Below are 115,343 nucleotides of genomic sequence, written 5' to 3' on the forward strand. Positions count from 1 at the left end.
CGCACCACGTCAAGGCGGTCGGTCTGCTGGTCGGTGGTCGTTTGCGCGCTGCCGCGCGCGTGCTCGAAGACATCGCCATCGAGCATCCGCTCGACACGCTGGCGCTGCAGGCCGGCCACCAGACCGACTTCCTGCTCGGCGATTCGCGCATGCTGCGCGACCGCATCGCACGCGCCCTGCCGGCGTGGCACGCCGACATGCCGGCCTGGCATGCAGTGGCCGGTATGCTGGCGTTCGGGCTGGAAGAGACCGGCGACTACGGGCGCGCCGAACAGTACGGCCGACAGGCGGTCGAGCGCCAGCCGCGCGACGGCTGGGCGCAGCACGCCGTCGCGCACGTCATGGAAATGCAGAACCGGCGACGCGACGGCATCGCGTGGATGCGCGCCGCTCCCCAGGCATGGGCGTTGGACAGCTTCCTGTCGGTGCACAACCACTGGCATCTGGCGCTGTTCCATCTCGGACTCGACGAGATCGACGCCGTGCTCGCGCTTTACGACGGGCCAGTGTGCGCCGACGCGCCGGGCCTGGTGTTCGACCTGGTCGATCAGTCCGCGCTGCTGTGGCGCCTGCATCTGCGTGGCATCGATGTCGGGACGCGCTGGCAGGCGCTGGCCGACCGCTGGGCACCGATTGCCACCACCGGCCGCTACGCGTTCAACGACATGCATGCCACGATGGCCTTCGCGGCGGCAGGTCGCACCGACCAGATCCGGGCGATTGCCGATGCGCAGCAGGCGGTCATCGCGGGCAGTGGTGACAGCGATGCGGACAACATCCGCTTCACCGCCGAGGTCGGCCAGGCGGTGACGGCCGCGATGGCGGCGTTCGCCGACGGCGACTACGCGCAGACGGTCGAGATGTTGCGGCCGATCCGCCACATCTCGCACCGCTTCGGCGGCAGTCACGCCCAGCGCGACGTGATAGACCTGACGCTGATCGAGGCGGCGGCACGCGGCGGCCAGCAGTCGCTGGCGAACGCCTTGCTCGCCGAACGCGCGTTACAGATGGGCCGGCAGCCGACGGGGTGACGATCGTCCAGCGGCGGCCGCGTGGTCAGGTTCCGCCAGACCCCAGATAGCGCCGGTCCGACCAGGTCGCAAGCCATTCAGGTATGAAGGCCACGAAGATCGACACCAGCATGCCGGTGATGAAGGCATCGCCCCAGGCCATCAGCCAGCGCGCGACCAGCGCCTGTTCCATTGCGACGCCGTCGATCAGGTGGTGTGCGAACTCGTATGCCACCCCGGCCAGAAACAGACAGAGCGCGGTGCCGATGAAGGCGCGGCCCAGCACATAAATGAAAGGATGCGGCGGCAGCGCGCGTCGCAACACCTCGCCCAGCGCCAGTGCCAGCGTTGCCGGTACCAGGCCGATCCATACCAGCTGCGACAGCACCGCGGCCCACCCCAGCTGACCGAACAGCCACACCGCGAGCGCAATCAGCATCAGTTCGATCACCGCCAGCGGCCAGCCGAACATCAGCACCAGCAGGCAGGCGCCTGAGAGCTGGATCGAAATGCCGGCCGGCAGGTTCTGCGGCAGCACCCACAGCAGCGACAGCAGCACCCAGGACGCCACCCAGGGCGCGCCGAGCGGGCCTCGCAGCATGCGCCATGGGCGCAGCGCCACGCTGACGCCCAGCGCCGCAATACACAGCAACACCTCGATGATGATCATGATGCCCGGACGCCTGCGACAGAGATGTCCGACAGTGTGTCACGCCGTTCCGGCGGCTGTCGCGCTGCGCAGTCGATTCCGTCGGCAAGGTGTCACCAAGCTGTCACGCAGTCTGCTCACACTCCCCGGCGGTCATTCACAACAACAATGGGCTCAGCCCGCTGGAGGTCACATGAAAAAAACCCTGATTCACCTGTCCCGCCTGACGTTCGCGGGCGCGTTGCTGCTCGGCGGCGCGCAGGCTTCGTTTGCGCAGACCGTCGTCAATGGCACTTCGTTCGAGGTACTCGAATTGGCAGGCGTCGGTCGCCTCGCCGCCAATCTGCGCGACGAGCACGGTGAAACCTTCGGCTCGATCTCCGGCCTGGTGGCCGATTCCTCGACCTGGACGCGCACCGGCAACAGCTACACCGGCATCTTCTACGCCTCGCCCGACCGCGGCTACAACGTTGCCGGCACGATCGACTACACGGCGCGCATCAACCGCATCGCGGTCGACTTCACGCCCGCCGCAGCAGGCAGCACCGGTCTGGGCCAGAACCAGATCGGCCTCGCCCTGACGCAATCGACGCTGCTGTATGAAACACTGGCCGGCGGCGGCACGCGGCCATTCAGTGGCATCGACCCGATACCGGGTGGCGTTGCCACCGGCGGTGCGCGTCCGGCCACTTCGGTGCTGCCGGAACTGCCGCAAGGCTACAACGGCAAGCTGTCGCTCGACGCCGAAGGCATCGTCATCCTGGCCGACGGCTCGCGCCTGATTAGCGACGAGTACGGCCCGTCGATCTACCGCTTCTCGGCTGCCGGCGAATTCATCGGCGCACTGCCGGTGGCACCGTCGGTGCGCCCGATCCGCAACGGCGTGACCGACTACAGTTCGAACAATGCCGCGGAAGGCCAGACCGGCCCGACGCCGGCCAATCCGACCGCCGGTCGCGCGAACAACCAGGGCTTCGAAGGCCTGTCGCTGTCGCCGGATGGCCAGACACTGTTCGTCGCGCTGCAGAGCGCCGCGCGTCAGGACCTCGCCAACGCTGCAACACGCGACAATACACGTCTATTCACCTACGACGTCAGTGATCTGGACCAGATCACGCTGACCGGTGAATATGCGGTGCAACTGCCGAAATTCCAGCAGGGCACCGGCACTCGTGTTGCGGCGCAGAGCGAAATCCTGGCAGTGTCCGACACCCAGATCTTCATCCTTCCGCGCGACAGCAACGGCTTTGAGGTCGGCACGCAGGAATCGTTGCTGCGTCGTGTAGACATCATCGACATCAGCGATGCGACCAACATCCTGAACGAAAGCTACGAGGGACAGATCGCGCCGCTCGGCGTGCTGAACCCGGCGATCACGCCGGCGCTCTACACGCCTTTCCTCGACATCAACGACAACGCCGAACTGGCGCGCTTCGGTCTGGTGAATGGCGTGCAGCCCGGTCTGGACAACCTGTCCGAGAAATGGGAAGGCCTGGTGCTGCTGCCGACGCTGGAGGAAGGCCGCCCGAACGACTACTTCCTGTTCGTGGCCAACGACAACGACTTCGCCACCACCGACGGTTTCCAGGTCGGCACTCCGTACAACGACGGCAAGGACATAGACACCATGTTCCTGGCCTATCGCGTCACCATCACCCCGGCAGTGCCTGAGCCCGAAAGCTGGGCGCTGATGCTGGCCGGCCTGTTTGCGGTCGGTGGCGTGGCACGACGCAGGCTGCGTTCGGGCAAGTAAGCCTTCGGTCTTCGACTTGCCTGTCAGGGGCGGCATCCGGGTAAGGATGTCGCCCCTTTACTTTCCGGCTCCCGCACCTGCCCCGCCCGCGCGTCGACGGGCGACCTCCCTCTCCCCGGCAGGGATAGTCCGTTCGGATCATCACCGAACGCCTGCAGCGTCTTATCCCTGTCAAACGCGCCGCACACACTCAGCGCGCACGTACACGCCGCGCACCACTCGGTGCGACTGGAAAGAAGCCCCGAACCATCGTCTCGATCCATCCGAGGAGAACACATGTCTGCTCATCTGCACCCCGACAACAACGTCACGATCAATCCGACCGACAATGAGTCGATCCGCGACGTCCTGGCCGCATTCACCGGCCGCCGCAACTTCATGAAAGGCTCGATCGGCACGGCAGTGCTCGCTTCGATGGGTGGCTTCAGCCTCGAAGCCCTCGCTGCTGGCTATGTGCCCAGCCCGACGCCGACCAACGGCGGCATCGGCTTCAACGGTGTGCCGGCCAACATCGCGCCGATGACCGACGGCATCACCGTGCCGAACGGCTACACCGCGAAGGTGTTCATCTCCTGGGGCGATGCGATCGGCAAGGCCGGCCCTGAGGCCAACACGCACTGGGACCCGTCGACCGCCATGACCAAGGCTCGTCAGCTGACGACCTGGGGCTCGCACAATGACGGCATGCACCTGTTCCCGTTCCCGGCAGCCGGTGCAGGCGGCCTCAGCAACGTCCGCGGCCTGCTCGTATCCAATTTCGAGTACGTCGACCCGGGTCTGCTGAACAACACCATGACCTACGGTACCGATGTCATCACGCAGGACATGGTCGACGCGCAGCTCGCGGCGCACGGTGTCGGCGTGGTCGAGGTGCGCAAGATCGGCGGCGAGATGAAGGTACAGCGTCCGTCCGCCTTCGCCCGTCGCATCACCGGCGCGACCCCCTGTAAGGTGTCGGGCCCGGCTGCCGGTCACCCGATGCTGCGCACCGCAGCCGACCCGGCCGGCATGACCGTGCTCGGCACGCTGAACAATTGCGCGCACGGCTACACGCCCTGGGGCACCTACCTCGCCTGCGAAGAAAACTTCAACGGCTATTTCGGCACCACCGCCGCCAAGTTGGCCGCGCAGCCGCGCACGCCGCACGAAGCCCGCTACGGCGTCAGCCAGGGTGGCTTCGGCTACCGCTGGCACGAAGCCGATCCGCGCTTCGACTTCCGCGAAAACCCGAATGAACTGAACCGTCATGGCTGGGTGGTCGAAATCGACCCGTGGAACCCGAATTCGATGCCGGTCAAGCGCACCGCGCTGGGTCGCTTCAAGCACGAAGGCGCATGGAGCGTGGTCGGAGCCGACAACAGCGTTGCCCTCTACATGGGCGACGACGAAATCAACGACTACATCTACAAGTTCGTCTGCGCAAAGAAGCTGAACACGAAGAACCGCGCTGCCAACCGCGACCTGCTCGACACCGGCACGCTGTATGTCGCCAAGTTCAACGCCGACGGCACGGGTGTCTGGCTGCCGCTGGTGTTCGGTCAGAATGGTCTGACGTCGGCGAACGGCTTCAACAGCCAGGGCGACGTCGTCATCATGTGCCGCCAGGCGGCTGACCTGCTCGGCGCCACCAAGATGGACCGCCCGGAATGGGTCGCCGTGCATCCGACCACGCGCGAGGTGTACTTCACGCTGACGAACAACAGCGGCCGTACCGTCACCGATGCCGCCAACCCGCGCGCCAACAACGTGCATGGCCACATCATCCGCTTCAACGAAAACGGCGGTGATGTTGCAGCCACCGGCTTCCAGTGGGACATCTTCGCCGAGTGCGGCGACAAGCTGTCGAGCAACCCGGCGCGCCAGGGCAACATCATCGGCGACGACCTCGGTTCGCCGGATGGCCTCTGGTTCGATTCCGATGGTCGCCTGTGGATCCAGACCGACCAGGCCGGCGACGCGACCGGCAACTACGCAAACATCGGCGGCAATGCGATGTTCTGCGCCGATCCGGCCACGCGTCAGATCACCCGCTTCCTGACCAGCCCGATCCGTTGCGAAGTGACCGGTGTCGTCACCACGCCGGACAACAAGACCATGTTCGTCAACATCCAGCACCCGGGCGAAAGCTGGTCGGGCAGCTTCACGTCGCGCAGCACCTGGCCGGACAGCGGCATCAACGGCCCGACGACACAGAGCGCCAACGGCGCGATCAAGCCGCGTTCGGCCGTGGTGATGATCACCAAGGACGACGGCGGCGTGATCGGTACCTGATCGACAGCCGCTTAACGCTTCGACACATCGTTTTAACAAGGACGTCACGGTGGCGAGTCACTTTGCCACCGTGGCCCCAACCAGAGGATTCATCATGAAAGTGAAATTCATCGCCGCCGCGCTGGCCACGTTCGCCATGCTGCCGGCACACGCCGCCCTGACCAATGACGTCGCCGACCTCTACGCCCCGATCGTTGCCGATTTCGAGATGTATGACGGCTTCCTGACCAGCGGTCCGGAAATGGTTGCGCCGGGCGTCACCTTCACCGGTGACGACGGTTCGCAGCTGGGTGCCTTCATTGCCGAACTCGGCAGCAACGGCCTCTGGGGTGCCGGCAGCGTATTCGCCGCCAGCGGCTTCATCGGCGAACTGCGCTTCACCTTCGCTGACCTGACCGCCGGCGCCGGCGCTTTCGTCAACCACTACGCCGACGACCTGCTGCCGTTCGGTATCGTGGTGTCCGCCTACGGGGACAACAACCAGATCATCGAGTCGCACACGCTGAGCATCGACACCGACGAATTCGGCTACAACGAAGGTCAGTTCGTCGGCATCACGCGTGACGTGGCCGACATCCGCTCGATTTCGTTCAAGGGCAACGCCGTCGTGCTCGACAACCTGGCCGTCGCCACGCCGGTGCCGGAACCGGAAGGCTACGCGCTGCTGCTGGCCGGTCTGGGCCTGATCGGCATGGCGGCCCGCCGCCGCATGTAAAACGCTTGCGCCTGACCCTCGTTCTTCAAGACCCGGCCTTCGCGCCGGGTCTTTTTTTATTCTGCAACATGCTTTTCACGACTTGCAGAGGCAGGAAGCTCGCGAGGCCCAGCCCGCAGGCGGCCAGCCAGTGCGCCGGCGCCAGCGGGGTGAAGCCGAACTGCATCGCCAGCCAGGGCACGCTGGTCACGGCAAGCAGCGCGAGCAGCGTGGCGGCGATGATGGCGCGCGCCACCGGTGCGGTGCCGCGCAGCGCATTCAGCCAGGCGCCCCCGTGGGTGCGGGCGCAGAAGATGAGAGCGATGCCGCTGCTGACCAGCGTGATGAACACCCAGGTGCGGACCACGGACGCGTCGAAGCCCTGTGCGCTCGCGAAGGCGTGCACCGCGAGCACGACGGCTGACGTCACGGTACCGAGCAGCAGACTCGTCCAGATGCGGGAAGACGGCAGCAGCGGGTCACTGCCCGGACGCGGCGGCTCGTGCATCACGCCCGCGTCCGCCTCGTCGGATTCGAACACCACTGAACACGAGGGGTCGATCACCAGTTCAAGGAAGGCGATGTGGGCTGGTGCCAGCACCAGCGGCCAGCCGAACAGCACCGGCGCGGTGGCCAGCGCGATGATGGGCACGTGCACCGCCAGGGTGTAGGTCATTGCATGTCGCAGGTTGCGGAAGATGCGCCGGCCGAGCCGGATCGCGTGCACCAGTGCGGCAAAGTCGTCTTCGACCAGCACCAGATCCGCCGCTTCGCGCGCCACGTCGGTCCCGCGCCGGCCCATCGCGATGCCGATATGGGCCGCCTTGAGGGCGGGCGCGTCATTCACGCCGTCACCGGTCATGGCGACGATGTCGCCGCGCGCCTTCAGCGCCTCGACCAGGGCCAGCTTCTGCTGCGGGCTGACGCGCGCGAACACGCCGCCCTGCGCCGCCTCTGCGGCAAAGGCAGCGTCGTCCATGTCCGCCAGTTCCGGACCGGTCAGCACGCGCGCGCCTTCGATGCCCGCCTGAGCGGCGATGGCCTGAGCGGTGCGCGGGTGGTCGCCGGTGATCATGACGACACGCACACCGGCCGCGCGACATTCGGCCACCGCCGCGGGCACGCCGTCACGCAGCGGGTCGGCCAGACCGATCAGGCCGATGAAGCGGAATTCGAAATCATGCTGGATCGCCGGCGCCTCGCTGCCCGGATGCAGCGCATGCGCCACCGCCAGCACGCGCAGGCCGCGGTCGGCCAGCGCTCCAGCCTGCTGCGCCACGTGGGCGCGCGCCTCGGGCGACAGGTGGCACAGGTCGGCGATCGCCTCGGGGGCGCCCTTCGAGGCGACCTCGCTGCGTGGGCTGCCCGGCACCTGCCACAGATGCGACATCGCCAGCAGATCGGGGGACAGCTCGTACTCGCGCGCCAGCCGCCAGTCCGGGTGCAGATGTTCGGTATTCGACAGATGCGCATCGGCAAGGCTCAGAAAGGCCTTTTCCATCGGATCATGCGGATCGGTCTCGCTCGCCAGCACCGCGTATTCGAGCAGCCGGTGAAACGTTTCCGGCAGCTCGGCCAGCGGCTGACCGGCGTTCAGATGCAGTGTGTCGTCACCGGCGACCAGCGCAGCCACCGCCATGCGGTTGCGCGTCAATGTGCCGGTCTTGTCGACGCACAGCACCGTGGTCTGGCCCAGCGTTTCGATCGCTGCAAGACGCCGCGTCAGCACGCCGTGCACCGCGATGCGGCGGGCACCGAAGGCGAGGAACACGATCAGGATGACCGGAAACTCCTGCGGCAGCACGCCCATGGCGAGCGTGATGCCGGCCAGCAGCCCGTCGAGCCAGCCGCCGCGCAGCATGGCGTAGAGCAGTGCGAGCAGCACGCACAGCACACCACCGATCACCGCCAGCCTGCGCGCGAGCTTCGCCAGCTCAATCTGCAGGGGCGAAGCACCGCTGCTGATCGCGCCGAGCGACTTGCCGATGCGGCCCAGTTCGGTTGCATTGCCGATGGCGCTCACTTCAACCGTGGCCTGGCCGCTGACCACCAGCGTGCCGGCGAACACCTGCAGCGCAGGACCTCCATCGACCGGCAGTCTGGCCACCGCCACCGACTCGCCGGTCAGCATCGATTCGTCGAGCGTGAGGTCGTGCGCCGACAGCACGACACCGTCGGCCGGCACGCGGTCGCCCTCGTTCAGCAGCATGCGGTCGCCGACCACCACTTCGCGCCCGGCCACCCGCATCACCTTGCCGTCGCGCAGCACCAGCGCACGCGGGCTCGACAGGTCGCGCAGGGCTGCCAGTGCGGTTTCCGTGCGCCGCTGCTGCACCACGGTCACCGCGATGATGACCAGCACGAAGCCGAGCAGCACGAGCGCTTCCTGCGGGTCGCCGATCAGCAGGTAGAGCGCAGCGGCACCGAGCATCAGCAGGAACATCGGCTCGCGGGCCACTTCGAGCACGATGTCCGCAATGCCGCGCGAACGGTCGGCTGCGAGTTCGTTCCAGCCGTCCCGGGCGCGGCGAACCGCCACTTCAGCTTCGCTCAGACCGGACGAGGCCGACGCTTCAGTCATGGCTGGCAGGTACCGGTAGTCAGCTGTCGAGAATCCACTTGATGACGAACTTGGCGACGAATCCCATCATGCCCAGGCCAAGGCCGAGCAGGATGACGAAGGTGCCGAAACGCCCTGCCTTCGATTCACGCGCCAGTTGCAGCAGGATGAACAGCATGTAAAGCATGAAGGCCGTGACGCCGAAGGTCAGGCCGAACTGCGCAAATTGTTCTTCGGTGATGCCGGACATGATCGGATCGCCCTTCAGCCCGCGGGCGACACCGCACTGCCCACCAGCTCGCGATAGGCATGCCAGCTGGCGTGCCCGAGCAGCGGGATGACCACCGGCATCGCCAGCAGGCCGGTCGCCATGGCGAACAGCGTGAAGAACGCGATCGCCGCCCCCCACAGCGCCAGCGGCGCCGGATTGGCCATCACCACGCGCCAGCTGGTCAGCACCGCGCCGAGCACGCCGATCTGCCGGTCGAGCAGCAGCGGGATCGCCACCACGCTGGAGGCAAACAGCGGCGCGGCGAGCAGGCCACCCAGCAGCAACCAGCCCTCGAACAGCCAGCCGTGCTCTGCCAGCACGACGACATGCAGGAAGTCTTCCGGGGTCACCACAGGCGCGGCCGCGAATGACCAGATCAGCGCAGCCGACGTCAGCACCCAGCCGGTGCCGGCCAGCGCGAGCAGCAGGCCGAAAGTCACCATGCGGCCGTCACGCGGCTTCCACACCGTCAGCGCCGTGGCCAGATCCGCCGACTCGCCCCGCTCCAGCGCACGACTGATGGCATACAGCCCGGTCGCAATGACCGGCGCCACCAGCAGGAAGCCGGTGAAGGCGCCACCGAGCAGCCAGAAGCGATCCGGTATCCACCAGCACAGCGAGGCGCCGAATACGGCCACCAGAACGCCATGCAGCAGGCCGGGCAGCGGGCAGCGCTGGAAATCGCGCCAGCCGGCAACCAGCCAGTTGACCGGGCTGAACAGCGGAACGGATCGGGTCAGGAAATGGCGTGATTCGAGAAGCGCCTGGCTGTCGGACATGGTGGTGGGCCGCTGCGGAAAGTCATTCGGAGGGATTGCTGCACGAAGATTATGCGCTGCGCGCGGCCATGCGGCTTGACGCAGCGCATGACCATGCAGCCAGTCGGCACGCCGCTGCTTGCAATCCTTATGGACCGCCGGCCTTCCAGCGCCGCAACAGCAATGCATTGCCGACCACGCTGGCACTGCTGAACGCCATCGCAGCGCCGGCGATGACCGGATTCAGCAGCCCGAATGCCGCGAGCGGAATGCCGACCACGTTGTAGGCGAAGGCCCAGAACAGGTTCTGCCGGATCTTCGCCCAGGTGCGGCGCGAGATGTCGATGGCGTCGGCCACGCGCGCCGGATCGCCGTGCATCAGCGTGATGCCGGCCGCGGCCATGGCCACATCGGTGCCGGTGGACATCGCGATGCCGACATCGGCCGCCGCCAGGGCCGGTGCGTCGTTGATGCCGTCGCCGACCATGGCCACCACCGCTTCGCCCTGTTTGAGCGCAGCCACGATGTCAGCCTTGTGCTCCGGCAACACTTCTGCCCGCACGTCGTCGATGCCCAGTACCGCCGCGACGTGTGCCGCGGCACCCGCGTTGTCGCCGCTGACCAGCACCGTGCGCACGCCGGCCGCCTGCAGGCGGCCGATCGCCGCCTTCGCCGACGGTTTCAAGATGTCGCCGAAAGCCAGCAGGCCGAGCAGCCGTGGCGCGGCACCGAGCTCGGCCAGCCAGGATACGGTGCAGCCCTGCGACTGCAGCTGCGCGGCGCGTGCCGCGAGCGACGATACATCGACCGCAAGCACGTCCATGAAGCGCGTGCTGCCCAGACGCAGTGTGCGGCTCCCGGATTGGCCACCGAGTTGTCCGCCAATCCCGCGGCCGGCGACGGCCGCCAGATCCGTCGCCTCCGGAATCGCCAGCGCCTCGGCCTGCGCGGCCCGGATGACTGCCTGCGCCAGCGGATGTTCGCTGCCCGCCTGGAGCGCAGCCGCCAGTGACAGCAGTTCGCCACGGCTGATGGCAACGGGTTCGGCGGCCGCCAGTTGCGGCCGCCCCTCGGTCAGCGTGCCGGTCTTGTCGAAGGCGACCACCGATACGCGATGTGCGATTTCGAGCGCTGCGGCGTCCTTGATCAGGATGCCTTCACGCGCGGCCGCGCCGGTGCCGACCATGATGGCGGTCGGCGTGGCGAGGCCGAGCGCGCACGGGCAGGCGATCACCAGCACCGCCACGGCGTTCAGCAGCGCGCGTTCGACGCCGGACCCGGCGAACAACCAGCCGGCGAAGGTAAGTGCCGCAATCGCGATCACGACCGGCACGAACACCGCGCTGACGCGATCGACCAGTCGCTGGATCGGCGCCTTGCCGGCCTGTGCGCTTTCGACCAGGCGGACGATGCGCGCCAGTACCGTTTCGGCGCCGATCGCAGTAGTGCGCACGATGAGCAGCCCGGAGCCATTGATGGCGCCTCCGGTCACGTGATCGCCCGCCTGACGCGCGACCGGCAGACTTTCGCCGGTGATCAGCGATTCGTCGACTTCGCCCGCGCCTTCGATCACCACCCCATCGACCGGCAACCGCTCGCCCGGACGCACGACGACGATGTCGTCGATCGCGACCTGCGACAGCGGCAGTTCGATCTCCTGCCCGTCGCGACGCACCCGCGCATTGTCCGGCCGCAGCGCATTGAGCGCGCGGATGGCTTCGGTGGTCTGGCGCTTGGCGCGCGTCTCCAGCCATTTGCCGAGGAGCACCAGCGTGATGACGACGGCCGACGCCTCGAAGTAAAGATGCGGCATGGCGCCTTCATCGGCGTTCAGCAACAGGTACACGCTCAGGCCGTAAGCGGCCGAGGTGCCGAGCGCGACCAGCAGGTCCATGTTTCCGGCACCGGCGCGCAGCGCCTTGCCGCCGGCGATGTAGAAGCGCGCACCCAGCCAGAACTGCACCGGCGTGGCGAGCAGCCACTGCGCCCAGCCCGGCAGCATCCAGTGCGCACCCCACAGCATGCCGACCATCGGCAGCGCGAGCGGTGCCGACAGCGCAATGGCCACTGCAACCGGCCACCATTCGGGCAAGGCGCGAGCCGAGTCATCGACAGCAGGAGGGATGTCGGAGGGCAACGACGCGGCGTAGCCGGCCCGCGCCACCGCAGCCAGCAGCGGTGCGACGTCGGGTGACAGCGTGACCACTTCGGCCGACTCGGTCGCGAGATTGACAGTCGTCGAGAACACGCCCGGAACCCGGCCGAGCGCCTTTTCCACCCGCGCCACACAGGACGCGCAGGTCATGCCGGCGATGTTCAGCCGCAGGGTGTGCTGTGCCACGGCGAAGCCTGCACGTTCGACGGCGGCGCGCAATGCAGGCGCATCGACCGTAGCATCGGCCTCGACGGCGGCGCGCTCGTTCGCCAGATTGACGCTGGCTTGCGTGACGCCGGACAATCGCATCAGCGCCTTTTCGAGCCGGCCGGCGCACGACGCGCAGGTCATGCCGTCGACGCCGAACTCCCAGCGTGCAGACTTGGACGTATCGAGACGGCTCATGTTCGGCATGCTTACACCAGTTCGATACCGGGGGGGGCGACCTTGCGATCGTATCAAGGTCGGGGGTTGCGATACACGGGAGCCATCCACCCTTGCCACGGTGAAACGGTGCAGATCCCGTCCGTGACGACCGCCACGCATCCGCTGCACGGGGCAACGTCGTCGTGCGCATCGAATCCGCACCGACGCGGCCATGCAACTTCGCGCACGGATCAACGCGGAGTATGCGTCCCTGCTTGACGACGTGGTTGCCTACTTCGTCGTCGCCCCGGTGGACGGCTGGATCGCCAACGTGCGCCCGGCGTACCACGCGTACCACGCCGGGCGCATGCCGGCCGGCGGTCGCAGCGATGTCAGGGCAGAGGAGACGCCGACAGCGCGCGCAGCGCGTCCACCGCCTCCGGTCGTGCCGGCTGCAGGCGCGCGAGCGTCTGCAGCAGGGATCTCGCCGCATCGGCATCGGTCCGGGCAAGTGCAAGCGACATGCGCAGCAAAGGGTCGTAGGCCGGACGGAAGTCCGGGCTGATGGCCAGCACGTCGAGCAATGGCTGACCGACCTGCGCCAGCATCTGCCGCACATCGGCGCTGGGCTGCACCTGCCGGCCGACGTCGATGAAGCGGTTGCGTGCCCGCCAGTATGCGTCCAGGCGTTGTGCCCAGCCAGCATCGACGGGGGCGTCCCCAGGGGCGGCCAACAATTCGTCCGGAGTGATCCGTGTCGCCTGCAGGAAGTTCGTCAGCCGGTCTCGGGGCAGCGAATCCGGCTGGTACGTGATGCGCGGCGCAAGATAGATCACCACCGGATGGTCATCGGTATTCAGCGGCGCAGCGCCGGAAAAATTGGCCAGTGCAGCCGGGCCGGCCACAAAGCTGCCAAGCAGCGCCAGCGCGTCCGGTACGCCGAAATCTTTGGGGTTGAAGCCGAACGACCCGCCCTGCAGCCGCTGCCTCAGCGCGTCGACATCGAAGCGCCCGTCGTCGGCGCGCGCCACCAGCCCGATGACCGGCGTGTCCAGACTGTTGGTGGCGAGCATGGCCCAGCTTTGCGGAAAGACGGTCTGGTAGGCGCGCACGATGCTGCGCAGGGTGTCCAGATCGAGCTGATGCAAAGGCAGCCATTGACAGAACACGCCATCCGTCGCCATCCGTGCGCGGATGGCCGCGAAGTGCTCGACGGTATAGAGCGAACCGGATCCGCTGCGCGCCGGATGAAAGTTGTCGGCGACGATCACGTCGTAGGCTGCGCCGCCCGCGCGGACAAAGCGCCGCGCATCGGTCGCCACCACGTGCATGCGCTGTGTGGCGTCTTCGCCCCAGGCCGCTTCCGTAAAGCGCGCGGATGCCTCGATGACTTCGGGCAGCAGTTCGGCCACTTCGACCTGAACGCTGCTTTCCTGCGCCGCGGTCGAGGCAGTGACGCCAGTACCGAGGCCGAGGAACAGCGCGCGTGCGGGCGCCGGGTGCAGCAACATCGGCAGCAGGGCCTGCCGACCATCGGCCAACAGCGTCGCCGTGCTGCCTTCCTGTTGCCGGTTGTTGATATGCAGCGTGGCCACGCCACTCGCATCCTCGACCACACTCACCGTTGCCAGCGCGCCTTCAGCGTGACTGACCAGGCGGCCACCGGCCGGGATGTCGACGATCGTGAGCGACGGCATCCAGACCATCGCCGCACACGTTGCCAACAGCACCGCAATCGCACCGGGCCTGAGCCAGCCGCGCTGCGAGCACAGCGCGACATAGGCTGGTACCAGCAGCAGCAGCGCGAACTTCGAGCCAAGGCTGGGCACCAGCAGCAGGCCGAACAGCGGTGGCGCAAGGGCCGCCCCGAGGGTATTGACGCCCAGCGCACGTCCGAAAGCGACGCCGCGCGCGCGCGCCTGTGTCGCCAGATGGCTGAACAGCGCACCCATCGCCACCGTCGGCAGAAGAAAGGCGATGCAGGCCAGCGCCGCCTCGGCGACCAGGGCGCCCGCCAGCGTGGCACCCAGCATGTCGTTCAACCGGCTTTTGAATGTTGCCGCCTCGCTCAGACCAAGGATGCCGACAAGGCAGGCCCATGCCAGCAACACGAGCAGGCGATCACGCATCGCATCGGCACGCTCGGCGGGGATGCGACGGCCGGCATAAAGTGCAGCGCCGATTGCCGTGCCGACCAGATAGACCGCCAGCAGCAGCGCAAAGGTATAGACAGTGTTCTCCGCCACCTGGCTCAGTACGCGCACCACCAGCACTTCATAGGCGATGCCGAGCAGGCCCGTCATTGCGAGCAGCCACAATGATGCGCGCCCTCCGACTGTCGGCGCTGCGACTGGCTGGCTGGAAGCGACCGGGAACAGTCGCCAGGCAATCACCGCGCACAGCAGATTGAGTGCCGCACAGACGACTGCGGTGACTGTCAGGCCATGCTCGGGAACCAGCCAGAAGGCGCTGCCCAGCACGCCGAACAATGCACCCAGGGTGTTGCCGGCATACAGCGGGGCGATCGACTGGCCGACACGGCCGAGCCCGGCAAGCACGCCTTCCATCGCCGGCAACGTTGCGCCCATGGCCGCGGTGGCCGGAAGCAGCAGCAGGAAGGTGCCGCCGAACGCCACCGCCCAGTGCCACAGCGGCGTAGGCTGGGAACCGATGAGCTGCAGCAGCCCCTCCGCCACAGGATCGAGCATGAGCGCCAGCGCCAGGCTCCACAGTCCGATCACCAGTTCGCAGGTGACGTACCACACGCGGGGGCGCGCGCTGCGGTCGATACGTGGTCCGAGCATGAGCGCACCGATGGCCAGGCCGCCGAAAAAGGCCGCGACGACTGCCAGCACGGCCGCCGCTTCGTGACCGAGCCAGAGTGCGGCCTGCTGCGTCCAGGCGATCTGGTAGCCCAGTGCCGCAAATCCCGATGCCACCATGAGCAGCAAGGCCACACCACGGATCGCCAGTTGCCTGGTGGGCGGTGGGGAATGAGCGCTCTTGGCTGCGGAATCGACGGCCGCCACGTCAGCCGCTGAAGGCAATCCTGTAGCCCCAGGAATCGAGGCTGGCCGGAATGGCGTTGAACGGCATGGTGATGCGTCGCCCGCCCACATTGTGGGGAACCGAGTGCATCAGATAGCTCGGGAACATGACCAGATCACCCGGCTCGGGCTGGGGGCTGACCCAGCGTTCGGCGTTGTACGGCCCGACTGCGATGCCCTTGTGATCGTTCTTGAAGGAAAACTCCGACCCGCCGGGCGACTTCATCAGCACGGTGCGCGAATCAGGATGTATGGGCGTGAGGTAGACGATGCCGGATATGAAGCTGTTCGCGTGGTTGTGCATGGCCTGGTAGCCGCCCTGATCCATCACGTTCACCCACATTTCCTTCAGCGACCAGGGCATTTGCTCGCCGAACAGCAGGGCGCCGAACTCGCTCAATCGCGGCGTCAGCACGCGCGCCGCTTCCACCAGCAGCGGACTGTCGCCCGGCTTGAGCATGGCGGTATGGGTCAGGTTGGACGATGTGTTGTTCGCCTGAATGGCTTGAGCGGTGAAATGCTGCACCAGTCCGCTGACCAGTTCCGGGTCGAGGGCAGCGTGCACGCGCATCACGGGAATGGGAAAGAGGCCGAAAACTTCGCTTTGCATGAGCGTCTGTATGGAGAAATAGTCAGGCTTTCGCCCGGTCAGCGTGCTGAGGGCCCCTGCAGCGTTGCAGGCCATGCAGCGTTTTTCGACTTGCGCAACCATGTGGCAAGCGAAAACAGGTACGGATTGCCGGAAACCCGCAAATGAAACGGTGACGAAACGTACGCTCTGCGCGTGACAAATTCGTGATGAACGCCTTTTCAGTCTGAAAACCAGGGCGACAGGCGTGTCATCAAAGCGTCACGGATTATGAATAACGTTCGTATGAAAATTATTGGAGACGTGTGAATAGCTGTCGTGTCAGTGCGCTCTCGCCAGATCAAGCAAGCGCCGGCCTGAAGTCAGTACGGTTTGCGTCGCGGTGTTTTCGCCGACTGTTGCTGCGGCGTCGCCGTCTGAAAAGAGCCGGATCGGTGGATAGCTCGGACTATTCCTGCCGGCATTTGGACTATGGACGCGTGACATATTGAGGTCATCTTGTGTCGAGACAATCCCGAGGGTTGGTTCTGATCCGGACCAAACTCACGATCGCCCTTCGTACTTCCTGAGAGGACCTCTATACATGATGTTCAAAACGAAAATGACGCCGGTCGCTTCCGCTGTCGCCATGGCGCTCAGCGCCGTGGCCATCGGCATGGCACCTGGCGTGGCCAGCGCCGGCAAGACAGCCGGCACCTACATGACCGGCGACTTCCACAATCACTCCACCTGCTCCGATGGTTCGACCTCGATGCAGACGAAGATCAAGAAGTCGACCGACAAGGTTGAAACCCCCTGGGGTCTGGACTGGTTCGTTCAGGCAGGTCACGGTGGCAATGGCAACCGCAACTGCACGCTGGTGGAAGACGAAACGGTCGCCACGCCGGCCTACCCGTTCATCGAGGGCGTGGGTCCGAACACCACCTGGGCCGCCACCATCGGTGCAGGCGCTGTCAAGGGTAATGCTGCCGACGGCACCCCGCTGAACGCGCAGACCAATCCGCGCATGTGGCGCTGGCAGTCCATGCAGGAGTTCCAGTATCCGGTCACCGAATACCTGACGGCACTCAAGGGCGTACCGGTTTTCATGGGGATGGAGTCGGTGGTGTCCGGTCACGAGCACACCTCAATGACCGTCATTACTGGACAACTTCCGAAGGCACTCGACAACGTGTCGCTGCCATCTGGACCGGGCTACACCCCGCTGGGCAATGCGACAGCGCTGTCGCAGTGGTCCTACTGTTTCGACAGAAACGACCGCGACAACAGTCGCGGCGGCGGTCAGGGATGGCAGTGTTCGGTTCCCGGCAGCGCGAACGAAGCCAATCCGGACTGGGATGCCACGGCCGCCAAACTGACCAACAACGGTGGTCTGAATGGTCACCTGAAGACGGTCGAAGGCATCAAGTGGATGGCTGCATATCACCCGAACGGCAGCTATTACGTGCCCGCCCACCTCGAGCGTGCAGGCCCGTTCAACCCGAATGGCAGCAATGGCTTCAACATCGAGCACCTGCGCAACTTCAACAACGCAGGCCCGATGATTGCCTTCGGTTTCGAAAGCCAGCCGGGTCACGGCGCATCGAGCGACCGCGGCGAGTACCGCCCGAACCGCAACAACTTCGGCAGCGCCCTCGGACGTCGCGACTCGGTCGGCGGCACCACCTGGGGTGGCACCGGTGTCTATGCCGCACAGATCGGTGGCGTGTGGGATGCGCTGCTGGGCGAAGGTCGCAACTGGTGGTTCTTCGCCAGCTCCGACTGGCACAACCGTGGCGATTTCGGCACCAACGACGTGCGCACGACTCAGGACTACTTTCCGGGGGAATACCAGCGCGACTTCGTCATGGTACGTACCGGTGCCGACAAGATGCGCCCGCAAACCATTGTTGACGGCCTGCGCAGCGGCAACAGCTTTGCAGCGTCGGGACAACTGGTCGACCGCGTGGCTTTCGTCGCCTGCGCCTCTTACAAGGGTTTCGGCTTCCGCAGCGACGCCGCCGTCGAAGCACTGGCCACCGCCGCCGCGATGTCGAATACCGACACCGACGTCGCCGGTTGCGCCACCATGGGCGAAAAGCTGAAGGTGCGCCCGGGTGCCGAAGTCGTCGTCGCGATTGTGGTACGCGATCCGTCGGGCATCAATTTCTCGCCCTACTCGTTCGCCAACCCGTCGCTGGCACAGGTCGGCATCAACCAGCCGCTGAACGCCCCGGTGCTGGATCACGTGGATGTAATCCGCGGCATGGTCACCGGCTACAAGCAGCCGGGCAACCCGGACTATGCGGGTGAATGGCCGGACAAGTGGATCCAGAACCCGGACATGGCTCGTGTGCCGGCTGCGGCGAAGAACACCACGGCTGCCCTGTACAAGACCTTCAACGAGTCGACCTGGGCCACCGCGCCGGGCAATCCGGAATACAAGACCATGGTGTTCCGTATTCCGGCCGTGTCGGCTTCGCAGTACATCCGTCTGCGCGGCACCAACCTGCCGGCGGGTGTGCCGTACGAAACCGACGCCAACGGCAACCCGCTGTCGGATGTCTATACCAATGACAGTGCAGACAACCGTGCCGTCGCCCCGATGACCATCCCCTGCACGGTGACCGGCAGCAATGTGCCGGCAAATGGTGTGACCCACACGGTGAACGACGGGAAAATCGACGGTTGCCCGAATCATCTGGCCGTCGTCGATGGACAGAAGATGTTGTCCTACGACGTGGCAGGCTGGGCCGACCTGTGGTTCTACAGCAACCCGATCTTCATCGAAGTTGCACGTTCGACCAAGGTTGCAGGCGTGAAGTAATGAAGAAAGACAGCGCCGCCCGGTCGGGTGGCGCTGTCACTGTTGAACCTAAATCTGGAGTATTGCAATGAACTTCAAACTGGCTTCCCTGCTGGCCGCCGGCCTCTTCGCCAGCGCCCCGACCTTCGCTGCTGACGTGCTCGTCGATTTCGACGGCCCGGCCAGCTTCGATTCGATCGGCGATTACTACAACGGCGCCGTCGAAGCACTCGGCGTGTCCTTCGGCCTCGACGCTCTGGCCCTCCAGAACGACGAACTGGGCCCCTACTTCTCCAACGCGCCGTCGCCCGCCGGCGTCATGGCAGTGGTCGGCGCGGATGCGACAATGAACTTCGCCATGGGCTTCACCGGCGCGTCGTTCTTCTACTCGACCGCCGAAGCACCGGTGATCGTCGGTGTCTATTCCGGCCTCGACGGCACGGGCACCCTGCTGTCCGGCTTCGCTGTGGTCACCAACGCGATGAACGGCTGCAGCGATTCGCCTTACTGCAACTGGAACTTCACTTCGACCTCGTTCAGTGGCGTCGCGAAGTCGATCACCTTCGGCAGCGCCGCAGGCGCCGGCATCGACAACCTGACCATCAGCGCCGTGCCGGAGCCGACACAGGCACTGATGCTGGCTCTCGGTCTGGCTGCGGTGCTGATTGGCGCACGTCGCAAGGGCTGATCAAGGCTGCTGCACAAGGCCATCGGATCAACAGAAAAACAGCTGTTGATCCGATGGCCTTGATGCCCCCGGGGCGCTGCGCGTGATGTGCGGCGCCTTCTTTCATTATTGTCGGCCATGGCCGCCTGCATTTGCGGCGCGTTCCACGCGGCCGACCTTACCCGCTTACGAGAACACTCCTTGTCTACGCCCTATCCCGACGCCGGTGCCCGCACAGCGGCCCCCGTCACCCCGAGTCGAGCACGCAACGGCTGGCTGCGTGACCCGCTGCTGCACTTTCTCATCCTGGGCGCACTGATTTTCGGCATCGACTACGCGATCTCGGCAAAGGATTACGACCCGAAAGTGATCGTCGTCGACGCCGCGGTCGATCAACATGCCATCGAACTTTTTCAGGCTTCGCGCGGGCGTGTGCCGACCGAAGCCGAACTGCAGTCGCTGCGCCAGAACTGGATCGATAATGAGGTGCTGTACCGCGAAGGACTGGCCCTCCAGGTCGATCGCGGCGACGAGAACATCCGCGAGCGCGTCGTGTTCAAGGCGCTGAGCATCATCGAAGCCAGCCTTAAGCGGCCACCGGTTGACGATGAACTGCTGCGTGCCTGGTTCGAAAAACGCCGTAACAAGTACGACGAACCCGCCCGCTTCGATTTCCAGGAAGCGGTGCTGGCGGGCGACACCGGCGAGGCTTCGGTACGCGCCTTTGTGGCAGTCCTGAATACCGGCAACCCACCCGACGACCTACAGGCGGGCTTGCGGGTGTTCAAGACCCGGCCTGAACCGACCATTGTTCAGACCTACGGCGAATCATTCACCGAGGCGTTGAAGAAGGCCAGCCCGGATGAATGGGTTGCGCTCCAGGCCAAGGATGGCTGGCACGCGATCCGCGTGACGGCCATGACACCCGGCAAGACCGCCGACTACGAAGTGGTGCGCAATGTCGTGCTGCAGGACTGGACCGACCAGGTGATGGCCGAACTGCGCACGGAGGCCGTGCGCAGCCAGGCGCGCAAGTACACCATCCGGCAGGAACCCGGCCCGAAATGAAGCGCACCCATCCTTTGAACGTGTTGCGTGCGCTGTTCGCGTTGCTGATCGCGCTGCTGTTCGGCCCTGCGCAGGCTCATGAGCTGAGTATTGCCGAACTGGAATTGCGACAGCTCACCACCAGCGATTTTCTGTGGCAATGGTCGGCCAGCGGCAAAGTACCGGCGAGCGAGCAACTGACGCCGAAATGGCCGGAAGGATGCACCGCGGAAGGGCAACTGCTGCGCTGTGGCAAGGAAGGCCTGCGCGGCAAGCTCACTATAGAAGGCATAGGCAAAACGTACTCGGCCGTGCTGGTCAAGCTGTACTGGCTCGAAGCGCCGTTCAAGGTGTACACCATCAGCTCGGCGCAGAAGACGGCGCGCATCGGCGGTATCGGCCAGACTGACGCCGACGGCATCGCCTCCTACATCTATCTGGGCGTCGAGCACATCCTGCTCGGCATCGACCACCTGCTGTTCGTGCTCGGGCTTCTGCTGCTGGTCGGCAATCGCTGGACGCTGGTCAAAACGATCACCGCGTTCACCGTGGCGCACAGCATCACACTGGCGGCTGCGACCTTCGGTATCGTGCGCGTGGCCGAAGCACCGCTGAATGCCAGCATCGCCCTGTCCATCCTGTTCCTCGGACTGGAAGTCGCACGCACCTGGCGCGGCCAGTCGAGCTTCACCATCCGCAATCCATGGGTGGTGGCCTTTGCCTTCGGTCTGCTGCACGGTTTCGGTTTCGCCAGCGGTCTGGCGCAGATCGGTCTGCCGGAAGCAGAGATCCCGCTGGCGCTGCTGATGTTCAACGTCGGCGTCGAGGTCGGACAACTGGGCTTCGTCATCGGCATGCTGCTGCTCGCACGATCGATCCGTTTGCTGCAGCTCGAGCGCAATGAAATGCTGCAGCGACTGCCCGGCTACGTAGTCGGGTCAATGGGCGCGTTCTGGACCCTGCAGCGCGTCGCCATCCTGTTGAAGGTCATCACATGAAAACCACTCCGTTCAGTCTTTTTCTGCGTGCCGCCGCTTTGCTGGCCGCACTCACCCCGGCGCTGGCACTGGCGCACCAGGAAGCCGGACAGGCGACCGGCCTGATCGCCGGCCTGACGCATCCGGTATCGGGCATGGACCACCTGCTGGCGATGGTCGCCGTCGGGCTGTGGGGCGCGGTGCTTGGCCAGCCGGCCATCTGGGTACTGCCGGTCGCCTTTCCGCTGATGATGGCGCTGGGCGGTCTGATGGGCCTGCTCGGCTTTCCGCTGCCCGGTGTCGAGATCGGCATCGCCGCCTCGGCCATCGTGCTCGGCACTGTGGTGCTCACGGAACAGCGGCCGCCGCTGATGCTGGCCACGCTGATCACCGCGCTGTTCGCGAGCTTTCACGGACACGCCCATGGCGCTGAGTTGCCGGAAGGCGCCAGCGCGCTGATGTACAGCCTCGGTTTCGTCATCTCCACCGGCTTGCTGCACGCCGTCGGCATCCTGATTGGCACGGTGCATGGGCGTCAGTTCGGCCGCAAGGTGGTGCGGGCCGCCGGCGGCGGTGTGGCGATCGCCGGGCTGTTCTTCATGTGGAAAGCGCTTGCATGAAAAAAGCCTGGACCGGTGCTTTGGCAACCGGGCTCGCCGTGTTTGCCGCGCCGGCACGCGCCCATCTCGCCAGCACCGGCTTCGGTGATTTCTACGATGGCATCGCCCATGTACTGATCACACCGGAAGATCTGCTGGTCGTGATCGCGGCCGCCCTGCTTGCCGGCCAGCGCGGTACCGCGGCGGCCCGCCTCGCTGCGCTCGCGCTGCCGCTGGCCTGGCTGGTGGGTGGCCTGGTCGGCACGCGCTGGCAACTGATGGCAACCCAGCCGCTGCTCACCACCTCGACCTTTGCGCTCGCCGGCATGATGGTGGCGCTGGACCGCAGGCTTCATGTCGCCGTAGTGGTGGCGGTCGCCGTCGTTGCCGGCCTGCTCCATGGCCTGGCCAACGGACCGACGATGACGCCGGCCGGGATCGGCGTACAAGGCCTGGTCGGCGCCATCAGCGCCGTCTGTGTGCTTACGCTTCTGCTGTCCTCACAGATCGCCGCGCTGACGCGCGACTGGCATCGCATCGCCGTGCGCGTCGCCGGAAGCTGGATCGCGGCGAGCGGCCTGCTCATGTTCGGCTGGCTTTACCAGAGCGCAGCCTGATGCCGGTGTCACGGCAGGTTCCTCCGATGAGATCCGTGGTCTGGCGCAGCAGGACAGTCAGAATGCCGCGCCACACTGTCCTGTCACGTTGACGCTACACATTCCGCCATGAACCGCATCCTCAGCCTTTTGACCTGTGCAATGCTGTTCGCCGCCAGCGCCCATGCCGGCGGCGAACCCGAATGTAGAATCGAGGCGCAGACCCGCGACTCGAAAACCGTGGTGTGCATGATTCCGTACGCGGACGTGACGCAGCCGTTCGAATTCGTGGTGAAGTTTTCCGGCAGCCACGACGACACCGAACTGTCGCTGCAACCGGCGCTCGACGACCAGGCGCTCGCGTGCGACGCGGGCAGCAAGCTGGTGTCGGAATTCGAGGACGGCGACATCACGCTGAAGTGCCGGTTTGCAGTCTCCGGAAAAGGCGGCGGGAATGCGCAGTTCAGGGCGCGGGTCAAGTGGCATCACGCCGATTACGAAGCGCATCAGTTGCTCAGGCACTGAGCATCGGGCAAGCGCAGCGCCCGTGCCGCTGCGTCGCGGACCCCGCACCCCGCACCCCGAGCAGGGCAATGCCTTCGGCTCGCGGGCGGTTCGGGACGCCCGGCAACCCTGCCACGGTGCGCCATGGACAGGCAGGTCACGCGCTGCGTCAGCGATCTGCGCGATGACTTCACCCGCGCACGGCTTAAAGGTCCATGATCAGGGGTTTCCATTTTGCTCGCGAGGCCAGAAATGATCGAATTCACCGTACCGGACATGACCTGCGGTCATTGCGCCGGTCGCATCCGTAGCGCGATTTCCGATGTCGACGCCAATGCGACCGTCGACATCGACATCGCCGGCAAGCGGGTACGCATCGAGTCGGGCAAGGACGAAGCGCTGTTCCGCGAAGCACTGGACGACGCCGATTACCCGCCGGACTGAATTACTGCCCGCATCAATGGTGATCGTGCGCGCCGCCTGCCGGTTTGCGCACCTGAACTTCGATATCTTTCTCCGGCTGCTGCTGCCGGGGCATCGATGAAGCACCGTGGGTGTCGTCTTCGGCAGGCTTTGACGAGGGGACTGCCGCGCCGTCGACCTCATGCGCCACGCTGCCGACAGGATGCGCATACCAGCCCGGATCGCTGTAATCGCCCGGCTTCAGGTCACGCCGCACCTTGAACACCGAAAACATGCCGCCCATTTCGACCGATCCGAACGGGCCGTCGCCGGTCATCATCGGCGCGGTGTTCTCCGGCAGCGGCATCTTCATGTCCGCCATGTCGGCCATGCCACGCTCGCCCATCGCCATGTAACCCGGCACCAGATTCGAAATGCGGTTCGCCAGCCCTTCGTGATCGACGCCGATCAGGTTCGGGATGTCGTGGCCCATGGCATTCATCGTGTGATGGCTCTTGTGGCAGTGGAAGGCCCAGTCGCCCTCCTCGTCGGCGATGAATTCGATCTGCCGCATCTGGCCGACCGCCACATCGGTGGTCACTTCCGGCCAGCGCGCCGACTTCGGCACCGGGCCGCCGTCGGTGCCGGTCACCTCGAATTCGTGGCCGTGGATGTGGATCGGGTGATTGGTCATCGTCAGGTTGCCGATGCGGATGCGCACGCGGTCATTCTTCCGCGCCACCAGCGGCGCGATGCCCGGGAAGATGCGGCTGTTCCACGACCACAGGTTGAAATCCAGCATGGTCATGGTTTTCGGCGTGTAGCTTCCGGGGTCGACGTCGTAGGCGTTGAGCAGGAACACGTAGTCGCGATCGACCTGCGCGATGTGCGGGTGGCGCGCTTTCGGGTGGGTGACCCAGAAACCCATCATGCCCATCGCCATCTGCGTCATTTCGTCGGCGTGCGGGTGGTACATGAAGGTACCGGGGCGGCGCGCGGTGAATTCATACACAAAGGTCTTGCCGGGCGGGATCGCCGGCTGGGTCAGGCCGCTGACGCCGTCCATGCCGTTGGGCAGGCGCTGGCCGTGCCAGTGCACGCTGGTGCGCTCGGGCAGGCGGTTGGTCACGAATATGCGCACCCGGTCGCCTTCGACCACTTCTATCGTCGGGCCGGGCGACTGGCCGTTGTAACCCCACAGATGGGCCTTGAAGCCGGGCGCCATTTCGCGCACCACCGGTTCGGCCACCAGATGGAACTCCTTGACGCCGGCATTCATGCGCCAGGGCAGCGTCCAGCCGTTGAGCGTGACGACCGGGTTGTACGGGCGCCCCGTGGAAGGCATCAACGGGCCGCGCGTATCGGCCGACGTTTCGATCACCGGTTCGGGCACGGCGGCCAGCGCCACGCGATTGACCGAGGCAGCCGCCACCGCGGCGCCTGCGATGCCTGCGTTGAGCAAAAAATCTCTGCGGGAAGTCATGTCATGTCCTTCGAATTCGATGCAACGGATTGTGGGAGCGGCGGCCTCGCCGCGATGGATGCCGCGATGATCGTTGATCAACGCGCCGATCGCGGCGAGGGCGGCGCGGGGGTTTCGGCGAGCACTGCTCGCCGCCCGCAGAGCCGGCTGGCCATGCAGGGCCAGCAGTGGATCGCCGCTCCCACAGAACCCTCTCCGCTCGCACAGAACCCTCTCCGCTCCCGCAGCGACGCCGCTGCCCCGGGGTTCAATGTCCGGCTCCAGCGGTCGCAGCTGCCATAGGCGAGAGCGGCGCCGCAAGATCGGGCTTGCCGATCAGCGCCATGTCGAGATCGGCCTGGGCGATCCAGAAGTCGCGCAGGGCCTCGATGTAGCCATTGACGCTGGCGACCTGCGACCGGGCATCGGCCAGCAGTTCGAACACACCGATCAGCATGCCGTTGTAGCGCAGCAGGTTTTCGTCGGAAATGCGCTTCCTGAGCGGCACCACTTCGTCGCGATAGTGGCGAGCGATGTCGAAGGCGGAGCGATAGCCGCCATAGGCTTCACGCACTTCGGAGCGCGCGTTGATGGCTGCGTCGGCGACCCGCTCGACCGATTGCATGTAGATGTGCTCGGCACGCGCCACGCGCGAGCTGCCCCAGTCGAACAGCGGCAACTCGAAGCTGATCTCGTAGCCCTTCTTGTAGGACTCGCCGCGCCGGCCTTCGAGCACCCGCGCCGGGCCGATCTCCAGCACGTCGATGAAGCGCGTGGTTTTCGTGAGCCCGAGATTGCGCGCGGTCGCTTCGGCATCGAGCTTCGCGATCTGCAGATCGATGCGCGACGCCATCGCCTGACGCTCGATATCGGGGGCATCAAGGGCCGCTGTCGGCAGATCGGGCAGACGTTCGGGCAGCTTGAACGCGGTCTGTTCGCCCCACAGCCCGAGCAGCCGGGTCAGCCGCTCGCGCGCCGCCTGATGCGCCTGCTGCGCACGGGCAAGGTTCAGCGCGGCATCGGCGTAGAAGCCCTGCTCGCGCGCCCGCGCCAGTGAGCTGAAATTGCCTGCGGCCTGCATGCGGCGCGCCAGTTCGGCACCGGCATCGGCCGCATCCATCACCTGTTCCATGTAGCGCTGCGTTTCGCCGGCTGCGACCGCCTGGGTCCACGCACGCCGCACATCGGCCGCCAGCCGCAGCACCTGCAGCGATACCGCGCGCTGGGTCTGTTCGAACTGCCGCCTGTTGACCTCGATCGCCTGCGGCAGGGTAAGCAATGAAAACACGTTGAAGGTGATCGCCTGTTCGATCTTGTAGTCGCGCACGCCGTTTTCCTTCTTGCTGGCGTGGAACATGGAGAAGTGCGGGTTCGGCAGGTTGCCGGCGCGCACCAGCTCGGCTTCGCTGATGCCCAGATCGTGGAAACCCGCCTGCAGGCCGCGATTGTTCAGCAACGCAAGCTGCACCGCATCGTCGGCCGTCAGTGGCTGGCCGAGCAGGCTGGCCACGCGTTCGGCGACCGCCGCACGGTCTTCGTCGCTGCGTGCCCACTTCACCTCCTTGCCGAGCCGCTCGCGCGTGGTCTGCTCGACCGCGCCGAAGCCGCCGTCGGGGCTGAAGCTGGCGCAACCGGCCAGCAGCGTCAGCGCAGTCGCGAGCGGCAGCAGACGCCAGCGCGATGGATCAGTGGTGCGCATGACCGCCCTCCTTCTTCATCGGACAGGCGTCGTGCTTGTGCTTCATGCCGCCGCCCGCAGCGTTGTCGTGGTGCATGCAATGATGCGGAGCGTTCCCGGCATCGGTTGCAGGCTTTCCGTGATGCATGTGGTGATCTTGGGCGGCCGGGTTGCCGACGCCATGGTCATGCGTCGACGAGCCCTCTGCGGGCGCGCCGGCTGGCGCCGAATGTCCCGCGTGCGGGTCGTCGAGCTTCGGGTCTGCCTGCTGATCCGGATGATCGACCGGCGCTCCGTGCGCATGAGCGCCGGCCTGCCGTGCGACCCGGTCATTGGCGTCACGCCATGACCCGACGGTTTCTCCGGCATGTCCGCGATAGCCGTCGAGCGCCGAGCGATGAACGGCCGACGGCACGAGAGAAGCCGGATCGACGGGGTCGGCCGACCACACGGCAGATGAAGCGAGCGCTGCCCAGACGAGCAGCGTTTTCGGATGAAGGTGAACCATGATGGCCTCGCGCAAGACGTGAATCGATGCCCGCACCGGGTGCGGGCTTCAGGGTTTCGTCAGACGGAGGCGTATCTGGGTGGGTGCTCCGCGCTTTCGGCGATGAAGGACAACGGGCCGCTGAGGGCAGCCAATGGCCGTTCGTGGAACGCGGTGTCTGCGCACAGCGGGAGCGCAGCCGGTGTCAGCGCGCCTGCGATGCAGCAGGCGGCACAATTGGAACAAGGCTGCGAGGACAGCGAGGCGCCCTCATCGAGGGCAGCCGTTTCGACACAGTGCGCCGGCAGCGCGTGTGCGTCCGGCGCAGCATCGTGCGCTGTCGCCACCGCGTGCGCCTGAACCGGCACGCAACACATCATTGCCGCGGCCACGCCACCTTGCAACGGCAGCGCGACCACGAGCAGGACGGTCAGCAGGAATCTGTTGAAACGGCACATCACCTGCACACGATAGCAGCCCGAGCGAGTGTTGTGGCATCGGTGCCGGCGTTGATTGATCGAACGCAAGCCCCGGCACATGTCTGTGCAGGCCGATCGGGAGCGACGCGAGGACGAAACGGGCTACGAACGGGCTACCAACTCGTCACCGCCGCAGGCGCACGATCGGATCGGCGTACTTGCCTTCGATGCTGACCGGCGCGCGTACCGTGGTGGCGCTGCCTCGCAGGCTGACGTCCAGACGACCGTTGATGAGGCCGTCGGCCAGCCGGATGTCTCCCTGGGCACCGACCAGTCCGGACGACATCGTCGCACCGGTCAGGCTGAGGCCGGAGGCATCCGCCACGACATCGCCTTCGAGATCATCGAATCGCGTGCTGCCGCCGCGCACACCATCCGCACGCGGAATGCGCACCGCCTGCACGAGATCGACGCGTTCGATCTGACCGCGCTGGACGCCCAATCTGCCCGACGCACGCAGCGTGCCGCGCAGGCCTTCCAGCGTTTCCCCCTCGCCGCGGATGGCGATCGCGGCAGACAGGTCTCCGGTCAGCAGCAGCGTGGGCGCAAACACCTTGAGCAAGTCCGCGATGGCCAGACGTGATGTGGTCATTTCAGCTTCGACGGCAGCCGGGCTGACAAGCCCGACGGACAGGCTGCCCACCGCGTAACCGCCATAAAGCTTGACGTCCACCTTGTCGAACTGCAGACGCTGGCTGTTCAGCGTGCCGGTCGCTTCGAGAACGTCGAGCAGCAGCGACGGCTGGCCGGGCGTACGCCAGCCCAGGGCCGTGAGCGCGACATTCCACGCACCGGATTCGATGCTGCCCTGCATCTTGAGTCGGCCATCCGCGCTGGCCAGGGACAGCCGGGTCAATGCGCCGTCCTCGTTGATGTCCAGCGTGCCATTCAGGTCGCCGATGGATCCGTCGAGCAGCAGCAGGCTGGAATCGATGACACTGATGTGCTCGACCTTGAGCCAGCGCGATGCCCAGTTGATGTCCTGCCGCTTCGACAATTCGGGCAGGAAGGCAATATTCAATCCCGCGCGCTCGATGCGCACTTCGCGCATCACCGTACGTTCCGACAGCAGCGTCAGGACACGGGGAATGAGTTTGACGGTGGCGACTTCCAGTTGTCCGCCTGCTCCGACACGCAGGCCCTCGAGTGCAATGGATGGCTCGGGAAAGATGCTGGGCGATACCGATGCGATGCGCACCGGCTGACCGAGCAATTCGCTCGCCAGCTTTTCCATGTGCGGCAAATGCCTGCTGTAGGGATAGAAGAAGAACAAACCGACCAGCAGCACGACCAGCAACAGGCTGCCGACCGCAAACCGCTTGGCGAGCGAGCTCGGCGGCCCCTTGCGTTCGGCACCGCTGACGCGTCCCGCAAACAGGTCGAACAGCCGCCGCAGCGGCCCGGATGTGCGGTCTTCGACGCCGGCGTCCGCGGAACTGGTCATCATCGCGCGTCTTATCGCACCGCGGACGTCATCGCTGTCAGCCGGCGGCGACGGCGCGACCGCGACCGCCGCCGCCGCAGGAGCAGTAAGTTCGGGGATGGCCATCGCGAATTCGTCCAGCACAGGCGATTCCTTCGCGGACGAACGGTCATGTGCGCGCCGGATGTCATCGGCAACCGGCGTGATCGGCTGGCTGACCAGATCTTCGATATCGACCATGATGGAAGACAGTTCCGAGCGGTCGGCGTCTTCTTCGACGCCGGCGCTATCCACCCGGCGCACCAGTCCGCGGTGTTCAAGCTCGCCGACCAGGCCTTCGACGATCAGCGGATCACCGAATTGCTGAGCCAGATTGCCGACAGGCGTGCGCCCGTCGATCATGATGAGCACCGAACGCAGGTTGCGTTGAACGATGGTGCGTTTCGACACCGCATCCTCGCCCGCCTCAGTCTTGATGAATACCGCGTTTTCGTTCATTGATCTGCGCTGGCAGGCTGGCCTCGTGCCGTGGGGCGAGCGGTAAGTCGGACTTTCGGCGAAGGTTGTTGTGACCTTCAGGTGACGCGATCATAAATCGATCGCGCTCCGAAGTGGCGGCCAGTCAGCGCGAAGAAAGTCACGTATCAATTGCTTGACGTGCGCAGGATCACAACCTATCATCGCGCCCTCTTTGTTCCCCGATAGCTCAGTCGGTAGAGCGCCGGACTGTTAATCCGTAGGTCCCTGGTTCGAGCCCAGGTCGGGGAGCCAGAACAAACAGCTGAAAATGGAGGCCTTCGCAAGAAGGCCTCTGTCGTTTACGCGTCCGAAGTGGTTTTCGGTGGCGATCCTGCAAGCGATTGACGTCAATCGCGCGGCGCCCGTTGCATCCTGAAAAGCCCCGCGGCGAGCAGCACAACTCACGGTAAATCGCGGGCTGTCCTCGCCATCCGTGCCGGTCGCGAACGACAAGGGGATCGGGCCGCTCAACCGTCAGTTGCGGGGCTGAGGGGTGGTCTGGCCCTCCGGGCGGCGTTCGCGTTCATCCGCAAGCTCGGACGCCTTCTGCTTGGTGTCCCGGTCGCGCACCACGTCGTTGGCATGTTCGCTCGGGTATTCCTTCGATTGACGAGCCCGGTCCTGTTCCGGCTGGTACTTCTTCTGACTTTCGGATTGCTGCGCCTCCGGCATAACCTCTTTCTGGTGCTTGCTCGGATACGACTGAGCGCTGACCGACACGGAAAATGCGGCTATCGCAAGTGCAAGGGCTGTTCGGGCTAAAGTCATTTTGGACCTCCATAGAGTGGCAGGCATCGAATGGATGCCCATGACTGCAGCCTAGTTCTTGCGGATGAGTTCGATGTAGTCGGGCTCCCACAAGCTGTAGGACCCGCGATGGAGAACGCCCGGGCTGATCCGCCAGGGTGCCCGCATAGGCAGGTCCGGTGCGCACCAAGGCGAGTCCTGTCCATGCCGTCAGGGCAGGATGCTGTAAGACCGCAGCGACATTCCGCGCCGCGTGACCCCTCAGCGTGAGACAGCAAGCCTCGTGTTGCGCACCGCACGCGCGCCATCGTCCGGATGCACCTTGCGCAGACGCGTATGAACCTGCAGGTAACCCAGCCACAGGTCCTGCCGCACGTACACGATCTGGCCCGGCTTGGCGTCGAACTCGAGCTTCGACGTGAACTGAAGCTGTGAGCCCAGTGTGTGCCGTCCCGGTTCGATTTCCCTGAACAGATGCGTTTGCGACACGGTCGAGCCGATCGGCTCGCCGTCGAGCAGCACATCGATCGGCAGCGCGGGACTGCTGTAGCCGGTGCGGAAAACATACACACCTGCCTTGCCTGGACTGACTTCGGCCACGCCGGGCAGCGTGGTGGCGCGGGTGTCGTGCGGGGGCACTGCGGCGCAACCGGCGAGCGCAGTCGTCGCAACGATGAGGGCGAGCATCCGGTAGTTCATTCGGAATCTCCTGGTCTGTCGCGCATGGCGAACGCGTCAATGGGGCGACGTCATGCGGTCTGCCCGCCATGCTGCAGACCTCGGCCATGCCGGTCGGCCGGCGCTGTCCGAGCGAACCGGTCAAGGCATGCCACTGCTGCTTTGTGGGGTGAAGGGCGCGTCAGGTTTCCTGAGCGCGCAAAAAACCCTGAAAACCGCCGCTGACCACTTTTAATGTTGATGACGGCCAGCGCCCTTGCGACGGCCCTCGCGCGCCCGGCCTTCACCCTCCGGCTGAGGCCGCTCCGACGCTGCGTGCGCCTCAGTCGGGAAGCTCGGTATCCGGCGACCCCTCGATCGCCAACTCGTCGGGCAACAGGCCGGCGCGAAGTTGCCGCGCCGGCTTCACACCCAGCTGGCGCAGGTTCTCGACCTGTCGAACAAGATTGCCGCGACCCGATGAAAGCTTGCCGTGTGCATCCTGATAGGCCTTCTGCGTCTGATCGATGCGCTTGCCGATCTCTTCGAGGCTTTCGACGAAGCCAACGAACTTGTCGTACAGCCGCGCCCCCTGTTCGGCAATCAGCTGGGCGTTGCGGCCCTGGCTTTCCTGTCGCCAGACGTTGGCCACCATGCGCAGTACCGCCAGCAGCGTGCTCGGACTGACCAGCAGCACGTTGCGCGCAAAAGCGTCCTCGAACAGCGTGGTGTCGCTGGTGGCGGCGAGCATGAACGCCGGCTCGACCGGGACGAACATCAGCACGAAATCGGGCGCTTTCAGCCCGTTGAGCATCGGATAGTTCTTGTCCGAGAGCCCCTTGATGTGGGCGCGGATCGACTGCACGTGATCGCGCTGCGCCGCGGCGCGTGCGGCGTCGTTGTCGGCGCTGCAGTAGCGCTCGTAGCCGAGCAGCGACATCTTGGCGTCGATGATCATGTGCCGGCCTTCGGGCAGCTGGATGACCACGTCCGGCCGGCGCCGGTTGCCGTCGTCAGCGGCATAGCTCTCCTCGGCGACGTACTCGTGCCCGCGCCGCAGACCGGACGATTCGAGCACCTTTTCCAGCACCATTTCGCCCCAGATCCCCTGCGACTTGTTGCTGCCCTTGAGCGCCTGGGTGAGATTGACCGCATCTTCGCTGATCCGCGCATTGAGCAGCGCGAGCCGCTCGATCTCGTTCTTCAGCGTCAGCCGCTCCTTCGATTCGCGGTCGTAGGTCTGCGCCACCTGGTCCTGGAAGGCCTTGATCTTCTCGTTCAGTGGATTGAGCAGCAGACCGAGGTTGTCATGGTTCTGCTGCGTGAAGCGCTGGCTCTTCTCTTCCAGGATGCGGTTCGCCACCTCCTGGAACTGCAGCCCCATCTGGTCGCGCGCAGCGTCGAGCAGGGCGAGCTTTTCGGTCGTCTGGCTGCGTTCGGCGTCGAGCTGGGTGCGCAATCCGGCCACGGCCTCCGCCAGCGACTGGCGTTGCGCGGCGCCTTCCGCCAGCGCCCGGTCGTGGGCGAGCCGGGCGTCAGCCAGCGCCTGTTCGAGCGCCGGCAGACGCTGGGCCTGCGTTTCGGCACGCACGCGCGCCGACTTCTCCTGCTGCAGCTGAAGGTCGAGCGTGGCCCGGTCGGCACCGCTCACCTTCAATTCCGCGCGCAGGCGATCGATGTCGAGGGATGCGGCGCGCAGCCGTTCCTGCGCGGTCAACAGCTGGGCCGTGCGCTCGGCCTGCGCGCGTTCGATCTCCAGCGCCATGCGGCTGCGCAGCCAGATGGCGCTCAGCACGCCGCCGAGCAGTGCAACGGCAAGAAGCGCAATCAGGATGGCGGGGTCGGTCAGGCTGACGGTCATGCGGTGCGTGATGCGGTCCGGGAAGCCGGACTATAGCCGGACCCGGTCGAGCGCCGCGCGATCCGCGAGGCCTCGCTCAGTGCTTGTGATCCATCGCACCGCTTGCGCCCAGGGCGCGCGCGGTCGCCTTAATGACCACCGTTTCACGCTTCTTGTCGGCGCCCTCGATGACCAGCGTCACCGGCACGTCCTGCCCTTCGGTGATCGGTGCCTTCAGGTCCATCAGCATGACGTGATAACCGCCCGGCTTCAGCTCCACCGCCTTGCCAGCCGGCAGGTCGATGCCCGGGATGGCGCGCATGCGCATGATGTCCTTGTCCATCGTCATTTCATGGATTTCGGTCACGCCGGCCACCGGTGAGCTGGCTTCGACCAGTCGGGCGGCTTTCGGCGCGGTGATCTGCATGAAGGCGCCGGTGGCCTTCTGCTGCGGCACGGTGGCGCGGACCCAGGGGTCCTTGACGGTGATGTCAGCGATGGCCGGTGCGGCGATCAGGGTGAGCAGTGCGGCAGTCAGCAAGCGACGCATGGTGGTGTCCTGTGGTTGAAAAACGGGGTTCGAGTGCAGTGAAGGACGCGAAGACATCCGTGGAGTACGCCTAGCGGTAGGAAATTCCCGTGACTTCGATCTCGCGCAACCCGGCCGGACTCTGCACACGGACCAGGTCTCCTTCACGCGCCTTCAACAAGGCGCGGGCCAGCGGCGATATCCAGGAGATCCGACCTTCCGAGGCATTGGCTTCATCGACACCGACGATCTGCACCGTCTGTTCGCTGCCATCTTCATCCTCGTAGCGCACGGTGGCGCCGAAGAACACCTGGTCGGCGTTCTGCTGGTCCTGCGGATCGACAACGGTGGCGGATTCGAGGCGCTTGATCAGGAAACGGATGCGACGGTCGATTTCGCGCAGCCGCTTCTTGCCATAGATATAGTCGCCGTTCTCCGAGCGATCGCCGTTCGAGGCGGCCCAGGCGACTGTTTCAACGATGCGCGGGCGCTCATCGCGCACCAGCTGGTCAAGCTCGGCCCGCAGTCGGCCGTAGCCGGCGAGCGTCATGTAGTTCTTGCTGCCGGGCGGCAGCGCTGTGACGACTTCGGGATCTTCTTCCTCGGTGTCGGTTTCCTTCGTGAATGCCTTGTTCATCCGGATGTCGGTGATCGCGTGCTCGTTGGACGAGCACGCATCTTACCGAATCAGTGATAGATCGCCGGTTGGGTCAACAACGCTTCCCACGGCACCATGAAAGCGTCGAACGCTTCCGGACCGACTTCATGATCGACCTCGTGGTCGACCAGGGCCTTCAGTTCCTCGCGGAAGCGCTTCGCTGCATCATCACGGATCAGGGCGCCACGCCCGACGCGCTTGTCGATGACTTCGACCGCTTCCAGACCCGAATACTCGACCACGTAAACCAGCGGATTGTTGAACATGATGTGCATGATGTCTCTCCTTGGCTTGTGCGGCTCACCAGCTTGCAGCCTGACGGTTGTCCGGCCGTTCGATGCGGCATTGCAGTACTCCTGCAATGCAGGTGGGGCAATCCTGCCGCCTTTCAAGTGATTTAACGGCCGCGGGGCCCGGCGCTGAAGGGATCTTGCGTCGGTTGCGGCACGCTCCTAACATCCACCATCCCTTAACGGCGCAGGCCGCGCGCCCGTTGTCATGATTCGGCCCCGTCCATGGAAGAAGACGAATTGCGCGCATCGCTCGAGCTGCTGCGCATCGAGCACCGCGACCTCGATCAGGCAATCGCCGATCTTCATGCCGCCCAGGCCAGCGACGAGTTGCTTCTGCGCCGCCTGAAGAAACGCAAACTCTTGTTGCGCGACCGAATCGACCAGATCGAACGCATGCTGGAACCGGACGATCGGGCCTGAGGCCGGAACAGTGAATCAGTCGGCGAGCTTGACCCAGACCGGCTGGTGGTCCGACGCAGCGGTGGATTGATCGACTTCCACCGCTTGCACCCGCGGCAGCAGCGGTGCGGTGGCCAACGCAAAATCACAGCAGAAGCGACGCCCCGGCCAGTCGCAGCCATGCAGCCCGACCGTGTCGGCATGCGCCACCGTGCCGTGACAGTGCTGCCACAAGTCGTGCCAGCGCGCCTCGGGGGACGCACCCGGCGCAACCAGACGCATGTATTCGTCGCTTCCCGGCTCGCAGTTGAAGTCGCCGCACAAAAGGGCGGCTGCCGGCCTGGGCACCGCAGCGAAGGCGCCGTCCGATGCCTTCGCCGCCGGCGGCGCCTTCGCATGGGCCTGCGCCTCGGCGTTGAGGGCACGCAGCGCCTCGATCTGCGCCAGGCGCTGCAGCCGTGAGTAGTACTCGAGGTGGGTGTTGAGCACGCGCAAAGTACCGGCCGGGCCGTCGAGCACGACCTCGACGCACGCGCGCTGCATGCTCGGGACGGCACCGTCTGCCGGCCACGGCAGCAGATGTCGCCAGGCAGCAAGCACCGGCAGGCGACTGAGCGTGAGGTTGCCGAACTGCCTGCGCGTCCCATCCGGGCGCAGACTGTCGGCACCGGGGGCGAAGATCGGCGAGTGACCGGGAAACAGCGCGGCGAATTGCGCCACCTGATCGTCGCCGGTCAGACCGGGCAAATCGTCGTGGCCGCGTGCGACCTCCTGCAGGCAGATCACGTCGGCATCGGCGAAATCGTTCAGCGCGCGAGCGATGCGTCCGGTGCTGACGCGACCGTCGCAACCGCGCGCCCACTGGATGTTCCAGCTCACCAGCTTCATTGCTTGTCCTTCTTCTTCCGTTTTCGACGGAATCATTGTGCGGAACGCCGGGCGACCGCATCGGTCGATCCGGAACCACCGTGCCGATTGTGCTCCAGGAGAACCCGATGATCCGAACCCTGCTGACCGCCTGCGCCTTCGCGCTGAGCCCTGTCGTCGCCCACGCGCAGCAAGCCCCGCAGCATCTCAGCGTGCCACCCGGCTTCGGCATCGAACTGTGGGCCAAGGTCGACAATCCTCGCGCGATGGCGCTGGGCGAGGCGGGCCGGCTTTATGTCGGGTCGCGCAAGGGCCACGTCAGCGCGGTGCCGTACGACAGCCGCACCATGGCCGCCGGGGCCCCGGTAAAGGTCGCGAGCGGTCTGAACATGCCGGTCGGCGTGGCCTGGCGCAAGGGCGACCTCTACGTATCGGCCGTCGACCGCATCGTCAAACTGCCCGGTATCGACAAGCGGCTCGACGCACCGCCGGCGCCGGTGCTGGTCAGCGACCGCTTCCCGTCGGACAAGGCGCATGGCTGGAAATTCATCGCCTTCGGGCCGGACGACAAGCTGTATGTGCCGGTCGGCGCACCCTGCAACATCTGTGACCGCGACAAGGACGGCTACGCGAACATCATGCGCTTGAATCCGGATGGCAGCGGGCTCGAAGTGTTCGCGCGCGGCGTGCGCAACACGGTCGGCTTCGACTGGCACCCGAAAAGCGGCGAACTGTGGTTCACCGACAACGGCCGCGACTGGATGGGCGACGACACGCCGCCGTGCGAACTGAACCGCGTCGCGAAGGCGGGTCAGCACTTCGGCTATCCGTACTGCCACGGCGGCAGCGTTGCCGATCCGGAGTTCGGACAGGGGAAATCCTGCAGCGACTACACGGCACCCGCGCTGAATCTGGGTGCCCATGTGGCGCCGCTCGGCATGCGTTTCTATGGCGGCCCGCAGTTTCCGGACGAGTACCGCAACGCTCTGTTCATCGCCGAGCATGGTTCGTGGAACCGCAGCAAGCCGGATGGCTACCGGGTGATGATGGCGCGGCTCGAGGGCAACAAGGTGGTCAGCTATACGCCGTTCATCGAAGGCTTCCTCGGCCGCAACGATGCCGTGCTCGGCCGCCCGGCGGATGTGCTGGAGCTGCCGGACGGCAGCCTGCTGGTATCCGACGACCATGCGAACGCGATCTACCGCGTGCGCTGGAACGGCACCCGCACGGCGGCCGGCGACGCGGCACTGCCCTGATGCGGCGGCATGGCCGATTGACTTGATGCCCGCGCGGGCGTTCACTGTCCGGTGCTACCGGGGAGGACGGACATGGACAGCGACAGCTCACTTGAGGACGGGCGCATCGAAAGTTTCGGTGTGATGGCCGCACCGGTCGACATCAAGAACGATCTGCCGCTGAGCGCTGCCGCCGCGCACAGCGTCAATGACGGGCGCGCCGCCGTGCGCAGCGTGCTCGAACGCAGCGATTCGCGGCTGCTGGTGGTGGTCGGTCCGTGTTCGATGCACGATCCGGTCGCCTGCATGGAGTACGCGCGGCGGTTGCGTGTCCTGGCCTCGGAACTGGCGGGCAGCCTGCTGATCGTGATGCGCGTCTATTTCGAGAAGCCGCGCACGACGACCGGCTGGAAAGGCTACATCAACGACCCCTTCATGGACGACAGTTTCCGCATCGAGGAAGGCATGCGCCGGGCACGCCGCTTCCTGCTCGATATCGCCGAACTGGGCCTGCCGGCCGCCACCGAGGCGCTCGATCCGATTTCGCCGCAGTACCTGGGCGATCTGGTGTCCTGGACGGCGATCGGAGCGCGCACGTCCGAGTCGCAGACGCACCGGGAAATGGCCAGCGGGCTGTCCACACCGGTCGGCTTCAAGAACGCGACCGACGGCGATCTGGACGCCGCGATCAACGCCATCATTTCGGCGTCACGGCCGCACAGCTTCCTCGGCATCAGTCGCTATGGCCGCTCCAGCATCATCCGCACGCGCGGCAATCCGCATGGCCACCTCGTGCTGCGCGGCGGTGCCGGGCGCCCGAATTACGATTCGGTCAGCGTGAAGCTGGCCGAACAGTCGCTGCTCCGGGCCGAGCTGCCACCCAATATCGTCGTCGATTGTTCGCACGCGAACTCGTTCAAGAAGCCCGAAATGCAGCCGCTCGTGCTGGCCGACGTGGCCGCACAGATTCGCGATGGCAATTGCTCCATCGTCGGCGTCATGATCGAAAGCCACCTCGAAGCCGGTAACCAGCCGATTCCGACCGATCTTTCGCAGTTGCGCTATGGCTGCTCGGTCACCGACGCCTGCGTGGACTGGACGACCACCGAACGCATGCTGCGCGAACTGGCCGCGACGACTGCCGACGCGCTGCAGCGACGCTGCATCACCGCCTGACGGGAATAGTTCGTCACCTTGCTGCAGATGCAGCCGATAATCCGCGGCAGCGCCATCCGGCGCTCCGATCCGAACTTCAAAAAAGGGAACAACTGATGAGCGCCTTTCGCACCTTCGTCGCCGGCACCAGCCTGATGCTGATCGCCACAATAAGCGTCGCTGCCGGCAAGTTGTCGGTGGAACGCGAAGCCACGGTCGATGGTTCGCCCGACACCGTCTGGAAACTGGTCGGCGATTTCAACGGGCTCGACGTGTGGCACCCGGCGGTGGCGTCCAGCACCATGAAGGGAGCGGGCATCAAGGCCGGTGCAACGCGCACGCTGACACTCGGCAATGGCGCCAAGATCGAGGAAAAGCTGACCGCCTACAGCGGCGTCAAGCACACCTATACCTACACCATCCTGAGCAGCCCGCTGCCGGTGAAGAATTACGTGGCGACGCTGGCGCTGAGCGCTGCCGGCGAAGGCAAGACGCTGGTGAAGTGGTCATCGACCTTCGATGCCAGCGGCGCCAGTGATGAAGAAGCGAAGAAGGTGATCATCGGCATCTACGAAGGCGGTCTCCAACGCGCGGGCAGCACGCTGAAGAAGTAATTTCATGCCACGCGGCGCGCCGGAGGGCGCGCCGCGTGCTCAGGCGCTCCGCGCCACCGGGTAGGGATACAGCATATTCAGCGCCGTGCTCTGGCCGTTCGGCTGCACGATGCGCGTGTGCTCGCGACGGAATTCCCGCGCATGGCGCAGCCCGCACGAGTGGGCAATCATGTCGATCTCCTGATTCATGTTGAGGCAGTAGTTGGCTACCCGGGCCGCCTTGTCCGTGACGTCGAGCCCGCGGTGCAGCTTGGGGTTGTGCGTCGTGATGCCGGTCGGGCAACTGTTCGAATGGCAGCGCAGAGCCTGGATGCAGCCAAGCGAAAACATGAAGCCGCGCGCTGTATTGACGAAATCCGCCCCGGCCGACAAGGCCCACGCGGCGCGTGCCGACGTGACCAGCTTGCCGGCGGCGATCACCTTCACCCGCTCGCGCAGCCCCGCTTCGATCAGTGCGTCGACCGCACGCGGCAGCGCTTCGTCGATCGACAGCGCCACATGATCGGCGAGCGCCTGCGGCGCCGCCCCCGAACCGCCCTCGCCGCCGTCGATCGCAATGAAATCCGGTGCCGCCGCGATTCCGCGGCGCAGGATGGCTTCGCACAGATCGTTCATGAAGTGCCAGCCGCCGAGCGCCGTCTTGATGCCGACCGGCTTGCCGGTGACATCGCGGATGAGCGCAATGCGATCGAGCAGCTGTTCGACGTTAGACACTTCCGGATGCCGGTTCGGGCTGATCGAATCGACACCCTGCGGAATGCCCCTGATGCGCGCGATCTCCGCGGTCACCTTGGCTGCCGGCAACACGCCGCCCTTGCCCGGTTTGGCGCCCTGCGACAGCTTGATCTCGAAGGCGCGCACCGATTCGATCGCCGCCAGCTCGCGCAGCCTCGCCTCCGACAGCAGGCCCTGTGAATCGCGCACGCCGTACTTGGCGGTGCCGATCTGCAGGATGACGTCGCAATTCCCTTCCAGATGATACGGCGACAGTCCGCCCTCGCCGGTGCTCATCCAGCACCCTGCCTGGGCTGCGCCACGCGACAGTGCCTGCACGGCAGGTGCCGAAATGGCACCGAAACTCATGCCGCTGACGTTCACGATGGAGCGCGCGGTGAAGGGCTTGTCGCAGAAACCGTTGCCCAGTATCAGCGGCGGCGTGGTTTCGCGGTCCTCGTCGAGCACCGGAAACGGCGCATTGACGAAGATCAGCGCGCCGGGCTCGTGCAGCGAATAGGTCGAGCCGAAGCCGATGATGCCGCCCTCGTTCTTCGCCAGCCGGTACACCCAGCCGCGGGTGGCACGATTGAACGGCATCTCTTCGCGGTCGCCGAGGAAGAAGTACTGCCGGAAGTATTCGCCCAGCTGTTCGAAGAAGTAGCGCAGGTGACCCACCACCGGGTAGTTGCGCAGGATGGTGTGCTTTGTCTGCGTGCTGTCCTGGATGTAGCGGTACAGCAGCAACAGCACCAGCCCGACGACCAGCGCAACACCCAGGCTGACCTGGAACACCGACATCAAGGTTTCCATTGCACTCTCCGGTAAGACGATGCCATCAACCTGGCTGCAACAGCGCGCGTCGCAGCAGCGAGCGAATCGACGTCGCTTCGAAAGGCTTGTCGCAGATGCCAGACACGCCCGCCTGTTCGACGGCCGCCAGCCGGCTCATGTCCGATTCGCTGGTGACCATCAGGATGGGTACGGACGCCTGCCAGCTCTGCTGGCGCACGTACTCGACCAGCGCGCGGCCGTCCATTTCCGGCATGTTGTAGTCGGTGACGATCAGGTCGAACATCGTCTTGTCCAGATGGGCGACCGCCTCAAGGCCGTTCTCCGCCTCGACGAAGTCGCGCAGGCCGATATTCTCGAGCACCCGGCGCATGAAGCGGCGCGCGTTCCCGCTGTCGTCGACCAGCAGCACACGCAACGACTCGAAATCGATGTCGGCATCGTCCGTTTCACCCTCGGCCAGGAAATCCGCCGTCGCCTCGAGTACACGCCGCAACTGCGCGTCGGAGAAGGGCTTGGGCAGGATGCCGCAGACGCCCGACTGGCGGACCGGATCGAGCGCCTGCGGCCGTGTTTCGCTCGACACCAGAACGAAGGCGACATGCTGCAGCGCCTCGGTCGAGCGCATTGTCTGCACCAGATCCGTACCGTCAGCATCGGGCAGGTAGAGTGCGCTGATCACCACGTCGGGCAGCTTGTGCTGCATGGCAGCGAGCGCCGACTGCATCCCGTCGGCTTCGCGTATCTGCGCGATGCCCAGGCCGCTGACCCGTTCACGGATGATTTTCATCTGCGTGGGTGAAGGTTCCACCAGCAGCACGTCGAGGTGCAGGATTTCCGGAGACATGGCGAGCCCGGCCGCGGCCGTAACGAATGCGATCACGTGTTAGCGGCTCCGTCGCAGCGCAACATGAGTGACGCCCCGCCCATGCGTGCGCCGTGCCGTGCATGCTGGCACGCATGCGGCATGAAAAAGGCCCGCCGGATGTCCGGCGGGCCTTCGGTCAGTCACTGCGCCGGGCGCAGGATCAGGCCGTGACTTCCTTCGCTGTTTCCGCGTATTCCTCGATCTGGTCGAAGTTCATGTAGCGATACACCTTGTCGCCGTCCTTGTTGATGACGCCCATGTCGGCGTGGTACTCGGCGACGGTCGGGATGCGCCCCAGCTTGGAGCAGATCGCGGCCAGCTCGGCGGAACCCAGATACACATTGGTGTTCTTGCCGAGACGGTTCGGGAAGTTGCGGGTCGAGGTCGACATGACGGTCGCGCCTTCGCGCACCTGCGCCTGATTGCCCATGCACAGCGAGCAGCCGGGCATTTCGGTACGCGCACCGGCGGCGCCGAACACGCCGTAATGGCCTTCCTTGGTCAGCTCGGCCGCGTCCATCTTGGTCGGCGGCGCGATCCACAGCTTGACCGGGATGTCGCGCTTGCCTTCTAGCAGCTTCGACGCCGCGCGGAAATGGCCGATATTGGTCATGCACGAGCCGATGAACACTTCGTCGATGGTCTGGCCCTGCACTTCGGACAGGAACTTCGCATCGTCCGGATCGTTCGGGCAGCAGACGATGGGTTCCTTGATGTCGGCCAGATCGATCTCGATCACCGCCGCATACTCGGCATCGGCGTCGCCTTCCAGCAGCTTCGGATCGGCCAGCCAGGCTTCCATCGCCTTGATGCGGCGGGCCAGCGTGCGGGCGTCCTGATAGCCGTTGGCGATCATGTTCTTCATCAGCACGATGTTCGAATTCATGTATTCGATCATCGGCTCCTTGTTCAGCTTGATCGCGCAGCCGGCGGCCGAACGTTCGGCGGACGCGTCCGACAGCTCGAACGCCTGTTCCACCTTCAGGTCCGGCAGACCTTCGATCTCCAGGATGCGGCCGGAGAAGATGTTCTTCTTGCCCTTCTTCTCGACCGTCAGCAGACCGGCCTTGATCGCATACAGCGGAATGGCATGCACCAGGTCGCGCAGCGTGATGCCGGGCTGCATCGTGCCCTTGAAGCGCACCAGCACCGATTCCGGCATGTCCAGCGGCATGACGCCGGTGGCGGCGGCGAAGGCGACCAGACCGGAACCGGCCGGGAAGGAAATGCCGATCGGGAAACGGGTGTGCGAGTCGCCGCCGGTACCGACGGTATCCGGCAGCAGCAGGCGGTTCAGCCACGAGTGGATGACGCCGTCGCCCGGGCGCAGCGCAACACCGCCGCGCGTGCTGATGAAGGCCGGCAGTTCGCGGTGCATCTTCACGTCAACCGGCTTCGGATAGGCGGCGGTGTGGCAGAAGGACTGCATCACCAGATCGGCCGAGAAGCCGAGGCAGGCCAGATCCTTCAGTTCGTCGCGCGTCATCGGGCCGGTGGTGTCCTGGCTGCCGACCGTCGTCATCTTCGGTTCGCAGTAGGTGCCGGGGCGCATGCCCCGCTGTTTGCCATTTTCCTCGGGCAGGCCACAGGCGCGGCCGACCATCTTCTGCGCCAGCGAATAGCCCTTGCCGGTATCGGCCGGCACCTGCGGCAGGCGGAACAGCGTCGACGGTGCCAGGCCCAGCGCCTCGCGCGCCTTGGCCGTCAGGCCGCGCCCGATGATCAGCGGAATGCGGCCACCGGCGCGCACTTCGTCAAACAGCACATCGGACTTGACGGTGAATTCGGCGATCACCTTGCCGTCCTTCAGCGCCTTGCCTTCGTAAGGACGCAGTTCGATCACGTCGCCCATGTCCATCTGGCTCACGTCGAGCTCGATCGGCAGCGCGCCGGCATCTTCCATCGTGTTGTAGAAGATCGGGGCGATCTTGCTGCCCAGGCAGACGCCGCCGAAACGCTTGTTCGGCACGAAAGGGATGTCTTCGCCGGTGAACCACAGCACCGAATTGGTGGCCGACTTGCGGCTCGATCCGGTACCCACCACGTCACCCACGTAGGCCACCAGATTGCCCTTGGCGCGCAGCGATTCGATGAACTTGACCGGGCCGCGCTTGCCGTCTTCTTCCGGCGTGATGCCCGGACGGGTGTTCTTCAGCATGGCCAGCGCATGCAGCGGAATGTCCGGGCGGCTCCAGGCGTCCGGTGCCGGCGACAGGTCGTCGGTATTGGTTTCGCCGGTCACCTTCAGGATGGTCAGCGTGATCGACTTCGGCACTTCCGGGCGGCTGGTGAACCACTCCGCGTCGGCCCAACTCTTCATCACGGCGATCGCATTGGCGTTGCCGGCGTCGGCCTTGTCCTTCACGTCGTGGAACTGGTCGAACATCAGCAGCGTCTTCTTCAGGCCTTCGGCAGCCACGGCGCCGACCTCGGCATCGTCCAGCAATTCGATCATCGGGCTGATGTTGTAGCCGCCGAGCATCGTGCCCAGCAGTTCGGTCGCCTTGGCACGCGAAATGAGCGCGCACTTTTCAGTGCCGTGCGCCACGGCAGCCAGGTAGCTCGCCTTCACCTTGGCGGCATCGTCCACGCCGGCCGGCACGCGGTGGGTGATCAGTTCGACAAGCGTGGCTTCCTCGCCTGCGGGCGGCGCCTTGAGCAGTTCGATCAGTTCGGCAGTCTGCTTCGCAGTCAGCGGCAGCGGCGGGATGCCGAGCGCGGCGCGTTCAGCAACATGGGCACGATAAGCTTCAAGCACGGTGGTTCCTCCGGTGGACGGGTATTTCGCATCATAGAACGACACACCGGCTCGATGGTGCGTCGCACGAAGACACGGACAGAAAATCCGCGGCCTGTACCGATGCGAACCGGCCGCCACACAGCGATACCGTGAGCTGCCGCCATTCGCAAACCCGCATGGCGCACTGCAATGGCAGCGCGCGACCGGGCGGTTCAAGTCTTATATATGATATCTTTTATTCGACTACCCGCCAAGGTCGTCCGTCGAGTCCGGATGACAGGCTTGTTGGCTATACTCGCGCTGCCCTTTCCGACCGGCGCACCATGATCCCGCCCGCCAAGACCGACGCCGACCTGCGTCACCTCAACACCCTGCACCTGCCGGCACGCGCTGCGCGACTGCAGCAGGTTGATGACGCTGCCGACCTGCCGGCGCTGACCGAGGCGGCACGTACCGCTGGCGGCTCGGTGCTGGTGCTCGGCGGCGGCAGCAACATCGTGTTCGGACGGGATGTCGACGGCACGGTGCTGCACATGCGCACGCGCGGCATCGACGTCCTGGCGCGCACCGGCACCGACGTGCTGGTTTCGGTCTCTGCGGGCGAAAACTGGCACGACTGGGTCGTCTGCGCGCTGGCGCACGGCTGGCACGGACTTGAAAACCTCGCGCTGATACCGGGCACCGTCGGTGCCGCACCCGTCCAGAACATCGGGGCCTACGGCGTCGAACTGATCGATCGCATCGACCACGTAGACGCCTGGGACATGGTGGACCGCCGCTGGCTGCGCCTGAGTGCCGCCGAATGCCGTGCCGGCTACCGCGACAGCGTGTTCAAGCGCGAGCTGGCGCAGCGCGCCATCATCACCCGCGTGGCCTTCAGCCTGACGACCGAAGCGCATGTGCGCTGCGACTACGCCGACCTGCAACGCGAACTGGCCGCGCGCGGCGTCACGCAGGTGACGCCGCAGCACGTGTTCGACGCGGTGTGCGCGGTGCGCCGCGCCAAGCTGCCCGACCCGGCTGTACTGGGCAACGCGGGCAGCTTCTTCCGCAATCCGGTACTGCCCGCTGCCGACGCGGCCCGCCTGCTCGCCGCCCACCCGAATGCAGCGCACTACCCGGCAGCGCGCGGCGCCATGAAATTCGCGGCTGCCTGGCTGATCGAGCAGTGCGGCTGGAAGGGCGCGCGGCGCGGCGACGCCGGCGTACATGACAGGCAGGCCTTGGTGCTGGTCAACCATGGAGAGGCCTCCGCCACCGACCTGCTCGGCCTTGCCACCGACATCCAGGCCAGCGTACGCGCGCGCTTTGGCGTGACGCTCGAGCCCGAGCCACTGATCCTGCTCTGAGTACGCGGTCCGGTGGGCCGCCTGTTGCCTGTTGGGCATCGCTGCGCTCACCCCAACCTACTTCGAGCCGCGGGGCGCGGCCGGAAACGATGTCGCCTTGTCTGTTGGGCATCGCTGCGCTCACCCCAACCTACCCCACAAACGCGGACGACCCGTAGGTTGGGGTGAGCGCAGCGATGCCCAACAGATCACCGTCGCGTCATTGTGGCCCGGGCGACCGGTCCGGCCGCATTACACGTCCGCCGCCCGCTCATGAAGCAGCATCCGCATTCAGCACGCAGCGGTACAACGCGTGTCCGCTCGCCAGGTACTTGCGCTCGAACGGCGTCACAGGTGCGTCGCTCGTGAAGCTCTCGACTTCCGCTTCGCGGCCTGCGATCAGCCGCGCGGCCAGCGCGAACTCTTCGACGTAGATGCGCCAGTTGCTGCGGCACTCGATGATGCCGCCCAACTCCAGCACAACCGGAAAAACCGGATGCGCCGGCCAGCGTCGCGCCAGCTGGCCGATCTTCGGCCACGGGTTCGGATAGAGCATGTACTGACGCGCCGGGCGGCAGGCGTGGCGCTGCAGCAGCAGCCAGATGTCGGTCATGTCGGCACGCAGAAGCATCGCGTTGCCGGGCAGCGCAGGGGCACGCGACAAGCGGTCGGACGACTGGTCAACGCCGAGCACGAAGTGGTCGGCAAAACACTCCGCCAGGTGCCGCGTGCTTTCGCCGACACCGCAGCAACTGTCGACGATCAGCGCACGGGCCGGATCGCAGGTGCGCGTAAAACTGGCGAACGCCGCAGCACTGAAGGCGGCGACCGGCTTGCGGAATTCGCCGCGCGCGCGGCGCGCGATCAGCGCTGCAAGGTGATCGTGCGGGCCGGTCTGGACACTGTCGGGAAGGCGCGACCTGCCGGTGCAGGGCGCCATGGGGGAACCATCCACTCCGTGGCCTCGACTAGGACAGGTAGCGCCGCTCGAACTGGCTGATCCAGACCGACCAGCCGAGGATCATCGGATGGATCATTTCCATGCCTTCCTCGAACGCCGTGGCATACAGCCTGACCATCGGGCCGAGCTCGATGCCGTAATCGACCGACAGTGTCGCCGGCAGGCGGTCGAGTACCTTGCCGATGACCACCAGCGCAGTGCCGGCGAGCAGCCAGCCACCCGAGCGGGAGCGCCAGCCGCCACGAATGAAAAGAAAGCGCGCGATGGTGAAACCGGCATACAGCAGCAGCCCGATCAGCACGAGTGCGATGGCGCCGCAGATCAGCTTGTCCTCGATCGGTCGCGCGGCATCGCGATAAAAACTGTTCTTCAGGAAGCTTTCGCCGGTGAAAGCCTTGTGCCAGTCGGCCTCGCGCGCGGCGAACGCGAGGCACAGCAGCGCGAAGGCCCAGGCACGCGGACCGAGCGGGCGGATGCGGAAGATCACGATCAGCGCGGTGACGATCCAGGCGGGTTCGGACAGACGCTCGAAGGGTCCTGACTCCGAAAACACCCAGACGAAGGATTCCTCGCTCAGCAACAGCGGGAACAACGCCAGCAGCACGGTGAACAGCGCAATGGCCACAACGATGCGACGATCAGCGGAAACCATGTTCATTCCTGTTCAAGCAGGCGACGATAGATTGCAAGATTGCCGTCGACCATCGCGTCGACCGAAAAATCGGCCAGTATGCGCGCCCGGCCGGCTGCGCCGAGGCGGTGGCGCAGCGGCGGGTCGTTCAGCAGGCGGCGCAGTGTAGCCGTGAGCGCCGCCACATCGCCCGGTTCGATCAGCAGGCCACTGACACCGTCGGCCACTGCTTCGGGCAGACCACCGGCACGGCAGGTCACGATGGGCACCGCGGCGGCCGATGCCTGCAGCAGCGATACACCCAGCCCCTCCATGTCGGCCGGGTGGGCGAGGATGTCCAGACCACCGAGCCAGCGCGGCAGATCGCTGCGGAAGCCGGCGAAGCGGATGACGTCGGACAGACCGCGCGCCCGCACCTCGGTTTCGAGCGCTTCGCGCAGCGGCCCCTGGCCGAAAAAGAGCACCCGCACATCCGGACAGGCCGCGCGCAATGCATCGGCCGCATCGATCACATAGCGATGGCCCTTGCGCGCGATGAGCTGTGCCACGACGCCGATCACGCGCGCGTCAGGCGGCAGATCGAACTCGCGCCGGAAGGCGGCCGCGTCGACCGGTTCGAGATAAGGCGTCGCGTCGACCGCGCTGCGCACGCAGCTGACCCGGTGAGCGGCCAGCCCTTCCGACAGCAGCACCTGCCGGATACCTTCGGAAATCGTGATGACATGGTCGAACAGCCGGTACTTCAGCGCAACCAGCCAGCGCGCTTCCGGGTTGTCGACGCGGCGCGACAGCACGCAAAGCGTGCCGGTGAGCCTCGCTGCGACGCCGCCCCACAGGTCGGCACCGCGCCGGCTGTGCAGATGCACGATGTCCGGCTGCGCCTCGCGGATCAGTGCGGCCAGCCGCAGCGCCATGCCGGCGTCGGCATCGCCGCCCATCTTCATTTCGACCACCCGCGCATGAGCGGCGCACGCACCGGCGATGCCCGCACCGGGCGGGCAGGCGAGCACGTTGGTCACGCCACGGCGCGCCAGCCCCTCGACGATGTAGGCCACCTGACGGGCGCCGCCGTAGTAGTGCTTGCCGGCTTCGACGTGAAGCACCTTCATGCCGACCGCACCCTGACGACTTCCTCCAGCACGCGCTCCGGCGTGATGTCGCGCAGGCAGGTCCAGGCGCCACCGCAGGTCGGCCGGCGCCGGCACGGCGAACAGTGCATGCCGAGCCAGATGACGCGGGCGTTGGCACGACCCGTCTTCGTGTAAGGGCAGGTGGACCCGAAAATGGCGACGGTCGGCACCGAAAACGCGATGCCCATGTGCGTGAGGCCGGTATCGACACCGACCAGCAGACCGGCGCTGCGCACCAGTGCCGCCGCTTCCGGCAGCTTCGTCCGCCCGACCAGGTTGATCAGGCCGGGCGCACCGGCCGCGATGCTGGCTGCCGCCTGCGCATCGGCCGGGCCACCCAGCAGCACCGGCGTCAAACCGGTCTGCGCCGCCAGTTGCGGCGCCAGCGCCTGCCAGGCGTCTTCGAACCAGTGCTTCTGCGGCCGCGTCGTGAAGGCGGCGAACACGGCGTAACGACCCGGCACCAGACCGTATTCGGCCAGCAGCGCGCGCGCGCGCGCGTCGGCCTCGGGTGCCACATGCAGCGCAGGCATGAAGTCGCCGGTGTCGAGTTCGAGCTGTTCGGCCAGATGCAGGTATTCGGACGAAATGCGGGCGACGTCGCCACCGCGCGGCACCATGCGGGTCATCAGCCACTGGCTGCCCTCGCGAGACCCGAGACCGATGCGGGTCGGTGCGCCCGACAGCCAGGCCAGCACGCCGCTCTTGAGCAGCCCCTGCAGATCGAGCACGGTATCGAAATGGTGGCTGCGCAGTTCGGCACGCAGGGCGCGCACGCGGCGCCACAACTCGATGCACCGGCCGCTGCGCCACAGCCGCGCCCACTCCGCCTTCGGCCACAGGATGCGTGCGTCGATGGCCGGATCGTGCGCGATCATCGCATCGATGCCCGGTTCGACCAGCCAGGCGACGAAGGCATCGGGATGGGTGCGCTTGATCGCCGCCGCGAGCGGTGAGGCGAACACCACATCGCCGATCGCCGAAGTACGCACGATGAGGATGCGCTTCAAGCCGGACGCTCCTTCACGCCACACCACAGCGCTGCGAGAAACAGCACGTACATCATGCTGAGGTTCGAGCGCATCAGATAAGACTCGAACACGCAGATCGGAATGAACAGCACCGGCAGCGCCTTGCGGATCCGTTGTCGCCCATCCTCCGGCCCGCGCCGCACGAGCGGAAACAGCAGTACCGCAAGCACCAGCACGCCGGCCGGAATGCCCGCATTGGTCAGCGCATACAGATACTGGTTGTGCGGGTTGTACATCGGCTCCCACTGCGGCGTATGGATCGCATTCACCTTGGTGTATTCGACCAGATAGTCGCCGATGCCCACGCCCAGCCAAGGTGACTCGGAAAACATTCGCCAGGCGTTGAGGGCATAGACGATGCGCAGACCGATTGAGGTATTCGGGCGGTCCTGGTAGTTGACCAGTTCATCGATGCCGGCATCGACACGCTCGCGGAAATAGTCGTTGCCGGCATAGCCCCCCGCCACGATGCCGAGCGACAGCACGCCGGCGAGCACCACCGCGAGCAGCGGCCGACGCGCGAAACGCTGGAACACCAGCAGCGCCAACAAAACCAGAAAGCCGAGCAGACCGGCACGGCCACCGGCGATCAGCAGATTGAGCGTGGTGGTCAGCAGCAGCAGGGCGTACAGCGCCCGCGCACCGGAGGTTCGCGCTTCGAACAGCAGCCGATGCCCCGCGAGATAGCCGGCCAAGGCCAGCGCCGGCGTATACATCATGCGATCTACGAACGGTGCCGTGTCGTCGGCACCCTTCTCCACCCTGATGCCGTCCGGCAGATCCGGCCACATGTGCAGTTGCGCCCAGTTATAGAAGGCCAGCGCTTCGCAGCAGGCGATCGATAACAGGAAGGCGGTGACGTAACGGCCGAAATGCTCGCGTCGCGCGACGCTGAAATACAGTGCAAACAACAGGAAGAAGCCCTGCCGGCCGGTCATGCGCCGCCCCCAGTCAAGGTCTTCGGTCCACAGCAGCGACAGCGCAAACACCGCGTAATAGGCGGCAAACAGCCACACCAGCGGTTCGGCCGCCAGCGTGCGCAGCTTTTCGGCATAGCGCCCCTCAGCCAGCCACAGAATGAGAATGAGTGCACTGAACCAGTAGGCTGGCGCCACGGTCAGCGGTATCGAGAAAAACACGCCGGTCAGCAGCCAGGAGTTGATGAACGGAATCCGTCCGCGCAGCGTGGCGATCATGCGAAGCGCACCCCGCATTGTTCGAAGGCGTGCTTCATGTCGATTCTTTCCTGCTCGCTCTTGAAAAGTGCGTCGCCCCAGCCGAAGGCGACTACCTGAACAGCCGGTGGATAGATCTGGCGCGCGAACAGAAGCGCGCTCGAGCGCACGCCCACGACGGCGTCGTAGCGGGTACGCGCCATATGCGTTTCCAGCGCGCACTCTGGCTCGATCAGTTGGTAATCAGGGTGACGCAGTTCGTGACCGGGGTCCTTCGGATGGGCTTTGTAGTCGATCTGCGCAACGCCCTGCCCGGCCAGCCAGTCGCGGATGCGCTGCGTCAGCGGCGCCAGTGCGTGCGCCGGCAGCAGACCGGCACCGACCAGCGGCTGGCCGATCACCAGCGCGCGACGCGGCCCGGCACCGTCTTCGAAGACCGGCTGCGCGCGGCTGACCAGCGGCGGCAGTACGCACACCTTGTGGACCGGGTAGGCGTGCGGCAGACCGGGCAGCACGTAGATGCGGTCGCAGAAATCCGCGTCCGAACCGATGCGGTCGCCGTCGAAACAGAGGTAGCGCAGTTCGGGCGCGATCAGGCGGCGCAGCAGGCGGGCACGCTGCATCAGTCGCTTCGGCAGCGACAGCGGGTAGCGCCGGATGCTGATCAGGCCGTCGGGCAGGATGCGAGCATGCATTTCACGCGCACCGGCCCTCTGCGGCAGTGCATGCAGGAAGTAATTGATCGCTTCGGTATCGAACACCGCGCTGTGCAGCAGCAAGGTGTCGCATTGCCCGACCAGCCCGGCCACCAGATCGATGTTCGCGCGCAGCCGGCGGTGCCGCCCTGACCATCCGGGCAGCGGCTCCCAGCGCGGCCAGGGCATGTAGGTGCAGGCATCCCACTCGGACGGATCGACAACTGCCTTCATGCCCGGCTTGTACCAGACCAGCACCTGCTTCGCATCACGCTCTATGTCGCTGGCAATGCGCCGGGCAGCCAGGTACTGCAGGGGGGATGCAACGAAATAGACGGCAACCGTTCGGTGATCTGACATGCCGACGTTGGGCGATGTTTCGGGAAGTCGCGATGCTACCTTTTTGTGCCTGCCTGAGGGCGCCCAGCCGAAGCCGACGGCGCGCGAACGCGATTGACGGCATCATTGGCGGATAACCTGCCTTCCGATGCTGATCGACATGCAGGTCCCATGCACTGACGCGACGAACGATGTCGCCTTCCACGGAATCCAGAAACGATGACGCGGTTCGATAGCCTGGCGGCACTGCTGCTGTGTGCAGCCTTCCTGACCGGATGTGTCACTCCGCGCCCGCCACTGAGCGAGGCCGAACTCGAACAGGTGCTCACACGGACGTATTCCGGCCGCAGTGCGCAGGAGGTCATGGCGGCCGCCACCCGGCTGTGGCGACTGGCCGACGGCGACGACTTCCGGATCAAGCCGGGTGACAACAGCCTGGTGGCCGAACGCGACTGGGTGTTCTATTCGCAGATGGTGCGCATCGTCGGCGACGACAGCTGGACGCTGACGGTCAGCGAAACCGGTGGCGGCACGAAAGCGCGGCTTTCGCTGCTCACCTACAAGCGCAGCACGACAGTGTCGTCCTTCGGCATGACACCGACCACCCAGACCACGCCGCGCATTGGCGGTCCGGTCAAGGGCACCGCGCTCTACGACCTGTTCTGGGCGCGCATGGACCACCTGCTCGGTGTGCGCCCCGACTGGATGACCTGCGCCGAAGCCGAAGCACGAGTCAGTGCCGGCACCACGTGGGGCAACAAGGATGCGCTGTGCGCCGGTTACAGCTTCACCGACGCAGCGCCCGGAGCCCCCTGATACAAGGTCCGCAGGACATCCGGCGTCCGCTCACGATCGGTCGAGGAAGGTGCCGATCGGCTCCCAGTGTTCGACGTGCGAACACACGACCTTGATGATGATGAGCATCGGCACGGCGATCAGCATGCCGGCGATGCCCCACAGCCAGCCCCAGAACAGGAAGCTGATGAACACGGCCACCGGATTGAGCGACAGCATGCGCCCGGCGAACATCGGCTGGATGAACTGGCCTTCGATGACGGTGAGAACGAGGAAGCTGGCCGGAATCACCCACGCTTCGGCCACGCTGTCGAAGTTGATCAGCGCAGCGAGCGACAGCGCGAGCAGGCACAGCGTCGGCCCGAGATAGGGAATGAAATTGAGCAGGCCGGCCATGACACCCCAGAGCGCAGGATTCGGCATGTCGAGCAGATACATCGCTGCGGCGGTCGCGACACCCAGACCAGCGTTGATGGTGCTGAGGGTCAGGAAGTAGCGGCCGATGTCCTGCTGTATCTGGCGCGCCACGCCGATGGCGCGGATCTTGTCGCGCAGGGTCGGCATCATTCGCACCACCTTGCGCAGGAAGCCGTCGCCCGACGCCAGAAGGAAATAAAGCAGCACCACGGTCGAGGCGGCGCCGATCAGGAAGTACTGCGTGCCGGTAAACAGCACCGACCCCAGACCCGGTTCCTTCAGCACGACCGACCTCACCTTGGGATTGTCGTTGCTGGAAGTCATGGCTTCCAGGCGCTCGGTCGCTTCGCGCACCTCTTCCACCGGGCGCTGCAGTTTGAGCAGCTTGATCTCGACCTCGCGCAGCGCGCGCGGCGAGCGTTCGAGCCAGTCGAGCGCCGGATTGGTCAGAAAGTACAGCCCTGCCCCGACGCCACCGACCATCATCACAACCACCACACCCGCGGCAATCGATTCGTGGATGCGCCACTTCTTCAGCAGGGTGACCAGCGGCGCCAGCAGCAGGGCGAACAGAACCGCCAGCACGATGGGCATCAGCAGGGCACGGGCGAAATACACCGCGCCCAGCGCGGCCAGCCAGAACAGCCCGATCAGCGCCCGCGAACCGTTACGCAGGCGCGGCACTGCAGCGACCGCCTGCACGATCTCCGGCAGTGACTCCGGCTCCGGACGGGCGGGCGGTGACGAACCGTCTGCCGCCGCGGTGGTGGATTCGAGGCCGGAAAGCAAAACGTCTGCGTCAGGCGGGGCGCCGGGTGGCAGGGATAAGGGATTCATCGACGGATACTACCCGAGCCACCCTTGAATACCCGGGTCCCACTCGCTCTGCAAGGGCCGTCGTCAGCGCGGATCGAACGCCAGCTTCACTTCGACTTCGCGCTCGACGTAGGCCCATTCGGGCGAGGCACGCAGGGCGGCGGTGAGTTCGTCGAACACGGCTGCATCCTGCGGTGCGAATTCGAACCAGGTCAGGAAGTCGAACGGTTCGGTTTCCGACAGGTCGCGGCAGTGGTGCAGCTTGCGCGCCACCGCCGGCAGCGCGCGCATGCCCAGCGCCACATGGTGCGATTGTTCTTCCAGGATGTCGCGCCGTTCGTCCTGCGTCAGCGCCCACCACGCGGCCGACTTGCGGATCGGAATCAGCACGGCGCTGCGCGCCCCGGCGCGGGCCAGCGGCGGCTGCAGCGCAAGCAGCTGCTGCTTCTCCGGCCGGGTGACGTAACGTTCATTGCTGGCGATGCCGCGCAGCCGCCACGTTCCGACGGCTTCAGCCGCCCCGGCGGCGACGTCGAGCCGCGGTGCCAGCGCCAGGCCTTCGCCGATGACGGCGCGCACATCGGTGATGCGCCAAGGGCCTGCATCACCGGCTGCAAAGGAATACAGGCGCGGGGTTGCCGTCCCGGTCATGACCGATCAGTCGCTTTCGGCCCGCATCGCGAGCGCCGCTGCAGCGGCACGCGTTTCGACCCCGAGCTTTTCGTAGACGTGTTCGAGGTGCTTGTTCACGGTGCGCGGGCTCATGCCGAGGATGTCGCCGATGTCGCGGTTGGTCTTGCCCTTGGCCAGCCACGACAGCACCTCCGCTTCGCGCGGCGTCAGTTGGGCGCCAGCGATGCGGGTGCTCGATTCGCCACGGCGGCGCACATCGAGCAGCAGCATGTGCTCGCCCAGCCCGACCGCGCCCAGGCTGCGCGCGTAAAGCGAATTTTCGCCGCTTTCGCCGATCAGCTTTGCGTCGGTGCCCGGCTCGTCCGCCATGCGCGCAAGCTGGGCCAGCGACTCGCCGGGCGGCGTATCGGACGCGTCGATACCGAACTGCGCGAGGCTGTCCGCGGCCCGCGGTGAGCGCCATGCGATGCGACCGAGCGCGTCGATCACCAGCACGCCCAGCCCGGCCACATCCACCGCCTGGCGCGCGATGCGAACGGCTCGCGCATTGCGCACGTGAGCCGACAGTCGTGCCAGCACCTCCTCGACGCGCAGCGGCTTGACCACGTAGTCGGTGCCGCCGGCGGTGAAACCTTCGACCACTTCCGCCGTGCCCGACAGGCCGGTCATGAAGATGACCGGCACATGCGACAGCCCGGGCTCTTCGCGGATCAGGCGGCAGGTTTCGAAGCCGGACAGGCCCGGCATGACCGCATCCAGAAGGATGGCGTCGGGCACGACCAGTTCGAGCCGGGCCAGCGCCGACTCGCCGTCATTGGCGATCAGCACCAGATAACCGGCCTGGGAGAGCGCCTCGCACAGGAAGCCGAGCGAATCCGGCGCGTCGTCCACCACCAGCACGACCGGCTGATGAAATGGGGAATCATTGGACATGGGCATCACGTTGCAGCAATTCGGTGAAACGGATCAGGTCAAAACCATCGATTAGCTTTCGCAGCCGGCCGCAATCTTCGCGCGCCTCGTCCGACCGTTCCGCGATGGCATCGAGCAGTGTCGCGATGCCGTTCACGTGACCGAGACGCGACAGCCTGAGCAGCGCCGAGCGTTCCTCTTCGTCCAGCGCCCGCAAGGGTACATCGCCTGCGTCGTTGCGGGATGCAACATTCAGGGATTCCGGTTCATCGACGTGCCAGGTCAGGTCGAGCGCGTCGCGCAATTGTTCCAGCAGCTCCGACTCCATGACCGGCTTGGGTACGAAGCCGGCGCAGCCGGCGTTGCGCAGCAGTTCGCTGCGGTTGTCGAATACATTGGCTGACACCATGATGACCGGAATCGGCGCCCCGGCCATGTGTTGCAGGTGGCGGGCGGTTTCCCAGCCATCCATGCCGTCCATGTTGATGTCGAGCAGCACCACGTCGGGGCGCTGCAGCGCGACCCTTTCGAGCCCTTCGCGTCCGCTCGCCGCCTCGTCGATGCCGAAACCGAGCGGCAGCAACATGGCCGCCAGCATGTGGCGCTGCGTGGCGTCGTCGTCGATCAGCAGCACGCGCCGGCGCTCGCCGTCGTAACCGATGACCTGGCGCGTCGGTCTGACCTTGGTCGGCACCGACAGGTATTCCGGCAGGTAGAGGCGCAGCCGGAACGTACTGCCACGACCCGGTTCGCTCTCCAGCGTCAGTTCGCCGCCCATCAGCGAAGTGAGCATGCGGCTGATGGTCAGGCCGAGACCGGCCCCGGGTTCGGCCTGACCGCGGCCCGAACTGCTGCGCTCGAACGGCACGAAGATGCGCGCATGATCTTCCTGTGCGATGCCGGGCCCGGTATCGGCCACTTCGAATCGCGCCACTTCCATGCGGTAGTCGATGCGCAGCACCACTTCGCCGCGCGACGTGAATTTCACCGCATTGGCCAGCAGGTTGATCAGCACCTGGCGTAGCCGCTTCACGTCCACCCGCACGTAGTCGGGCATGCGGCCGGTGGTTTCGATGCGAAAGCGCAGACCCTTGCGCACTGCCTGAGGCTCGAACATCTTTGCCAGATCATCGAGCAGTTCGCGCATCGGCATCGGTGACGGATCGAGCCGCAGCTTGCCGGCTTCGATGCGGGCGAGGTCGAGCAGGCCGTCGATCAGCCCCAGCAGGTGTTCGCCGCTGCGCAGGATGGTGCCGAGCGCGCGCCGTTGGGTATCGATCTGGGTCAGCGCACCCGTCGCTGGCGCGCCTTTGGCAGCGCCAGCCTGCGCAAGCGATCCCTGTCCAAGCTCGCGCAGCAGGATCTGCGCATAGCCGAGAATGCTGTTCAGCGGCGTGCGCAGTTCGTGACTGATGCCGGTCACATAGCGCGTTTTCGCGAGGTTGGCTGATTCGGCGGAATCCTTCGCCTTCTGCAAGGCGAGGTCCGTCTTGCGGTGGGCGTCCACCTCTCGCATCAGCAGCTGGTTCTGCCGGTTCGACTCGTCCTGCGCCAGGCGCCGGCTTTCGGAGCCGAGCACGATCCACCATGCGCACACCGCGCACAGCAGCACCAGCAGCGCGAAAGTCTTGAGCAAGCTCAGCAGCAGGGATTCGCGCGCCGACGCGTACAGATCCGCAACCACCGCCTCCTGGTAATACACGACGCCAAAGATGACCGCCAGCAGCGCAGTCAACGACAGGAACACGACCAGGAAGTGGCCGATCCGGAAATTGACCCGGTGCGCCAGCCGCATCGGCAGGATGGCGTCGAGCACGGCACGCAGCTGGTCGGCAGCGCTCGCGTCGGTCTTGCAGCGGTCGTGGCAGCGCGATTCCAGCGTGCAGCACAGTGAGCAGATCGGCTGCCCGTAGGCCGGACAGTAGGCCATGTCTTCCGATTCGAAGCTGTTCTCGCAGACGTGACAGGTCACGGACTGACCCGGACGCCACTGCATCGTGCTGCGCCGTGCGATGTAGTAGCGGCCGCGCGTCGCCCAGGCGATCAGCGGCGCAATGACGAAGGCGGTGGCGAGCGAAATGATCGGCGAGAACGCCTGCGCCGCATCGCCCATCCAGCCGGTGTAGGCCAGCACCGACACGACGGTGGCGATCGCCATCGACCCCAGCCCGACCGGATTGATTTCATACAGATGGGCGCGCTTGAATTCGATGTGCGACGGCGACAGGCCGAGCGGCTTGTTCACCACGAGGTCGGCCACCAGTGCGCCGACCCACGCGATGGCGAGGTTGGCGTACAGACCCAGCACGTGCTCCAGCGCCTCGAACACGCCTAGCAGCATCAGCAGCAGGGCGATCACCACATTGAATACCAGCCATACGACGCGGCCCGGGTGGCTATGCGTCAGCCGGGCGAAGAAATTCGACCAGGCGAGCGATCCGGCGTAGGCGTTGGTCACATTGATTTTGAGTTGCGACACGATGACGAAGACGACGGTCACCGCCAGCACGACCGCCGGAGAATCGAACACATAGCCGTAGCCGGCCAGATACATCTGCGTCGGTTCGAGCGCACGGTCGGCCGGCACCATGGCCTGCAGCGCGAGAAAGGCGAGAAAGGCGCCGCCCAGCATCTTGACCATGCCGGGCACGATCCAGCCCGGGCCTGCAATCAGCACGGCCGCCCACCAGCGGTAGCGGTTCTCGCGGCTCTTTTCCGGCAGGAAGCGCAGGTAATCCACCTGTTCGCCGATCTGCACCACCAGCGAAATGGCCACGGTGGAGGCGGCACCGAACATCAGCCAGTCGAAGTCGCTGTTGCCGGACGTACGGCCACTCATGCTTGTGAAATCGCGAAACATTTCCGGCGCCTGCAGCCACACGGCGATGTAAGGCAGCACCAGCAGCACGATCCACACCGGCTGCGTCCACAGCTGGATGCGGCTGATCAGCGTCACGCCGTGGATCACCAGCGGAATCACCACCACCGCGCACAGCAGATAGGCCCACGCGAGCGGCATGCCGAAATACAGCTCGAACGCCAGCGCCATGATGGCCGCCTCGATGGCGAAGAAGATGAAGGTGAAGCTGGCGTAGACGAGCGAGGTGATCGTCGAGCCCAGATAGCCGAAGCCGGCGCCGCGCGTCAGCAGATCCATATCGACGCCGTACTTGGCGGCGCAGTAGCTGATGGGCAGGCCGGTCAGGAAGGTGATCAGGCCGACGAACAGGATGGCCCACAGTGCATTCGTGAAGCCGTAGTTCAGCGCAATTGCGCCGCCGATGGCTTCCAGCGCGAGAAAGGACACTGCACCGAAGGCGGTGTTGGCGACCCGCCATTCCGACCATTTGCGGAAGCTGCGCGGCGTGTAGCGCAGCGCATAGTCCTCGAGCGTTTCGGTAGCGACCCAGGTGTTGTAGTCGCGACGGATCTTGAAAATCTGCTGGGTGGCTTCTGACATCGGATCGGGCGGCTGGGGGTCTGCCCGACGCATGCAAGAAACGCTCCGGGCAAGGTGCACGAGCACCTGCCCGGAGAACAAGGTACAGCTTCCCTCCACGCCGCCGAAAGCGCACCAGAACAGTGCATGAGCCACTTGGTGGTGCAGTGCGTCAGCGCAGGACTTCACCTTAGCACCGAACGCTGCGCATCCCGAGTGTTGCGCAGCGTACTCACATACGTCGATTGACGTATTCCGGCTACGCACCCCCGGCAACTACTTTTCGGACCGCAGCGACCGGTTGCGGTGCACCGCACAAAAGTGAATCAACGGCCAATACCGGATCGCCTGAAGCTCCCCAACCCGTCCCCGCTCAGGAGAAAAGATATGGCTGACAAGAAAGACCCGATCCAGACGCCGCTTACCGACGAACAGCGCCGCAAGGTGCTGATGGGCATGGCCGCGATGCCTGCGATGATGATGCCCGGCATGGCGCTGGCCCAGGCTGCGCAGTTCCCGACGGCCAAGGTGAACACCAGCAAGCTGGCGGTGACGGATACCGAGGTCGTCGTGGGTCAGCTGCATTCGGCGACCGGCACCATGGCCATTTCCGAAACCGGTTCGATCCAGGCCGAACAGCTGGCGATCGACCAGATCAATGCGATGGGCGGCGTGCTCGGCCGCAAGATCCGCGTGATCAAGGAAGACGGCGCATCCGACTGGCCGACCTTTGCCGAGAAATCGAAGAAGCTGCTGGTGCAGGACAAGGTCGCATGCGTGTTCGGCTGCTGGACGTCGGCTTCGCGCAAGGCGGTGCTGCCGATCTTCGAAAAAGAGAACGGCATGCTGTACTACCCGACGTTCTACGAAGGACTGGAACAGTCGAAGAACGTGATCTACACGGGTCAGGAAGCCACGCAGCAGATCCTGTACGGCCTCGACTGGGCAGCGAAGGAGAAGAAGGCCAAGACCTTCTTCCTGGTCGGTTCGGACTACATCTGGCCGCGCACCTCGATGAAGATCGCGCGCAAGCACATCGAATCCGTTGCCAAGCTGGGCAAGGTCGCCGGCGAAGAGTACTACCCGCTCGGCCACACCAATTTCAACTCGCTGATCAACAAGATCAAGCTGGCCAAGCCGGACTGCATCTTCGCTGCCGTGGTCGGCGGCTCGAACGTTGCCTTCTACAAGCAGCTGAAGGCCGCCGGCATCACGGCGGACAAGCAGTTCCTGCTGACCATTTCGGTGACCGAAGACGAAGTGCTGGGCATCGGCGGTGAAAACATCGCCGGCTTCTACTCGTCGATGAAGTACTTCCAGTCGCTCGACAATGCCAACAACAAGGCTTTCGTCGAGGCATTCAAGAAGGCCTACGGTCCGAAGTCGGTGATCGGCGACGTGACCCAGGCCGGCTATCTCGGCCCGTGGATCTGGAAGGCGACGGTCGAGAAGGCGGGCAGTTTCGATGTCGACAAGATCGCCGCCGCCTCCGGTGGCATCGAGTTGAAGACCGCGCCCGAAGGCTACGTGAAGGTGCATGAAAACCATCACCTGTGGAGCAAGGCGCGCATCGGCCAGGCGCAACTCGACGGCCAGTTCAAGGTGGTCGCCGAGTCGCCCGAACTGATCGAACCGAACCCCTTCCCCAAGGGTTACCAGTAAGCCGGACGGTCCGGGGTCCGTGCGTCTCCTCGCACGGGCTCCGGCCCCGCCCAGGACGTATCCACAAGCGTTCATCGGCCCACGACCTTCATTTGTGAATACCCCCTAGCCGGAGATCACCATGTCACTGACCGACATCATGAACATCACCCTGATGCAGGGTTTCGCAGGCCTCAGCCTGTTTTCGGTGCTGCTGCTGATGGGCCTCGGGCTGGCCATCATCTTCGGCCAGATGGGCGTGATCAACATGGCGCATGGCGAATTCATGACCATCGGCGCCTACACGATCTACATGTTTTCCTCGCTGACCGAGACCTTCCTGCCGGGTTTCGCGTCGATGTACTTCCCGTTTGCCATCGTGGCGGCATTCTGCATCGCCTTCGTCTTCGGCTGGTTCATCGAGTGGGCGCTGATACGACACCTGTACAAGCGTCCGCTCGACACGCTGCTCGCCACCTGGGGCCTGTCGCTGGCCATGCAGCAGACCTTCCGTTCGACCTTCGGCGCACGTGAAGTGAGTCCGACGCTGCCCGACTGGCTGCTCGGCTCCTGGGCACCGGCAGAAGGCCTCGACATCCCGATCAATGGTCTGTTCGTGCTCGCGCTGACCGCACTGGTGACCGGCGGCGTACTGCTCGCCCTGTACCGCTCGCGCTGGGGCTTGCGTGTGCGTGCCACGGTTGCCAACCGCCCGATGGCCAACGCCACCGGCATCAACACCAGCCGCACCGACCGTCTGACATTCGCCATCGGTTGCGGCATCGCCGGCGTCGCCGGAGCGGCCTTCACGACGATCGGCTCGACCGGTCCGACCAGCGGTTCGCTGTACATCGTCGATGCCTTCCTGGTGGTGACCTTCGGCGGCGCAGGCAGCCTGCTCGGCACCGTGGCTTCGGCTTTCGGAATCGCCCAGACGCAATCGATCGCCGAGTTCTTCATGACCGGCTCGATGGCCAAGGTGCTCACGCTGATGATGATCGTGACCATCCTGATGCTGCGTCCGCAAGGCCTCTTTGCTTCGAAGATCCGCCGCTGAGTCCGGCTGCGCTCCGACCCCCGAATACCCACGATCCAAGGAGAACCCAATGGACTCAATCAAGAGCTGGCTGGCACGTAGCGGAATGGGAAGCGTGCTGATACTGGCGCTGATCATCATCGTCGTGTTCCCGCTGACGATGGACCTGTTCCGCCTGAACCTGGTCGGCAAATACCTCACCTACGCCTTCGTCGCCGTCGGCCTGGTCATGCTGTGGGGCTACGGCGGCGTGCTCAGCCTCGGCCAGGGCGTGTTCTTCGGCCTCGGCGGCTACATGATGGCGATGTTCATGAAGCTGGAGGCATCCGACCCGGAAACCACCAAGATCCAGAGCACGCCGGGCATTCCGGACTTCATGGACTGGAACCAGATCACCGAGCTGCCGCTGTGGTGGGAGCCGTTCCGACACCTGCCGCTGGCGTTGCTGGCGGTATTGCTGATCCCCACGCTGCTGGCCTTCATCATCAGTTTCGCGATGTTCCGGCGCCGGGTCGGCGGCGTGTATTTCGCCATCATCACGCAGGCGGTCTGCCTGATCCTGACCGTGCTCATCGTCGGCCAGCAGGGCTACACCGGCGGTGTCAATGGCATCACCGACCTGAAGACCATCCTCGGCTGGGACACGCGGACCGACGAAGCCAAGTACATCCTGTACTTCGTCAATGCCGGACTGCTGATCGCCTCCATCCTGCTGTGCCGCTGGATCCAGCTTAGCAAGCTCGGCACGCTGCTGCTGGCGATGCGCGACAAGGAAGACCGCGTGCGCTTCTCCGGCTACGACGTGTCGATGTTCAAGGTGTTCGCCTTCTGCCTCGCCGCGATGCTGTCGGCAATCGGCGGCGCGATGTTCGTGCTTCAGGTCGGCTTCATGTCGCCGTCGCTGGTCGGCATCGTGCCGTCGATCGAAATGGTCATCTTCGCGGCGGTCGGCGGCCGCATGTCGCTGGTCGGTGCGGTGTATGGCGCGCTGCTGGTCAATTTCGGCAAGACCTACTTTTCCGAAAGCTTTCCCGACCTGTGGCTGTTCCTGATGGCTGCGCTGTTCATCGGCGTCGTGCTCGCCTTCCCGAACGGACTGGCCGGCCTGTACGAAAGCCACGTCAAGCCGCGCCTGGGCAAGCGCAAGGACAAGCCCGCTGCCGGCACCGACAGCACACCGTCGTCCGACGCCCCGCCCGCCACCCCGCTGCACAGCGGCGCTCCGCACGGCGGCAAGCCGCTGGCCCGCACCGCACTGCCTGACGGCGTGCAGGGCACATCCGCCTGATCCGAACGGAGACCGACATGAGCAATACCGACTTCGTACTTGCGGTGGAAGACCTCACCGTGTCCTTCGACGGTTTCAAGGCCATCGACGCACTCACCCTGTACGTGGATCGCGGCGAGCTGCGCGTGATCATCGGCCCGAACGGTGCCGGCAAGACCACTCTGCTCGACCTGATCTGCGGCAAGACGCGCGCCAGCGGCGGCAGCATCAAGTTCAAGAATATGGAAATGACCAAGATGGCCGAGCACAAGATCGTGCGCTCCGGCATCGGCCGCAAGTTCCAGACGCCGTCGATCTACGAAAACCTCTCCGTCTTCAAGAACCTCGAGGTGTCGTTCCCGCGCGGCCGCAGCGTGTTCGGCGCACTGGGCTTCCGGTGCACCGACGAGGTCAAGACACGTGTGCAGTCGGTCGCCGACGAAATCAGTCTCGGCGACTCGCTCGACGTCGAAGCAGGCCTGCTCAGCCATGGCCAGAAGCAGTGGCTGGAGATCGGCATGTTGCTGATGCAGGAACCCGAACTGCTGATGCTCGACGAGCCGATCGCCGGCATGAGCGTGCGCGAGCGCGAACTGACCGGCGAACTGCTGCAGCGCATCTGCAAGGGGCGCTCGGTGATCGTGATCGAGCACGACATGGATTTCGTCAAGCGCATCGCCCACAAGGTCACCGTCATGCACCAGGGAAAAATCCTCGCCGAAGGATCGATGGACAAGGTGCAGAACGATCCCAAGGTCATCGACGTTTATCTGGGTCACTGAGTCTGGGCCACCGAGTCCCAACTACCGATCCCGCACACGCCACCCGCATCGAACACGAGAGGACACCACCATGCTCAACGTCAAGGATCTCCACGTTGCCTACGGTCAGAGCGAGGCCCTGCACGGCATTTCGTTCGAAGCGAACAGGAACGAGACGATCGCCATCATGGGCCGCAACGGCATGGGCAAGACCACGCTGTTCAAGTCACTGATCGGCATCCTGCCGATCAAGAGCGGCCACATCGAAGTCGCCGGCAAGGAAGTGTCGAAGGACGAGAGCTACAAGCGCGTCGCCAAGGGCATCGCCTACGTGCCGCAGGGCCGCATGATTTTCCCGACACTGACGGTCGAGGAGAACATCCACACCGGCCTCGAGAATGCCAAGGTCAAGAAGGTGCCGGAAGAGATCTACGCCCTGTTCCCGGTGCTGTGGGAAATGCGCAGCCGCAAGGGCGGCAACCTGTCCGGCGGCCAGCAGCAGCAGCTGGCCATCGCGCGCGCACTGGTCACCGACCCCAAGGTGTTGCTGCTCGACGAACCGACCGAAGGCATCCAGCCCTCGATCATCAAGGACATCGCGAAAGCGCTGAACGAGATTCGCAAGCTGCGCGAAATCACCATCGTCGTGTCCGAGCAGGTCCTCAGTTTCGCCATGGACGTGGCCGACCGCCTGTTCGTCATCGAAGGCGGACGCCTTGTCCATGAAAGCACGCGCGCCGACACGGATACCGCGCGCATCAAGCAGTTCCTGTCCGTCTGAGTGCCCACCATCCGCCCACTTATCCAAAGGAGATCAACATGGCCGAGACCCTGATCAAGGTTGACCTGAAGCAGTCGCCGTACGAGAACGACATGGTGCACAACCGCTGGCACCCGGACATTCCCATCGTCTGCTGGGTCAAGCCCGGTGACGATTTCAAGATCGAAACCTACGACTGGACCGGCGGCTTCATCCAGAACAACGACAGCGCGGACGACGTGCGCGACATCGACCTGACGACGGTGCACTTCCTGTCCGGCCCGATCGGCGTCGAAGGCTGCGAGCCGGGCGACCTGCTGGTGGTCGACATCCTGGACATCGGTGCCAAGGAAGACAGCCTGTGGGGCTTCAACGGCTTCTTCTCGAAGAAGAACGGCGGCGGCTTCCTGACCGAACACTTCCCTGAAGCCCAGAAGTCGATCTGGGACATCAAGGGCATGTTCACCGAATCGCGCCACGTGCCGGGCGTCAAGTACGCCGGCCTGATCCACCCGGGCCTGATCGGCTGCCTGCCGGACCCGAAGCTGCTGGCCGACTGGAACGCCCGCGAAATCGACTTCATCAACACCGAACCCGACCGCGTACCGCCGCTGGGCTGCCCGCCGTGCGCACCGACCGCGCACATGGGCCGCCTGAAGGGCGAAGCGCGCGACAAGGCGGCTGCGGAAGCCGCCCGTACCGTGCCGCCGCGCGAGCACGGCGGCAACTGCGACATCAAGGATCTGTCGCGCGGCTCGCGCATCTACTTCCCGGTCTACGTGAAGGGCGGCGGCCTGTCGATGGGCGACCTGCACTTCTCGCAGGGCGACGGTGAAATCACCTTCTGCGGCGCCATCGAAATGGCCGGCTGGCTGCATCTGAGGGTGAGCATCATCAAGGACGGCATGAAGAAGTACGCCATCAAGAACCCGATCTTCAAGCCCAGCCCGATCACGCCGAAGTATGACGACTACCTCATCTTCGAAGGCATTTCGGTCGACGAACAGGGCAAGCAGCACTATCTCGACGTGCATGTCGCCTACCGCCAGGCCTGCCTGAACGCCATCGAATACCTGAAGAAGTTCGGCTACTCGGGTGCACAGGCCTACTCGATCCTGGGTACGGCACCGGTGCAGGGCCACATCAGCGGCGTGGTCGACATTCCGAATGCCTGCGCCACGCTGTGGCTGCCGACCGACATTTTCGACTTCGACATCATGCCGAACGAAGCCGGCCCGGTGAAGTTCATCGACGGCAGCATTCAGATGCCGCTGTCGCCGGACCTCTGAGGCCACCGCCATGCCGACCTACGACTATCAGTGCGAGGCGCATGGCGGATTTTCCGCCCTGCGCAGCATCGCCCAGCGCGACGCCGCCTGCCTGTGCCCGGCGTGCGGTTCGCCCGCGCAGCGGGTGCTGGTGACGGCACCGTCCTTCGCCGACATGCCGCACGAGACGCGATTCGCGCATGCCACCAACGAACGCAGCCGCCATGAGCCGGTGCTTGCCAGTCGCAAGCACGGTCCCGGGTGTTCGTGCTGCAGCAGCAAACCCAGCCGAACGACCGCGGTAGGCAAGGACGGTTCGAAGGCATTCCCCACCAAACGTCCCTGGATGATCAGTCACTGATTGCCGGGTTTTCGTAACCAGCCCCCTCCACCTTCAACCTGCACTTCAACAACCGGGAGTCAAGCACCATGAAAAGCACCCTCAAAACCCGTCTGCGGAGCGTGTCGTCCCTTCCGCGCCTCGGCGCGCTAGCCGTCGCCCTGGCGACTGCCGGCACCGCAAACGCCGGCGTCACCGTATCCGGCCCCGGCGAGAGCTATCTCACACTCGGTCTGTGGATGCGTACGTCCTTCACGAGCGCGGATGACGGCGCCCCGAACGGCACGTCGCGCTCGAAGGATTTTGCGGTCGATTCCATCCGTATCATCACCAGCGGCAAGATCACCAAGCAGATTGGCGGCATGGTGAATTTCGAGCGCCAGTCGGACGAATCGATGCGTCTGCTCGACGTGGTCGCCCAGTTCGAACTGATGGACGGCCTCAACCTGTGGTTCGGCCGCATGCTGCCGCCGACCGACCGCGCCAATCTGGCCGGACCGTTCTTCGCCAACGTATGGGAATACCCGATGGTGTCGCAGTACCCGAACGCCTTCACCGGTCGCGACGACGGCGCACTGCTGTGGGGCAATGTGCTCGGCGGCAAGCTGCTGTACGCACTCGGTGCTTACCAGGGCAAGAACCGCGGCGCCGGCCTGTCGAACGACTCCGACAAGCTGCTGTACGCCGGTCGTCTGGCCTACAGCTTCTGGGATCCGGAACTGGGCTACTACGGCACCAACACCTACTACGGCGGCAAGGAAATCCTGACCATCGGCGCGGCAGTCCAGACGCAGAAGAACGGTGTCGGCATCGCCGGTGCATCGGGTGACTACACGGCGTGGAACATCGATGCGCTGATGGAAACCAAGTTCTCGAATGGCGGCGTACTGACACTGGAAGGCGCCTACTACGACTACGACACCGACGGCGTGGCCGACACCGGTCCGGCCGTCGCGGCGGCCTGCGGTCTGGTCAACGTCAACAACTGCGGTGGCGCAACCGAAGGCGAAGCCTACCTGCTGACGGCGGCCTATCTGATTCCGGGCAAGTTCGGCATCGGCCAGTTCCAGCCCTACTACCGCTACCAGGAATTCGATCCGCAAGGCGGTTCGAAGTCCGACCAGTGGGATCTGGGCGTCACCTACGTGATGGCTGGCCATAATGCGCGCATCACCGCAGTGTATTCGGACATGGATCCGGGCGGCGCAGCCCAGTCGATCGACAAGTTCATCGTCGGCGTGCAGCTGATGTATTGATCCAGTCACGACCTGGCCGCACAGCGGACCGGGTCTGAATGGCTTCAGGGGCACGCTCGGGCGTGCCCCTTTTCGTTCACCGCTGCAATGCCCCGAGCGCGGCGACCCGCGCTGCGGCCATCGCCTTGCCGACCTCGATCGCGTCGGCAGCGAGTGCACGGAACACCCACCCGGCCTCGCCCGGCAGCGCAGAGGCCCCGGCGTACAACCCTTCGGCGGAGATCGCGCGCAGCGCCTCCGGCAAACCGGCGCATGCAGTCTGCGTCAGTATCCAGAGGCTGCCCTGCACGCTGAAGGCGCCCGACACGCCGGGCTGCGCACCGAGCCAGTCAGCGCCGCGGATGCGCATCCGTTCGCGGGCCAGCAGGCGACCGTCCAGGCCGGTGATGTCGATTGCCGAATCCATCAGCGCGAACGACGCAGCGCAGGCCGTCGGGTCGTGCGCGAGAAAGGTTTCCGACACCAGCACGACGGCCTCCTCACCCAGCGTGACCGATATGCAGGTGTTCAGGTGACTGCCCGGAAAGAGGATCTGCGGCGCCGGCAGGTATTCGAGCTGCGCACCGTCAGCGGCATCGATGTCGACGGTCTGCGTCGCGCAGCCGCCGCGCATGGTGTGCACGATGGTCGATGCAGGCGTCGCCACGTGCGCGCGCGCACCCGGCGCCACGGCAATGCGCCCGGTCACCGTGTCGTGCTCGAACAAGCCGCCCGACACCGACTGCAGGAACACCGTGCAGCGACCGCGATCGAGCGGATCCGTGTACAGCGCGCGGCCGACGTGCACCGGGTAACGAACGTACTGCCGGGCGACGAAGCTGCGACCGTCCGCCGAACCGAAATCCAGCGCGAAGCTGTGCCGTTCAGTCAAACAGAACCCCGCGCACGATGGCGTCGACCACTGCATCGACGCCTTCGCCACTGGCACAGTTGGTGAGCAGGGTCGGCTTGCCGGCCCGCACCTCTTCGGCTTCGCGCGTCATGCGCGCCAGGTCCACGCGCACGAAGGGCGCCAGGTCGGTCTTGTTGATGACCAGCAGATCGCACTGCAGGACGCCCAGACCGCGCTTGCGCGGAATGTCGTCGCCGCCGGCCACGTCAATGACGAACAGCCAGTAATCGACCAGATCGAGCGAGAACGACGACGCCAGGTTGTCGCCGCCGCTTTCCACCAGGATCAGTTCAAGGCCCGGCCAGGTCCGGTCAAGTTCATCGGCCGCGGCAAGGTTGAGCGTCGGGTCTTCGCGGATCGCGGTGTGCGGGCAGGCGCCGGTTTCCACCGCCAGTACGCGTTCCGGCGCGATGATGCCGCTGCGCCGGATGCGTTCGGCGTCTTCCGCGGTGACCAGGTCGTTGGTGATGACGGCGATGTCGGTGCCGCGCGCGATGAAGCGTGGAATGAGCTGTTCGAGCAGCGCCGTCTTGCCCGATCCTACCGGGCCACCGACACCGACACGCGCCGCACCGCGCGGCCTGGCGTACTGCAGGGGCATGACCGATGACATACGGGGCTACCTCATCATGTAAAGGCGGTTCAGCGGCACATGCGTGGCCGGCGCGCAGCCGATCACGTGGTTGTCGACGCTGACCTCGAAGGTTTGCGGATTGACCGTGATGTTCGGCAACGTGCCGTTGCGCACCATGTCGGCCTTGGTCAGGGTGCGCGTGCCGTGCACCGGCAGCAGCGTCTTGCGCAGATCGAGCCGCCCCTCGAGGTCGCGGCCGAGCGAAGCCGCGCAGACGAAGTTGGCCGACAGCGCCTGCGGTGCGCGGCCGAAGGCGCCCCACTGCGGACGCATGATGAGCGGCTCGCAGGTCATCAGCGACGCCGCCGAATCGCCCATCGCGCCATAGGCGATGAAACCGCCCTTGACGACGATTTCCGGCTTGATGCCGAAGAAGGCGGGACGCCACAGCACGATGTCGGCCAGCTTGCCCGGTTCCAGCGAACCGACGTGCTGGTCGACGCCGAAGGAGCGCGCGGCATTGATCGTGTACTTCGCGATGTAGCGCAGGATGCGTTCGTTGTCGGCGCTGCGTGTGCGTTCCTCGGGCAGGCGGCCGAACTGGTCCTTCATCTTGCTGGCCAGCTGCCAGGTGCGGCAGATGACTTCATTGATGCGCCCCATGCCCTGGCTGTCCGAACCCAGCATCGATATCGCACCCATGTCGTGCAGCACGTCTTCGGCGGCGATGGTCTGCGCGCGGATGCGGCTTTCGGCGAACGCAACGTCCTCCGGCACGGCCGGGTTCAGGTGATGGCACACCATGATCATGTCGAGGTGTTCGTCGAAGGTATTCACCGTGTACGGGTTGGTCGGATTGGTCGATGACGGCAGGCAGTTGGCCTGGCCGACGACGCTGATCACGTCCGGCGCATGACCGCCGCCGGCCCCCTCGGTGTGATACATGTGGATGGTGCGGCCCTTCGTCGCCGCCAGCGTGTCTTCGAGAAAACCGGATTCGTTCAGCGTGTCCGTGTGCAGCTGCACCTGGAAATCCATGTCGTCGGCGACCGACAGGCAGGTGTCGATGGTGGCCGGCGTGGCACCCCAGTCCTCGTGGATCTTCAGGCCGATGCAGCCGGCCTGCATCTGTTCGACCAGCGATTCCGGACGCGACGAATTGCCGCGGCCGAGAAAGCCGAAATTCATCGGCCACTGCTCCGACGCCTGCAGCATGCGCGCGACATTCCACGCACCGCCGCAGTCGATGCCGACCGTGATCGGGCCGAGCGAGCCGCCGAACATCGTCGTGATGCCGGACGCCAGCGCGTGCTCGACCAGTTGCGCCGAGTCGAAATGCACGTGCACGTCGAGCCCGCCCGCCGTGGCGATCAGTCCTTCGCCATCGCGTACCGTCGTTGCGTTGCCGACCAGCAGCTGCGGATGCACGCCGTCCATCACGTGCGGATTACCCGCCTTGCCGATGGCGACGATGCGCCCGTCCTTGATGCCGATGTCGCCCTTCACGATGCCGACCACCGCGTCGATCACCACGACATTGCTGATGAGCATGTCGAGTGCGCCCTGCGCGGACGTCAGCCCGCCCATCATGCCCAGTCCGTCGCGCAGCGTCTTGCCGCCGCCGTGCAGGCATTCGTCGCCGGGTACCGCGAAGTCGTGTTCGATTTCGGCCAGCAGCGAGGTATCGCCGAGACGCACCATGTCGCCCTGGGTCGGTCCGTACATCGCCGCATAGTCGCGACGGGTCAGCCATGCCATATCAATCCTCCCGGCAATTCCTGTTCATGTCGGTCACGCACCCCTGAAGCCCGCCTGGCGTGCGCGCACCAGCGCATCGGCCAGTCCGGCTTCGGTGTTGCTCGCGCCTTCGGTCAGCCGGTTCAGGCCGAACACCTCGCCCGTGCCACCGAAGGCCACCAGCGTGACTTCCTTCGATTCGCCCGGCTCGAAGCGCACGGCGGTGCCGGCGGCGACATCCAGATGCATGCCCCAGGCCAGCGCACGGTCGAAGTCGAGCGCGCGATTCACCTCGAAGAAGTGGAAGTGACTGCCGATCTGTATCGGGCGATCTCCGGTATTGAGCGCCTTCAGCGTCGTGCTTCGGCGCCCCGCATTCACTTCGATGCTGCCTTCGGCCGGAATGATCTCGCCCGGTATGCGGGCACGGCTGCCGCCGGGCGACATCTGCGCGCCGGGGCCGGGCCGTATCGGGTCATGCACGGTCACCAGTTTGGTGCCGTCGGGAAAGCTGGCTTCGATCTGGATCATCGGCATCAGCGCCGCGACACCCGGCAGCACGTCGTCGGAGGTCAGGATCTGCGAACCGAACGCGATCATGTCCGCCACCGTGCGGCCATCGCGCGCACCTTCGAGAATTTCGTCGACGATGAAGGCGATCGCCTCCGGGCAATTGAGCTTGAGCCCGCGCGCGCGTCGGCGTCGCGACAGTTCCGCCGCGTTGAAGATGGTGAGGCGTTCCAGCTCGGTCGGGGTCAGCAGCATGTCGTGCTCCTTCGAAGTTCATTCATCCGGTCGGTCCTCGTGAGTGGCGCCATCAGGGTTCAATTGGCAAACAGACGCGCGCTGCGCGCTTCGTGGCGCATGGCGGCGATGTCGAGCGCGGGCGTGCCGCTGCTCATGTCGCCGCGCGCCGGCGGTGGCTGCGACAGCACGCCAGCGATGACCGGCCGCATGCGGGTCAGCAGGCGCTGGCCATCGACGTGCCCGATCATCCCCATGCGCAGCGCCGCACCGATGATCGACGTGCACAGGCCGCCCACCGCCATCGCATCGCAACTGGCCGTCGGCAAGTGGTACGCAGCCCACAGTGCGCCCTGCACCACCGGCAGGTGACCCGGCGCGTGAGCGCCGCGTACGGTGTCCAGATAGCGTTGCGCGCACGCGACGCCCAGGTCGGCGTGCATGCGAAGCTGCGTGAAGCCCAGTCGGCGACTGGCTTCGCGCCAGCCGCGCGTGAGCGACATCGCCTCGCACAGTCGGTCGAGATCGACCAGGGCCTCCGTCAGCGCCGGGCTGTCGCCGCGGTCCGTGCAGGCCTGATGTGCCAGATGCATCAGCGGCCGGTCCAGGCCGGCCCAGCGATGGGTCACCTGCGCCTGCAGCAGCCCGAACACCTGTTCGACATCGCTGACCTGACTGTCCAGACGCAGCGATTCCAGCCCCCACGAAAAGGAGGTGGCACCGCCGGGGAAGAAGCTGTCGGAGAACTGCAGCATCGCCAGCTGCTGGTCGATGCCTGATTCAATGTGCATGCGGCACCGGGATGTAACGCACGGTGCTGTGGGCGGCAGGCGGCGCAGGTTCGGATCCGGCGCCCGGCCCGGTCTCGTCGGACACCTTCACGCAACCTCGCTGGATCAAGTGGGCAAGGCGCTGCAGATAGGTATCGCGCGGGCCGTCCAGTGCAATGCACAGCCGTTCGCCGTCGAACTTCACCTTCCAGTGCATGTTGCCCGCGAAATAGCCCAGTTCGAGCGCGTCCGCGGCTGTGCCGACCTGAAGCACGAGCCACTGCGGTTCGTCGAGCAGCACGACCACCGCGCGAGCGTCGTCGAGCCACAGCACGGAACCGTTCTGCAGCGTGGCGTCACGATCCAGCATCAATGCCACCGTGCTTCCGCGGTCGGTCTGCAGTTGCTGCCGGCGGCGCGCCATGTCGCTGCGCGTCAGGCGCACCGTTTCAAGGCCGCCGCGATGTTCGATGTCATGCAGTCTGTCCGCCAGCGCGGCGTCGGCGGCGCAGCCCAGAATGGTGGTCACACGAAGCATGGACAGATCCGGTTGATGTTGGGGTTGATGCATCAGGTTGAAAAGCGGGGTTGAAAGACGGCTGTGAAGAACCGCCATTGCCGGAGGCACATGACATGCCTCCGGCGTGTGCCCGGGACGGTACTTGCCAACAACCCGCCGCCGGACGGCCGCACACCGTCCGACGGCGGGCGCAGCAACTACCCGCTCAGATAGTCGGGAAAGGGTTGGGCTCGATCAGCGGTGACTCGTAAATCATGTTGACCTGGCCATCGGCGCCGAACGCACCGATGCGCGCCTGCTTCCACAGGTGATGGTTGCTGCCGTGGAATCTCACCAGGCCTTCCGGTCCGGTGAATTCGAGATTGGCCGACGCGGCGATCACCTTGTCCACATCGAAGCTCTTGGCCTTTTCGACCGCCATCTTCCACAGATAGACGGCGGTGTAGGCGCACGCCAGCGTGTCGCCGGTGACGCGCTTCTGGCCGTACTTCGCCTTGAACGCCGCCACGAATTTCTTGTTCGCCGGATTGTCCAGGCTCTGCAGGTAGCTCATGCACGTCAGCACGTCCTGCACGTTCTCGTTGCCGATGCCCGACACCTCTTCTTCCGATACGGCAAACGCCATCACCGTCGTCTTCTTCATGTTGACGCCGGCCGCCTTCAGCTGCTTGTAGAACGCCACGTTCGATCCGCCGACGATGGTGCTCAGGATGATGTCCGGCTTGACCGCCTTGATCTTGTTGATGGTCGATCCGAAGGACGTGCTGCCGAGCGGCATGTATTCCTCGCCGAGCACCGATCCGCCGCCCTTGACGATGGTCGGGCGCGCAATCTTGTTGGTGACGCGCGGCCAGATGTAGTCGGAACCGATCAGGTAGAAGGTCTTGCCGCGGTTCTCGAGCAGCCAGTTGCAGCCCTGCACGCATTGCTGGGTCGCCTCGTGCGCGGTGTACAGGATGTTCGGCGACTGCTCCTGTCCTTCGTAGTAGGTCGGGTAATACAGCAGTCCCTTGGCCTGTTCGAATACCGGCAGCACCGCCTTGCGCGACGCCGATGTGTAGCAGCCGAACACCGCGGCCACCTTGTCCTGCCCGAGCAGTTTTCTGGCCTTTTCGGCGAAGGTGGGCCAGTCGCTCGCGCCGTCTTCCACCACCGGCACGATCTTCTTGCCGAGCACCCCGCCGGCAGCATTGATTTCGTCGATGGCGAGCTTTTCCGCGTCAACCACGGACGCTTCGGCCAGCGCAATGGTGCCGGTCAGCGAATGCAGGATGCCGACCTTCACCACATCCTGCTGCGCAAACGCACTACGCATCATCGTCGGGCCCGCCACGGAAGCCAGGGCGAGTGCTTTGACCAGATCACGACGCAGATTACTTTTCATGTTTCCCTCGAAAGAATGGATGGTTAAGGTTTGGATGACTCAAGACAGCACAGCGCAGACGACAAAATTTGTTGCAACGCCGCATCACTGGTTGCGAAAAAAGAACGAAAAAAAGGCCTGGCGGATCCGGAGATCCGCGCAGGCCTTTTTGCCTTTCTTTGCACCGGCAATGCTGGCGATGCGAAGAGTTACGTTGATACTAGTGAGCCGATTGCAGCGAGTCAAGCACTGTTTTCAGTAAATTGTCCGCACGGAATTCGCGTCATTTTTGTTGCAACGCATCACCCGCGCAGGGGTGGTCAGCCGGGTCCCGACGCCCCCGGGTCGGGCGCTGCGGGCATGCCTTCAGCGGCGCAACCGGTACATGAAGATGCAGCGCCCCTGCCGCCCGGCCTCGAAGCCGGCGACCGGATGAAGCCGGTGCCGGGCCACCATGAAATCGACGACGGTGCGGGCTGCGGCCGGCGACAACGTCGGCTTCCACAACCAGATGTCATCCCGGCTGTCGACACCGCAGACCGAGAACAGCGCCTGTTCGGCGTCGTCCGCCATGCCGATCGCCCATTCCTCCGTCTTCGCGCCGAATTCCTTGATGTAGCTGAGGCACTCGAACTTGATCTGCTGCACGCTGAAGGTCATCGCCTCACCCCGGAACCGGCACCAGTCGCGCAGGCGATGACACCGCGGCCGTGCGCGTGCGCCATTGGTCGAACTGCGCCGCCCCCCGGTGCTTCTCTTCCACCGACATCTGACCGACGATACCTTCGAGCGCATTCAGCGCCGTGCCGACGCCGTGCTGCGCGGCCAGCGAAAGCCAGGCGAAGGCCTGTGCGCGGTCCTTCTCCACACCGAGTCCGTTTGCGTACATGAAACCCAGTCGCGCCTGCGAGGGGTAGTGACCCTGTTCGGCCGCACGCCGATACCACTGCGCGGCGGCCACTTCATCGTGCGGTACGCGGTCACCCTTGAAGTGGAGTGTGGCGAGATTGCTCTGCGCCATCGCGTCGCCAGCCTGTGCGGCTCGGGTCAGCCAGTGCAGCCCGGCAACCGGATCGGCTGCGGTGCCCTGCCCCATGACGAGCATGGCGCCGACATTCGTCTGCGCCGGAACGTGATCCTGCTCGGCCGCGCGCAGATACCACGCAAAAGCCGCTTCGAGATCGGCTGGCACCCCTTCGCCATTGGCATGCAGCGAACCGATCCACGCCTGCGCCTCCGGATCTCCCGCGTGGGCCAGCAACGAAAAGCGTGCATGGGCGTCGGCAAGCTGGCCTTCGCGATAGGCCGCGACGGCTGCATCGACGGGTCGTGACGACGTGTTCATGGCATGTCCTTCATGGGTGCGTTGCAAGGTCGAAGGTGTCGAGGCGATGAGTCATTTCGTGCGCCAGCCAGGACGCGACGGCAGCGTCGGCCCGGGTCGCCGCATCCGGTGTCGCATCCGACAGGCGTACGCCGATCAGTGCCTGCCAGTCGTTCATGGGCAACGTTTCGTCACCCAGCACGGTGATGCGGCACAGCGTGCGCGTCAGCGCCACCGGTTGCAGCACGACGGCACACACGGCGTGCTGCAGCACCAGCAGAACAAGATTAGGAAACAGCCAGAGCGCCCTGGCCGGCAGGCCGGCCAGGGTGGTGTCAGCCGCCAGTACCGAGCCGCCGAAGGCATGCGGCAGCTGTTGCGCGGCGAGCAGACGCTGAGCCACGCGCTTCCAGTTGCCGTCGACCTCCTGCCAGTGACGGCCCTGCAGCGGCATGTCCTGCCGCGAAAGCGCCGGAACTGCGGTCTGCAGGGATCTGGCCGTGTCGGTGATCGGCTCGCCGTGCGGATCGAGATTGACGCACAGCAGCGGCCCGATCCGGTCGACGCGGACCGGCAGCAGGCGCTCCGGTCGCAGACCGAGATACTGGTGCATTTCAGGCGTCGCATCGCCCAGTTCCGACGCCGCGATGACCGGCCGGTCGCGGCTGTGTCCGCACGACGTGAATGAGCACGGTGTCTTCGTGCCCTGCTGGCATTGCACCGGCACGACACGGCAACCGCCGTGCTGCGCCTTGTTGAATCGACCTGCGAGGACGTCACCCGCCATCCTTTGGATGTGGATGGCGTGATCTCCCGCAGTGAACGGCAACAGGTCACCGACGCCCGCCAGTTCATGCGTCGTCCCGACGCACACCCAGTCGCGCGTCCAGATCGCCTCGTCTTCGCGCCGGGCGATGCGCAGCGAACGGAACGCCGAGGCATCCAGCGCGACCGGTCGAATCATTTCATCCAGCATGCAGCCTCCTTCCTCGACAGGTTCGTAGTGTTGGTGCGCGCCTGCCCACCGATACAGCAGCGGGCAGGCTTGCGGGGCTCAGGTGGATGACGCCAGCGCCGGCGACTCGTAATCCGCGCGACCGCGGTGCTTGAACGCTTCCTTCGGCGCAGCCGGCAGCGGGCCGTCCTGCATGAAGCGGTCGAGCACGTTCTTGGTCAGGCGCGAAATGTTGTTGTCGCAGTTGTTCCACGGCAGCGAACCGCAGTAGGCGATCGAGCTGAACGCGAAGCAGCCGCCGCCGTTCGGCGTCTCGTGGAAGGTCACGTCGGCACGCACCCGCGGATGCACGGTGCCGTCGAGACCTTGCTGGTTGAAGCCGAAATCCTCCATCACCAGCAGGTAGGCCTCGGTATGGCGGCCGGCCGACGTCGCGACGGTGAGGATGTGCGGCGGCGACCCGAGCATGGTGTCGACGATGTCCAGTTCCAGACCGGCTGCGCCGCCGCCGACGAGGCCGAAGTTGCCCAGGTTCTCTTCGTAGGTGATGCCGTCGAACGCCCAGCTCACGCGCGGATCCAGACTTTCCGGCGTCCGCGTGAAGTAGGACGAAATGTCGAAACCTTCGGACGACATGCCGGTCCCGGCCACCGAATGGAGATAGCGGCCGCGATAACGCCACATGCCACCCAGCTCGCCGGTGCCCTGGTGGTAGTACTCGCCGGGGTCGGCGCGCCAGGTGCGGATGCCGGATTCGCAGCGACGCATTTCGGTCACCACGCCGCGGCCCAGACCGTCGTAGGCCGGGTGGAACGAATGCACCCAGTACCATGCGTCGGCCCCCATGTACATCAGGCGACCGCCGCGCTGCGTGTAGTTGTGCAGGGCGTCGAGCTGGGTGCCCGAGTTGTGCTCCGGGTGCGAGCCGGTGATGATGACGTTGTAGTTCTCCAGCCGTGCCAGACCGTCGTAGGTCGCGTCCTCGTCGGTGAACACGTCGTACTCGTAGCCCATCTGCTCAAGCCAGCAGATCAGGTGCAGGTCAGCTGGATACTGCCACGGCGCCTGGGCCAGGAAGTGGTCGTATTTCGGACGGATGCTCAGGATGGGGCGCAGCCGCGACGACAGACAGATGCCGCTGCCGTCGGTGTGGGTGTCGTAGATCGAACCGCCGTACTCGCGGTGCTCGGCGAGGAACATGTTCTGCTGCTGCATGATGGGTACGCGATAGATGAACAGTTCCGCGCCACCGGCGTTGCACGCCACGTGTTCGTTCGCGTACGCCACGTAGCTGATCGTGGGCACCATGACCGCGATCTTCGACTGTTCCTGGCCGATCTTCGGAACGATCCAGAACGGGATGTAATCTTCATCACCCTCGGGCGTGGTCAGCTTGGCGGCGTAGAAGCGGCTCTTGATGCCGGTCGGCACCGTCCACTCGAAACTCACCTCCCAGCGTGCGTTGTCGAGGTCGTCGTCGTGGAAGTGGATGGCCCCGTATTCCTTCGGCGACACCTTCCAGTCGAAGGTCTGGCCGGCCCAGTTGTAGCCGGTCAGCGCGCGCGTCGGGCAATTCACGAGCGTGGCGTTGAAGCGGTAGGGGCCGGCGTCCTTCGCCACCAGCGTGTCGATGCCATCGGAAAAATCCCAGGCGGCCACGATGGCTTCAGACAGCGCGCCGGTCGGACCGGCGTTGCGGCGTTCGGTCAGGCCCGGCTGCGCGCCGCCCTTCATCATTTCGATTTCGAAGCGCGACAGGGCGCGGTTGCACAGGCGCGGGCTGTCGATCTTGCCGTTGTAGTGACCGCCGACGATGACGCCCTGCGGCAGTGACGGCAGCCCCAGCGGGCCCGGTTCGACATGATCGACATAGCCGGCGATCACCAGCGGCTGGTCGGTGTGTTCCACCTTGCCCTTGAAGGTTGCCTTGACCGGCGGAATCTCCGGGTCCAGCGCATAGACCACCTGCGGCTCGTGATGCAGCACCACTTCGCCGGTCAGCGCATCGAAGCTGGCAGCGATGAAGTGCCAGGCGTGGTCGCGCAACGGCGCACCGTTCGTGTAGGTCTCGCCATTGATGCGCAGCTCGACGCAGCCGTCGGTGTTGATGAACAGGCCGTAGCCCTTGCCACCGGACCACTTGGTCACCAGCCCCTGTGCGCCGTGCTTCCAGTAGCGCTTGTCGGTCCTTGGTGTGGTCGGCCAGATCCAGCACTGCAGCGTGAAACTGTCCGGCTTGAGTTGCGGTGCGTCAGGCACGAAGCCGTACGAACCGCCGTAGACGACCTGCTTGATGCCGTCATACACGCCTTCGCAGTCCGCCTCCACCGCCTTCTCGATGAACCCGGGACCGCGCGGATTGGTATCGCCGTTGATCATCTGCACGACGGACGCCCGGTACTTCGCGGGACCATCGCAATTGACGTAGAACCTGATCGTGTCGCCCGGATGGACGCCGAACTTGTCGGCGTATCCGGTCAGTCGCATTGCACACATGGTGTTCGTCTCTCCTGGTCGAGCGCCGCCCTCCGGGGGTCCGGATGCATTGCTTGAAATTTGCGGGAAGTGCGTGCCCGGGCGTCAGTGCCGGGGCCGCTGGCTGAATGGCTGTCGACGCGACCGGCGCGGTATCAGGTGACCGGCCAGTTGTCGTCGCGGCGCTTGTAGCCTTCGTGGTAATGCTCCGGGAATCCGTCGGACTCGGGCATTTCATCGAGGCGCATCAGGAAGATGGCGTGCTGGATGTCCTGCTCGCTGGTGTAGACATCGTCGGTGGCGAATACCGGCGGCACGCCGCGGATGCCGGACAAACGCCCGATGCGCCACTCGGCATCGATACGGGTGCAGATCACGACCAGCTTGCCTTTCGTCGAGGTACCCCGCATGCGCAGCAGCACGCGCTTGAGCAGCGGGTCTTCATGCACGCCGCCGCCGATGACTGTGGTGTCGCCCGGCGTGGCGCACTTGAGCACCGAAAAACCCGCGACGCCGGCCATCGACTGCACGCACTCCAGATGCTCCCGGATCAGGCGATCGCGCTCCGGCGTGCCTTTCTTCGGTATCGAAATCATCGGTCAGACTCCTTCAGAACACGGAAATTGGATGGAAAGCCGATCATCAATCCCTCGACGCCGCAGCAAATCTGTTGCAGCGCGGCAAGACAAAAGACGCAAAAAAAAGGGCCTGCCGAATCCGGAGATTCGAGCAGGCCCTTTTGCCTTGCCTCACATCGGCAGTGCTGGCGATGTGAAGAGATAACTCAATACTAGTCACGCCCGCTGCACCGCGTCAAGCTCTGTTAGTATCAATTTCGTTTCTCGTTCTCCGCTTTCACTGTCCTGTGTCCAACTCCGATCCGGTCAAGGTCGGCGTCCTGTTTTCGCGCGAGGGTGTGACCTCGCGCATCGAAAATTCGATGCTGCTCGGCACGCTCTTCGCAATACGAGAAATCAACGATGCCGGCGGCCTGAACGGCCGCGAACTCGTGCCGGTGTACTACGACCCGCACTCCAGCCCGCAGATGTTCAAGTCACTCGCCACGCGGCTGGTGCTTGAAGACAAGGTGAATGTCATCTTCGGCTGCTACATGTCGAGCACGCGCAAGGCGATACTTCCGGTAGTCGAGAAGTGGAACCGGCTGCTGTTCTGTCCGACCATGTACGAAGGTTTCGAGTTTTCCGGCAACGTGATCTACACCGGCGGCGCACCGAACCAGAACAGCGCGCTGCTGGCCGACTACATGGCGAGCCGCTTCGGTGCGCGCGTCTACATGGTAGGCAGCGACTACATCTTTCCGTACGAGTCGAACCGCATCATGAGTGACTTCGTACACCAGCGACAGGGCGGCGCGAAGCTGGGCGAGCGTTACGTCCGGCTGGACGCGCAGGAAAGCGCCTTTGCGCCCATCATCAGGGACATCCAGGCCAAGCAGCCGGATTTCATCTTCTCGACCGTCGTCGGACGGACGACCCGGATGTTCTATCAGGCCTTCGCCGATGCAGGTCTTGATCCGGCACGCATGCCCATCGCCAGCCTGTGCACCAGCGAAGAGGAAATAGCCGAAATGGGCACGCGCATCGCCGAAGGTCACTACACGGCGGGCCCCTATTTCCAGTCGATCGACACCGAACGCAACCGCAGCTGCCTGGCGCACTTCCGCAAGCTTTTCGGTTCGCAGGTCGAGCCCAACATGAGCTGGGAATCGTCGTACAACCAGGTACACCTGTTTGCCGGTGCCTTCGTCGCCGCGAACAGCGATGAACGCGATGTGCTGCTACCGCACCTCCTGGGCATGGAATTCGATGCGCCGCAGGGCCGCATCCGGGTCAATCCGAGCAATCACCACACGCGACTTTTCCCGCGCATCGGCCGCGTCAACGACAGCGGGCAATTCACGATACTCGCGGAAACCCTGTCGGGCGTCGAACCCGATCCCTATCTGGTCAGTCATTCATTCGACGACTGGAGCAATCGCCTGCGCGTGCCTGCCGACGAGCTGACCCGCCGTGAGTAGCCCGGCGCGGCCCACCAGCCGCGGAACGCGGCTCACACCGGAATTCCTCAGGCAGTTGCGCAGCCTGCGCGTCGCCGTGCTGCACCCGAAGGACGAGGACGGCGAAACCCTGACCCAGCAGTTGCAGCGCATCGGCTGCCAGGTGCAGACCTTCTGGCCGCCGATTCCGGATCTGCCTGACAACGTCGACCTGGTGTTCTGCGCCGTCGACCAGGACGTCATGGGCATGTCTTTCAACTGGGTCCGCCAGGAACAGCCGCCCGCGGTGATTGCCATCATCAGTTACGAAAACCCGACCATCTTCGATGCCATGATCAAGCTGGGTGCGACGGGTGTGCTCACGGCGCCGATTCGCTCGACCGGCATCCTGTCGACGCTGGTGCTCACGGTGGGTCTGAACGAAGCGATGCGCAAGGCCGAGAAGCGCGTGCTCAGGCTCGAGCAGAAGCTGCTGGGCATCAACCAGATCAACGAGGCGAAATCCATCCTGATGCGCACGCGCAATGTCGGCGACAGCGAGGCCTACCGCATCATCCGCGAGCAGGCGATGAGCCGCCGCGTGCCGACCGAGGAAATCGCACGCGCCATCATCCACGCCAATTCCATCCTGTCGGGACCGACGGGTTAGCCAGGCTCCTGCCGGCAAAAGCTTTGGACCAAAGGGCGTGCGCGAGCACGCCCTTTTCGTTTCCACATGCGCGATGCCGCCGGACATCCCTGGCGCCACCCGACCCTGTTGCACCAATTTGGTGCACAATGCGCCGCGCATGACCCGGTCGCCTCTGTCTGCCCCAGGATGGGGCATGGCCGGTTGCATCAAGCGGACACCCGGCAAAGACCGGGGCCCGTACCGAGCCACTGCACACCAAAGGACACTCACCCCATGACGAAGAGGACTTCCCGCCTGCGACGCGGGCCGCTCGCCTTCACGCTCGCCGCCGGTGTCGCCGCCGCGGGCAATGCCTTCGCCGGTCCGACCTTCACCGGACCGGGCGACAGTTCGCTGACGCTTGGCGTCTGGTCAAGCGCGGCGTACACGAGCGCCGAACAGGCCGACGGGTCGCACGACAGCGACCTGCGGCTCGATTCCTTCCGCATCATCACGGTCGCGAAGTTCACGAAACAGATCGGACTGATGACCAATTTCGCGCGCCTGTCGGGTGAGTCGATGCGCCTGCTCGATCTGGTCGGCCAGTTCACCCTCACCGACAACATCAACCTGTGGGTCGGCCGCCACGTCGTGCCGGGTGACCGTCAGCAGATGGCGGGGCCCTACTTCGCCAATGTGTGGGAATACCCGATGGTGTCGCGCAACCCCAACGCCTACACCGGCCGCGATGATGGCGCAACGCTCTGGGGCAGCGTGTTCGACCAGCGGTTGCAGTACATGGTCGGCGCGTTCCAGGGGAAAAACCGCGGCGAGGATATGTCGAACGAGTCGCATCAGCTGCTGTACGCGACCCGCTTCGCGTGGAGCTTCCGCGACCGCGAATCCGAGTATTTCAACAGCAATCATTATTACGGCGAGAAGGAAGTGCTGACGGTCGGCGTCGCCTGGCGGACGCAGAAGGACGGCGTCGGCACTGCGCTGACGCGCGGCGACTACACCGCGTGGAGTCTGGACGCGCTCATGCAGACGCGTCTGCAAGGCGGTGATGTGCTGACTCTGGAAGGCGCCTGGTACGACTACGATACCGATGGCGTGGCCGACATTTCGCCGGCCGACCCGGGCTGCAGCCGGGTCACGAACTGCGGCGGTGCAACCGCCGGTGAGGCTTACCTGATCACGGCAGCCTGGCTGTTTCCGAAACCGATCGGCATCGGAAGGCTCGAGCCCCACGTGCGCTTTCAGGAATTCCGGCCGGACAGCGGCGCGCGCAACGACCAGTGGGACATCGGGCTGAACTACGTGATTGCCGGCCACAACGCGCGGCTCAGCGCGCTGTACTCGGAACTGGGCAGCGACGGCACGCGCACGCGCAACCGCTTCATCCTCGGGCTGCAATTGATGTACTGACACCCCCGCCGGCGATGCAGCACCTGCCGTGCCGCCAATTCTTCGCACGCGCGTCACTGCGTTGTCACACGGACAGGCTTGAATCCGGGCGGTGAATGTTTCCGATCTCCCTGCCGACGAAATCGCGCCCCAGCGCGTGCGCGCACTGTTCCTGTCCGACATCCATCTTGGTACGCGCGGCTGTCAGGCCGACGCACTGCTCGACTTCCTGCGCCACTACGAATCCGATTACCTCTATCTGATCGGCGACATCATCGACTTCTGGTCGATGAGCCGCTCGATCCACTGGACGCCGGCGCAGAACACCGTGGTGCAGAAGGTGTTGCGGCGTGCGCGCAAGGGCACGCAGGTCGTCTTCGTCCCGGGCAATCACGACGAGGCGCTGCGCGAATATGCCGGTACGGTGTTCGGTGACATTGCGGTCCACCTCGATCACATCCATGTCGCGGCGGATGGCAAGCGCTACTGGCTCGTGCATGGCGACGATTTCGACCAGGTGACGCGCCATCATCGCTGGGTCGCGCTGCTCGGCGACGTGGCCTACAACACGCTCGTGCGGATCAACGCGTGGATGTCGCGCGTGCGCCGGCGGCTCGGCATCGCCGGCTACTGGTCACTGGCGGGATATGCCAAACGCAAGGTGAAGAGCGCGGTCAGCTTCATCTACGATTTCGAGGATTCCGTCATGCACGAGGCGCGCAGCCGGGGCGTCGACGGCGTCATCTGTGGCCACATCCATGCGGTCGCCCAGCGCACCATCGACGGGCTCGTTTACATGAACTGCGGTGACTGGGTGGACAGCTGCACCGCCATTGTCGAACACGCCGACGGCCGGTTTGCCATCATCGACTGGGGCCAGTTCCTGCGCACCCCGGGTGCCCGTATGGCGCTGCCGGTGGCGGAAGAAGTGATGGGTCACTGACCCGGGCGCCCGAGGGCTCCGCCCAACGGCGCCATTTTCCATCGCACGCGCCTGTGCCGACGCGCCGGACGTCTGCCCTGCACACTTTATCGGCATTCCGCTGCGCACGGTCTCCCCGCGTGAGGCGGCCGCGTCGCGCCCGCTGGCCGGCCGGCGACAATCGCGCTAAGGTCGTCTTCCGGGCACCACCTCGACGTCCCGGGCACTGACATCCCCGGCCTGTTTCTTCAGCATGAACCGAATCATCCTGATCACTGGCGGCAGTCGCGGCATCGGCGCGGCGACTGCGCGTCTGGCAGCCGCGCAGGGCGACGCGGTGGTAGTCAGTTACCTGCAGCAGCGCGACGCCGCCGAAGCCCTCACCCGTGAAATCACCCTTGCAGGCGGCACGGCGCTCGCACTGGCGGCCGACGTCGGCATCGAAACGGACGTCGAGCGGCTGTTCCGCGACGTCGACAGCGCATTCGGCCGCCTGTCGGCGCTGGTGAACAACGCCGGCATGCTCGAAGCGCAGAGCCGGGTCGAAGAAATGAGTGCGGCGCGGCTGACCCGCATATTCGCAACCAATGTGATCGGCAGCATGCTGTGCGCACGCGAGGCCGTGCGCCGCATGTCGCGCCGTCATGGCGGTGCCGGCGGCGCCATCGTGAATGTGTCGTCGGCAGCGGCCCGGCTTGGCTCGCCCGATGAGTATGTCGACTATGCAGCGTCGAAGGGTGCCATCGACACTTTCACCATCGGTCTGGCAAAGGAAGTGGCCGCCGATGGCATCCGCGTGAATGCCGTCCGTCCCGGCGTCATCCGCACGGACATCCACGCCGCTGGCGGCGAACCCGATCGGGTGAACCGGGTGAAATCATCGGTGCCGCTGCAGCGCGGCGGCGAGCCGGAAGAAGTGGCGCGCGCCATCCTGTGGTTGCTGTCTGACGACGCCTCCTACACCACCGGCGCACTTCTGGACGTCAGCGGCGGCCGCTGAGCCGTTCCGGCCGACCGATCGACACGTGAAAATGGGACCTGCGACCGGTCGCGGGACCCTTGCTTCGATGACGCGTCGCAACAGCCCCTGGTCACCCGAAACAATCCAGGCAGACCCGCCCGCATCAAGGCGCTCGCGACAACTTATCGCGCTAATCTTTTGCTGGCAATGAAGAACCTCCTGACAGGCAATGCTGGCGCACCTTTGCGAACGGTGCGCCTCCGGGAGCGGTGGAGCCGATTGAAGGAATTGTTGCGCCGCAGAAGAAATATTATTCAACACATTGTTTTCACGAGATAAAACAGATTCAAAAATTTCTTGAAACGGCTTGATTGATGTCTTACTTTGAATCTGGCAGCCGGCATGTCGCAGGCTGAATCAACCCAAGGAGTGCAGGTAGCGGGGCCCAAGGGACACAAGAAAAGCCGCGCGCGACACAGCGCTGACGGCGTAACCGGAATCACCAGTGGTCAAAGGTTGCACTCAGTTTCTATACAAGGCTCACGTCACAGACATTTCAACGGAGGTTGGTTATGACAATGCTCACACTGGATCAGGCGAAGGCTCTTTTCAACAGCGGCAAGGCTGCACAGATGTCGACGATGTACAACCACCACAGCAACAAGACATTCGGAGTGGTCGACAATCGTTCGGCGAAGCGCACCGATCATTACCTCATCGGCGAAGGGGATCTCACCCACGTGGTTCCGGAAAAGTCTCCGACATTCGATCGGGCATGATGTCGCGGTCACCGCACGGCGGCACCCGTGTCGGTGCCGGCCGAAAACCCGTTGATCCGACGGTACCTGTCACCATCCGGCTCACACCGGAACAACGCGAGGTACTGAGGCGACGCGGCGTCGCAAAATGGTTGCGACCGCTGCTCGACAAGACAGGCTGACAGGTTTCCTGCTTCATTCGCCGCCGGCGCATTGCACGCCGGCGGCGTTTTTCATTCCGGCGAGCCGCATTCAGCCTGAAAACCTATTTCGAACGTCACCCCATGGAAGGTGGCGGTGGCGCAATCAGCAGGGCCACGGCCTGCGCCGCAATGCCTTCACCGCGACCGGTGTAGCCCAGCTTTTCGGACGTCTTTCCCTTCACGTTCACGGCGTTCGGCGCGATGCCGCAGTCGGCGGCGATGTGGGCGGTCATCTGTGCCGCATGCGGCGTGATCTTCGGCTGTTCGCAGATCACCGTCGCGTCGATGTTGCCAATCTGCCAGCCAGTCAGGCGCACCCGCCTGACCGCTTCGCGCAGCAGCTCACGGCTGTCGGCGCCCGCGTAGGCCGCATCGGTGTCCGGAAACAGCCGGCCGATGTCGCCCAGACCGGCGGCACCGAGCAGAGCATCGGTGATCGCATGCAGCAGCACATCGGCGTCGGAATGGCCGAGCAGGCCCTTGTCATGCGGAATGTCGACGCCGCCGATGATGCATTTTCGGCCGTCGACCAGTCGGTGGACGTCGAAGCCCTGACCGATGCGGAATGGAAGCGGCGCGGCGTGCATCAGGCTGCTCATTGCAAGTCCTCCCGGGTACGCAGGATCAGTTCGGCCAGTTTCATGTCTTCCGGCCAGGTCACCTTGAGGTTGCCGGCACTCGATGCAACCAGTTTTGGCGCGAGGCCCGCTGCTTCGATGGCCGAAGCTTCGTCGGTGACATCGGTGCCGCGATCGAGCGCGTCATGCAGCAACGCCAGCCGGAACATCTGCGGTGTCTGCGCCTGCCACATGGCCGCACGTGGCACGGTGCATTCCACCCTGCCATGGACATCGGCGCGTTTGAGCGTGTCGGCGACCGGCACGGCGAGCAGGCCGCCGACGGCGTCATCGGCCAGTTCGGTGATCAATGTGTCCAGCAGTTCACGGCCAAGGCAGGGTCGCGCGGCGTCATGCACCAGCACCCAGTCGTCAGGGCGCGCCCAGCCGGTGAGTTCGAACAGCCCGTTGCGCACTGACACCGCCCGGCTGGTGCCACCGCAATGCACTGGCATCAGTTTCGGCCCGAGCGCCGACCAGTCATGGGCGCCCCAGTAAAGGTCGTCCGGCGACAGCACGACCACGACGCGGTCGATGCGCGGATGCGCACACAGGGTAGCCAGCGCATGGTGGATCAGCGGTTTGCCGGCCAACGGCAGATACTGCTTCGGAAGGTGCGCAGCGAAACGGCTGCCGCTGCCGGCGGCGGGAACGAGTGCGATGTGGCGCGGCACGGGCGGCCCCTAAACCGCCAGCCAGCGCGTCAGGTCGCGCTGCATGTCGGCAACCGATTCAAGCCCGATAGCGAGGCGGATCAGGCTGTCCTTGATGCCCGAGGCATCGCGCGCCTCCTGCGAAATGCGGCCATGCGTCGTCGTCGCCGGGTGCGTGATCGTTGTTTTGGTGTCACCCAGATTGGCGGTGATGGACAGCATGCGGGTCGAATCGATCAACTTCCATGCCTCGTCGCGCCCGCCTTTCACCTCGAACGCCACCACCGCGGCGCCGGACTTCTGCTGGCGCATCGCGATCGCATGCTGCGGGTGCGACGGCAGTCCGGGGTAGTAGACGCGATCAACCCAAGGCTGCTTCTCAAGCCAGATTGACAGTTCATGCGCTTTTGCCGACTGCGCTTCCATACGGATCGCCAGCGTTTCCAGCCCCTTGAGGATGATCCAGGCGTTGAACGGCGACAGCGTGGGACCCGCTGTTCGCAGGAAGCGCAGCACCTCGTCCATCTCCGCCTTGCGGCCGCACACCGCACCGCCGAGTACGCGGCCCTGTCCGTCCAGATACTTGGTGGCCGAGTGGATGATGATGTCGGCCCCAAGTTCGAGCGGCTTCTGAAGCGCCGGCGAACAGAAGCAGTTGTCGACCGCCAGCAGCGCCCCGGCCTCATGCGCCACCTCGGCGACGGCGGCGATGTCGATCACTTCGGTCAGCGGGTTCGACGGCGTTTCGATGAAGAACAGACGGGTGGTCGGCCGCACGGCCGCACGGTAGGCCGCAATGTCCGTCGCATCCACCAGCGTGGTTGAAATGCCGAACTTGTCGAAGTAGTTGGCGAACAACTGCTGGGTCGAGCCGAAAATGCTGCGCGAGGCGATGATGTGGTCGCCGCCCCTGAGCAGCGCCATCACCATCGACAGGATTGCCGACATGCCGGAACTGGTGGCCACGCACGCCTCGGCGCCTTCCAGCGCTGCGAGGCGGTCCTGCATCATCGTAACGGTCGGATTGGTGAAACGCGCGTACACGTTGCCGGGCGTGGCCCCGGAAAAGCGCGCCGCCGCCTCGGCGGCGTTGTCGAACACGAAACTCGACGTCAGATACAGCGCTTCGCTGTGTTCGCCGAACTGACTGCGCTCGATGCCGGCGCGAATGGCCAGCGTTTCCGGATCGTACTGATCCGGATCGAATGCCGCCCGATCGGACGGCGTAGGTTCAGGACTGCTCATGCTGTGCTCCAGCCGGCTCAGGTGCCGGCAAACAGGTATCGAAAATGCAGAAGACGGACAAGCGAAAACAAGAAGCCCGGGAACAAAAAACCCGTTTTGCCGATGAGGCAAAACGGGTTCGGGAATGCATTCGTTTCGCCGCTTTAGCCGTATTTGTCCGGGTCATTGTCTCGACGAGACCTCGACCCGCGCGCCCGCAAGCTGGATTCAAATCGGCGCGTCTCCCGACATTACTGCCGGTGCGCAGGGCAGGTCAAGCCGGATGTCGGGAAAACTCATGAACCGGAAACACGCTCAGGCGTTTTCCTCCGACGTGACCAGATTCAGGTCGAGCTGACCGCTGTCGTCGTCGGACTGTCGCGGCGCGCCCTTGCGCTGGTTCTCGACGCCATCGAGATAGGCGGCGGTCACATCGCCGGTGACGTAGCAGCCATCGAAGCAGGACGTTTCGAACTGTTCGATCGACGGGTTGCAGGCGGTGATCGAGGCCTTCAGCATGTCCAGTGTCTGGTAGATCAATTCGTCGGCACCGATGGCGACGCGGATTTCCTCGTCGGAGCGGTTGGCTGCGATCAGCTCGTCGCGCGTCGGCATGTCGATCCCGTACACGTTGGCGAAACGCACCGGCGGTGCAGCCGACGCGAAGTACACCTTCAGAGCGCCCGCTTCGCGCGCCATCGCGACGATTTCCTGACTGGTCGTGCCGCGCACGATCGAGTCATCGACCAGCAGCACGTTCTTGCCGCGGAACTCCTGCGTGATCGCATTGAGCTTCTGGCGCACCGACTTACGGCGTACCGCCTGGCCCGGCATGATGAAGGTGCGGCCGATGTAGCGGTTCTTCACGAACCCCTCGCGGTATGGCACGTCGAGCACGCGGGCCAGTTCCATCGCCGACGGACGGCTTGAATCGGGGATCGGGATGACCGCGTCGATCTGCAGCCCGCCGTGGTCACGCTGGATCTTCTGGGCGAGGAATTCGCCCATCTTCACGCGCGACTCGTACACCGACACGCCGTCCATCAGCGAGTCAGGGCGCGCCAGATAGACGTATTCGAACAGACAGGGCGCCTGGGTCGGGTGCGCGGCGCATTGCAGCGACTGCATCGTGCCCTCAGGCGAGATCAGTACGGCTTCGCCCGGCGCAATGTCGCGCAGCAACGTGAAGCCCAGCGTATCGAGCGCAACGCTTTCCGAAGCGACCAGCCATTCGGTGCCCTGTTCGGTCTCGTGCGTGCCGATGACCAACGGGCGGATGCCGTACGGGTCGCGGAATGCCAGCAGGCCGAAGCCGGCGATCATCGCGACCACGGCGTAGGCCCCGCGACAGCGGCGATGCACGCCGGCCACGGCGCGAAACACCGTCTGCTCGTCGAAGGTCGGCCGCTCGCGCAGCGACTGCATCATTTCGTGTGCCAGCACGTTCAGCAGCACTTCGGAATCGGATGTGGTGTTGATGTGCCGCAGATCTGTGCGGAACATGTCGACCTTCAGCTCTTCCGAATTCGTCAGGTTGCCGTTGTGCGCCAGCACGATGCCGAACGGCGAATTGACGTAGAAGGGTTGCGCCTCGGCCGCGTTGTAGGCCGATCCGGCGGTCGGGTAGCGCACGTGCGCGATGCCCCAGTCACCGAGCAGGGTGCGCATGTTGCGCGTGCGGAACACGTCGCGCACCAGTCCGGAACTCTTGTGCATGTGAAACTTCTGGCCCTGCGCGGTGGCGATGCCGGCCGCGTCCTGGCCACGGTGCTGCAGCACAAGCAGTCCGTCGTACAGGAGCTGATTGACGGGAGAGGTGGCAACGACGCCGAGTATTCCGCACATGATGGTCAGGCCTTAAATCGAATCTTCTTTGCCACTGCATCCGGCAGCCACGGGCGCAGGGCGATTGCTGCGGTTTCCAGCGGCGGCGTCAGCGCCGCCGCGCGCCACCACGGTTGTTCGGGGGCGGGCGTGAACGCTGCGCCGACCACGATCAGAAGCAGTATAAATGCGGCCCGAGCCAGCCCAAACAAGCCCCCGAGCACCCGATCGGGAAAATCAAGTCCGGTCGCCTTGATCAGCGAGCGCAAAACCCAACGCAGCACGCCGCACAACAGCAGCACCGCGACGAAGGCGAGCGCGAAACCGCTGACCATGCGCAAGCCCGGATCCTGCAGGCCGGCCGGCAGCAGCGTGGCGACGTCGCCACCGAATTGTCGGGCGACGATGAAGGCGAGCACCCACGCCGCCAGGGCAATCACTTCGCTGACCAGACCGCGCATCAACCCGATTGCCGTGGACACCGCCACGATGGCGATCAGGATGTAGTCCAGCACGGTCATGCAGCGGGCGCCACCATGGAACGCATGCCGGCACCTTCAAGCTTGCGTTGCGCGGCTTCGGCTGCAGCGCGCGTCGGGAACGGACCGACCTTGACGCGCGTCCGGGACTGGCCGTTTTCCAGTTTCACCGGTTCGGTGAAGGTCGGAAAGCCCAGTTCCTTCGCACGCGCCCGGAGTTTGGCCACATTCGCGGCGTCGCTGAACACGCCCAGCTGCAGTGCGAAGGCCCCCGACTTGCCATCGAGCAGGGCCGCCACGCGCGACGCTTCGCTCGCCGAAGGGGTCGCAGCAGCCGGCTTGGGCGGCTCTGCCTTCGGTGGCGCGGGAACGGGCGCGGGTGGCGCAGCTGGTGCGGGCGGTGCAACGGGGGCTGAAGCGGTCGTCGCCGGTGCTGTGGATTCGGTATCCGGCGGCGCGGGCGGAATCATCACGTCGGTATCCGCCGGTTCGGGGCGCACCGGCTGGGCCAGCGCCGGAAGGCTGTCACGGGGTGGAATGCGCACTGCGATGTCCTGCGCCGGGGCGCGCGGCTCGTGATCCATCACGACCGGCAGCACGATGGCCGCGGTCAGCGCGAGCGCGATGGCGCCGAGCAGGCGCCGGCGGGCGCGCTTGCGCAATTCAGTCTGGAGATCGGGTGCGGTAGAAGCCACGTCGGGCGCATCCTGCGGGTGGGTTCAGCCTTTTGAAGGCAGGGGCGAGCGCGCGTATTCGCGCATGACTTCTGCGACGGTGAGGAAGGATCCGAACACGACGATTCTATCATCTGCACCCACCCGTTCCCGGGTGGCCTGCCATGCGTCGACCGGGCTGGCAAAGGTCGACACGCTGCCCGGAATACCCTGTCCGGCGATCATTTCGGCGATGTCACCGGCCAGCGTACCGCGCGGGCCGCCGAGGTCGCACAGCATCCAGTGGTCGATCCGCCCCTTGAGCCGGTCGAGCACGCCCGCGATGTCCTTGTCGCGCAACATGCCCAGCACAGCCCAGGTTTCCGGGTAGAACCCCATGCTCGACAGATTCTCGTTCAGCACCGAGGCGGCATGCGGGTTGTGCGCGACGTCGAAGATGACCGACGGACGGCCGGGCATCACCTGGAAGCGGCCGGGCAATTCGACTGTCGCCAGCCCAAGCCGGATGTCGCCGACGGATACCGGAACCTTGTCGGACATGGCGTCCAGCGCCGTGATCACCGCCGATGCATTGAGCAGCTGGTTGGCACCGCGCAGCGCCGGATAGCCCAGCCCGCCACGCTTGACCAGCCGTTCCGGCTCGCGCCGCCAGTAGCCCCACTGCTGCCGGTCACCGGCAAAACCGAAATCGCGGCCGGAAACCTTCAGCACTGCGCCGATAGCCTGCGCGTACTCGATCACCGTAGCGGGCGGCATCGGATCACCGACGATGGCCGGACGCCCCGCACGGAAGATGCCGGCCTTCTCGCGGCCGATCAGCTCCCGCGTGTCACCGAGATATTCCATGTGATCGAGATCGACGCTGGTGACGATGGCGCAGTCGGCATCGAACGCGTTTACCGCATCAAGACGGCCGCCCAGCCCCACTTCCATCACGATCACATCGAGGTCGGCGCGCTCAAACACCTGCCACGCCCCCAGGGTGCCGAACTCGAAATAGGTCAGCGCGGTGTCGCCGCGCGCCTGTTCGACCTCGGCAAATCCGGCACACAGGGCGTCATCGCTGGCCGGCTCGCCGTTGATCCGGACGCGTTCGTTGTAGGCCAGCAGATGCGGTGACGTGTAGGTGCCGACACGATAGCCGGCGCAGCGCAGGATTCGTTCGAGCATCGCACAGGTGGAGCCCTTGCCGTTGGTGCCGCCGACGATGAACAGCGGGATGGTCTGCGTGATGCCGAGCGCCGCCTTGACGCTGAGCACGCGGTCCAGCCCGAGCTGGATCACCTTCGGATGCAGGCTTTCAAGGTGCTGCAGCCACTCGGTCAGCGTCAGCGGCATGTGATCGACGGGCCGGGCACGGTTGTCATGCGACGCAGCGGTCGCGGAGCGGTCCGGTTCAGCACGTCAATGCCGGCATGCGTTGCAGCGCGGACAGCAGGCCGGCGATGCGGTCGGGCATTTCGCGGCGATCGACAATCATGTCGACAGCGCCCTTCTCGACCAGGAATTCGGCCCGCTGGAAGCCTTCGGGGAGCTTTTCGCGCACAGTCTGCTCGATCACGCGCGGGCCTGCGAAGCCGATCAGCGCGCCCGGCTCGGCAATCACGATGTCGCCCATGAACGCGAAGCTGGCCGATACGCCGCCCATGGTCGGGTCGGTCAGCACTGAAATGAAGGGCAGCTTGTGCTGGGCCAGCTGGGTCAGGGCAGCGGTGGTCTTCGCCATCTGCATCAGCGAAAACAGGCCCTCCTGCATGCGCGCGCCGCCGCTCGCCGCGATGCAGACGAAGGGAAGGCGCTGTTCGACCGCGACGCGCACGCCGCGCACGAAGCGTTCACCGACGACCGAACCCATTGATCCACCGAGAAATTCGAACTCGAAACAGGCGACTACCACCGGCACGGTCCGGATCGCGCCTTGCATGACGATGAGTGCATCACCTTCGCCGGTTTCGTCGGCGGCCGCGTTCAGACGGTCGGCGTAGCGCTTGCTGTCGCGGAACTTCAGCGGATCGACCGGCATGACCTCGGCACCGATCTCGAAGCGGCCTTCACGGTCGAGCAACGCATCCAGCCGCACGCGGGCGCGTACGCGCGAATGGTGATTGCACTTCGGGCAGACGCCGGTATTGGCGGCCAGATCAGCGGTGTAGAGCACCGCTTCGCAGGCCGGGCACTTCGACCACAGGCCCTCGGGAACCGACTTGCGCCCGGCAGTCTCGCTGCGATTGATCTTTGGCGGCAGCAGCTTCTGCAGCCAGCTCATGCCGCCACCTCGACGCTGTCCATCGCGGCGCGGATGCCGCTCAGCAGCGTCTTCACGCGCGGCAGTATTTCATCTGCCGGGCTGTTCTCGATTTCCTCGATGATGCGGCTGCCGATGACGACCGCGTCGGCCACGGAAGCCAGCGCCTTCGCCGAGGCGCCGTCGCGCACGCCGAAGCCGACGCCGACCGGCAGGCCGACCATGTCGCGGATCAGCGGAATGCGCTTCGATACGGCATCGATGTCGATGTGGCCGGCACCGGTCACGCCTTTCAGCGACACGTAATAGATGTAGCCGCTGCCGATTTCGCCGACGGCGCGGATCCGCACGTCGGTCGAGGTCGGCGCCAGCAGGAAGATGACATCCAGACCGGCCGCGCGCACCACCTTGGCGAATTCGCGCGACTCTTCCGGCGGGTAATCGACGACCAGCACGCCATCCGCACCGGCGGCCGAAGCCGCGTCGGCGAAGGCATCGACACCCATGGCCTCGATCGGGTTGGCATAGCCCATCAGCACCACCGGCGTCGTCGTGTTGCGGGTGCGGAATTCAGCTACCGCCGCGATCACCTGGCGCAGGGACACCTTCTTGAGCAACGCCCGTTCCGACGCGCGCTGTATCGTCGGGCCGTCGGCCATCGGGTCAGAGAAAGGCACTCCGAGCTCGATGATGTCGGCGCCCGCCTCGACCAGCGTGTGCATCAGGGGCACCGTGACCGACAGGTCGGGGTCGCCCGCGGTGACGAATGGAATCAGCGCCTTGCGACCGGCGGCGTCCAGCGCGGACAGTGTTTGAGTGATTCGGGACATTTTCGGAAACCGTCGCCGGGCGGCTTCCGCCACCCGGCCGACAACAGGATGGTGGAAAAGCAGGTCAGAACGCGATGCCGGACTTCTCGGCCACGGTGTGCATGTCCTTGTCGCCACGGCCGGACAGATTGACCAGCAGCACCGCGTCCTTAGACATGCCGGCCGCCATCTTCATTGCGTAGGCGACGGCGTGCGACGATTCGAGTGCCGGAATGATGCCTTCCATGCGGCAGGTCTTGTGGAAGGCCGCCAGAGCCTCCTCGTCATCGATCGCCACATACTCCGCACGGCCACAGTCCTTGAGCCAGGCGTGTTCCGGGCCGACGCCCGGATAGTCGAGGCCGGCCGACACCGAATGCGTTTCGATGATCTGACCGTTCTCGTCCTGCAGCAGATAGGTACGGTTGCCGTGCAGCACGCCCGGGCGCCCGGCACACAGCGACGCCGAATGCATGCCGGACGAAATGCCGTGCCCGGCCGCCTCGACGCCGATCAGACGCACGTCCGGATAGGGAATGTAGGGATAGAAGATGCCCATCGCATTCGATCCGCCACCGACGCAGGCGATCACGGCGTCAGGCTGACGGCCGATCATTTCCGGCATCTGCCACTTGCACTCTTCGCCGATGACCGACTGGAAGTCACGCACCATCATCGGATACGGGTGCGGACCGGCCACGGTACCGATGATGTAGAAGGTGTTGGCGACATTGGTCACCCAGTCGCGCATGGCTTCGTTCAGCGCGTCCTTCAGGGTCTTCGAGCCGCATTCGACCGGCACCACCGTGGCACCGAGCAGTTTCATCCGATAGACGTTGGCCGCCTGACGCTTCACGTCCTCGCTGCCCATGTAGACCACGCATTCCATGCCGAGCCGGGCGGCGATCGTCGCAGTGGCAACGCCGTGCTGGCCGGCACCGGTTTCCGCGATCACGCGCGGCTTGCCCATGTGCTTGGCCACCATGGCCTGGCCGATCACGTTGTTGATCTTGTGTGCGCCGGTGTGGTTCAGGTCTTCGCGCTTGAGGTAGATCTGCGCGCCACCGGCCACTTCGGACAGGCGGCGTGCATGGAAGATCGGGCTCGGGCGGCCGACGTAGTGCTTCAGCTCATACTCGAATTCGGCCCGGAAAGCAGGCTCGTCCTTCAGTGATTCGTAGGTGTCCCGCAGCTCATCGAGCGCGGCGATCAGGGTTTCCGCAACGAAAGTGCCGCCGTACGGACCAAAATGCCCGGTCGTGTCCGGCAGGTTGTAGGCGGAGGCAGATACCTCAGCCGGCAGGTCGAGCTTCCCCATTTTCCACTCCTGATATGAACGCAGCCACCCTGGCCACGTCCTTGATTCCTTTGGCGGATTCGACTCCGCTGCTCACATCGACCGCAGCCGGTGCCACACGCCGAACCGCGTCTGCCACATTTTCCGGATCCAGGCCGCCGGACAGAATGACCGGCAGCGTAAGGTCGGGCGGGATCAGCGACCAGTCGAAGCTTTTGCCGGAGCCCCCCCAAGCCTCGGAGTAGGCGTCCAGCAGCAGCGCTCGCGCTGCACGAAACCTGACCGCGTATTCTAGCAAATCCAGCCCGGGCCTCACCCGGACTGCTTTGATGTAGGGCAGGCCGAAACGTTCGCAATCATCCGGCGTCTCGTCGCCATGGAACTGCAGGCAATCAAGACGCGCTTCGCTTGCGGCTTCGCTGATCAATCCCGCATCTTCATTGACGAACAGGCCGACCCGCGTGACGAACGGCGGCACCCGTGACGCCAGCACCGCCGTCCGCTCAACCGTCACCGCACGCGGGCTGGGCGGATAGAGCACGAAACCGACGGCATCGACACCGAGCGCGAGCGAAGCTTCGAGATCGGTCTCGCGGGTGAAGCCACACACCTTGATACGGGTCTTGCGCACCTTGGGTCCTCGGGAGTGATCGTAGCAGCATCAGCCGGGCGTCACTCCGGTCCGATGGGCGGAAGTCGCAGCCCATACTGGACTTCCGGCAGACGCCACGCCGCATCGTAGCCCACACCGACCAGATAGAGGCCACTGGAAGAAAAAGTCGGCGCACCCAGGCGCCGGTCCCGTCCCGCCAGCAGTTCGCCCAACCACGACGGATCACGACGGCTGCATCCCACTTCTACCAGCGCGCCGACGATGTTGCGCACCATGTGATGCAGAAACGCGTTGGCCGTCAGGTCGAGCATGATCCAGTCGCCCCGGCGCACCAGCGACAGCCCCGTCAAGCTGCGTACGGGACTGCGCGCCTGACATTCCGAGGACCGGAAGGCGGAAAAGTCATGCGTGCCGATCAGATCGGCGCCAGCTGCCAACATGCGGACTTCGTCGAGCGGACGGTGGAACCAGCCGGCAAGCGTGGCCGCCAGCGCCGGACGCACAGGATGGTTGTAGAGACAGTAGCGGTAGCTGCGAGAATGCGCCGAAAAGCGCGCGTTGAAATCTCCGGCCACCGGCGCGGCCCAGCGCACCGCAACCGACGGCGGCAACTGCGCATTGCAGCCGCGTACCCATGCCGTATCGGGGCGATGCGCCGACGTGTCGAAATGCACCACCTGCGCCGTCGCATGGACACCGGTGTCGGTGCGGCCGGAGGCCTGCACGCGAACCGGATGCGCCGCGATGGAGGACAAGGCGGCTTCCAGCGTGTCCTGCACCGTCGGTCCGGTCGCCTGTGACTGCCAGCCACGAAAGGCCGATCCGTCGTATTCGACACCCAATGCAAGGCGCATGTCAGGCCCAGTACCAGAGTGCAAGCAGGCAGCCGGCAACGGCCAGCACGACAAGATCCAATGCAGCAAGAGGCGCACACGCCTCGACCGGAAGGGGCGTTCCACTGTCGCCTTCTTCCAGCCACGAACGCCAATTGCGTCCCGGCACCTGATGATCGATTTCGTGCAGTACCAGTTGCAGGCGCAAGGCGAAGCTTCCGGGCGATGGATGATCCGCCGACAGCGGATGAACCAGCCGGTGGATGGCTCCGGTCAGTCGGGCCGGTGTCATCCGGTCCAGCAGTACGGCAACGGCAGCGGCCATGCCGATCAGCTTGCTCATGGCCGACAGTGCGGCCAGCAGGCCTTCGACGCTCGGACCCGCCGGGAGATCGGGTATCAGCAGACGCCCGGGCGTAGCGAGCGCGAAGGTGAGCAGGATGGCCAGCAGGAGCCAGCGCAGACGGCGTACCAGACGAAGGAAAGGATGGGCGGCCCACAGCAGGGCGCACGTGATGGAAATGGCCGACCACAGCTCGTGCCAGGGCGAGCCCGCCACCTGCCCGGCGAGCAGCCAGACCAGCCAGAGTGCGAGCAATGTCGCCGCATGCAGGCGGGGGGCGGCAGGGTCAGTGTCGGTGGCGTACATGGGGGTGACGCAGGAAATTTGCGTCAAGCATAGCGCCGGGCGAGGCCGGGACAAACAGGACACGCGTGGAGGATTTCAGCCGGGGCGCGAGTGTGTGTGCTGCAGGGAGCGGATCGGCGCGAAGGCCGATCCATCCGCTGCAATGCCTCGTTCAGGCAAGTTTCGCGAGCATTTCACTCGCCTGCGACTGCTGATCTGCCGTGCCTTCGCGCACCACTTCCTGCAGCAGCTCGCGCGCACCTTCCTTGTCGCCCATCTCTTCATAGGCGCGCGCGAGTTCAAGCTTGGTCTCCGCTTCTTCGGCTGCCGTTTGCGGCGGCTCCTCGGTCGCGAGCATGTCTTCCGGATTGATCACGGTGGATACCGACGATTCGCTCAGGTCGGGCAGTGCCTGCGGCGGTGGTTCGTCGAACGCCTGCACCGCATCACCGACCACATCCGTTTCCAGCGCATGCAGCGGGTCGCCGACAATGTCGGTTTCCAGCGTGGACAGATCGGTACCCAGATCAAGATTGATGTCAGACAGGTCGATCACCGGTTCGGCCGCCGCCTGCGCCGGCGCATCCGATGCGTCGAAATTGAAGTCGATCAGATTGCCGACATCCGTGCGCTCGAGATCGACCACTGCACCACTGGCCGCGGTATCCGGCTCGGCATCGCCCGCTGCCGGCAATGACAGATCAAGATCGAATCCCTGCGACGACTGGGCAAGCGACTCCGCCGTATCTGCGACATTCTTTTCAAGGACGACCGTGCTGACATCCTTCCTGGATTCGTCGGACGTGAAGTCAAGCCCAAGATCGAAATCAAGCGAGGAATCGGCGTCGGACTCCTCACCCGGTTTGGTCATCGTCGTGGCCACGCCAACCGCGGGCGCTTCCGGAAGCGGCTCGGCGGACTGGATGTCGAGATCGAAATCGAGATCCGCATCGGCCTTCGCTGCCGGCACTTCCGGGGCACCGAGGTCGAGCTTGTTCAGATCGAGCGCAATCGTCGGTTCGCTTCCCGATGCAAGCTGTCCAATGTCACCCGGCAAGGTCCAGGTATCGCGCATCTTGTCGGCGCCCGACACGACGACGGTAGCCGCCATCGACGCCTGTTCGTCGAAACTGTCATCCGGCGCATCGCTGCCGCCGTACAGCGGATTGGTGGGATCAACCGAGCGGCCCAGCAAGGCGGCCTTTTCCCAGTCGGCACCACGACCACCGGTCTGCGCATAGAGCTCGGTCGCCATCGTTTCGAATGGCTTGACCGATTTCCGCTGAGCGTAGATCTCGAGCAGCTTCAGATGGATTGCGTGACGGCTCGGCTCGGTCTTAAGCGCTTCGAGCAGGATTTCTTCCGCCTGCGCATCGCGTCCGTACGCCATGTAGACGTCTGCTTCCGCCACCGGATCAACACCCTCGTCAGCGTCGATGGACGACAGCGAAGACTGGCTGAAATCGGTCTGGATGGAGCTGGCGCTGGTATCGACGCTCTGGCCGCCGCCCGTTGCGCCAATCACCGACGATGCGGCAGGCGCTGCTTCAAGACCGGCTGTGGTCGAAGGCGTTGCGTCCGGCACGGCCTGACGAGCCTTCGACTTGCGGTAGCCCAGATAACCGAGCACCAGCAGCAATACGGCGCCCAGACCACCCAGCGTCTTCGGATCGGAGAACAGTCCCGGCTGTTCAGGTTCCACTGCAGGTTCAGGTTCGGGCGCCGGCGCGGGTGCGGCGACCGGCGGCGCGGGTTCCGCACTGGGCGGCTCGACCGCCACCGGCGGTTCGGCTGGTTTCTCTGCCGGCTTCTCATCTGCGAGTGCCACCAGATCCGGTACTTCCTTCTCTTCGGGTTTGGCCGCATCGGCTGCGAGATCCGGCACCGGCTTTTCCGACGGCGCGACCGCAGGCGCCGGAGCCGGCGCTGGAGTCGGCGCGGGCGCAGGCGGCGTTGCCGCCTGCTGCTGAGCCTGTGCCATCGGGGTGTTTTTCAGTTCGACCAGCTTCTGCAGCTCCCGCACGTTTCGTTCGAGATCTGCCAGACGACTGCTGGCATCCTTGAGCGCGCGTTCCTTGGCAACCACCTCTTCTTCAAGCGCACTGATCTTGCGGTCGCTTTCGGCAGCGGATTTCGACACCCTGACCTGGTCGGATGCCGCCGCTGCAGACGGTGCACGATCGTCGACCCGCGCCTCGATCCTGCCGGACGCGGCGCGGCTGCCGGTGTCTGCCGCCGACGTTGAATCAGCCACGGCACCCGCCAGACGGGCACGATAGGCGGCGAAGTCACTGGTCTGGGCCAACACGATCTTGCGCGCTTCCTGCGGCGAAACGGCTTGCGCAGCAGACTGATCCGGAATCGCGAGAATGCGCCCGGCACGCAGGCGATTCATGTTGCCGTTGTCGAAGGCTTCGGGATTGGCCTGAACCAGCGCCACGAGCATCTGGTCGAGACTGACGCCGGCCGGCACGTACTCACCTGCAATACGACTCAGCGTATCGCCGCGCTTCACTTCATAGCTGTTGTCAGCGGGCGCAGGCGGCGGCGCGGCGGGAACCCTCGTCACTGCACGAGGCTCTGCACTCTTGACGACAACCGGATCGACCGGCGCCTGGCGCGGCATGTCGGCCGGGTCAAGCAGGAAGGTGTATTCGCGAACCAGCTTGCCGGACGACCAGTTCAGCTCGATCAGGACATCCAGATAGGGTTCGTTGACCACCCGTTCGCTGGTCACGACCAGCACCGGACGCGACCCGCGCTTTTCGACCGCGACCTTGACGCCGCTCAGGCTGGTGGCGTATTCCACGCCAGCCTGCTTGAAGGCACTTGGCGGCGCGAGCCTGGCGGTCATCGAAGCGAGTTCATCCGCACTGGCGGACAGCTCGACTTCTGCACGGAGGGTCTGTCCGATAGCGGACTGAACGGTGAGTTTGCCCAGACCTGCTGCACCGGCTGTCAGCGGAAGTGCTGACAGCAACGCGGTCAACAGGCGGATCGAATGTTTTTTATCGCTATGACGCACCGCGTTTTCCTCGCGCGCTAAAACCCAAATCTCAAAATAACATCATGGTCTTAGCACTGCAAGCTAAACAGTCGCTTTATGTTGCGATACTGTCTGTTACGACACATCACGCACAGAGAGCGCGATGTGTCGATGCGTGGTCAGGCTTCGATCAGGATGCGCAGCATGCGCCGGAGAGGTTCGGCGGCGCCCCACAGCAACTGGTCGCCGCACGTGAACGCACCGAGGTAGTCCGGTCCCATATTGAGTTTGCGTACGCGACCGACCGGAATGGTCAGCGAACCGCTGACTGCGGCAGGCGTCAGGTCGCGCATGCTGTCCTCGCGATGGTTGGGTACGAACTTCACCCAGGCATTCGCTTCGCGGATCATGCTTTCGATCTCGTCCAACGGCACATCGCGGCGCAACTTGATAGTGAGCGCCTGTGAATGGCAGCGCATCGCGCCGACGCGAACGCAGATGCCGTCGATCGGGGTGATCGCGGATCCCGTGCGACCGAGGATCTTGTTGGTTTCTGCCTGCCCCTTCCACTCTTCCTTGCTCTGGCCGCTGTCCAGCTCCTTGTCGATGTAGGGAATCAGCGAGCCAGCCAGCGGCGCGCCGAAATTCGCCTTCGGAAAATCGGCGCTGCGCAGGCTGTCGGTGACCGCGCGATCGATGTCCAGGATGGCCGATGAACTGTCCTTCAGCATCGGTGCGGCAACGCCGTGCAAGGTGCCCATCTGCGACAGCAGTTCGCGCATGTTCTGAGCGCCTGCGCCCGATGCCGCCTGATAGGTCATGGCGCTCATCCACTCGACCAGACCGGCCGTGAACAATGCGCCGACGCCCATCAGCATCAGGCTGACGGTGCAGTTGCCGCCGATGAAGTTCTTCACGCCGCCGGCCAGACCGGCCTTGATCACATCCATGTTGACCGGATCGAGGATGATGATGGCGTCGTCCTTCATACGCAGCGCCGACGCGGCGTCGATCCAGTAGCCCTTCCAGCCGGCGGCACGCAGCTTCGGAAACACCTCGTTCGTGTAGTCGCCGCCCTGGCAGGTGATGATGATGTCCATCTTCGCCAGCTGGCCGACGTCGGCAGCGTCGAGCAGCGACGCACTGCCCTGCCCCACGTCCGGACCGGCCGCACCGACGCTGGACGTGGTGAAGAACACCGGCTCGACCAGCGAAAAATCGCCCTCTTCGCGCATGCGATGCATGAGTACCGAACCCACCATGCCACGCCAACCCACCATACCCAGCTTCAACATTGTCTTGCCCTCTGAGCGTTACAGCGCCGCGATGACCGCGTCGCCCATTTCCTTCGTACCCACGCGCTGCGTGCCCGCTTCGTAGATGTCACCGGTGCGGAAGCCCTGGGCCAGCACCTTGCGCACCGCATTCTCGATGCGCACCGCGTTCGCTTCGTCCTCGCCGCTGTAGCGCAGCAGCATCGCCGCCGACAGGATGGTCGCCAGCGGATTGGCCACGCCCTTGCCGGCGATGTCAGGCGCCGAACCGTGGCTGGGCTCGTACAGCCCCTTGTTCTTCGCATCCAGCGACGCCGACGGCAGCATGCCGATCGAACCGGTGAGCATCGACGCCTCGTCCGACAGGATGTCGCCGAACATGTTGCCGGTGACGATCACGTCGAACTGCTTCGGCGCCTTCACCAGCTGCATCGCGGCGTTGTCGACCAGCATGTGCGACAGCTCGACATCCGGATAATCGGCGGCCATGGCCGTGATGACCTCGCGCCACAGCTGGGTGCATTCGAGCACGTTCATCTTGTCGACCGAACAGAGCTTGCCGCCGCGCTTGCGCGCCGCTTCGAAGGCGACGCGCCCGATGCGGCGGATTTCCTCTTCAGCGTAGATCATCGTGTTCCAGCCGACACGCTGACGGCCCCATTGCGTGTCGCGCTCCTCGATGCCGCGCGGCTGGCCGAAATAGATGTCGCCGGTCAGTTCGCGCACGATCAGGATGTCCAGTCCGGACACCACCTCGGGTTTCAGCGACGACGCATTCGCCAGTTCCGGATACAGGATGGCCGGGCGCAGGTTGGCGAACACACCCAGTTCGGCGCGGATGCCGAGCAAGCCGCGCTCGGGACGCTGTTCGCGCGGCAGCGTGTCCCACTTCGGACCGCCGACCGCGCCGAGCAGGATGGCGTCGGCTTCGCGCGCCAGTCTCGAGGTCGCTTCCGGGTAGGGCTTGCCGGTGGCGTCCACCGCGCAGCCGCCGAGCAGCGCCTGTTCGAATTCGATCTTCAGCCCGTCGCTGCGCAGCGCTTCGAGCACGCGCAGCGCCTCGGCCGTGATTTCGATGCCGATGCCGTCACCGGGAATAACGCAGACTTTCAATGGACGCTCCAGAGTTCAGGCAAACAGCCAGGGTTGTTCGATGCGGCGACGGGCTTCGAATTCACGGATCTTGTCCGCCTGACGCAAGGTCAGGCCGATGTCGTCGAAGCCGTTCAGCAGGCAGTACTTGCGGAAGGCTTCGACGTCAAAGCGGATGACGTGGCCGTCCGGCCGGATCACGGTCTGGCTTTCCAGATCGATGCGCAGCCGATAGCCCGGCGTGCCGGCGCACTGCAGGAACAGCTGTTCCAGTTCGGTCTGCGGCAGACGGATCGGCAGCAGACCGTTCTTGAAGCAGTTGTTGAAGAAGATGTCGGCGAACGTCGTGCCGAGGATGGCGCGGAAGCCGAAATCCTCGATCGCCCAGGGCGCGTGTTCGCGCGACGAGCCGCATCCGAAGTTTTCGCGCACCAGCAGGATGCTGGCGCCCTGGAAGCGCGGCTGGTTCAGCACGAAGTCGGGATTGAGCGGCCGCTTCGAATGGTCCTGCCCCGGCTGGCCGACGTCTAGATAGCGCCATTCGTCGAACAGCGTCGGGCCGAAGCCCGAGCGCTTGATCGACTTCAGGTACTGCTTCGGAATGATGGCGTCGGTATCGACGTTCGCGCGGTCCAGCGGCGCGACCAGTCCGTCAAGTGTGGTGAAAGGATTCATTGCATGTTTTGCCTGGCTCGTTCTCTGATTTTTCCTACTTGGCCGACTTCTCGATGGCTTCGCCACCCTTCTTGATGTCCTTGCCCAGCCCTTCGACGGTGTTGCAACCCGCCAGCAGCAGCGCCATGGCGCTCATGCACACTACGATCAGCTTCATGCCCGCTCTCCCGGATTTTCAAACGACATCGCGCACATCGGCGAAGCGGCCGGCGATCGCCGCCGCCGCCGCCATCTGCGGACTGACCAGATGGGTGCGTCCCCCCGCACCCTGACGACCTTCGAAATTGCGGTTCGAGGTCGAAGCACAGCGCTCGCCCGGGTCGAGCCGGTCTGCATTCATGCCCAGACACATCGAACAGCCCGGCTCGCGCCACTCGAAGCCGGCCGCCTTGAACACCTTGTCCAGCCCTTCGGCTTCGGCCTGCGCCCGGACCAGGCCGGAGCCCGGCACCACCATGGCCAGCTTCACGTTTTCGGCGATGTGCCGACCCTGCACCACCTTGGCGGCCGCGCGCAGGTCTTCGATGCGCGAATTGGTACAGGAACCGATGAACACCTTGTCGATCCGGATCTGGTCGATCGGAGTACGCGGGGTCAGCCCCATGTATTGCAGCGCGCGCGCCACGCCTTCGCGCTGCACCGGATCGGCGAAATCCTCGGGTGCCGGCACCTGGCCGCGGATGTCGGTCACCATTTCGGGCGACGTGCCCCAGGTGACCTGCGGCGTGATCCTGCGGGCATCGATGTCGACCACACGGTCGTGCTGTGCGCCATCGTCGGATTTCAGCGTGCGCCAGTACTCGACCGCCCGCTCCCACTGTTCGTCGCGCGGCGCAAACGGCCGGCCGCGCAGGTAGTCGATCGTGGTCTGGTCGACGGCGACCATGCCGGCCCGCGCACCGGCCTCGATCGCCATGTTGCAGAGGGTCATGCGCCCTTCCATCGACAGCGCGCGGATGGCCGAGCCGCCGAATTCGATCGCGAAGCCGGTTCCGCCGGCGGTGCCGATCTGGCCGATCACGTACAGCGCGATGTCCTTGGCACTGACGCCGCGGCCCAGATCGCCTTCGACCCGGACCAGCATCGACTTCGATTTCTTCTGCAGCAGGCACTGCGTGGCGAGCACGTGTTCGACTTCCGACGTGCCGATGCCCTGCGCCAGACAGGCGAACGCGCCGTGCGTCGAGGTATGCGAGTCGCCGCACACCACGGTCATGCCCGGCAGGGTGACGCCGTTTTCCGGTCCGATCACGTGCACGATGCCCTGCCGCTTGTCGCGGTAGGGAAAATAGGCCAGCGCGCCGTAGGTACGGATGTTGTCGTCCAGCGTTTCGACCTGGGCACGCGAGGTCGGATCGGCCACCGCCAGATCCGAGCCGTCGGTTGGCACGTTGTGATCGGCGGTCGCCACGATGGAACCCGTTCGCCAGGGCTTGCGACCGGCCAGACGCAGGCCTTCGTAGGCCTGCGGACTGGTGACTTCATGCACCAGGTGGCGATCGATGTAGAGCAGCGTCGTGCCGTCGTCTTCGGTATGCACGACATGGCCGGACCACAATTTGTCGTAAAGCGTTTGCGCCATTGAAACGATTCCCGCTGATCAGCCAAACCGGAGATTATAACCGGCCGGCGTGCGCTCAGCCGTGCCCGGGCGCGCTTTCCGGGCGCCACATCCAGCGCAGCAAGGCGTAGCCGGCGACCGCGAACAGCGCACTGACCGAGAACGCCCAGGCGCCGCCCAGCGGCGCCCACATCCAGCCGGCCAGCAAACCGCCCACCATGCCGCCGGCGCCGAATGACACGCTGCCATACAACGCCTGCGCCCGCGCCTGCTGGCGCGCGTCGAACCACTGGTTCAGCGCCGCCACCGAACCGGCATGAAAGGCGCCGAAGGTCAGGCCATGCAGCAGTTGCGCGCCGATCAGCCAGAGCGGTGCGGTGACTGCCCAGCCGATGACCGCAAAGCGAAGCACCGCCGCCATCAGCGCCACCAGCAACAGAGCGCGCAGCGTGAAACGACGCAGCAGCCATGGCATGCACAGGAAAACGCCGATCTCGGCCAGCACGCCCAGTGTCCACAGCCCGCCGATCACCCGCTTGCTGTAGCCATGCTCGTCAAGATGAATCGAATAGAACACATACAGCGCGCCATGCGCACAACTCATGAAGAAGGCCGCACCGAACAGCCCTGCGACCGGGCGGCTGCGCAGGATGGTACGCAGCGACTGCGTGGCCGCCACCGCGCCGGCATGCACCGGCGCCTCCGGCACGCACATCGCGAACAGAAAGATGCCGGCCAGCAGCAGGCTGCATGCCCACAGCACCGCATCCAGTCCGGTGCGTTCCAGTACGTCACCCAGCACCAGCACCGTAACGACGAAGCCGATCGAGCCCCAGACCCGGATGGCGCCATAGCGCGACACGCTGGATTTCAGGTGCTCCAGCGTCAGCGCTTCTACCAACGGCAGCGACGCACTCCAGAAAAAGGACATCAGCGCCATGGCGACGAAGACGCCGATGAACTGGTCGGTGGTGAAGAAAATCAGGAAACCGGCGAGACTGGCCAGCCCCGCCGCACGCACGATGGGCACCCTGGCACCGATGCGGTCGGCCAGCCAGCCCCATAGGCTGGGCGCGAGAATCCGCATGACCTGCATCAGCGACATGACAATGGCGATGTCGGCCGCGGAGAAATGGATGGAAGAAAGGTAGAGACCGAAGTAGGGCGAAAAGGCGCCTACGAAGGCGAAATAGAAGAAGTAGTAGGCGGAAAGGCGCCAGTAGGGGAGCGGCATCGGGCGAAGTCTACCCGAGGCGCCGCAGCGGCGGACCGGCCTGCGAAGCAACCACGGATGTCCGCGTTCAGTGCTGGTCAGCGCGTGCCGTGCATTAGCTGGATGACGCCCTCACCCACCCGCTGCGCGATCAGGTCGGACTGAATGCCTTCGCTGTAGCTGACGATCTGGTAACCGGCATAGCCGCCGGCACGGGCCAGTTGTTCGGCGCGCCGGTTGAACACCATGCGCGCCTCGCCCTCGCCGCCGGAACGCATGCGCACCTTCTTCATGCCGAGGTAGTAGGTGTCTTCAGACAGTTTGGCCTCGTCGATGGACCAGTTCGGCGCCATCGGGTCGAGAACCAGATAGGCCACGTAGGCGGCGCCGGCAAAATAGATCAGCTTTTCCGGAGTGGTGGCGTAGCCGGGCGTCAGCTGCAGCTTCGTATTCGGAATGACCGAACCTGAATTCGGCAGCGTACGGTCGAGTGACGTACATGCAGCCAGCAGGCAGGGGGCGATCAACGCGATCATCCTGATGTTCATGGCGCGCCTCAGAGGTAGTTGAACAGCGACAGCCCTGATACCTTCAGGAAGGACTGCTGCGCCGCCTGCAGATAGGTCTGTTGCTGCGTCAGGCGGCTGATCGCCTCGGTGTAGTTCAGGTCCCGCAGGTCGGCAAGCTGCGACTGGAACTGCAGATCGACATCGGCGCCGAGCGAATTCAGCGCATCCAGTTCGGCCGTGCGCGCGCCAATGCGCGAGCGAACGGTGAGCAGGGCTTCCTGCGACTGATCGATATTGCCTATCGTGGCCGACAGCGTGTTGTTCAGGGCCGCGATAGCCACCGGATTTCCGTTGGTACCGCGTTCCAGCGCCAGCACCACATCGGAGATAGTTTCGAACACGCTCTGCGTGGCGCTGCGATCGAGCGAAAAGCTGTCGCCGGTAGCCGGCGAACCGGTGATCGAGAAACGCGCACCGAGATCGAACGCCGGTTCGGCGCCCTGCGACGCCAGCGTGATCGTATCGCCTTCGACATATGTCCGTGGGTAAGGCGCGGCACCCGGCGCGGCGCCCGTCAGCATCGAATTGCCCGAGGTGTTGTCGATGATGTCGTAGGTGGTGACGTTGTTGGTCACGTCAAACACGATGTTGAAGCTGCCGCCGTTGGTCAGGGCATTCCAGTCGACACCGCTGGTCACGCTGCCCAGATCACTGACTGCGCTACCGGTGTTTCCCGCACCGGGGCGCATCGTGAAATCGCCGTTGCCGGTGCGCATGCGCATGAAAACCGTACTGCCGGAATCACTGACTGCAAGGCGCCGGGCGGAGCCGACCTGCGCCTCGCGCTGGCCGTCGTCGCCGGCGTAGGTGACACCCGCCTCGACGCTGCCGGCAAACGGCTGCGTGTCGCTGCGATAGCCCGAGAACAGGAAGTCGCCGAAGGCATCGCGCGAATTGGCGACCCCCATCAGCCCGGCGAAGCTGCCGCGGATGTCGGTGGCGATCGATTTCAGATCGCTGTCGCTCAGCGCGCCGTTGCCGGCCTGGATCAGACGTTCCCGGATCGATGCGATCAGGTCTCCGGCGGTGGAAATCTGCGATTCGGCAAAGCCCAGCGCACTGGTGGCATCGCGCCGGTTCACCGCGTGTTGGTCATTCATCGCCTTGATCTGGTCGATCTCCAGCGCCGCCGCCGAGGCGACCGGATCATCGGACGGCGCAAGCACGCGCTTTCCCGATGACATCTGCTGCTGGGTACGAAACAGATCGGCGCTCTGGCGGACCAGACCCGAAGTGCCGGCTTCATAGACGGTATTGGTGGATACACGCATCAGGATTCTCCTCAACGACCGATCTGCAACAAGGTATCGAACAGGCGGCTCGCAAGTTCAATCATCTTTCCGGCGGCCTGGTAGGCCTGCTGGTAGCGCAGCAGGTTGGCCGCCTCTTCATCGAGATTGACGCCGGACAAAGATTGCTGCGACTCCTCGACGCGCGACAGCAGCACGCGCTGAGCCGTCTGGTTCACCTGCACTTCACGGGCCTGGGCACCGACGGACGCCACCATCTGGGCATAGGCCCCCTGAAAGCCGGTCGTGCCACCGGCGATCGTGTTCGCGTTCTGCAGCGCCGCGAGTTCAAGCAGGTTGCGGTTGTCGCCCTGGCCGCTGCTGTTGGGCGCGATGGTGAAGGTGTCGCCATTGCGCGGCAGACCGGACATCTGGAAGGTGAAGCCGCCCTGACCGGCGAAGGTGAAGCTCTTGCCGGCCGACTCGGTCGCCGGGTTGTAGGCAATCGTGCCGCCAGGGCCACCGGTTACGTTGAAAACATTCGCCGTGGCATCGAAGGTCAGCGTGATCGGGCCACCAAGCGGCAAGCCGGTGGTCGAGCTCACTGCACCGGCGCTGATGCTGCCGTTACCGGTGTTGGCGAGAGCCGCCGAGGTGCTGACCGGCATCGCCAGCGCCAGCATGCGCGGATCTGTGATGACGGTGCGGATGTCCGAGCCGCCATTGCGGGTCGGCTGGATCAGGAAGGTGTCACCGGCGGCCAGCGTGGTCGCCCCCGAATCGAGTGTGAAGCCCTGCGGGCTGCCGGCCGGAGGCAGCCCGCCCAGGGTCGCGGCCGTCCAGCTCTGGTTGTCCGACAGACGGGTGAGTGTGTAGGCCGCACCGTCGAAATTCAGACGATAGTCGCTCGTGGTGAGGTCCGAAGAGTTGCTGATCGTCACATTCACCAGTGCAGCGGCTACTGTGCTGTTGGTGTTGGCCGGCAGCGCACTGCCCACGAGAACGTTGAACACGTTGGTACCCAGCGCACCATTGAGATCCTGCCCCAGCGCATGCTGCGAATTGAACTGTTCGGCCATGCTGATGGCGATCCGGCCGAGTGCGTTCTGCGCTTCGTCGAGGGTTTCGCGGCGGAATGCAAGCAGGCCGCCGAGCTTGCCGCCGGTGATGGTGTCTTCCTGCAGCCGCAGTACGGCGCCGCCGGGCGCGGTGTAGGTGACCTCGGTGCGACTGGCGTCCTCCACCGAAGGCGATGCGCTCATGCTGAAGGCACTGCCACCGACCACCACGGGCTGCCCGTTGCCGATGAACAGATTGATCGAACCGTCGCTCTGCTGCAACTGGGTCACGCGGACCAGTTCATTCAGTTCGGTGATCAGCCGCTCGCGCGCATCGAGCATGTCATTGGCGAGCCGGTTGGCACCGGTGGTGGACTCGGCGACCGCGATCTGGTCGTTGTAGCGGGCGATCTGCGACGCGAGCTGGTTGATCTCTTCCACCGAGCCGGAGATTTCTCCGTTGAGGCCGGTGCGGACCTGTTCGAGCCGCGCATCCAGCGCATTGAAGCGGGCCGTCATCGACTGCGCAGCGGAAATCGCCGACTGTCGTGACGCCAGCGAGGTGGGCGACGCCGACACGCTCTGCAGGGCGTCGAAGAAATCGGACATTGCAGGCGACAAGCCGGCCTCAGGGTCGGCAAGCAGATTATCTAGCGCAGCAATCTGGTCGGCGTAGGCACCGTATTCCGCGCTCTGGGTCTTTGCCTCCATCACCTGGGCGGTCAGGAACTGGCTGTAGATGCGCCGCACCGTTTCGATTCGCGCGCCTTGACCAAGGAAGCCGCTGCCGGTCAGTTGCGGATCGTTCGTCCCGAGCACCACCTGCTGCCGGGTGAAGCCGGGCGTGGCCGCGTTCGAAATGTTGTGACCGGTGGTGATCAGCCCCGCCTGTGCGGCGTTCAGTCCGGTGATCCCGATGTTGTAGAGCTGCGTTCCCATGATTTGTCGTCTCGTTCAGAGTGCTTACGACTCATCTAAGCAAAACCTTTGCCAGCTTTTTTATTTCCGTCACACTGGCCTGCAACAATGGACCGAATGACCGGGACTATTGACCGCATACGCAGCACCGACGTGCCTTCCAAGACAATGGCCGGGCGCGCCGAATTGGTCCGGCGCAGTGACCGGCTGGATCCGCTGGCGCGCGTGCTGCTGATTGTGGTGGATGGGCGGCAGGACTTTGCCGCCCTGTTTGCCGTCCTTGGCCGACCCGCCGCAGAGGGGCCGCGTCTGCTTGCCGCGGCCGCCACACTGCTCGAACTCGGATTGGTCGCGCTTGAACGTCGGGGCACTGATGGAGGGCCGCCGACCCGGCGCTCGCTCGCCATTGCCCGCCTGTATCTGATGGACGCCATGGAGCGCGCTCTGCGCGGCGATACTGCACGGATCAAGCCCGCGTTGCGTGCGGTGACCGACGAAGCGTCCCTGCACGAAGCAATCGATGTGTGCGTCCGCGCATTGCGCGAAGCGGGCGCAGACGGTCAGGCCGATCTCATCCGGCGGCGCTGCCTCGAATTGCTTCCTTGATGCACCGCCCCGATTTGCCGATCTCGTTCAATGACTCATTCGGCCAGCGCCGACCGCAGCAGCGGGCCGTTGATGATGCGTTCCAGCTTGGCGCCGTACATCGGGTCGGTCGCGTAGCCCGACTGCTGCAGGCCGCGCGCGAAGCTGCCGGCGTCCTGCGCGCCGACCACGCGCGCATAGCGCGGCTGGTCAAGGAGCAGCTTCGCGTAGTCGGCAAAGCTTTCCTCGTAGGAGCCGTAGCGGCGGAAGGCGCTGTCCTCACGGGTCCAGCGGCCATCCACGAATTCACTCGCCGAAACCTTCACGGTCGGGCCCTGCCAGCTGCTGCCTGCCTTGATGTTGAAGAGGTTGTGGCTGGCCGAACCATCGGCCGCCGACAGCTCGGCGCGTCCCCAGCCGGTTTCCAGCGCAGCCTGGGCAACCAGGAACTGGGCCGGAATGCCGGTCGCGCGACTGGCCGACAGCGCCGCCGGCCACACGCGCTCGACAAAGCTCCGAGCATGCGCCGGCACATTCGGACTGCTGACTGGCGGCTGTTCCGCGGCAAGACCGGCCAGCACCGACTGCGATGACGAATCGACGGGTGTTGCCGCACCGCCCTGCAATGTCTGCCTGCGCACGGCAGAGATTGCCGCCGGCGGCATCATCGCAATGCCGGAAAACTGCGCCGCGTCGGACAGCGGCTTGAGATCGATCGGCAGCGACGTGTCTGCGCTGCGGGCATTTGCGGACAGCTGCCGCTCAAGAACCTTCGCCAGCCCGGTACCTCCGCCTTCGCTCATGACCTGGGCCCACTGCTGGTCGAGCATGTCCTGGTACATCTTGCTTTCCTGCCCGCCGAACAGTTCGTCGCCGGGAGACGCCTCGCGCATCGACTTGATCACCACCTGCAGGAACATGGCTTCGAACTGCTTGGCCGCCGCCTTCAAAGCCTCCGGCGAGTTGTCGCGCGAGGCGCGGCGCAGCACGTCCAGCCCGCGTACATCGGCCGCCAGCGAGGTGAGGCCGCTGTTTTCCATCAGATCACTTCCAGTTCGGCGCGCAACGCACCGGCCGCCTTCATCGCCTGCAGGATGATGATCAGGTCCTGCGGATTGGCACCCAGCGCATTGAGTGCACGGACAACCTCGGACAGATTGGCCCCCTTCTTCACGTTGATCAGCGCGCTGCCTTCCTGCTGGATGTCGATCTGGTTGCGTTCCGTCACCACGGTCTGCCCACCCGATAGCGGACCGGGCTGGCTGATCACCGGCTCGGCAGTGACCGTGACTGTGAGGTTGCCGTGCGCGACTGCACAGGTATCTAGCGTCACGGCCTGATTCATCACCACCGAACCCGTGCGCGAGTTGACGACCACCTTGGCCGCCTGCTGCGCGGGCGTCACATCTATGTTTTCCAGCTGGCTCATGAATGCCACGCGTTCGCCCGGATCAAGTGGTGCGCGCACCCGGATGCGCCGGGCATCGGCGGCCACCGCGGTTCCCGGCAGCATGGCCTTGTTGATGGCTTCAACCATGCGCTGGGCCGTACCGAAATCGGTTGTATTGGTCTCAAGCTCGACAAACCCGCCCTCGCCGACGCTGGTCGGCACCGCGCGTTCGACCGTCGCCCCGCCGGCGATGCGGCCAACCGACAGATGATTGACGGTGACCGAAGCGCCGCCCGCTGCGGCACCGACGCCGCCGACCACCACATTGCCTTGGGCCATGCCGTAAACCTGACCGTCGGCACCCTTCAGCGGTGTCATCACCAGTGTGCCGCCGCGCAGACTCTTTGCGTTGCCCATCGACGACACGGTGATATCCAGCGCCTGTCCCTGCCGCGCAAAGGGCGGCAGGTTGGCGGTGACCATCACGGCCGCCACGTTCTTGAGCTGCAGGTTCTGTCCGGGCGGCAGCGTCACGCCCAGATTGCCCAGCATGTTGATCACACTCTGCACGGTGAAGGGCGTTTGCGTGGTCTGGTCGCCCGAGCCGTCCAGGCCGACCACCAGACCGTAGCCAATCAGTTGATTGTTGCGTACGCCGGCCAGCGTCGCGAGATCCTTGATCCGCTCGGCGTGCACCGGCGCAACCGAAAGCAGTGCAAGCAGCAGAAAAATCGTTATCCGTTTCATGACAGTTCGCCCTCCGGGCGTTGCTTCCTGATCAGCGTGAAAGGTCTTTATACGGCGCACAGGGCGCTTTCAATCAACGGAAAAGACGACGAATCCCGCATCACGCAGATCGCTTTACAGTGGCATGAAGGTCAGGAAGAAGCGCGCCAGCCAGCCCATGACCTGCGCTTCGTCGATGTAGCCATTAGCCCGGTACTCGATGCGCGCATCGGCCACCTGGGTCGACTGAACGGTATTCGCACCGGAAATCTGGGTCGCATTGACGACGCCCGAGAAGCGAATGAATTCGTTGCCCTGATTGATCGCAACCTGCTTTTCGCCGGATACCACCAGGTTGCCGTTCGGCAGCACTTCGATCACCGTGACCGTGATGGTGCCGGTGAAATTGTTGTCGGCTGACGACGCACCCTTGCCGGAGAACGCGTTTGCGCTGTTGGCGGCCACCGTTGCGCCCTGCAGGCTCTTGCCCGGCAGTCCTGCGATGGTCGGCACGCCCATTTCGATATCCTGCGTGCGGTCTGCCGTACTGGCCGACTTCTTCGCCGCCTGGGTACGTTCGCTGATGTTGATGACCAGCGTATCGCCGACGTAGCGCGCGCGGCGATCCTCGAACAGCGGACGGGCACCGCCGGTCGGCTGGAAAATGGCACCGGCGTTCTGCACGAAGTCCGGTTTGGGCGCCGGCCGCGCGGTCATCGGCTGAAGCACTGCGGTGGGCGGCGTGTTGACGCAGCCGGCCAGCATGATCGCAACCAGCAGCACGGTGACGAAACCGGCGGCGCGGGCAATCTGCTGGATGCGTTCGTTGTTCATGAAAGATTCTCCACGGGTCATTTGCGCGACCGATCAGAGCTGGGTCAGCCGGGCCAGCATTTCGTCCGAGGTCTGGATCGCGCGCGAATTGATTTCGTATGCCCGCTGGGTCTGGATCATCTGCACCAGTTCCTCGACCACATTCACGTTCGATGTCTCGACGAAGCCCTGATTCAGCAGGCCCGCGCCGTTGGTGCCCGGGGTATTGGGTGTCGGCGTGCCGCTTGATGCGGTTTCGACATAGAGGTTTTCCCCGACGCTCTGCAGACCGCCGGTATTGACGAAGGTAGCCAGTTGCAGCTGACCGATCTGGGTCGGCGCAGCCTGGCCGGCCTGCAAGGCGCTGACCACGCCGTCACGACCGATGGTCAGCGACACCGTATCCGGCGGAATCGTGACCTGCGGCTGCACCGGAAATCCGCTCGACGTGACCATCACGCCCTGCGCATCCTTCTGGAAGGAGCCGTCACGGGTGTAAGCCAGCGTGCCGTCCGGCATCTGGATCTGGAAGAAGCCCTCGCCCTGCACGGCGACATCGAGCGAATTGCTGGTCTGCTGCAGATTGCCCTGTGTCTGGATGCGCTGGGTGGCCACCGGGCGTACGCCGGTGCCGATCTGCAGGCCGGAAGGAATGGTGTTCTGCTGCGTGTTCAGCGCGCCGGGCTGGCGCATCGTCTGGTACAGCAGGTCCTCGAACACGGCGCGCGCGCGCTTGAAACCGTTGGTGCTGACGTTGGCAAGGTTGTTGGTGATGACATCGAGCTGGGTCTGATGTGCATCCATGCCGGTGCGGGCTATCCACAGCGAGCGGATCATGGTCGGATTCTCCGGTTATCGGTTGGACAGCAGCTGGGTGGCCGCCTGGTCATCGCGCTCTGCCGTGGTGAGCATGCGCGTCTGCATTTCGAACTGGCGCGACAGCGAAATCATCGCCACGACCTGATCCACCACATTCACATTGCTGCCTTCGAGAAAGCCACTGGCGACACGCACGTTCTGTGCCTGCGGCAGCGGGCCCGGCGTGGTGACGCGGAACAGGCCGTCATCGCCGCGCTTGATCGTGTTCTCGGGCGGATCGACCAGCTTGAGCCGGCCGATCTGATTGACCTGATTGACGCCGCCGGTGCGCTGCACGGCAGACAGGGTGCCGTCCGCGCCGATGGTGACCTCGGTGTCCGGCGGCACGGTGATCGGGCCGGTTTCGCCCTGCACCGGAATCCCGTTGTGGTTCTGCAGCACGCCGGTCGGGCTGATCTGGAGATGGCCATTGCGTGTATAGGCCTCGGTGCCATCAGGCATGGCCAAGGCGAACCAGCCACTGCCCTTGATGGCGACGTCGTAGGCGCCGCCGGTCTGCTGCAGCGGGCCGGGCGTGAAATCGTTCTTGACGCTGGCATCCACCACGAAGACGCGCGACGCGAACGCTTCGGTCTGCACCGGCACGGCACGCAGCCGGTGCTCTTCGGCGCGATAGCCGGTACTCGACGCGTTCGCGAGATTCTGCGCGACCGACGCCTGACGCTCCAGCGTCCATTTGGCGCCGCTCATCGCGGTATAGATCATGCGGTCCATGGTGTGTCCTCAGCGGCGGTCAGCGCAGGTTGACCAGGGTCTGCATGATCTGGTCCTGCGTCTTGATCGACTGCGCATTGGCCTGGTAGGCGCGCTGCTGCGTGATCATGTTCACCAGTTCGGCGGTGAGGTCCACATTCGAGTCTTCCACCGCCGCCGGCTGCAGGCCACCGCGGTTGCCGGTCCCCGGCGTACCGACTGCCGGCGGGCCGGAGAACGAGGTTTCGCCCCAGGCATTGCTGCCCAGCTGCGTCATGCCGTCCGGATTCTGGAAGGTCGCCATGACGACCTGGCCAAGGTTGCGCGACTGGCCGTTTGTGTAGCGGCCTTGCAGCACGCCTTCCGGCGACACGCTGATGCCGGACAGTCGGCCGGAAGCGAAACCGTCCTGCGCCACTGCGTTGACGCTGAAGGCGGAGCCGAACTGGGTCGAACCGGTCAAGTCTAGGTCGAAGGCCAGGGGGCTGGCTGCACCGGTGGTGACAGGAAACGACAGTGCTATCGTCGCCGGGGCTGTCAGACCACCGTTGGAGTTGAACGCCAAGGCGGTTGGTCCGGTGGTCGGGCCGCCGTCAAGCGCGGTGTGCAAATCCCACGCATTCGCCGCTGTCTTGACGAAGTAGAGCGACATGATGTGGGAATTCCCGAGTGAATCGTAGGCGGTCAGCGAGGTCGAGTAGGAAAAGCTGTCTGTCGCGAGCGGCGAAAACGTCGTATTGACCGGCGTGGCCAGACGCGAGTCAAGGTTGACCGCCAGATCGGCTTCTTCCGTGGAGCGCGGCTCGCCGCCACTCAATGCGGTGTCGATGCGCAGATCGATCGGCGCCGTCACGACAATGTTGTCGTCGGCATCCGTGCCGTAACCGGTCAGCCGGTAGCCCGAGGCATTTACGATGTAGCCGTTCTTGTCCACCGAGAACTGACCGTTGCGTGTGTACAGCACGGAACCGTTGTCGCTCATGCGGAAGAATCCGTCGCCGTTGATCGCAAGATCGAGCGGATTGCTCGTCACGGTGATGTTGCCCTGGCTGAACTGCTGGGCAACG

General features: G+C 65.0%; 105 protein-coding genes and 1 tRNA gene (1 of these 106 cut by a window edge). 35 read left to right on the top strand and 71 right to left on the bottom strand.

Annotation, left to right across the window (positions count from 1 at the left end):
• A partial coding sequence (locus NMQ16_RS13685) for a tetratricopeptide repeat protein (RefSeq protein WP_257081340.1) occupies positions 1–1,031 on the top strand: 1,031 nt, incomplete at its 5' end.
• Between the two features lie 25 nt (positions 1,032–1,056).
• Here the strand turns inward: NMQ16_RS13685 and NMQ16_RS13690 are convergent.
• Positions 1,057–1,680 carry an energy-coupling factor ABC transporter permease gene (locus NMQ16_RS13690; protein WP_257081341.1) on the bottom strand — a complete coding sequence of 208 codons (624 nt, stop codon included), beginning with the start codon at positions 1,678–1,680 and terminating at the stop codon, positions 1,057–1,059.
• A 172-nt stretch (positions 1,681–1,852) separates the two neighbouring features.
• Here NMQ16_RS13690 and NMQ16_RS13695 point away from each other — a divergent pair, with 172 nt between their 5' ends.
• From NMQ16_RS13695 to NMQ16_RS13705, 3 genes are all read left to right on the top strand, one after another.
• Entirely contained in the window at positions 1,853–3,412 is a 1,560-nt protein-coding gene (locus tag NMQ16_RS13695) for an esterase-like activity of phytase family protein (protein ID WP_257081343.1), read from the top strand.
• A gap of 276 nt (positions 3,413–3,688) precedes the next feature.
• Entirely contained in the window at positions 3,689–5,683 is a 1,995-nt protein-coding gene (locus tag NMQ16_RS13700) for a PhoX family phosphatase (protein WP_257081345.1), read from the top strand.
• 94 nt (positions 5,684–5,777) lie between these two features.
• Entirely contained in the window at positions 5,778–6,398 is a 621-nt protein-coding gene (locus tag NMQ16_RS13705; RefSeq protein WP_257081346.1) for a PEP-CTERM sorting domain-containing protein, read from the top strand.
• 25 nt (positions 6,399–6,423) lie between these two features.
• Here the strand turns inward: NMQ16_RS13705 and NMQ16_RS13710 are convergent, their stop codons facing one another.
• The 6 genes from NMQ16_RS13710 to NMQ16_RS13735 form a co-directional block, all read right to left on the bottom strand.
• On the bottom strand, positions 6,424–8,958 hold the full coding sequence (locus NMQ16_RS13710) for a cation-translocating P-type ATPase (protein WP_257081347.1): 2,535 nt from the start codon (positions 8,956–8,958) through the stop codon (positions 6,424–6,426).
• 19 nt (positions 8,959–8,977) lie between these two features.
• Entirely contained in the window at positions 8,978–9,187 is a 210-nt protein-coding gene (locus NMQ16_RS13715; RefSeq protein WP_069037875.1) for a DUF2788 domain-containing protein, read from the bottom strand.
• A gap of 14 nt (positions 9,188–9,201) precedes the next feature.
• Complete coding sequence (locus NMQ16_RS13720) at positions 9,202–9,987, bottom strand: DUF2189 domain-containing protein (RefSeq protein ID WP_257081349.1); 786 nt, start codon at positions 9,985–9,987, stop codon at positions 9,202–9,204.
• Between the two features lie 127 nt (positions 9,988–10,114).
• Positions 10,115–12,526, bottom strand: a complete 2,412-nt coding sequence (locus NMQ16_RS13725) for a heavy metal translocating P-type ATPase (RefSeq protein WP_257081350.1) — start codon at positions 12,524–12,526, stop codon at positions 10,115–10,117.
• Between the two features lie 353 nt (positions 12,527–12,879).
• Positions 12,880–15,444, bottom strand: coding sequence for a fused MFS/spermidine synthase (locus NMQ16_RS13730; RefSeq protein WP_257081351.1), 2,565 nt, complete (start codon positions 15,442–15,444; stop codon positions 12,880–12,882).
• A gap of 73 nt (positions 15,445–15,517) precedes the next feature.
• Complete coding sequence (locus tag NMQ16_RS13735; RefSeq protein ID WP_257081515.1) at positions 15,518–16,105, bottom strand: 2OG-Fe(II) oxygenase family protein; 588 nt, start codon at positions 16,103–16,105, stop codon at positions 15,518–15,520.
• Positions 16,106–16,706: 601 nt separating this feature from the next.
• Here NMQ16_RS13735 and NMQ16_RS13740 point away from each other — a divergent pair.
• The 8 genes from NMQ16_RS13740 to NMQ16_RS13775 all read left to right on the top strand — a co-directional run bounded on the left by NMQ16_RS13740 (position 16,707) and on the right by NMQ16_RS13775 (position 23,742).
• The gene (locus tag NMQ16_RS13740; protein WP_257081352.1) at positions 16,707–18,929 is read left to right on the top strand and encodes a hypothetical protein; all 2,223 of its coding nucleotides are present in this window, start codon (positions 16,707–16,709) and stop codon (positions 18,927–18,929) included.
• A 67-nt stretch (positions 18,930–18,996) separates the two neighbouring features.
• The gene (locus tag NMQ16_RS13745) at positions 18,997–19,596 is read left to right on the top strand and encodes a PEP-CTERM sorting domain-containing protein (protein ID WP_257081353.1); all 600 of its coding nucleotides are present in this window, start codon (positions 18,997–18,999) and stop codon (positions 19,594–19,596) included.
• 180 nt (positions 19,597–19,776) lie between these two features.
• Complete coding sequence (locus tag NMQ16_RS13750) at positions 19,777–20,643, top strand: peptidylprolyl isomerase (RefSeq protein WP_257081354.1); 867 nt, start codon at positions 19,777–19,779, stop codon at positions 20,641–20,643.
• Positions 20,640–21,620 (top strand): HupE/UreJ family protein, encoded by a 981-nt coding sequence (locus tag NMQ16_RS13755; protein ID WP_257081358.1) that lies wholly within the window; start codon positions 20,640–20,642, stop codon positions 21,618–21,620. Before NMQ16_RS13750 ends, NMQ16_RS13755 begins: the two co-directional genes overlap by 4 nt.
• Complete coding sequence (locus tag NMQ16_RS13760; RefSeq protein WP_257081360.1) at positions 21,617–22,219, top strand: HupE/UreJ family protein; 603 nt, start codon at positions 21,617–21,619, stop codon at positions 22,217–22,219. Before NMQ16_RS13755 ends, NMQ16_RS13760 begins: the two co-directional genes overlap by 4 nt.
• Positions 22,216–22,815 carry a HupE/UreJ family protein gene (locus tag NMQ16_RS13765; protein WP_257081361.1) on the top strand — a complete coding sequence of 200 codons (600 nt, stop codon included), beginning with the start codon at positions 22,216–22,218 and terminating at the stop codon, positions 22,813–22,815. The genes NMQ16_RS13760 and NMQ16_RS13765 overlap by 4 nt, the downstream gene beginning before the upstream one ends.
• Before the next feature lie 141 nt (positions 22,816–22,956).
• On the top strand, positions 22,957–23,319 hold the full coding sequence (locus NMQ16_RS13770; RefSeq protein ID WP_257081362.1) for a hypothetical protein: 363 nt from the start codon (positions 22,957–22,959) through the stop codon (positions 23,317–23,319).
• A 231-nt stretch (positions 23,320–23,550) separates the two neighbouring features.
• Positions 23,551–23,742, top strand: a complete 192-nt coding sequence (locus NMQ16_RS13775; protein ID WP_257081363.1) for a heavy-metal-associated domain-containing protein — start codon at positions 23,551–23,553, stop codon at positions 23,740–23,742.
• A gap of 13 nt (positions 23,743–23,755) precedes the next feature.
• Here the strand turns inward: NMQ16_RS13775 and NMQ16_RS13780 are convergent, their stop codons facing one another.
• Both NMQ16_RS13780 and NMQ16_RS13785 read right to left on the bottom strand, forming a co-directional pair.
• Positions 23,756–25,183, bottom strand: a complete 1,428-nt coding sequence (locus NMQ16_RS13780; RefSeq protein ID WP_257081364.1) for a multicopper oxidase family protein — start codon at positions 25,181–25,183, stop codon at positions 23,756–23,758.
• Between the two features lie 247 nt (positions 25,184–25,430).
• Positions 25,431–26,861 carry a TolC family protein gene (locus NMQ16_RS13785; protein ID WP_257081365.1) on the bottom strand — a complete coding sequence of 477 codons (1,431 nt, stop codon included), beginning with the start codon at positions 26,859–26,861 and terminating at the stop codon, positions 25,431–25,433.
• Between NMQ16_RS13785 and NMQ16_RS13790 the strand changes: the two genes are divergently transcribed.
• Entirely contained in the window at positions 26,860–27,189 is a 330-nt protein-coding gene (locus NMQ16_RS13790) for a hypothetical protein (protein WP_257081367.1), read from the top strand. The genes NMQ16_RS13785 and NMQ16_RS13790 overlap by 2 nt on opposite strands.
• A 741-nt stretch (positions 27,190–27,930) precedes the next feature.
• On the opposite strand, the gene NMQ16_RS13795 is transcribed toward NMQ16_RS13790, so the two are convergent.
• Positions 27,931–29,727 (bottom strand): AsmA-like C-terminal region-containing protein, encoded by a 1,797-nt coding sequence (locus tag NMQ16_RS13795; protein WP_257081371.1) that lies wholly within the window; start codon positions 29,725–29,727, stop codon positions 27,931–27,933.
• 197 nt (positions 29,728–29,924) lie between these two features.
• On the opposite strand from NMQ16_RS13795, the gene NMQ16_RS13800 reads away from it, so the two are divergent.
• Positions 29,925–30,000 (top strand) — tRNA-Asn (locus NMQ16_RS13800).
• A 222-nt stretch (positions 30,001–30,222) separates the two neighbouring features.
• Here NMQ16_RS13800 and NMQ16_RS13805 read toward each other — a convergent pair.
• The 6 genes from NMQ16_RS13805 to NMQ16_RS13830 form a co-directional block, all read right to left on the bottom strand.
• The gene (locus NMQ16_RS13805; protein WP_257081372.1) at positions 30,223–30,516 is read right to left on the bottom strand and encodes a hypothetical protein; all 294 of its coding nucleotides are present in this window, start codon (positions 30,514–30,516) and stop codon (positions 30,223–30,225) included.
• Positions 30,517–30,756: 240 nt separating this feature from the next.
• On the bottom strand, positions 30,757–31,194 hold the full coding sequence (locus NMQ16_RS13810) for a DUF2846 domain-containing protein (RefSeq protein ID WP_257081374.1): 438 nt from the start codon (positions 31,192–31,194) through the stop codon (positions 30,757–30,759).
• Between the two features lie 301 nt (positions 31,195–31,495).
• Positions 31,496–33,013 (bottom strand): DNA recombination protein RmuC, encoded by a 1,518-nt coding sequence (gene rmuC, locus NMQ16_RS13815; RefSeq protein WP_257081375.1) that lies wholly within the window; start codon positions 33,011–33,013, stop codon positions 31,496–31,498.
• A gap of 76 nt (positions 33,014–33,089) precedes the next feature.
• On the bottom strand, positions 33,090–33,542 hold the full coding sequence (locus NMQ16_RS13820) for a copper chaperone PCu(A)C (protein WP_257081376.1): 453 nt from the start codon (positions 33,540–33,542) through the stop codon (positions 33,090–33,092).
• A gap of 70 nt (positions 33,543–33,612) precedes the next feature.
• Positions 33,613–34,158, bottom strand: coding sequence for a transcription elongation factor GreB (gene greB / locus NMQ16_RS13825; RefSeq protein ID WP_257081378.1), 546 nt, complete (start codon positions 34,156–34,158; stop codon positions 33,613–33,615).
• A 50-nt stretch (positions 34,159–34,208) separates the two neighbouring features.
• Entirely contained in the window at positions 34,209–34,454 is a 246-nt protein-coding gene (locus NMQ16_RS13830; protein WP_257081388.1) for a DUF3567 domain-containing protein, read from the bottom strand.
• Positions 34,455–34,694: 240 nt separating this feature from the next.
• On the opposite strand from NMQ16_RS13830, the gene NMQ16_RS13835 reads away from it, so the two are divergent.
• Complete coding sequence (locus tag NMQ16_RS13835; RefSeq protein WP_069037891.1) at positions 34,695–34,892, top strand: DUF465 domain-containing protein; 198 nt, start codon at positions 34,695–34,697, stop codon at positions 34,890–34,892.
• 15 nt (positions 34,893–34,907) lie between these two features.
• On the opposite strand, the gene NMQ16_RS13840 is transcribed toward NMQ16_RS13835, so the two are convergent.
• Complete coding sequence (locus NMQ16_RS13840; RefSeq protein WP_257081389.1) at positions 34,908–35,759, bottom strand: endonuclease/exonuclease/phosphatase family protein; 852 nt, start codon at positions 35,757–35,759, stop codon at positions 34,908–34,910.
• Between the two features lie 107 nt (positions 35,760–35,866).
• Between NMQ16_RS13840 and NMQ16_RS13845 the strand changes: the two genes are divergently transcribed.
• From NMQ16_RS13845 to NMQ16_RS13855, 3 genes are all read left to right on the top strand, one after another.
• Entirely contained in the window at positions 35,867–36,994 is a 1,128-nt protein-coding gene (locus NMQ16_RS13845) for a sorbosone dehydrogenase family protein (protein ID WP_257081390.1), read from the top strand.
• A 72-nt stretch (positions 36,995–37,066) separates the two neighbouring features.
• On the top strand, positions 37,067–38,149 hold the full coding sequence (locus NMQ16_RS13850; protein WP_257081391.1) for a 3-deoxy-7-phosphoheptulonate synthase: 1,083 nt from the start codon (positions 37,067–37,069) through the stop codon (positions 38,147–38,149).
• A gap of 95 nt (positions 38,150–38,244) precedes the next feature.
• Positions 38,245–38,742: an SRPBCC family protein gene (locus NMQ16_RS13855; RefSeq protein ID WP_257081392.1), complete on the top strand. Its 498-nt coding sequence runs from the start codon at positions 38,245–38,247 to the stop codon at positions 38,740–38,742.
• A 39-nt stretch (positions 38,743–38,781) separates the two neighbouring features.
• On the opposite strand, the gene NMQ16_RS13860 is transcribed toward NMQ16_RS13855, so the two are convergent.
• The 3 genes from NMQ16_RS13860 to acnB all read right to left on the bottom strand — a co-directional run bounded on the left by NMQ16_RS13860 (position 38,782) and on the right by acnB (position 43,874).
• Entirely contained in the window at positions 38,782–40,269 is a 1,488-nt protein-coding gene (locus tag NMQ16_RS13860; RefSeq protein ID WP_257081394.1) for an FMN-binding glutamate synthase family protein, read from the bottom strand.
• A 25-nt stretch (positions 40,270–40,294) separates the two neighbouring features.
• On the bottom strand, positions 40,295–41,131 hold the full coding sequence (locus NMQ16_RS13865) for a response regulator (RefSeq protein ID WP_257081396.1): 837 nt from the start codon (positions 41,129–41,131) through the stop codon (positions 40,295–40,297).
• Positions 41,132–41,276: 145 nt separating this feature from the next.
• Positions 41,277–43,874, bottom strand: coding sequence for a bifunctional aconitate hydratase 2/2-methylisocitrate dehydratase (gene acnB, locus NMQ16_RS13870; protein ID WP_257081398.1), 2,598 nt, complete (start codon positions 43,872–43,874; stop codon positions 41,277–41,279).
• A gap of 305 nt (positions 43,875–44,179) precedes the next feature.
• On the opposite strand from acnB, the gene murB reads away from it, so the two are divergent.
• Complete coding sequence (gene murB / locus NMQ16_RS13875) at positions 44,180–45,205, top strand: UDP-N-acetylmuramate dehydrogenase (RefSeq protein ID WP_257081399.1); 1,026 nt, start codon at positions 44,180–44,182, stop codon at positions 45,203–45,205.
• A 250-nt stretch (positions 45,206–45,455) separates the two neighbouring features.
• Here murB and NMQ16_RS13880 read toward each other — a convergent pair whose 3' ends face one another.
• Genes NMQ16_RS13880 through NMQ16_RS13905 form a run of 6 tightly spaced genes read right to left on the bottom strand, consistent with a single transcriptional unit; the run spans position 45,456 to position 51,167 of the window.
• Positions 45,456–46,124, bottom strand: a complete 669-nt coding sequence (locus NMQ16_RS13880) for a tRNA (guanosine(46)-N(7))-methyltransferase TrmB (RefSeq protein ID WP_257081400.1) — start codon at positions 46,122–46,124, stop codon at positions 45,456–45,458.
• Between the two features lie 28 nt (positions 46,125–46,152).
• Complete coding sequence (locus NMQ16_RS13885) at positions 46,153–46,797, bottom strand: hypothetical protein (RefSeq protein ID WP_257081401.1); 645 nt, start codon at positions 46,795–46,797, stop codon at positions 46,153–46,155.
• A gap of 2 nt (positions 46,798–46,799) precedes the next feature.
• Complete coding sequence (locus NMQ16_RS13890) at positions 46,800–47,885, bottom strand: glycosyltransferase (protein ID WP_257081402.1); 1,086 nt, start codon at positions 47,883–47,885, stop codon at positions 46,800–46,802.
• Positions 47,882–48,916 carry a glycosyltransferase family 9 protein gene (locus tag NMQ16_RS13895; RefSeq protein ID WP_257081404.1) on the bottom strand — a complete coding sequence of 345 codons (1,035 nt, stop codon included), beginning with the start codon at positions 48,914–48,916 and terminating at the stop codon, positions 47,882–47,884. Before NMQ16_RS13895 ends, NMQ16_RS13890 begins: the two co-directional genes overlap by 4 nt.
• Entirely contained in the window at positions 48,913–50,133 is a 1,221-nt protein-coding gene (locus NMQ16_RS13900; RefSeq protein WP_257081405.1) for an O-antigen ligase, read from the bottom strand. The genes NMQ16_RS13895 and NMQ16_RS13900 overlap by 4 nt, the downstream gene beginning before the upstream one ends.
• Positions 50,130–51,167 carry an alpha-2,8-polysialyltransferase family protein gene (locus NMQ16_RS13905; protein WP_257081407.1) on the bottom strand — a complete coding sequence of 346 codons (1,038 nt, stop codon included), beginning with the start codon at positions 51,165–51,167 and terminating at the stop codon, positions 50,130–50,132. Before NMQ16_RS13905 ends, NMQ16_RS13900 begins: the two co-directional genes overlap by 4 nt.
• A gap of 198 nt (positions 51,168–51,365) precedes the next feature.
• Between NMQ16_RS13905 and NMQ16_RS13910 the strand changes: the two genes are divergently transcribed.
• Positions 51,366–51,962, top strand: coding sequence for a hypothetical protein (locus NMQ16_RS13910; protein WP_257081408.1), 597 nt, complete (start codon positions 51,366–51,368; stop codon positions 51,960–51,962).
• 30 nt (positions 51,963–51,992) lie between these two features.
• Here the strand turns inward: NMQ16_RS13910 and NMQ16_RS13915 are convergent, their stop codons facing one another.
• The 4 genes from NMQ16_RS13915 to NMQ16_RS13930 all read right to left on the bottom strand — a co-directional run bounded on the left by NMQ16_RS13915 (position 51,993) and on the right by NMQ16_RS13930 (position 58,179).
• On the bottom strand, positions 51,993–53,195 hold the full coding sequence (locus NMQ16_RS13915; protein WP_257081409.1) for an AI-2E family transporter: 1,203 nt from the start codon (positions 53,193–53,195) through the stop codon (positions 51,993–51,995).
• 63 nt (positions 53,196–53,258) lie between these two features.
• On the bottom strand, positions 53,259–53,825 hold the full coding sequence (locus NMQ16_RS13920) for a chlorite dismutase family protein (protein ID WP_257081410.1): 567 nt from the start codon (positions 53,823–53,825) through the stop codon (positions 53,259–53,261).
• A gap of 6 nt (positions 53,826–53,831) precedes the next feature.
• Positions 53,832–54,746, bottom strand: coding sequence for a response regulator (locus tag NMQ16_RS13925; protein WP_371132669.1), 915 nt, complete (start codon positions 54,744–54,746; stop codon positions 53,832–53,834).
• On the bottom strand, positions 54,730–58,179 hold the full coding sequence (locus NMQ16_RS13930) for an ATP-binding protein (RefSeq protein ID WP_257081412.1): 3,450 nt from the start codon (positions 58,177–58,179) through the stop codon (positions 54,730–54,732). The genes NMQ16_RS13925 and NMQ16_RS13930 overlap by 17 nt, the downstream gene beginning before the upstream one ends.
• Before the next feature lie 366 nt (positions 58,180–58,545).
• Between NMQ16_RS13930 and urtA (NMQ16_RS13935) the strand changes: the two genes are divergently transcribed.
• From urtA (NMQ16_RS13935) to NMQ16_RS13970, 8 genes are all read left to right on the top strand, one after another.
• Positions 58,546–59,820: an urea ABC transporter substrate-binding protein gene (gene urtA, locus NMQ16_RS13935; protein WP_257081413.1), complete on the top strand. Its 1,275-nt coding sequence runs from the start codon at positions 58,546–58,548 to the stop codon at positions 59,818–59,820.
• Between the two features lie 121 nt (positions 59,821–59,941).
• Complete coding sequence (urtB, locus tag NMQ16_RS13940) at positions 59,942–60,856, top strand: urea ABC transporter permease subunit UrtB (protein WP_257081414.1); 915 nt, start codon at positions 59,942–59,944, stop codon at positions 60,854–60,856.
• A 49-nt stretch (positions 60,857–60,905) separates the two neighbouring features.
• The gene (urtC, locus tag NMQ16_RS13945) at positions 60,906–62,123 is read left to right on the top strand and encodes an urea ABC transporter permease subunit UrtC (RefSeq protein WP_257081415.1); all 1,218 of its coding nucleotides are present in this window, start codon (positions 60,906–60,908) and stop codon (positions 62,121–62,123) included.
• A 17-nt stretch (positions 62,124–62,140) separates the two neighbouring features.
• Positions 62,141–62,884 carry an urea ABC transporter ATP-binding protein UrtD gene (gene urtD / locus NMQ16_RS13950; protein WP_257081416.1) on the top strand — a complete coding sequence of 248 codons (744 nt, stop codon included), beginning with the start codon at positions 62,141–62,143 and terminating at the stop codon, positions 62,882–62,884.
• Between the two features lie 70 nt (positions 62,885–62,954).
• Complete coding sequence (urtE, locus tag NMQ16_RS13955) at positions 62,955–63,644, top strand: urea ABC transporter ATP-binding subunit UrtE (RefSeq protein ID WP_069037909.1); 690 nt, start codon at positions 62,955–62,957, stop codon at positions 63,642–63,644.
• Between the two features lie 38 nt (positions 63,645–63,682).
• Complete coding sequence (fmdA, locus tag NMQ16_RS13960) at positions 63,683–64,912, top strand: formamidase (RefSeq protein ID WP_257081417.1); 1,230 nt, start codon at positions 63,683–63,685, stop codon at positions 64,910–64,912.
• Between the two features lie 10 nt (positions 64,913–64,922).
• Entirely contained in the window at positions 64,923–65,252 is a 330-nt protein-coding gene (locus tag NMQ16_RS13965; protein WP_257081418.1) for a zinc ribbon domain-containing protein, read from the top strand.
• Positions 65,253–65,320: 68 nt separating this feature from the next.
• Positions 65,321–66,487 carry a hypothetical protein gene (locus NMQ16_RS13970; RefSeq protein WP_257081419.1) on the top strand — a complete coding sequence of 389 codons (1,167 nt, stop codon included), beginning with the start codon at positions 65,321–65,323 and terminating at the stop codon, positions 66,485–66,487.
• A 76-nt stretch (positions 66,488–66,563) separates the two neighbouring features.
• On the opposite strand, the gene NMQ16_RS13975 is transcribed toward NMQ16_RS13970, so the two are convergent.
• The 12 genes from NMQ16_RS13975 to NMQ16_RS14030 form a co-directional block, all read right to left on the bottom strand.
• Positions 66,564–67,358 carry an urease accessory protein UreD gene (locus NMQ16_RS13975; protein WP_257081421.1) on the bottom strand — a complete coding sequence of 265 codons (795 nt, stop codon included), beginning with the start codon at positions 67,356–67,358 and terminating at the stop codon, positions 66,564–66,566.
• Positions 67,351–67,980 (bottom strand): urease accessory protein UreG, encoded by a 630-nt coding sequence (gene ureG / locus NMQ16_RS13980; RefSeq protein WP_257081422.1) that lies wholly within the window; start codon positions 67,978–67,980, stop codon positions 67,351–67,353. The genes NMQ16_RS13975 and ureG overlap by 8 nt, the downstream gene beginning before the upstream one ends.
• 18 nt (positions 67,981–67,998) lie before the next feature.
• Positions 67,999–69,711: an urease subunit alpha gene (gene ureC / locus NMQ16_RS13985; RefSeq protein ID WP_257081423.1), complete on the bottom strand. Its 1,713-nt coding sequence runs from the start codon at positions 69,709–69,711 to the stop codon at positions 67,999–68,001.
• Positions 69,712–69,744: 33 nt separating this feature from the next.
• Positions 69,745–70,455, bottom strand: a complete 711-nt coding sequence (locus NMQ16_RS13990; protein WP_257081424.1) for an urease subunit beta — start codon at positions 70,453–70,455, stop codon at positions 69,745–69,747.
• A 59-nt stretch (positions 70,456–70,514) separates the two neighbouring features.
• Positions 70,515–71,225 carry an urease accessory protein UreF gene (locus tag NMQ16_RS13995; RefSeq protein ID WP_257081425.1) on the bottom strand — a complete coding sequence of 237 codons (711 nt, stop codon included), beginning with the start codon at positions 71,223–71,225 and terminating at the stop codon, positions 70,515–70,517.
• A complete protein-coding gene (gene ureE, locus NMQ16_RS14000) occupies positions 71,215–71,742 on the bottom strand; it encodes an urease accessory protein UreE (RefSeq protein ID WP_257081426.1) in 528 nt (175 codons plus the stop codon). Before ureE ends, NMQ16_RS13995 begins: the two co-directional genes overlap by 11 nt.
• Before the next feature lie 187 nt (positions 71,743–71,929).
• Positions 71,930–73,108, bottom strand: a complete 1,179-nt coding sequence (gene urtA, locus NMQ16_RS14005) for an urea ABC transporter substrate-binding protein (RefSeq protein WP_257081427.1) — start codon at positions 73,106–73,108, stop codon at positions 71,930–71,932.
• A 345-nt stretch (positions 73,109–73,453) separates the two neighbouring features.
• The gene (locus NMQ16_RS14010) at positions 73,454–73,747 is read right to left on the bottom strand and encodes a hypothetical protein (protein WP_257081428.1); all 294 of its coding nucleotides are present in this window, start codon (positions 73,745–73,747) and stop codon (positions 73,454–73,456) included.
• A gap of 4 nt (positions 73,748–73,751) precedes the next feature.
• The gene (locus tag NMQ16_RS14015) at positions 73,752–74,432 is read right to left on the bottom strand and encodes a tetratricopeptide repeat protein (RefSeq protein ID WP_257081429.1); all 681 of its coding nucleotides are present in this window, start codon (positions 74,430–74,432) and stop codon (positions 73,752–73,754) included.
• Positions 74,433–74,442: 10 nt separating this feature from the next.
• Positions 74,443–75,387 (bottom strand): hypothetical protein, encoded by a 945-nt coding sequence (locus tag NMQ16_RS14020; RefSeq protein WP_257081430.1) that lies wholly within the window; start codon positions 75,385–75,387, stop codon positions 74,443–74,445.
• A gap of 78 nt (positions 75,388–75,465) precedes the next feature.
• Positions 75,466–77,862, bottom strand: coding sequence for a LamG domain-containing protein (locus NMQ16_RS14025; protein ID WP_257081431.1), 2,397 nt, complete (start codon positions 77,860–77,862; stop codon positions 75,466–75,468).
• A gap of 134 nt (positions 77,863–77,996) precedes the next feature.
• Positions 77,997–78,437, bottom strand: coding sequence for a N,N-dimethylformamidase, small subunit (locus NMQ16_RS14030; protein WP_257081432.1), 441 nt, complete (start codon positions 78,435–78,437; stop codon positions 77,997–77,999).
• Between the two features lie 269 nt (positions 78,438–78,706).
• Between NMQ16_RS14030 and NMQ16_RS14035 the strand changes: the two genes are divergently transcribed.
• The 6 genes from NMQ16_RS14035 (at position 78,707) to NMQ16_RS14060 (ending at position 84,537) form a co-directional block, all read left to right on the top strand.
• Complete coding sequence (locus tag NMQ16_RS14035) at positions 78,707–79,879, top strand: transporter substrate-binding domain-containing protein (RefSeq protein WP_257081433.1); 1,173 nt, start codon at positions 78,707–78,709, stop codon at positions 79,877–79,879.
• Complete coding sequence (locus NMQ16_RS19400; protein WP_257081434.1) at positions 79,872–80,507, top strand: ANTAR domain-containing protein; 636 nt, start codon at positions 79,872–79,874, stop codon at positions 80,505–80,507. Before NMQ16_RS14035 ends, NMQ16_RS19400 begins: the two co-directional genes overlap by 8 nt.
• A 255-nt stretch (positions 80,508–80,762) precedes the next feature.
• A complete protein-coding gene (locus NMQ16_RS14045; RefSeq protein ID WP_257081435.1) occupies positions 80,763–81,896 on the top strand; it encodes a hypothetical protein in 1,134 nt (377 codons plus the stop codon).
• Positions 81,897–81,987: 91 nt separating this feature from the next.
• Positions 81,988–82,818, top strand: a complete 831-nt coding sequence (locus NMQ16_RS14050; protein WP_257081436.1) for a UDP-2,3-diacylglucosamine diphosphatase — start codon at positions 81,988–81,990, stop codon at positions 82,816–82,818.
• Between the two features lie 232 nt (positions 82,819–83,050).
• The gene (locus tag NMQ16_RS14055) at positions 83,051–83,797 is read left to right on the top strand and encodes an SDR family oxidoreductase (protein ID WP_257081437.1); all 747 of its coding nucleotides are present in this window, start codon (positions 83,051–83,053) and stop codon (positions 83,795–83,797) included.
• Positions 83,798–84,330: 533 nt separating this feature from the next.
• Entirely contained in the window at positions 84,331–84,537 is a 207-nt protein-coding gene (locus NMQ16_RS14060; protein WP_150123876.1) for a hypothetical protein, read from the top strand.
• A 256-nt stretch (positions 84,538–84,793) separates the two neighbouring features.
• Here the strand turns inward: NMQ16_RS14060 and ispF are convergent, their stop codons facing one another.
• From ispF to flgK, 23 genes are all read right to left on the bottom strand, one after another.
• The gene (ispF, locus tag NMQ16_RS14065) at positions 84,794–85,318 is read right to left on the bottom strand and encodes a 2-C-methyl-D-erythritol 2,4-cyclodiphosphate synthase (protein ID WP_257081439.1); all 525 of its coding nucleotides are present in this window, start codon (positions 85,316–85,318) and stop codon (positions 84,794–84,796) included.
• On the bottom strand, positions 85,315–86,010 hold the full coding sequence (gene ispD, locus NMQ16_RS14070; protein WP_257081440.1) for a 2-C-methyl-D-erythritol 4-phosphate cytidylyltransferase: 696 nt from the start codon (positions 86,008–86,010) through the stop codon (positions 85,315–85,317). The genes ispF and ispD overlap by 4 nt, the downstream gene beginning before the upstream one ends.
• Before the next feature lie 9 nt (positions 86,011–86,019).
• A complete protein-coding gene (locus NMQ16_RS14075; RefSeq protein WP_257081441.1) occupies positions 86,020–87,234 on the bottom strand; it encodes an O-succinylhomoserine sulfhydrylase in 1,215 nt (404 codons plus the stop codon).
• A 294-nt stretch (positions 87,235–87,528) separates the two neighbouring features.
• Complete coding sequence (gene purF / locus NMQ16_RS14080; RefSeq protein ID WP_257081442.1) at positions 87,529–89,058, bottom strand: amidophosphoribosyltransferase; 1,530 nt, start codon at positions 89,056–89,058, stop codon at positions 87,529–87,531.
• Between the two features lie 5 nt (positions 89,059–89,063).
• The gene (locus NMQ16_RS14085) at positions 89,064–89,558 is read right to left on the bottom strand and encodes a CvpA family protein (RefSeq protein WP_257081444.1); all 495 of its coding nucleotides are present in this window, start codon (positions 89,556–89,558) and stop codon (positions 89,064–89,066) included.
• A complete protein-coding gene (locus NMQ16_RS14090) occupies positions 89,555–90,211 on the bottom strand; it encodes an SPOR domain-containing protein (RefSeq protein ID WP_257081445.1) in 657 nt (218 codons plus the stop codon). The genes NMQ16_RS14085 and NMQ16_RS14090 overlap by 4 nt, the downstream gene beginning before the upstream one ends.
• A gap of 24 nt (positions 90,212–90,235) precedes the next feature.
• Positions 90,236–91,528 carry a bifunctional tetrahydrofolate synthase/dihydrofolate synthase gene (folC, locus tag NMQ16_RS14095; RefSeq protein ID WP_257081446.1) on the bottom strand — a complete coding sequence of 431 codons (1,293 nt, stop codon included), beginning with the start codon at positions 91,526–91,528 and terminating at the stop codon, positions 90,236–90,238.
• A gap of 58 nt (positions 91,529–91,586) precedes the next feature.
• Positions 91,587–92,456 (bottom strand): acetyl-CoA carboxylase, carboxyltransferase subunit beta, encoded by an 870-nt coding sequence (gene accD / locus NMQ16_RS14100; protein ID WP_257081447.1) that lies wholly within the window; start codon positions 92,454–92,456, stop codon positions 91,587–91,589.
• The gene (gene trpA, locus NMQ16_RS14105) at positions 92,453–93,265 is read right to left on the bottom strand and encodes a tryptophan synthase subunit alpha (RefSeq protein ID WP_257081448.1); all 813 of its coding nucleotides are present in this window, start codon (positions 93,263–93,265) and stop codon (positions 92,453–92,455) included. The genes accD and trpA overlap by 4 nt, the downstream gene beginning before the upstream one ends.
• A gap of 64 nt (positions 93,266–93,329) precedes the next feature.
• On the bottom strand, positions 93,330–94,562 hold the full coding sequence (trpB, locus tag NMQ16_RS14110; protein ID WP_257081450.1) for a tryptophan synthase subunit beta: 1,233 nt from the start codon (positions 94,560–94,562) through the stop codon (positions 93,330–93,332).
• Positions 94,537–95,172: a phosphoribosylanthranilate isomerase gene (locus NMQ16_RS14115; RefSeq protein ID WP_257081452.1), complete on the bottom strand. Its 636-nt coding sequence runs from the start codon at positions 95,170–95,172 to the stop codon at positions 94,537–94,539. The genes trpB and NMQ16_RS14115 overlap by 26 nt, the downstream gene beginning before the upstream one ends.
• Before the next feature lie 41 nt (positions 95,173–95,213).
• Positions 95,214–96,008 carry a tRNA pseudouridine(38-40) synthase TruA gene (gene truA, locus NMQ16_RS14120; RefSeq protein ID WP_257081453.1) on the bottom strand — a complete coding sequence of 265 codons (795 nt, stop codon included), beginning with the start codon at positions 96,006–96,008 and terminating at the stop codon, positions 95,214–95,216.
• 1 nt (position 96,009) lies between these two features.
• Entirely contained in the window at positions 96,010–96,663 is a 654-nt protein-coding gene (locus NMQ16_RS14125; protein WP_257081455.1) for a hypothetical protein, read from the bottom strand.
• A gap of 124 nt (positions 96,664–96,787) precedes the next feature.
• Positions 96,788–99,469: a FimV/HubP family polar landmark protein gene (locus NMQ16_RS19270; RefSeq protein ID WP_306441833.1), complete on the bottom strand. Its 2,682-nt coding sequence runs from the start codon at positions 99,467–99,469 to the stop codon at positions 96,788–96,790.
• A gap of 311 nt (positions 99,470–99,780) precedes the next feature.
• Positions 99,781–100,896 carry an aspartate-semialdehyde dehydrogenase gene (asd, locus tag NMQ16_RS14140; protein ID WP_257081456.1) on the bottom strand — a complete coding sequence of 372 codons (1,116 nt, stop codon included), beginning with the start codon at positions 100,894–100,896 and terminating at the stop codon, positions 99,781–99,783.
• Positions 100,897–100,914: 18 nt separating this feature from the next.
• On the bottom strand, positions 100,915–101,988 hold the full coding sequence (leuB, locus tag NMQ16_RS14145; protein ID WP_257081457.1) for a 3-isopropylmalate dehydrogenase: 1,074 nt from the start codon (positions 101,986–101,988) through the stop codon (positions 100,915–100,917).
• A gap of 15 nt (positions 101,989–102,003) precedes the next feature.
• On the bottom strand, positions 102,004–102,642 hold the full coding sequence (leuD, locus tag NMQ16_RS14150) for a 3-isopropylmalate dehydratase small subunit (protein ID WP_069037945.1): 639 nt from the start codon (positions 102,640–102,642) through the stop codon (positions 102,004–102,006).
• 34 nt (positions 102,643–102,676) lie between these two features.
• Entirely contained in the window at positions 102,677–102,799 is a 123-nt protein-coding gene (locus NMQ16_RS14155) for an entericidin A/B family lipoprotein (RefSeq protein WP_069037946.1), read from the bottom strand.
• A gap of 18 nt (positions 102,800–102,817) precedes the next feature.
• On the bottom strand, positions 102,818–104,224 hold the full coding sequence (gene leuC, locus NMQ16_RS14160) for a 3-isopropylmalate dehydratase large subunit (RefSeq protein WP_257081461.1): 1,407 nt from the start codon (positions 104,222–104,224) through the stop codon (positions 102,818–102,820).
• 55 nt (positions 104,225–104,279) lie between these two features.
• Positions 104,280–105,437, bottom strand: coding sequence for an MFS transporter (locus tag NMQ16_RS14165; protein ID WP_257081463.1), 1,158 nt, complete (start codon positions 105,435–105,437; stop codon positions 104,280–104,282).
• A 77-nt stretch (positions 105,438–105,514) separates the two neighbouring features.
• On the bottom strand, positions 105,515–105,964 hold the full coding sequence (locus NMQ16_RS14170; protein ID WP_257081465.1) for a hypothetical protein: 450 nt from the start codon (positions 105,962–105,964) through the stop codon (positions 105,515–105,517).
• A gap of 8 nt (positions 105,965–105,972) precedes the next feature.
• Entirely contained in the window at positions 105,973–107,256 is a 1,284-nt protein-coding gene (gene flgL, locus NMQ16_RS14175; protein ID WP_257081467.1) for a flagellar hook-associated protein FlgL, read from the bottom strand.
• An 11-nt stretch (positions 107,257–107,267) separates the two neighbouring features.
• Positions 107,268–109,211, bottom strand: a complete 1,944-nt coding sequence (gene flgK / locus NMQ16_RS14180; RefSeq protein ID WP_257081469.1) for a flagellar hook-associated protein FlgK — start codon at positions 109,209–109,211, stop codon at positions 107,268–107,270.
• A gap of 87 nt (positions 109,212–109,298) precedes the next feature.
• Between flgK and NMQ16_RS14185 the strand changes: the two genes are divergently transcribed.
• Complete coding sequence (locus NMQ16_RS14185) at positions 109,299–109,796, top strand: hypothetical protein (RefSeq protein ID WP_257081470.1); 498 nt, start codon at positions 109,299–109,301, stop codon at positions 109,794–109,796.
• 35 nt (positions 109,797–109,831) lie between these two features.
• On the opposite strand, the gene flgJ is transcribed toward NMQ16_RS14185, so the two are convergent.
• From flgJ to flgE, 6 genes are all read right to left on the bottom strand, one after another.
• Entirely contained in the window at positions 109,832–110,815 is a 984-nt protein-coding gene (flgJ, locus tag NMQ16_RS14190) for a flagellar assembly peptidoglycan hydrolase FlgJ (protein WP_257081471.1), read from the bottom strand.
• Entirely contained in the window at positions 110,815–111,912 is a 1,098-nt protein-coding gene (locus NMQ16_RS14195) for a flagellar basal body P-ring protein FlgI (RefSeq protein ID WP_257081472.1), read from the bottom strand. The genes flgJ and NMQ16_RS14195 overlap by 1 nt, the downstream gene beginning before the upstream one ends.
• Positions 111,913–112,026: 114 nt before the next feature.
• On the bottom strand, positions 112,027–112,725 hold the full coding sequence (locus NMQ16_RS14200) for a flagellar basal body L-ring protein FlgH (RefSeq protein ID WP_257081473.1): 699 nt from the start codon (positions 112,723–112,725) through the stop codon (positions 112,027–112,029).
• Positions 112,726–112,758: 33 nt separating this feature from the next.
• Entirely contained in the window at positions 112,759–113,541 is a 783-nt protein-coding gene (gene flgG, locus NMQ16_RS14205) for a flagellar basal-body rod protein FlgG (protein WP_069037955.1), read from the bottom strand.
• Between the two features lie 15 nt (positions 113,542–113,556).
• Positions 113,557–114,297: a flagellar basal-body rod protein FlgF gene (gene flgF / locus NMQ16_RS14210; RefSeq protein ID WP_257081478.1), complete on the bottom strand. Its 741-nt coding sequence runs from the start codon at positions 114,295–114,297 to the stop codon at positions 113,557–113,559.
• A 19-nt stretch (positions 114,298–114,316) separates the two neighbouring features.
• Positions 114,317–115,343, bottom strand: the 3' portion of a protein-coding gene (gene flgE, locus NMQ16_RS14215) for a flagellar hook protein FlgE (protein ID WP_257081480.1). It continues 188 nt past the right edge of the window; the window shows 1,027 of its 1,215 coding nt (coding positions 189–1,215); its start codon lies beyond the right edge, outside the window — the gene reads right to left on this strand; it ends in the stop codon at positions 114,317–114,319.

Source organism: Methyloversatilis sp. XJ19-49 (genome assembly GCF_024580145.1).
Classification (GTDB): Bacteria; Pseudomonadota; Gammaproteobacteria; order Burkholderiales; family Rhodocyclaceae; genus Methyloversatilis.

Excerpts from the sequence above, each read along its gene's own strand:
- NMQ16_RS13690 (WP_257081341.1), bottom strand. The coding sequence starts at position 1,680 with ATGATCATCATCGAGGTGTTGCTGTGTATTGCGGCGCTGGGCGTCAGC.
- NMQ16_RS13695 (WP_257081343.1), top strand. The coding sequence starts at position 1,853 with ATGAAAAAAACCCTGATTCACCTGTCCCGCCTGACGTTCGCGGGCGCG.
- NMQ16_RS13700 (WP_257081345.1), top strand. The coding sequence starts at position 3,689 with ATGTCTGCTCATCTGCACCCCGACAACAACGTCACGATCAATCCGACC.
- NMQ16_RS13705 (WP_257081346.1), top strand. The coding sequence starts at position 5,778 with ATGAAAGTGAAATTCATCGCCGCCGCGCTGGCCACGTTCGCCATGCTG.
- NMQ16_RS13710 (WP_257081347.1), bottom strand. The coding sequence starts at position 8,958 with ATGACTGAAGCGTCGGCCTCGTCCGGTCTGAGCGAAGCTGAAGTGGCG.
- NMQ16_RS13715 (WP_069037875.1), bottom strand. The coding sequence starts at position 9,187 with ATGTCCGGCATCACCGAAGAACAATTTGCGCAGTTCGGCCTGACCTTC.
- NMQ16_RS13720 (WP_257081349.1), bottom strand. The coding sequence starts at position 9,987 with ATGTCCGACAGCCAGGCGCTTCTCGAATCACGCCATTTCCTGACCCGA.
- NMQ16_RS13725 (WP_257081350.1), bottom strand. The coding sequence starts at position 12,526 with ATGAGCCGTCTCGATACGTCCAAGTCTGCACGCTGGGAGTTCGGCGTC.
- NMQ16_RS13735 (WP_257081515.1), bottom strand. The coding sequence starts at position 16,105 with ATGCGCGTGCACGCTGCCCTCGACCCGGAACTGGTCAGCGGACTGGTG.
- NMQ16_RS13740 (WP_257081352.1), top strand. The coding sequence starts at position 16,707 with ATGATGTTCAAAACGAAAATGACGCCGGTCGCTTCCGCTGTCGCCATG.
- NMQ16_RS13745 (WP_257081353.1), top strand. The coding sequence starts at position 18,997 with ATGAACTTCAAACTGGCTTCCCTGCTGGCCGCCGGCCTCTTCGCCAGC.
- NMQ16_RS13755 (WP_257081358.1), top strand. The coding sequence starts at position 20,640 with ATGAAGCGCACCCATCCTTTGAACGTGTTGCGTGCGCTGTTCGCGTTG.
- NMQ16_RS13760 (WP_257081360.1), top strand. The coding sequence starts at position 21,617 with ATGAAAACCACTCCGTTCAGTCTTTTTCTGCGTGCCGCCGCTTTGCTG.
- NMQ16_RS13765 (WP_257081361.1), top strand. The coding sequence starts at position 22,216 with ATGAAAAAAGCCTGGACCGGTGCTTTGGCAACCGGGCTCGCCGTGTTT.
- NMQ16_RS13770 (WP_257081362.1), top strand. The coding sequence starts at position 22,957 with ATGCTGTTCGCCGCCAGCGCCCATGCCGGCGGCGAACCCGAATGTAGA.
- NMQ16_RS13775 (WP_257081363.1), top strand. The coding sequence starts at position 23,551 with ATGATCGAATTCACCGTACCGGACATGACCTGCGGTCATTGCGCCGGT.
- NMQ16_RS13780 (WP_257081364.1), bottom strand. The coding sequence starts at position 25,183 with ATGACTTCCCGCAGAGATTTTTTGCTCAACGCAGGCATCGCAGGCGCC.
- NMQ16_RS13790 (WP_257081367.1), top strand. The coding sequence starts at position 26,860 with ATGACCGCCCTCCTTCTTCATCGGACAGGCGTCGTGCTTGTGCTTCAT.
- NMQ16_RS13785 (WP_257081365.1), bottom strand. The coding sequence starts at position 26,861 with ATGCGCACCACTGATCCATCGCGCTGGCGTCTGCTGCCGCTCGCGACT.
- NMQ16_RS13795 (WP_257081371.1), bottom strand. The coding sequence starts at position 29,727 with ATGAACGAAAACGCGGTATTCATCAAGACTGAGGCGGGCGAGGATGCG.
- NMQ16_RS13805 (WP_257081372.1), bottom strand. The coding sequence starts at position 30,516 with ATGACTTTAGCCCGAACAGCCCTTGCACTTGCGATAGCCGCATTTTCC.
- NMQ16_RS13810 (WP_257081374.1), bottom strand. The coding sequence starts at position 31,194 with ATGAACTACCGGATGCTCGCCCTCATCGTTGCGACGACTGCGCTCGCC.
- rmuC (WP_257081375.1), bottom strand. The coding sequence starts at position 33,013 with ATGACCGTCAGCCTGACCGACCCCGCCATCCTGATTGCGCTTCTTGCC.
- NMQ16_RS13820 (WP_257081376.1), bottom strand. The coding sequence starts at position 33,542 with ATGCGTCGCTTGCTGACTGCCGCACTGCTCACCCTGATCGCCGCACCG.
- greB (WP_257081378.1), bottom strand. The coding sequence starts at position 34,158 with ATGAACAAGGCATTCACGAAGGAAACCGACACCGAGGAAGAAGATCCC.
- NMQ16_RS13830 (WP_257081388.1), bottom strand. The coding sequence starts at position 34,454 with ATGCACATCATGTTCAACAATCCGCTGGTTTACGTGGTCGAGTATTCG.
- NMQ16_RS13835 (WP_069037891.1), top strand. The coding sequence starts at position 34,695 with ATGGAAGAAGACGAATTGCGCGCATCGCTCGAGCTGCTGCGCATCGAG.
- NMQ16_RS13840 (WP_257081389.1), bottom strand. The coding sequence starts at position 35,759 with ATGAAGCTGGTGAGCTGGAACATCCAGTGGGCGCGCGGTTGCGACGGT.
- NMQ16_RS13845 (WP_257081390.1), top strand. The coding sequence starts at position 35,867 with ATGATCCGAACCCTGCTGACCGCCTGCGCCTTCGCGCTGAGCCCTGTC.
- NMQ16_RS13850 (WP_257081391.1), top strand. The coding sequence starts at position 37,067 with ATGGACAGCGACAGCTCACTTGAGGACGGGCGCATCGAAAGTTTCGGT.
- NMQ16_RS13855 (WP_257081392.1), top strand. The coding sequence starts at position 38,245 with ATGAGCGCCTTTCGCACCTTCGTCGCCGGCACCAGCCTGATGCTGATC.
- NMQ16_RS13860 (WP_257081394.1), bottom strand. The coding sequence starts at position 40,269 with ATGGAAACCTTGATGTCGGTGTTCCAGGTCAGCCTGGGTGTTGCGCTG.
- murB (WP_257081399.1), top strand. The coding sequence starts at position 44,180 with ATGATCCCGCCCGCCAAGACCGACGCCGACCTGCGTCACCTCAACACC.
- NMQ16_RS13880 (WP_257081400.1), bottom strand. The coding sequence starts at position 46,124 with ATGGCGCCCTGCACCGGCAGGTCGCGCCTTCCCGACAGTGTCCAGACC.
- NMQ16_RS13885 (WP_257081401.1), bottom strand. The coding sequence starts at position 46,797 with ATGGTTTCCGCTGATCGTCGCATCGTTGTGGCCATTGCGCTGTTCACC.
- NMQ16_RS13890 (WP_257081402.1), bottom strand. The coding sequence starts at position 47,885 with ATGAAGGTGCTTCACGTCGAAGCCGGCAAGCACTACTACGGCGGCGCC.
- NMQ16_RS13900 (WP_257081405.1), bottom strand. The coding sequence starts at position 50,133 with ATGATCGCCACGCTGCGCGGACGGATTCCGTTCATCAACTCCTGGCTG.
- NMQ16_RS13905 (WP_257081407.1), bottom strand. The coding sequence starts at position 51,167 with ATGTCAGATCACCGAACGGTTGCCGTCTATTTCGTTGCATCCCCCCTG.
- NMQ16_RS13910 (WP_257081408.1), top strand. The coding sequence starts at position 51,366 with ATGACGCGGTTCGATAGCCTGGCGGCACTGCTGCTGTGTGCAGCCTTC.
- NMQ16_RS13915 (WP_257081409.1), bottom strand. The coding sequence starts at position 53,195 with ATGAATCCCTTATCCCTGCCACCCGGCGCCCCGCCTGACGCAGACGTT.
- NMQ16_RS13920 (WP_257081410.1), bottom strand. The coding sequence starts at position 53,825 with ATGACCGGGACGGCAACCCCGCGCCTGTATTCCTTTGCAGCCGGTGAT.
- NMQ16_RS13925 (WP_371132669.1), bottom strand. The coding sequence starts at position 54,746 with ATGCCCATGTCCAATGATTCCCCATTTCATCAGCCGGTCGTGCTGGTG.
- NMQ16_RS13930 (WP_257081412.1), bottom strand. The coding sequence starts at position 58,179 with ATGTCAGAAGCCACCCAGCAGATTTTCAAGATCCGTCGCGACTACAAC.
- urtA (WP_257081413.1), top strand. The coding sequence starts at position 58,546 with ATGGCTGACAAGAAAGACCCGATCCAGACGCCGCTTACCGACGAACAG.
- urtB (WP_257081414.1), top strand. The coding sequence starts at position 59,942 with ATGTCACTGACCGACATCATGAACATCACCCTGATGCAGGGTTTCGCA.
- urtC (WP_257081415.1), top strand. The coding sequence starts at position 60,906 with ATGGACTCAATCAAGAGCTGGCTGGCACGTAGCGGAATGGGAAGCGTG.
- urtD (WP_257081416.1), top strand. The coding sequence starts at position 62,141 with ATGAGCAATACCGACTTCGTACTTGCGGTGGAAGACCTCACCGTGTCC.
- urtE (WP_069037909.1), top strand. The coding sequence starts at position 62,955 with ATGCTCAACGTCAAGGATCTCCACGTTGCCTACGGTCAGAGCGAGGCC.
- fmdA (WP_257081417.1), top strand. The coding sequence starts at position 63,683 with ATGGCCGAGACCCTGATCAAGGTTGACCTGAAGCAGTCGCCGTACGAG.
- NMQ16_RS13965 (WP_257081418.1), top strand. The coding sequence starts at position 64,923 with ATGCCGACCTACGACTATCAGTGCGAGGCGCATGGCGGATTTTCCGCC.
- NMQ16_RS13970 (WP_257081419.1), top strand. The coding sequence starts at position 65,321 with ATGAAAAGCACCCTCAAAACCCGTCTGCGGAGCGTGTCGTCCCTTCCG.
- ureG (WP_257081422.1), bottom strand. The coding sequence starts at position 67,980 with ATGCCCCTGCAGTACGCCAGGCCGCGCGGTGCGGCGCGTGTCGGTGTC.
- ureC (WP_257081423.1), bottom strand. The coding sequence starts at position 69,711 with ATGGCATGGCTGACCCGTCGCGACTATGCGGCGATGTACGGACCGACC.
- NMQ16_RS13990 (WP_257081424.1), bottom strand. The coding sequence starts at position 70,455 with ATGCTGCTGACCCCGACCGAGCTGGAACGCCTCACCATCTTCAACGCG.
- NMQ16_RS13995 (WP_257081425.1), bottom strand. The coding sequence starts at position 71,225 with ATGCACATTGAATCAGGCATCGACCAGCAGCTGGCGATGCTGCAGTTC.
- ureE (WP_257081426.1), bottom strand. The coding sequence starts at position 71,742 with ATGCTTCGTGTGACCACCATTCTGGGCTGCGCCGCCGACGCCGCGCTG.
- urtA (WP_257081427.1), bottom strand. The coding sequence starts at position 73,108 with ATGAAAAGTAATCTGCGTCGTGATCTGGTCAAAGCACTCGCCCTGGCT.
- NMQ16_RS14010 (WP_257081428.1), bottom strand. The coding sequence starts at position 73,747 with ATGACCTTCAGCGTGCAGCAGATCAAGTTCGAGTGCCTCAGCTACATC.
- NMQ16_RS14015 (WP_257081429.1), bottom strand. The coding sequence starts at position 74,432 with ATGAACACGTCGTCACGACCCGTCGATGCAGCCGTCGCGGCCTATCGC.
- NMQ16_RS14020 (WP_257081430.1), bottom strand. The coding sequence starts at position 75,387 with ATGCTGGATGAAATGATTCGACCGGTCGCGCTGGATGCCTCGGCGTTC.
- NMQ16_RS14025 (WP_257081431.1), bottom strand. The coding sequence starts at position 77,862 with ATGTGTGCAATGCGACTGACCGGATACGCCGACAAGTTCGGCGTCCAT.
- NMQ16_RS14030 (WP_257081432.1), bottom strand. The coding sequence starts at position 78,437 with ATGATTTCGATACCGAAGAAAGGCACGCCGGAGCGCGATCGCCTGATC.
- NMQ16_RS14045 (WP_257081435.1), top strand. The coding sequence starts at position 80,763 with ATGACGAAGAGGACTTCCCGCCTGCGACGCGGGCCGCTCGCCTTCACG.
- NMQ16_RS14055 (WP_257081437.1), top strand. The coding sequence starts at position 83,051 with ATGAACCGAATCATCCTGATCACTGGCGGCAGTCGCGGCATCGGCGCG.
- NMQ16_RS14060 (WP_150123876.1), top strand. The coding sequence starts at position 84,331 with ATGACAATGCTCACACTGGATCAGGCGAAGGCTCTTTTCAACAGCGGC.
- ispF (WP_257081439.1), bottom strand. The coding sequence starts at position 85,318 with ATGAGCAGCCTGATGCACGCCGCGCCGCTTCCATTCCGCATCGGTCAG.
- NMQ16_RS14075 (WP_257081441.1), bottom strand. The coding sequence starts at position 87,234 with ATGAGCAGTCCTGAACCTACGCCGTCCGATCGGGCGGCATTCGATCCG.
- purF (WP_257081442.1), bottom strand. The coding sequence starts at position 89,058 with ATGTGCGGAATACTCGGCGTCGTTGCCACCTCTCCCGTCAATCAGCTC.
- NMQ16_RS14085 (WP_257081444.1), bottom strand. The coding sequence starts at position 89,558 with ATGACCGTGCTGGACTACATCCTGATCGCCATCGTGGCGGTGTCCACG.
- folC (WP_257081446.1), bottom strand. The coding sequence starts at position 91,528 with ATGCCGCTGACGCTGACCGAGTGGCTGCAGCACCTTGAAAGCCTGCAT.
- accD (WP_257081447.1), bottom strand. The coding sequence starts at position 92,456 with ATGAGCTGGCTGCAGAAGCTGCTGCCGCCAAAGATCAATCGCAGCGAG.
- trpA (WP_257081448.1), bottom strand. The coding sequence starts at position 93,265 with ATGTCCCGAATCACTCAAACACTGTCCGCGCTGGACGCCGCCGGTCGC.
- trpB (WP_257081450.1), bottom strand. The coding sequence starts at position 94,562 with ATGGGGAAGCTCGACCTGCCGGCTGAGGTATCTGCCTCCGCCTACAAC.
- truA (WP_257081453.1), bottom strand. The coding sequence starts at position 96,008 with ATGCGCCTTGCATTGGGTGTCGAATACGACGGATCGGCCTTTCGTGGC.
- NMQ16_RS19270 (WP_306441833.1), bottom strand. The coding sequence starts at position 99,469 with ATGACCGCCAGGCTCGCGCCGCCAAGTGCCTTCAAGCAGGCTGGCGTG.
- asd (WP_257081456.1), bottom strand. The coding sequence starts at position 100,896 with ATGTTGAAGCTGGGTATGGTGGGTTGGCGTGGCATGGTGGGTTCGGTA.
- leuD (WP_069037945.1), bottom strand. The coding sequence starts at position 102,642 with ATGAATCCTTTCACCACACTTGACGGACTGGTCGCGCCGCTGGACCGC.
- NMQ16_RS14155 (WP_069037946.1), bottom strand. The coding sequence starts at position 102,799 with ATGAAGCTGATCGTAGTGTGCATGAGCGCCATGGCGCTGCTGCTGGCG.
- leuC (WP_257081461.1), bottom strand. The coding sequence starts at position 104,224 with ATGGCGCAAACGCTTTACGACAAATTGTGGTCCGGCCATGTCGTGCAT.
- NMQ16_RS14165 (WP_257081463.1), bottom strand. The coding sequence starts at position 105,437 with ATGCCGCTCCCCTACTGGCGCCTTTCCGCCTACTACTTCTTCTATTTC.
- NMQ16_RS14170 (WP_257081465.1), bottom strand. The coding sequence starts at position 105,964 with ATGAACATCAGGATGATCGCGTTGATCGCCCCCTGCCTGCTGGCTGCA.
- flgL (WP_257081467.1), bottom strand. The coding sequence starts at position 107,256 with ATGCGTGTATCCACCAATACCGTCTATGAAGCCGGCACTTCGGGTCTG.
- flgK (WP_257081469.1), bottom strand. The coding sequence starts at position 109,211 with ATGGGAACGCAGCTCTACAACATCGGGATCACCGGACTGAACGCCGCA.
- NMQ16_RS14185 (WP_257081470.1), top strand. The coding sequence starts at position 109,299 with ATGGACCGAATGACCGGGACTATTGACCGCATACGCAGCACCGACGTG.
- flgJ (WP_257081471.1), bottom strand. The coding sequence starts at position 110,815 with ATGGAAAACAGCGGCCTCACCTCGCTGGCGGCCGATGTACGCGGGCTG.
- NMQ16_RS14195 (WP_257081472.1), bottom strand. The coding sequence starts at position 111,912 with ATGAAACGGATAACGATTTTTCTGCTGCTTGCACTGCTTTCGGTTGCG.
- NMQ16_RS14200 (WP_257081473.1), bottom strand. The coding sequence starts at position 112,725 with ATGAACAACGAACGCATCCAGCAGATTGCCCGCGCCGCCGGTTTCGTC.
- flgG (WP_069037955.1), bottom strand. The coding sequence starts at position 113,541 with ATGATCCGCTCGCTGTGGATAGCCCGCACCGGCATGGATGCACATCAG.
- flgF (WP_257081478.1), bottom strand. The coding sequence starts at position 114,297 with ATGGACCGCATGATCTATACCGCGATGAGCGGCGCCAAATGGACGCTG.